Annotated in this window: 92 protein-coding genes and 1 tRNA gene (2 of these 93 cut by a window edge); 48 read left to right on the forward strand and 45 right to left on the reverse strand. The window is 46.3% G+C overall.

Going from position 1 to position 115,343, the window contains the following annotated elements; translation table 11 throughout:
• On the forward strand, positions 1–1,437 hold the 3' portion of the coding sequence (locus IE070_RS11445) for an alpha/beta hydrolase family protein (RefSeq protein ID WP_189483330.1). It extends 507 nt beyond the left edge of the window; only the last 1,437 of its 1,944 coding nucleotides appear in the window; its start codon lies off the left edge, out of view; its stop codon occupies positions 1,435–1,437.
• 228 nt (positions 1,438–1,665) lie between these two features.
• Entirely contained in the window at positions 1,666–3,030 is a 1,365-nt protein-coding gene (glmU, locus tag IE070_RS11450; protein ID WP_189483331.1) for a bifunctional UDP-N-acetylglucosamine diphosphorylase/glucosamine-1-phosphate N-acetyltransferase GlmU, read from the forward strand.
• 76 nt (positions 3,031–3,106) lie between these two features.
• Here the strand turns inward: glmU and IE070_RS11455 are convergent, their stop codons facing one another.
• The 7 genes from IE070_RS11455 to IE070_RS11485 form a co-directional block, all read right to left on the reverse strand.
• The gene (locus IE070_RS11455; protein ID WP_189483332.1) at positions 3,107–3,358 is read right to left on the reverse strand and encodes a DUF1289 domain-containing protein; all 252 of its coding nucleotides are present in this window, start codon (positions 3,356–3,358) and stop codon (positions 3,107–3,109) included.
• Between the two features lie 87 nt (positions 3,359–3,445).
• Positions 3,446–4,582, reverse strand: coding sequence for a dicarboxylate/amino acid:cation symporter (locus IE070_RS11460; RefSeq protein ID WP_189483333.1), 1,137 nt, complete (start codon positions 4,580–4,582; stop codon positions 3,446–3,448).
• Positions 4,583–4,785: 203 nt separating this feature from the next.
• Entirely contained in the window at positions 4,786–7,632 is a 2,847-nt protein-coding gene (locus IE070_RS11465; RefSeq protein WP_189483334.1) for an EAL domain-containing protein, read from the reverse strand.
• A 155-nt stretch (positions 7,633–7,787) separates the two neighbouring features.
• Positions 7,788–8,237 carry a hypothetical protein gene (locus IE070_RS11470; RefSeq protein ID WP_189483335.1) on the reverse strand — a complete coding sequence of 150 codons (450 nt, stop codon included), beginning with the start codon at positions 8,235–8,237 and terminating at the stop codon, positions 7,788–7,790.
• Positions 8,227–8,667, reverse strand: a complete 441-nt coding sequence (locus IE070_RS11475) for a GntR family transcriptional regulator (RefSeq protein ID WP_189483336.1) — start codon at positions 8,665–8,667, stop codon at positions 8,227–8,229. The genes IE070_RS11470 and IE070_RS11475 overlap by 11 nt, the downstream gene beginning before the upstream one ends.
• A gap of 24 nt (positions 8,668–8,691) precedes the next feature.
• A complete protein-coding gene (locus IE070_RS11480; RefSeq protein WP_189483337.1) occupies positions 8,692–9,960 on the reverse strand; it encodes a hypothetical protein in 1,269 nt (422 codons plus the stop codon).
• The gene (locus tag IE070_RS11485; RefSeq protein ID WP_189483338.1) at positions 9,957–10,832 is read right to left on the reverse strand and encodes an ABC transporter ATP-binding protein; all 876 of its coding nucleotides are present in this window, start codon (positions 10,830–10,832) and stop codon (positions 9,957–9,959) included. Before IE070_RS11485 ends, IE070_RS11480 begins: the two co-directional genes overlap by 4 nt.
• Before the next feature lie 291 nt (positions 10,833–11,123).
• Here IE070_RS11485 and IE070_RS11490 point away from each other — a divergent pair, with 291 nt between their 5' ends.
• The 4 genes from IE070_RS11490 to glmS all read left to right on the forward strand — a co-directional run bounded on the left by IE070_RS11490 (position 11,124) and on the right by glmS (position 18,107).
• Complete coding sequence (locus IE070_RS11490) at positions 11,124–11,690, forward strand: YceB family lipoprotein (RefSeq protein WP_189483339.1); 567 nt, start codon at positions 11,124–11,126, stop codon at positions 11,688–11,690.
• A 94-nt stretch (positions 11,691–11,784) separates the two neighbouring features.
• Entirely contained in the window at positions 11,785–15,189 is a 3,405-nt protein-coding gene (locus IE070_RS11495) for an ATP-binding protein (RefSeq protein WP_229797046.1), read from the forward strand.
• Positions 15,190–15,455: 266 nt separating this feature from the next.
• Complete coding sequence (locus IE070_RS11500; RefSeq protein ID WP_189483340.1) at positions 15,456–16,223, forward strand: DeoR/GlpR family DNA-binding transcription regulator; 768 nt, start codon at positions 15,456–15,458, stop codon at positions 16,221–16,223.
• 54 nt (positions 16,224–16,277) lie between these two features.
• Complete coding sequence (glmS, locus tag IE070_RS11505) at positions 16,278–18,107, forward strand: glutamine--fructose-6-phosphate transaminase (isomerizing) (RefSeq protein WP_189483341.1); 1,830 nt, start codon at positions 16,278–16,280, stop codon at positions 18,105–18,107.
• 109 nt (positions 18,108–18,216) lie between these two features.
• Here glmS and IE070_RS11510 read toward each other — a convergent pair whose 3' ends face one another.
• The gene (locus tag IE070_RS11510; protein WP_189483342.1) at positions 18,217–18,720 is read right to left on the reverse strand and encodes a MarR family winged helix-turn-helix transcriptional regulator; all 504 of its coding nucleotides are present in this window, start codon (positions 18,718–18,720) and stop codon (positions 18,217–18,219) included.
• 125 nt (positions 18,721–18,845) lie between these two features.
• On the opposite strand from IE070_RS11510, the gene IE070_RS11515 reads away from it, so the two are divergent.
• Positions 18,846–20,168 (forward strand): cyanate transporter, encoded by a 1,323-nt coding sequence (locus IE070_RS11515; protein WP_189483343.1) that lies wholly within the window; start codon positions 18,846–18,848, stop codon positions 20,166–20,168.
• Here IE070_RS11515 and IE070_RS11520 read toward each other — a convergent pair.
• From IE070_RS11520 to IE070_RS11530, 3 genes are all read right to left on the reverse strand, one after another.
• Entirely contained in the window at positions 20,165–21,139 is a 975-nt protein-coding gene (locus tag IE070_RS11520; RefSeq protein ID WP_189483344.1) for a sensor domain-containing diguanylate cyclase, read from the reverse strand. The genes IE070_RS11515 and IE070_RS11520 overlap by 4 nt on opposite strands.
• 290 nt (positions 21,140–21,429) lie before the next feature.
• The gene (locus IE070_RS11525; RefSeq protein ID WP_189483345.1) at positions 21,430–21,804 is read right to left on the reverse strand and encodes a DP-EP family protein; all 375 of its coding nucleotides are present in this window, start codon (positions 21,802–21,804) and stop codon (positions 21,430–21,432) included.
• A 23-nt stretch (positions 21,805–21,827) separates the two neighbouring features.
• On the reverse strand, positions 21,828–25,076 hold the full coding sequence (locus tag IE070_RS11530) for an nSTAND1 domain-containing NTPase (RefSeq protein WP_189483346.1): 3,249 nt from the start codon (positions 25,074–25,076) through the stop codon (positions 21,828–21,830).
• A gap of 255 nt (positions 25,077–25,331) precedes the next feature.
• Here IE070_RS11530 and IE070_RS11535 point away from each other — a divergent pair, with 255 nt between their 5' ends.
• Entirely contained in the window at positions 25,332–27,974 is a 2,643-nt protein-coding gene (locus IE070_RS11535; RefSeq protein WP_189483347.1) for a glycoside hydrolase family 16 protein, read from the forward strand.
• Between the two features lie 26 nt (positions 27,975–28,000).
• Positions 28,001–30,961 (forward strand): TonB-dependent receptor, encoded by a 2,961-nt coding sequence (locus IE070_RS11540; protein WP_189483348.1) that lies wholly within the window; start codon positions 28,001–28,003, stop codon positions 30,959–30,961.
• Positions 30,962–31,049: 88 nt separating this feature from the next.
• Here IE070_RS11540 and IE070_RS11545 read toward each other — a convergent pair whose 3' ends face one another.
• Entirely contained in the window at positions 31,050–31,883 is an 834-nt protein-coding gene (locus tag IE070_RS11545; RefSeq protein ID WP_189483349.1) for a LytTR family DNA-binding domain-containing protein, read from the reverse strand.
• 126 nt (positions 31,884–32,009) lie between these two features.
• Here IE070_RS11545 and IE070_RS11550 point away from each other — a divergent pair, with 126 nt between their 5' ends.
• Positions 32,010–32,639 (forward strand): outer membrane protein, encoded by a 630-nt coding sequence (locus IE070_RS11550; protein ID WP_189483350.1) that lies wholly within the window; start codon positions 32,010–32,012, stop codon positions 32,637–32,639.
• A gap of 38 nt (positions 32,640–32,677) precedes the next feature.
• On the opposite strand, the gene IE070_RS11555 is transcribed toward IE070_RS11550, so the two are convergent.
• Entirely contained in the window at positions 32,678–35,212 is a 2,535-nt protein-coding gene (locus IE070_RS11555; protein WP_189483351.1) for a glycoside hydrolase family 3 protein, read from the reverse strand.
• The gene (locus IE070_RS11560; RefSeq protein WP_189483352.1) at positions 35,209–36,486 is read right to left on the reverse strand and encodes a sugar MFS transporter; all 1,278 of its coding nucleotides are present in this window, start codon (positions 36,484–36,486) and stop codon (positions 35,209–35,211) included. Before IE070_RS11560 ends, IE070_RS11555 begins: the two co-directional genes overlap by 4 nt.
• A gap of 148 nt (positions 36,487–36,634) precedes the next feature.
• On the opposite strand from IE070_RS11560, the gene IE070_RS11565 reads away from it, so the two are divergent.
• The 3 genes from IE070_RS11565 to IE070_RS11575 are packed head-to-tail and all read left to right on the forward strand — an operon-like array spanning position 36,635 to position 40,405.
• Positions 36,635–37,972, forward strand: a complete 1,338-nt coding sequence (locus IE070_RS11565) for a GH1 family beta-glucosidase (RefSeq protein WP_189483353.1) — start codon at positions 36,635–36,637, stop codon at positions 37,970–37,972.
• A 49-nt stretch (positions 37,973–38,021) separates the two neighbouring features.
• Positions 38,022–39,356 carry a glycoside-pentoside-hexuronide (GPH):cation symporter gene (locus IE070_RS11570; protein ID WP_189483354.1) on the forward strand — a complete coding sequence of 445 codons (1,335 nt, stop codon included), beginning with the start codon at positions 38,022–38,024 and terminating at the stop codon, positions 39,354–39,356.
• A 41-nt stretch (positions 39,357–39,397) separates the two neighbouring features.
• Positions 39,398–40,405: a LacI family DNA-binding transcriptional regulator gene (locus IE070_RS11575; protein ID WP_189483355.1), complete on the forward strand. Its 1,008-nt coding sequence runs from the start codon at positions 39,398–39,400 to the stop codon at positions 40,403–40,405.
• 61 nt (positions 40,406–40,466) lie between these two features.
• Here the strand turns inward: IE070_RS11575 and IE070_RS11580 are convergent, their stop codons facing one another.
• Complete coding sequence (locus IE070_RS11580) at positions 40,467–41,570, reverse strand: NADH:flavin oxidoreductase/NADH oxidase (protein WP_189483356.1); 1,104 nt, start codon at positions 41,568–41,570, stop codon at positions 40,467–40,469.
• Positions 41,571–41,696: 126 nt separating this feature from the next.
• Here IE070_RS11580 and IE070_RS11585 point away from each other — a divergent pair, with 126 nt between their 5' ends.
• A complete protein-coding gene (locus tag IE070_RS11585) occupies positions 41,697–42,590 on the forward strand; it encodes a LysR family transcriptional regulator (protein ID WP_189483357.1) in 894 nt (297 codons plus the stop codon).
• Here the strand turns inward: IE070_RS11585 and hxpB are convergent.
• Positions 42,559–43,206 (reverse strand): hexitol phosphatase HxpB, encoded by a 648-nt coding sequence (hxpB, locus tag IE070_RS11590; protein WP_189483358.1) that lies wholly within the window; start codon positions 43,204–43,206, stop codon positions 42,559–42,561. The two genes, IE070_RS11585 and hxpB, sit on opposite strands and share 32 nt — an antisense overlap.
• Positions 43,207–43,389: 183 nt before the next feature.
• Here hxpB and IE070_RS11595 point away from each other — a divergent pair, with 183 nt between their 5' ends.
• On the forward strand, positions 43,390–43,710 hold the full coding sequence (locus tag IE070_RS11595) for a DUF2845 domain-containing protein (RefSeq protein ID WP_189483359.1): 321 nt from the start codon (positions 43,390–43,392) through the stop codon (positions 43,708–43,710).
• On the opposite strand, the gene IE070_RS11600 is transcribed toward IE070_RS11595, so the two are convergent.
• Genes IE070_RS11600 through IE070_RS11610 form a run of 3 tightly spaced genes read right to left on the reverse strand, consistent with a single transcriptional unit; the run spans position 43,707 to position 45,948 of the window.
• The gene (locus IE070_RS11600) at positions 43,707–44,303 is read right to left on the reverse strand and encodes a response regulator transcription factor (protein ID WP_189483360.1); all 597 of its coding nucleotides are present in this window, start codon (positions 44,301–44,303) and stop codon (positions 43,707–43,709) included. The two genes, IE070_RS11595 and IE070_RS11600, sit on opposite strands and share 4 nt — an antisense overlap.
• Positions 44,300–45,367, reverse strand: coding sequence for a sensor histidine kinase (locus IE070_RS11605; RefSeq protein WP_189483361.1), 1,068 nt, complete (start codon positions 45,365–45,367; stop codon positions 44,300–44,302). The genes IE070_RS11600 and IE070_RS11605 overlap by 4 nt, the downstream gene beginning before the upstream one ends.
• Positions 45,364–45,948, reverse strand: coding sequence for a DUF7010 family protein (locus tag IE070_RS11610; protein WP_189483362.1), 585 nt, complete (start codon positions 45,946–45,948; stop codon positions 45,364–45,366). The genes IE070_RS11605 and IE070_RS11610 overlap by 4 nt, the downstream gene beginning before the upstream one ends.
• A gap of 250 nt (positions 45,949–46,198) precedes the next feature.
• Here IE070_RS11610 and IE070_RS11615 point away from each other — a divergent pair, with 250 nt between their 5' ends.
• From IE070_RS11615 to IE070_RS11625, 3 genes are all read left to right on the forward strand, one after another.
• Positions 46,199–47,761: an FGGY-family carbohydrate kinase gene (locus tag IE070_RS11615; RefSeq protein WP_189483363.1), complete on the forward strand. Its 1,563-nt coding sequence runs from the start codon at positions 46,199–46,201 to the stop codon at positions 47,759–47,761.
• Positions 47,762–47,857: 96 nt separating this feature from the next.
• A complete protein-coding gene (locus IE070_RS11620) occupies positions 47,858–48,760 on the forward strand; it encodes an AlkA N-terminal domain-containing protein (RefSeq protein WP_189483364.1) in 903 nt (300 codons plus the stop codon).
• Between the two features lie 2 nt (positions 48,761–48,762).
• Positions 48,763–49,221: a methylated-DNA--[protein]-cysteine S-methyltransferase gene (locus IE070_RS11625; RefSeq protein WP_373296978.1), complete on the forward strand. Its 459-nt coding sequence runs from the start codon at positions 48,763–48,765 to the stop codon at positions 49,219–49,221.
• A 102-nt stretch (positions 49,222–49,323) separates the two neighbouring features.
• Here the strand turns inward: IE070_RS11625 and IE070_RS11630 are convergent, their stop codons facing one another.
• The 4 genes from IE070_RS11630 to IE070_RS11645 form a co-directional block, all read right to left on the reverse strand.
• Positions 49,324–50,616 (reverse strand): SO_0444 family Cu/Zn efflux transporter, encoded by a 1,293-nt coding sequence (locus tag IE070_RS11630; RefSeq protein WP_189483366.1) that lies wholly within the window; start codon positions 50,614–50,616, stop codon positions 49,324–49,326.
• Complete coding sequence (gene zntR / locus IE070_RS11635; protein ID WP_189483367.1) at positions 50,610–51,059, reverse strand: Zn(2+)-responsive transcriptional regulator; 450 nt, start codon at positions 51,057–51,059, stop codon at positions 50,610–50,612. Before zntR ends, IE070_RS11630 begins: the two co-directional genes overlap by 7 nt.
• A gap of 166 nt (positions 51,060–51,225) precedes the next feature.
• Positions 51,226–51,399 carry a DUF3012 domain-containing protein gene (locus IE070_RS11640; protein ID WP_189483368.1) on the reverse strand — a complete coding sequence of 58 codons (174 nt, stop codon included), beginning with the start codon at positions 51,397–51,399 and terminating at the stop codon, positions 51,226–51,228.
• Positions 51,400–51,490: 91 nt separating this feature from the next.
• Positions 51,491–52,384 (reverse strand): LytTR family DNA-binding domain-containing protein, encoded by an 894-nt coding sequence (locus IE070_RS11645; RefSeq protein ID WP_229797047.1) that lies wholly within the window; start codon positions 52,382–52,384, stop codon positions 51,491–51,493.
• A gap of 132 nt (positions 52,385–52,516) precedes the next feature.
• Between IE070_RS11645 and IE070_RS11650 the strand changes: the two genes are divergently transcribed.
• Positions 52,517–53,758, forward strand: a complete 1,242-nt coding sequence (locus tag IE070_RS11650) for an acyltransferase family protein (RefSeq protein ID WP_189483369.1) — start codon at positions 52,517–52,519, stop codon at positions 53,756–53,758.
• Between the two features lie 35 nt (positions 53,759–53,793).
• Here the strand turns inward: IE070_RS11650 and msrA are convergent, their stop codons facing one another.
• Positions 53,794–55,080, reverse strand: coding sequence for a peptide-methionine (S)-S-oxide reductase MsrA (gene msrA, locus IE070_RS11655; protein ID WP_189483455.1), 1,287 nt, complete (start codon positions 55,078–55,080; stop codon positions 53,794–53,796).
• 201 nt (positions 55,081–55,281) lie between these two features.
• Entirely contained in the window at positions 55,282–56,355 is a 1,074-nt protein-coding gene (locus IE070_RS11660) for a tartrate dehydrogenase (RefSeq protein ID WP_189483370.1), read from the reverse strand.
• Between the two features lie 126 nt (positions 56,356–56,481).
• Here IE070_RS11660 and IE070_RS11665 point away from each other — a divergent pair, with 126 nt between their 5' ends.
• The 6 genes from IE070_RS11665 (at position 56,482) to IE070_RS11690 (ending at position 63,223) form a co-directional block, all read left to right on the forward strand.
• Positions 56,482–57,399: a LysR family transcriptional regulator gene (locus IE070_RS11665; protein ID WP_189483371.1), complete on the forward strand. Its 918-nt coding sequence runs from the start codon at positions 56,482–56,484 to the stop codon at positions 57,397–57,399.
• Between the two features lie 55 nt (positions 57,400–57,454).
• Complete coding sequence (locus IE070_RS11670) at positions 57,455–58,930, forward strand: NAD-dependent succinate-semialdehyde dehydrogenase (protein ID WP_189483372.1); 1,476 nt, start codon at positions 57,455–57,457, stop codon at positions 58,928–58,930.
• A gap of 176 nt (positions 58,931–59,106) precedes the next feature.
• Complete coding sequence (locus IE070_RS11675; RefSeq protein WP_189483373.1) at positions 59,107–60,414, forward strand: short-chain fatty acid transporter; 1,308 nt, start codon at positions 59,107–59,109, stop codon at positions 60,412–60,414.
• Between the two features lie 171 nt (positions 60,415–60,585).
• Positions 60,586–61,329, forward strand: a complete 744-nt coding sequence (locus IE070_RS11680) for a hypothetical protein (RefSeq protein ID WP_189483374.1) — start codon at positions 60,586–60,588, stop codon at positions 61,327–61,329.
• A gap of 60 nt (positions 61,330–61,389) precedes the next feature.
• Entirely contained in the window at positions 61,390–62,460 is a 1,071-nt protein-coding gene (locus IE070_RS11685) for a sensor histidine kinase (RefSeq protein ID WP_189483375.1), read from the forward strand.
• A complete protein-coding gene (locus IE070_RS11690) occupies positions 62,453–63,223 on the forward strand; it encodes a LytR/AlgR family response regulator transcription factor (RefSeq protein ID WP_189483376.1) in 771 nt (256 codons plus the stop codon). The genes IE070_RS11685 and IE070_RS11690 overlap by 8 nt, the downstream gene beginning before the upstream one ends.
• A 121-nt stretch (positions 63,224–63,344) precedes the next feature.
• On the opposite strand, the gene IE070_RS11695 is transcribed toward IE070_RS11690, so the two are convergent.
• Complete coding sequence (locus tag IE070_RS11695; protein WP_189483377.1) at positions 63,345–64,160, reverse strand: peptidylprolyl isomerase; 816 nt, start codon at positions 64,158–64,160, stop codon at positions 63,345–63,347.
• 333 nt (positions 64,161–64,493) lie between these two features.
• On the opposite strand from IE070_RS11695, the gene IE070_RS11700 reads away from it, so the two are divergent.
• Together IE070_RS11700 and IE070_RS11705 are read left to right on the forward strand one after the other, a co-directional pair.
• Positions 64,494–65,330 carry a kinase gene (locus IE070_RS11700; RefSeq protein WP_229797049.1) on the forward strand — a complete coding sequence of 279 codons (837 nt, stop codon included), beginning with the start codon at positions 64,494–64,496 and terminating at the stop codon, positions 65,328–65,330.
• 101 nt (positions 65,331–65,431) lie between these two features.
• A complete protein-coding gene (locus IE070_RS11705; RefSeq protein WP_189483378.1) occupies positions 65,432–66,535 on the forward strand; it encodes an SLC13 family permease in 1,104 nt (367 codons plus the stop codon).
• A gap of 14 nt (positions 66,536–66,549) precedes the next feature.
• Here the strand turns inward: IE070_RS11705 and IE070_RS11710 are convergent, their stop codons facing one another.
• Both IE070_RS11710 and IE070_RS11715 read right to left on the reverse strand, forming a co-directional pair.
• Positions 66,550–67,149, reverse strand: coding sequence for a hypothetical protein (locus IE070_RS11710; RefSeq protein ID WP_189483379.1), 600 nt, complete (start codon positions 67,147–67,149; stop codon positions 66,550–66,552).
• Positions 67,146–67,532, reverse strand: coding sequence for an RNA polymerase sigma factor (locus IE070_RS11715; RefSeq protein ID WP_308428943.1), 387 nt, complete (start codon positions 67,530–67,532; stop codon positions 67,146–67,148). The genes IE070_RS11710 and IE070_RS11715 overlap by 4 nt, the downstream gene beginning before the upstream one ends.
• A gap of 248 nt (positions 67,533–67,780) precedes the next feature.
• Here IE070_RS11715 and IE070_RS11720 point away from each other — a divergent pair, with 248 nt between their 5' ends.
• Both IE070_RS11720 and IE070_RS11725 read left to right on the forward strand, forming a co-directional pair.
• Complete coding sequence (locus tag IE070_RS11720; protein ID WP_189429221.1) at positions 67,781–68,020, forward strand: type II toxin-antitoxin system ParD family antitoxin; 240 nt, start codon at positions 67,781–67,783, stop codon at positions 68,018–68,020.
• Position 68,021: 1 nt separating this feature from the next.
• Positions 68,022–68,327: a type II toxin-antitoxin system RelE/ParE family toxin gene (locus IE070_RS11725; RefSeq protein ID WP_189483381.1), complete on the forward strand. Its 306-nt coding sequence runs from the start codon at positions 68,022–68,024 to the stop codon at positions 68,325–68,327.
• Here the strand turns inward: IE070_RS11725 and IE070_RS11730 are convergent.
• Positions 68,317–69,414: an MBL fold metallo-hydrolase gene (locus IE070_RS11730; protein ID WP_189483382.1), complete on the reverse strand. Its 1,098-nt coding sequence runs from the start codon at positions 69,412–69,414 to the stop codon at positions 68,317–68,319. The genes IE070_RS11725 and IE070_RS11730 overlap by 11 nt on opposite strands.
• A 399-nt stretch (positions 69,415–69,813) precedes the next feature.
• Between IE070_RS11730 and IE070_RS11735 the strand changes: the two genes are divergently transcribed.
• The 4 genes from IE070_RS11735 to IE070_RS11750 all read left to right on the forward strand — a co-directional run bounded on the left by IE070_RS11735 (position 69,814) and on the right by IE070_RS11750 (position 74,037).
• Positions 69,814–70,677, forward strand: a complete 864-nt coding sequence (locus tag IE070_RS11735) for a transporter substrate-binding domain-containing protein (RefSeq protein WP_189483383.1) — start codon at positions 69,814–69,816, stop codon at positions 70,675–70,677.
• Positions 70,678–70,812: 135 nt separating this feature from the next.
• Positions 70,813–72,789, forward strand: coding sequence for a DNA topoisomerase III (locus IE070_RS11740; RefSeq protein WP_189483384.1), 1,977 nt, complete (start codon positions 70,813–70,815; stop codon positions 72,787–72,789).
• A 257-nt stretch (positions 72,790–73,046) separates the two neighbouring features.
• Complete coding sequence (locus IE070_RS11745; RefSeq protein WP_189483385.1) at positions 73,047–73,745, forward strand: nucleotide-binding protein; 699 nt, start codon at positions 73,047–73,049, stop codon at positions 73,743–73,745.
• Positions 73,732–74,037 carry a replication protein RepA gene (locus IE070_RS11750; RefSeq protein ID WP_189483386.1) on the forward strand — a complete coding sequence of 102 codons (306 nt, stop codon included), beginning with the start codon at positions 73,732–73,734 and terminating at the stop codon, positions 74,035–74,037. The genes IE070_RS11745 and IE070_RS11750 overlap by 14 nt, the downstream gene beginning before the upstream one ends.
• Position 74,038: 1 nt before the next feature.
• On the opposite strand, the gene IE070_RS11755 is transcribed toward IE070_RS11750, so the two are convergent.
• Positions 74,039–74,461, reverse strand: coding sequence for a DUF3010 family protein (locus IE070_RS11755; RefSeq protein WP_189483387.1), 423 nt, complete (start codon positions 74,459–74,461; stop codon positions 74,039–74,041).
• Between the two features lie 13 nt (positions 74,462–74,474).
• Entirely contained in the window at positions 74,475–74,837 is a 363-nt protein-coding gene (locus tag IE070_RS11760; protein WP_189483388.1) for a hypothetical protein, read from the reverse strand.
• 186 nt (positions 74,838–75,023) lie between these two features.
• On the opposite strand from IE070_RS11760, the gene ccoG reads away from it, so the two are divergent.
• The 3 genes from ccoG to IE070_RS11775 all read left to right on the forward strand — a co-directional run bounded on the left by ccoG (position 75,024) and on the right by IE070_RS11775 (position 78,207).
• Positions 75,024–76,445, forward strand: a complete 1,422-nt coding sequence (gene ccoG / locus IE070_RS11765; RefSeq protein ID WP_189483389.1) for a cytochrome c oxidase accessory protein CcoG — start codon at positions 75,024–75,026, stop codon at positions 76,443–76,445.
• A complete protein-coding gene (locus IE070_RS11770; RefSeq protein WP_373296979.1) occupies positions 76,435–77,445 on the forward strand; it encodes a serine/threonine protein kinase in 1,011 nt (336 codons plus the stop codon). Before ccoG ends, IE070_RS11770 begins: the two co-directional genes overlap by 11 nt.
• Positions 77,446–77,571: 126 nt before the next feature.
• Positions 77,572–78,207: a thiol:disulfide interchange protein DsbA/DsbL gene (locus tag IE070_RS11775; RefSeq protein ID WP_189483391.1), complete on the forward strand. Its 636-nt coding sequence runs from the start codon at positions 77,572–77,574 to the stop codon at positions 78,205–78,207.
• Positions 78,208–78,298: 91 nt separating this feature from the next.
• On the opposite strand, the gene IE070_RS11780 is transcribed toward IE070_RS11775, so the two are convergent.
• Together IE070_RS11780 and IE070_RS11785 are read right to left on the reverse strand one after the other, a co-directional pair.
• Positions 78,299–78,688 carry a DUF4920 domain-containing protein gene (locus IE070_RS11780; protein WP_189483392.1) on the reverse strand — a complete coding sequence of 130 codons (390 nt, stop codon included), beginning with the start codon at positions 78,686–78,688 and terminating at the stop codon, positions 78,299–78,301.
• Between the two features lie 119 nt (positions 78,689–78,807).
• On the reverse strand, positions 78,808–80,838 hold the full coding sequence (locus tag IE070_RS11785; protein ID WP_189483393.1) for a S9 family peptidase: 2,031 nt from the start codon (positions 80,836–80,838) through the stop codon (positions 78,808–78,810).
• A 119-nt stretch (positions 80,839–80,957) separates the two neighbouring features.
• Here IE070_RS11785 and IE070_RS11790 point away from each other — a divergent pair, with 119 nt between their 5' ends.
• Both IE070_RS11790 and IE070_RS11795 read left to right on the forward strand, forming a co-directional pair.
• Positions 80,958–81,419 carry a hypothetical protein gene (locus IE070_RS11790; RefSeq protein WP_189483394.1) on the forward strand — a complete coding sequence of 154 codons (462 nt, stop codon included), beginning with the start codon at positions 80,958–80,960 and terminating at the stop codon, positions 81,417–81,419.
• Positions 81,420–81,704: 285 nt separating this feature from the next.
• Positions 81,705–84,290 (forward strand): TonB-dependent receptor, encoded by a 2,586-nt coding sequence (locus IE070_RS11795; RefSeq protein ID WP_189483395.1) that lies wholly within the window; start codon positions 81,705–81,707, stop codon positions 84,288–84,290.
• Between the two features lie 139 nt (positions 84,291–84,429).
• Here the strand turns inward: IE070_RS11795 and uvrA are convergent, their stop codons facing one another.
• A complete protein-coding gene (gene uvrA / locus IE070_RS11800) occupies positions 84,430–87,252 on the reverse strand; it encodes an excinuclease ABC subunit UvrA (RefSeq protein WP_189483396.1) in 2,823 nt (940 codons plus the stop codon).
• Positions 87,253–87,536: 284 nt separating this feature from the next.
• Between uvrA and IE070_RS11805 the strand changes: the two genes are divergently transcribed.
• From IE070_RS11805 to ssb, 3 genes are all read left to right on the forward strand, one after another.
• Positions 87,537–88,943 (forward strand): sugar porter family MFS transporter, encoded by a 1,407-nt coding sequence (locus IE070_RS11805; RefSeq protein WP_189483397.1) that lies wholly within the window; start codon positions 87,537–87,539, stop codon positions 88,941–88,943.
• Between the two features lie 106 nt (positions 88,944–89,049).
• Positions 89,050–90,414: an MFS transporter gene (locus IE070_RS11810; RefSeq protein ID WP_189483398.1), complete on the forward strand. Its 1,365-nt coding sequence runs from the start codon at positions 89,050–89,052 to the stop codon at positions 90,412–90,414.
• Positions 90,415–90,435: 21 nt separating this feature from the next.
• Positions 90,436–91,035, forward strand: coding sequence for a single-stranded DNA-binding protein (gene ssb / locus IE070_RS11815; protein ID WP_189483399.1), 600 nt, complete (start codon positions 90,436–90,438; stop codon positions 91,033–91,035).
• An 86-nt stretch (positions 91,036–91,121) separates the two neighbouring features.
• Here the strand turns inward: ssb and IE070_RS11820 are convergent, their stop codons facing one another.
• On the reverse strand, positions 91,122–91,757 hold the full coding sequence (locus IE070_RS11820; RefSeq protein ID WP_189483400.1) for an NAD(P)H-dependent oxidoreductase: 636 nt from the start codon (positions 91,755–91,757) through the stop codon (positions 91,122–91,124).
• Between the two features lie 271 nt (positions 91,758–92,028).
• Between IE070_RS11820 and IE070_RS11825 the strand changes: the two genes are divergently transcribed.
• The 3 genes from IE070_RS11825 to IE070_RS11835 are packed head-to-tail and all read left to right on the forward strand — an operon-like array spanning position 92,029 to position 99,333.
• A complete protein-coding gene (locus IE070_RS11825) occupies positions 92,029–93,183 on the forward strand; it encodes an efflux RND transporter periplasmic adaptor subunit (RefSeq protein WP_189483401.1) in 1,155 nt (384 codons plus the stop codon).
• 10 nt (positions 93,184–93,193) lie between these two features.
• Positions 93,194–96,268: a multidrug efflux RND transporter permease subunit gene (locus IE070_RS11830; RefSeq protein WP_189483402.1), complete on the forward strand. Its 3,075-nt coding sequence runs from the start codon at positions 93,194–93,196 to the stop codon at positions 96,266–96,268.
• Positions 96,265–99,333: an efflux RND transporter permease subunit gene (locus IE070_RS11835; protein WP_189483403.1), complete on the forward strand. Its 3,069-nt coding sequence runs from the start codon at positions 96,265–96,267 to the stop codon at positions 99,331–99,333. Before IE070_RS11830 ends, IE070_RS11835 begins: the two co-directional genes overlap by 4 nt.
• A gap of 74 nt (positions 99,334–99,407) precedes the next feature.
• Here IE070_RS11835 and IE070_RS11840 read toward each other — a convergent pair whose 3' ends face one another.
• From IE070_RS11840 to IE070_RS11860, 5 genes are all read right to left on the reverse strand, one after another.
• The gene (locus tag IE070_RS11840) at positions 99,408–103,082 is read right to left on the reverse strand and encodes an AAA family ATPase (protein ID WP_189483404.1); all 3,675 of its coding nucleotides are present in this window, start codon (positions 103,080–103,082) and stop codon (positions 99,408–99,410) included.
• Complete coding sequence (gene sbcD / locus IE070_RS11845) at positions 103,079–104,311, reverse strand: exonuclease subunit SbcD (RefSeq protein ID WP_189483405.1); 1,233 nt, start codon at positions 104,309–104,311, stop codon at positions 103,079–103,081. Before sbcD ends, IE070_RS11840 begins: the two co-directional genes overlap by 4 nt.
• Positions 104,312–104,337: 26 nt before the next feature.
• Positions 104,338–106,653: a putative bifunctional diguanylate cyclase/phosphodiesterase gene (locus tag IE070_RS11850; protein WP_189483406.1), complete on the reverse strand. Its 2,316-nt coding sequence runs from the start codon at positions 106,651–106,653 to the stop codon at positions 104,338–104,340.
• Positions 106,654–106,751: 98 nt separating this feature from the next.
• On the reverse strand, positions 106,752–107,489 hold the full coding sequence (locus IE070_RS11855; RefSeq protein ID WP_189483407.1) for a DUF481 domain-containing protein: 738 nt from the start codon (positions 107,487–107,489) through the stop codon (positions 106,752–106,754).
• A gap of 2 nt (positions 107,490–107,491) precedes the next feature.
• Positions 107,492–108,316, reverse strand: a complete 825-nt coding sequence (locus IE070_RS11860; RefSeq protein WP_189483408.1) for a mechanosensitive ion channel domain-containing protein — start codon at positions 108,314–108,316, stop codon at positions 107,492–107,494.
• 205 nt (positions 108,317–108,521) lie between these two features.
• Here IE070_RS11860 and IE070_RS11865 point away from each other — a divergent pair.
• The 3 genes from IE070_RS11865 to IE070_RS11875 all read left to right on the forward strand — a co-directional run bounded on the left by IE070_RS11865 (position 108,522) and on the right by IE070_RS11875 (position 110,794).
• A tRNA-His gene (locus IE070_RS11865) sits at positions 108,522–108,597 on the forward strand.
• 229 nt (positions 108,598–108,826) lie between these two features.
• Positions 108,827–109,402, forward strand: a complete 576-nt coding sequence (locus IE070_RS11870; protein WP_189483409.1) for a DUF1285 domain-containing protein — start codon at positions 108,827–108,829, stop codon at positions 109,400–109,402.
• 105 nt (positions 109,403–109,507) lie between these two features.
• A complete protein-coding gene (locus IE070_RS11875; RefSeq protein WP_189483410.1) occupies positions 109,508–110,794 on the forward strand; it encodes a metal-dependent hydrolase family protein in 1,287 nt (428 codons plus the stop codon).
• A 27-nt stretch (positions 110,795–110,821) separates the two neighbouring features.
• On the opposite strand, the gene IE070_RS11880 is transcribed toward IE070_RS11875, so the two are convergent.
• The 4 genes from IE070_RS11880 to IE070_RS11895 form a co-directional block, all read right to left on the reverse strand.
• On the reverse strand, positions 110,822–111,301 hold the full coding sequence (locus IE070_RS11880) for a DUF2489 domain-containing protein (RefSeq protein WP_229797050.1): 480 nt from the start codon (positions 111,299–111,301) through the stop codon (positions 110,822–110,824).
• Positions 111,298–111,891 carry a Der GTPase-activating protein YihI gene (gene yihI / locus IE070_RS11885; protein WP_189483411.1) on the reverse strand — a complete coding sequence of 198 codons (594 nt, stop codon included), beginning with the start codon at positions 111,889–111,891 and terminating at the stop codon, positions 111,298–111,300. The genes IE070_RS11880 and yihI overlap by 4 nt, the downstream gene beginning before the upstream one ends.
• Before the next feature lie 35 nt (positions 111,892–111,926).
• Entirely contained in the window at positions 111,927–112,574 is a 648-nt protein-coding gene (locus tag IE070_RS11890) for a class I SAM-dependent methyltransferase (RefSeq protein ID WP_189483412.1), read from the reverse strand.
• Between the two features lie 647 nt (positions 112,575–113,221).
• Positions 113,222–113,848 (reverse strand): c-type cytochrome, encoded by a 627-nt coding sequence (locus IE070_RS11895; RefSeq protein WP_189483413.1) that lies wholly within the window; start codon positions 113,846–113,848, stop codon positions 113,222–113,224.
• Between the two features lie 192 nt (positions 113,849–114,040).
• Here IE070_RS11895 and yihA point away from each other — a divergent pair, with 192 nt between their 5' ends.
• Positions 114,041–114,661: a ribosome biogenesis GTP-binding protein YihA/YsxC gene (gene yihA / locus IE070_RS11900; RefSeq protein WP_189483414.1), complete on the forward strand. Its 621-nt coding sequence runs from the start codon at positions 114,041–114,043 to the stop codon at positions 114,659–114,661.
• Between the two features lie 445 nt (positions 114,662–115,106).
• On the opposite strand, the gene polA is transcribed toward yihA, so the two are convergent.
• Positions 115,107–115,343: the 3' end of a DNA polymerase I gene (gene polA / locus IE070_RS11905; RefSeq protein WP_189483415.1), read on the reverse strand. 2,538 nt of this gene lie beyond the right edge of the window; the window shows 237 of its 2,775 coding nt (coding positions 2,539–2,775); the start codon falls outside the window, past its right edge; it ends in the stop codon at positions 115,107–115,109.

A 115,343-nucleotide genomic window follows, 5' to 3' on the forward strand; every position in this document is an offset into this window, starting at 1 on the left:
GATACTGGTCGTGTGAGGCAAGTAGCGCGTGCGCCGATGCGCTCTTCAGATATGCTGACGGATGGTAACGGGGTTGCAAGAATTGCTATTGGCGTCGATCAAAATAACGATAATGAAATGGTGATGATGTATCGCAAGGACGAGCGCAGTGATTGGGTTACATTGCGTCGTTATGGTCAGCGCGATGGTAATTTTATGCCATTAGGTTTTATGTCAGATAATGTGCGGATTTTAGGACTCAGCGACACAACAACCGATACCAAAGCCATTAGTATATTTAATCCCGAAACTGGCACTGAAGAAGTGCTGGCACATCATCCCAAAGTGGATGTTGCACCGATTTACAGTATTCGTAATGGTAACGTCAATGAAGTGATAGGCGCCGCCTATGATTATGATATTTATGACGAGGTATTTTTTGCTGATGTGCAAGATAAAGAATTTAGCAATCATCTACAAGGTTTAAGAGCGGCTTTTCCAGGACGACGCATTAGCATTACCTCTGGCACGCGAGATAATAGCTTAGCAGTGCTGTCAGTACGTTCTGCCAATCATCCGGTCGAATTTTATTTATACGATATTAAAAATAAGCAATTAAGTTATCTGTTAAATGCTAGCCCGTGGATTAAAGCCGAGCAGCTGGCGCAAACAGAGGCCATTTTTTATAAAAGCCGGGATGGTTTAGATATCCACGGTATTTTAACCTTGCCACGTGACAAAGATCCGAAAAATTTACCGCTTATTCTATTACCTCACGGTGGTCCACATGGCCCGCGTGATTATTTAGACATGAATTCTGATGCAAAAGTGCTGGCGCAACACGGTTATGCGGTTTTACAACCGAATTTCCGAGGTTCGGGGGGCTTTGGCCGTGAATTCATGCAGATCGGCTATCAGAATTGGGGAACCACCATGATTGACGATATGACAGATGGTGTACTGCATCTCATTAAAAAAGGTATTGTTGATCAGAATAGGGTTTGTGCTTATGGCGGGTCTTATGGTGGTTATGCTGCATTAATGAGTGCGATACGCGAGCCGGATTTATATAAATGTACAGTAGGCTTTGTGGGTGTCTTTGATTTGAATTTAATGTATACCGATGGTGACATTCCAGAGCGAAAAAGCGGTATAAACTATCTGGAAATGGCAATTGGTCGCGATAAAGCACGGTTAGATGCGCAATCACCTCTTAAAAATCTAGATAAATTAAAAGCACCGGTTTTTATCATTCATGGCGCTGAAGATCGTCGTGTACCCATTATTCATGCAAATCGTTTAAAAGAAGAACTCGAAAAGCGCAATCACCCATATGAATGGTTAGTCAAAGACAAAGAAGGGCATGGTTTTTACAAACCTGAAAATAACGTTGAACGTTGGGAGAAAATGTTAGCGTTCTTTGATAAGTATATTGGTGATAGCACGGCTGCAAATTAAAAAACGCACCAAAACGCGAAAGCGTGAGTATTAACGTCAGGGGCTATTAACGCCCCTTTTTTGTTTTAAAACGTATGCCATCTTTTTAACCACACCTAGATAGTTCCTGTAATTTTTAACTGTCCGGTTTACTGTCATGGTTTTATGGTTATTAGTCACCTAGCTTACCTTTTATCTAAAACAAAATAAGGTAGAATATCGTTATTAAAAATAAACGGATGAAGCGTAATGGCATTAAATGTTGTGATACTGGCGGCCGGCAAAGGCACACGGATGAAATCGGATTTACCTAAGGTATTGCACAAGGTGGCTGAGCGGCCCATGGTGCAGCATGTAATTGATACGGCACGCGCGCTTGGCGCCGACAAGCCTCAACTGGTCTACGGCTATGGTGCGGATGCGTTAAAAACCGCTATGGGCGAGCAGCCACTGCATTGGGTGTTACAGGCCGAGCAACTGGGCACAGGCCACGCGGTGGCGCAAGCCATTCCCAATATCGCTGACGAAGATACCGTATTAGTGCTCTATGGGGATGTGCCATTAACCCGACTGGAAACCCTGCAGCAATTGCTGGCAGCAAAACCTGCCAATGGTTTAGCGATTCTTACTGTCAACCTGCCGAATCCAACCGGTTATGGCCGTATTGTGCGTGAAAACGGAAAGGTAGTTGGCATTGTTGAGCAAAAAGATGCCTCGTCAGAACAGTTAAAAATTCAAGAAGTGAATAGCGGCATTATGGCGTTGCCAGGTAAGCAGTTAAAAAGCTGGCTAGGTCGCCTATCAAACAGCAATGCACAAGGCGAATATTATCTGACCGATGTGATTGCCATGGCGCATAGCGAAGGGGTCGACATTGCCACTGCCCAGCCGCAAAACCCGATGGAAGTAGAAGGTGCGAACAATCGCGTGCAATTAGCCGCCCTAGAGCGCGCTTATCAGCAGCGTAAAGCTGAAGAACTGATGCTGGCTGGCGCTAATCTGCGCGATCCAGCGCGGCTTGATGTGCGCGGTACCGTTGCAGTCGGTAACGATGTGATGATTGATATTAACGTTATTTTCGAAGGCAAGGTTGTGCTGGGTAAAGGCGTGACTATTGGTGCCAACTGTATCCTTAAAGACTGCCGTATTGGCGATAATACCGAAATTAAACCGAACTCGATGATTGAACACGCCACTGTGGGCAGTGACTGTTCGGTGGGGCCTTATGCCCGCTTACGGCCAGACAGCATCATGCTGGATGATAGCCATGTTGGTAACTTTGTTGAGATGAAAAAGACCACGTTGGGTAAAGGTTCCAAAGCCAACCACTTAACCTATCTTGGCGATGCGGTGATTGGCGATAAAGTCAATGTTGGTGCCGGTACTATTACCTGTAACTATGATGGTGCTAATAAGTTTGTTACTACCATTAAAGATGGCGCCTTTATCGGCTCGAACAGCTCACTGGTTGCACCGGTTACGGTAGGCGTGAATGCCACTGTGGGTGCTGGCTCAGTGCTTACCCGCGATGCAGGTGACGGCGAGTTAGTGGTAGCACGCGCTAAGCAACGGCATATTGAAGGCTGGCAACGACCAGTGAAAATTAAAAAGTAAGCTGTAAATACTATGGATAAAATGGATCCTACTTTGTAATAGGATCCGTTTTACACGTCAATTATTGATTAAATCATTAACTTTGCGAACGTTTCAGCGCCTGTTTTGCAGCTTGCCACTCGGCTTGGGTTATAGCGCTCGTTTGCATTTTATTGATATCCAGCAGGTGATAGCGTTGTTTTCGTTCAGTAACCTGCTGCATGATAGCGGCCAGTTCTGCCTCTGAGCGACGGTTCCAGTCAACAATTTCATTGATATGCCGGTAGCAACCAACGCACACTTTGTGTTCGTCTAATTTACAACAGGCGACGCAGGGGGATTCAATCATTCTTATCATTTTTCCTGACCATAACAGCCGTCGTCTAGCAACAACTTTTAGCGAAAGGCGGCTTAGCTGCTAAGCCGCCTTGGCCGGTTAACGCTTATCGACCAATACGGCGATAGCGCCATCACCGGTCACATTACACGCCGTACCAAAGCTATCTTGTGCCATATACAGTGCAATCATCAGGGCAATAGCCCCTTCGCCAAAGCCTAGCATAGTGCCAAGTAAGCCAACGGCAGACATAACTGCGCCACCTGGTACGCCCGGTGCGGCTAACATCACCACGCCCAACGTTAAAATAAAGGGTAGCATGGTGAAAAGTGAAGGGATATCCAGATTATTCTTCATCATCATTACTGCTACGGCGCAGCTAACAATGGTAATAGTAGAGCCTGCCAAGTGGGTTGTAGCGCAAAGTGGCACGGTAAAATTTGCAACATCTTCTGTAACGCCGTTGTTTTTAGTAGCTTGCAGTGATACCGGAATAGTAGCCGCACTCGACATAGTGCCCAGGGCAGTAAAATAAGCGGGTAGCATATTTTTAATAAGACCAAGAGGCGATTTGCCTGCTTTAAAACCTGCGATAACAAAGAGGGCAACAATCCACAGCCAATGCAGCACTAGCGCCATAATCAGCACGATACCGAAAGTTTGTAAGGTGACAAAAACGCTGCCTGCGGCCGCCATTTGGGCAAAAACGCCGGCAATATACAGCGGTAAAAACGGGATAATGATCTTGGTGAGCAGCAATTGAATAATATCGCGACCTTGATCAGAGAGTTGCTTCAGTGACGTTGCTTGAGTACTGGCAATGCCTAGACCAAAAATAAACGCCAGTGCTAAGGCGGTCATCACATTAAATACTGGGGGGATATTCATTTCGATATAGGGTGTTAAATTAACCCCTTGTGTACTCGCGAGATCGGCGGCGGCTGGTGCCAGTATAGGGATCACCATGGCGGCAATCAAAAAGGTAAAGGTGCCTGCAGCAATAGTAGATAAATAGGCAATCCCTAGAGTGCGCCCGAGTAATTTTCCAGAGTTTCGGGGTAGGGCTGCGATACCACTGGTGATAAAAAACAGGATTAAAAGCGGGATTGTAAAAAATAATAATTGGCCAAACAGCGCTTTAAAAGTGATCAATATTTGAGTAAGCCAGTGTGGGGCATATAAACCAAGCATCATGCCCAATAAAATCCCAGCAATAAGTTTTAGGATAAGTAACATAGTGTATTCTCATTTACCAAATGTAGTTATTAGATGAGTAAGTTAGGAATTGGAGCATAACATAAGTTTAAAGTTAAATTCTGCGTGTGATGAATTACTCTTAGCGTTACTTGATGCATTACGCGTAAATGGTTTTTAGCTGTATTGTTTTAATAACGATTTGTCGCTAGCTAAAGCCGCAGTCAGATAAAAAATCAGGTATTTTAGTTTTTGATAGGCGCGGGTTTACCAAATAAGTATCCTTGAAATAAACTGCAACCCATAGCATTTAACGCCTGAAATTGTTCTTCATTTTCAACCCCTTCCGCAACTACAGCTAGCTTGAGTGATTCGGCCATACCAATTATAGTGCTGACGATAGCGTGATCTGTAGTCTCATTAAGAAATTCTTTTACAAACGATCGATCAATTTTTAATACACTGATGGGCAAGTTTTTTAAGTAAGATAGGCTGGAATAGCCTGTACCAAAGTCATCCAGAGAAAAGGTTACCCCTAATGTACTTAGACTGATTAACGTTTGGCGAGTACGCGCTAAATCGTGATGAAGCATGCTTTCAGTTAATTCAAGTTCAAGTAAAGTGGGTTTGATACCCGTTGCTGTGATCACTTGTTTGACAACATCGACAAAATCTTGTTGCCCTAATTGAAGTTCACTTACATTCACGGCAATAGGGATGCTCAGGCCTTCTTGAGTGAGCTTTTTTATTTGTAGACAGGCAGTCTTTAATACCCAAAGGCCAATATCAATAATTAACCCTGAGCTCTCTGCGAGCGGAATAAATACATTAGGACTAAGCAAGCCTTGCTCAGGATGTTGCCAGCGAATTAGGGCTTCATAGCCAGCAACTTTACCTTTGGCATCGACCTTCACCTGATAGTGAAGTATAAATTGCTGTTCAAGTAAGGCTGTTTTTAACTCACGTTCTAATTGTTGTCGCTGGCGAAGTTTATGCTGCATCTGTTGTTCAAAAAAATACAGCTGATCACGCCCTCTTTCTTTGGAATGATACATTGCTAAATCGGCTGACGACATTAATTCGTCAATCGCTTTGCTGTTATCGTTAAATAAAGCAATACCAATACTAGCAGTAATAAAGTAGGGATGTCCTTTTAAAACAAAAGGTTGCCTTATGTCATCTAATAGCTTGTTACCGATAACTTCCGCGTCGGCAGCGGCGCCATGTTGCTCAGTTGTCTTTAGTTTTGTTAAGAGGATAAACTCGTCTCCACCAGGACGTGCTAAGGTATCCGTTATTGAAATACTCAGCTTTAGCCTAGCAGCTAACTGTTGTAGTAGCTCATCTCCATAAGAATGACCAAAGCTATCGTTCAAACGTTTAAAGTGGTCAAGGTCAATAAAAAATAACCCTACATATTCCTTGCTGCGCGCACATTCAATTTGAGTCTCGTTTATTTTTTCTATTAGAAATCGTCGATTAGGCAAGTGCGTTAAAGGATCATAAAAAGCGAGTTCATGAATTCGCTTTTGGTCTGCTTTCGCTTTACTGATATCGTTAAAACTGGCGATGTAATGAGTAACAACACCATTGTTATCTCTTAGCGCGTTAATAACGACTTGAATTGGATAAACTTCTCCACTTTTTCGTTTATCGTATATCTCGCCACTCCAAACATCATCATGAGCTAATACTTGCCATAAATGCTGATAAAAGGCGCTATCATGTAAATTTGAATAAAGCATAGAGGGCATTTTACCGATAACTTCATATTCGCTGTAGCCAGTGATGTCACTAAAAGCTGGGTTAGCTCGAATAATTCGTTGCTCTGCATCGGTAATTATAATTGCTTCACGAGTATGAAATGCCAGTGCATTAATTTGTTCTGCAGCTTGAGCATTTTTTAGCAATGTTATATCTCTAACGGCTAACACAAATCGAGCAATACCTTTGGTATTGGGCTTTTGCGATGCAATGACTTGAAACCAGCTAGTTTCTTGCTCGCTGCCGATAGTAAGAGCGTATTGATGTGCGTCGGAACATCCACTTCGACGATGGGCTTGTTCAATCGCTGTCATAGTGACTTGAGCAACATGCTCAGGTAGTACTTGATGAGCACTTAAACCGAGAAACCGCTCTGGTGGCAGATAAAGCTTACTTTGAGAATGAAAATAGACATTATGAAAACGGCCTGTCAAATCGATATCAAATAAGATGTCTGGAACCGCGGCAAGAGTTGCTTCGAGATTTCCCTGAGATTGTTGTAACTTACTATAAGGCTCTGCCAGCATTTCATAAACTAAGGCACGATATAAAAAAGTGTATGACAATAATTTAATTAGATGGCCAATAATATTAAAGCTGTCATTAAAGTTGCTATAAATAGTAAAGTAAAACTCACTGTATATCATAGTGATAATAGCAGCCAACATTGCAGGCGCATGATAAGGGCGTTGTTGACTGCGAAAATAAAACATAAAAAATACTGTCAAAACCCCGATTGACATAACCACATATTCTGCAGCTATTTTGGCTGAAGTTAGCCCGGCGCTTTGCGTATAAAAGGTGGGTAATATATCAGGGTAGACAAGAGTGATATAGTTGCACAAAACAACAAAAACAACTGCAAACATAAGCACAAGGTAATATTGACGTAAGCTAATAATGCGATCAGCAAAGGGAAGTACTGAGAAGCATAAAGCCACTGCCGCGATTAATCGTGCTGCTAACCAAAAGCTAATGGTTTTTTGAGTTGTATTGGTAGTGAAATAGTCTGGCATGCCGGTAAATGAGAGCAAATGCGCCAGATCTAACCAAAAAATCGCAAAAAAACTACCCGCTAATACAGCACCACGCCATGTCATTTTTAGGGGAGTTTGCTGGTGAATTATGGCAAAAATCATTGCTGCAATAACAACTGCAATCACTTCCAATAGCGTGTGTATCGGAACGTAAGATTGATGACTGATGGTAGGTATGCTGATATTAAATATTACAGGGCTAAATGTAAAAAGTGATAATGCCGCCAGTAAAAAAACTAGCTTGGAAAACGAAAATGATGATACGTCATTTACATCTTGCGCTATTTGCATCAAATTAGTTCTGATAAGTAAACTATCATTTGATTTAGCATACTTAGTTTAAGTGTTTTATCAAGTAAACCCGATATTCTATTTTTTTCCAATATCTCCTAAATATAAGTATGTTCTAAAAATTGAGGCGATAAGTGATCCTAAGCGTATTATTGCTAACAGATAATTTCTGCATGCGGGAGATGTGTAGATATCCAGTCTTTCACCAAAGGCATTTGCGCGATAGGAAAGCGCATAGCAACTGAACGGTAAATATTAAATGGAAGATCGATATAAGCATAATCATCGTCTAGGGCATCTAATGCGATTTTCTTTACATTCTGGACGTGTAGCTGCCGATGTTTCACGTGGAGCATACCGTGTTCTATTTTGAGCTGTGCCAAAACATCAGCAACCGCTTCATACTCGTACTGCCGATCACCAAGAACGCCTAACGTTAAGGCTTGTAAAATGATACTAAGCCAGAGCAGACTAAACACAAACTCACCGCGGTATAAATTCACTATCGTCATTACTAAGCTAGCAGCGATTATAGCAAGGCGCCAAGGTTGTGCTTTCAAGGCGAGTACGACTTTTTGACGTTGTGTAACAGTGTTAGTGATCATCCAAGTGTTGCTCCGAGGCTTCTATTAACTCGACGCCAGCAGTGAGGTCGCGCTGCTCTGTTAGCGTTAACTGCTCTGTTAACGCTAATAGTACAGTTTGCTTTGATAGTTGCAACTGTTTTGCAACCAGCGCTACGTGTGTAAGGTACGGTAAAAGTTGCTGTACGCGGGCGGCTTCAGTTTGGGCCTGCATAGGTTGCTGCGCAATAGTCATGGGTTTGCCGCGCTGGCGCGCTAAAATCCCTTCCGTTTCTAATAGGCTATAGGCTTTAGAAATCGTCATGGGATTGACCGCATAGTGTGCAGCGAGCTCACGTACCGACGGTAGCTCATCGCCGGCTTTCAGTTGTTCGCTTGCCACCATCCGTCTAATTTGTTCAACAAGTTGCCGATATATCGGCTCACCGCTGTTGGGGTTAATGCTAAACATAATGCCTCTTTTGCCACAGTAGGTTCATCGTCTGCTCCAAGCGGATTGCACTTTAGGCATTTTCAGTTGAGCCCAATCTTGCGTGTAGCTATGTGCACGGACGTGTTTTTTTAGCCATAGCGCTGCACTGGCAAAGAACGCGCCAATAATGACTAAGTAACCAGGTTGTTGATCCCAAAAAATTAACGCTAGTATGCTGAGAAGTTGTAATGTGATCAGGGCGCCTCCAGTCCAAAGCAGGGATACAGTAATTAAGCGCCAGCTTAGGTATAAACAAAACAACATTAAACTGGGCCACAGTAAGAGCATCGCAATAGCGGTTTTGGCCGGCAGTAACCAGAACAACAATGGGCTTACGATCAACGTGGCTATACTGAGTTCTGTATGCGCTTGGTGTGTTAACACCGTGAATAGTTGCTGGCGGCCAACCGGTAAGTGCAACCAGGCGCGGCGAACGCGACGGTATAAATGGGTTAATTGTTCAATTAGTATAAAGCCCGGAAAGAAAATAAATAATGCGCGTAAAAAAGGCTGTTCAGGCATACCGCCTTGCGTAAAAAAAACTGACCAAAGCAGCATAAAAGCAGGTAAATACCAACAATAGGCTATGTTACGGATTATCCTTGCTTGCAAGCTATCGCCTTGGCCTAGTAACAAGCTGCCACTGAGTGTGGCGGGTTTCCGAGTCATTTTGAATAATCCTGCTCTAAGGTCTAAGCAGAAGGTATTTTGAGGGGCAGTAAAACCTTGGCTGGGCGTTAACCAACGTGTCCAAAACCACGCAATAAGTGCGATATTCAGCAGGGGAAGGAAAATAAAAGCCGTTGTAATCGGTGTAACCAGAAGCGTGTTTAGTAGCTTACTGCTGGCGAGCACTATTAAGATGGCACTGCTTAACAATAGTGGCCATAAATGGCCATACCGTAAACAGGGCAGTATAAGAGCAGCAAAAGCGAGTAAACCAAGATTAAAGCCCACTCCAAAAGGATGTTGTAATAAAAGAAAAACGCAGCCACTAAGCAAACCAAAAAATAATGCCGTGCCGACAAGCACGATACGACTAAGCTGTTTAAAGTGTGGCAGTAATAGCCATGTACTTTTATAACGAAGTGACATCGATTGCAGCGGTATACAAAATACCAATAACATAAGGCAAGCAAGTGGGACGAGCAGTATTTTTGGGTGCGAAGACATCAAAAAAAGCGCGCTCATGGCAAACAAAACCAACCAAAGCCCTTTAATCAGTAAGCTTGGCCATAGCAACAAGCGAGCAACACTGAAAAAGGCGTTCATGCGTTTAACTCCAGAAAAATGTCTTCTAAATTCAAGTATTCCACCCGAACATCGGCTTGCAATTGTTGCTCAAGGGTGTGCTTTAAAGCATCATGCCATCCGGTTACCGTGAACATCGCTGTTTTGCCCTGATAAACATGGCGTATGCTGTTCGCAATAACCAAATTAGTGGGTAACGGTGATTCGGCGCTAATATGCAATCGCACTACGTGTTCTTTCAGCATATCTAATTCACCTTGCCAGCAGAGCTGGTGATCTTTTAGTAACCACACTTTTGTGGCTACGCGTTCCATATCGGTGACAATATGTGATGAGAAAATAATGGCGGTTTGTTGATCTAGAGCGATTGAAATAAGTTCTGTAAGAAATTGGCGTCGGGCAATAGGATCTAAACTGGCAACCGGCTCGTCCAGTATCAGTAAATCGGGCTGATGACACAATGCCAAGATAATAGAGAGCTTTTGGCGCTGCCCTAAAGAGAGTTTACTGATCCGCGTATTAAGCGGGATTTCCCAGCTCTGGCACAAGCGTTCACATAAGGTATTATTCCATTTAGCTTGAAATTGGGCAAACAGGCTAAGGTGTTCACGTGGGGTAAGCTGTTCTAATAACTCGTCTTGTTGTGGAACAAAGCCAATCCGTTGTTTCTCTGTGCTCGTGATCTCGTGGCTAAGGGTGCCAAACACTCTCACTTCTCCCGCGGTAGGTAACGCTAAGCCCAGTATCGTTTCTAGTAATGTTGTTTTACCCGCACCGTTTTTGCCAAGTAAAGCAATCACATCGCCTTGTCGAACCTCTGAGTTAATGTTTTGCAAGACACTCTGTTTACCCATACGACGCTGTAGGTTGGTTATGTGAACAATAGAAGTCATATCCCTATCCCTTAAAATAAACTGTATTAATACACTAATACAGTTGATGTTCGGGATCAAGTGTATTGTAGAAAAAAACGTCAATAGACTCTGGTTCGACTGAAAAACGCAGTTTAGGATAGGTATTATTGCTATGCTTTATGTGTAACAGTTTATTGTTCAGCGCAAACTCAGCTGTGATTGTTAGGGTAGTCAGCATGTTACCAACAGCAATGTGTGCAAAGCGCAATGTCTTGCGTCAATTGCAGCAAGCACAAGCCATACATAGGTATTTTAATGGGGTATTTTTTTATGCGCATCGTCGTAAGTTTTGTGGTAATGCTATGCTTGGCTGGCTGCAGTCAACTAGGGCAAATGTCGGTGTATTCTGTGTCTGAAACACAACTTGAGCAGATGCTTAGCCAGCAAGTTCCGGCGTTAACGCGTCAAGCGAATGTGGCAGGGATCCCGCTTAAAATGGCGGTTGATAGCATGAAAGTGCAAATTGGCCCGAATAATAGCGATGTTATTCGTATTGATACTGCAGCTAATGCAACATTAAGTTTATTTGGGCTAACGTATCCGGCTAATTTACAATTAGCGATTGAAGGAGCGCCTTATTATGATGCGGCGCAACAGGCCGTTTTTGTGCGCTCGGTCAAACTACTAAACTCGTCGGTAGATGCGGCGGGATATCGCGGAAATCTTACGCCGGTGAGCAATGAGTTGTTACTGCTGGTTAATCAATATTTGGCGACAAATCCGGTGTATCGTTTGGATACACGCGATCCTGCCGTTAAATTATTAACCGCCGTGCCTCTTAACATGGCCGTGCAGCAAGGGCGAATTGCTTTTACGCCGTCTTCAGCAACGCGGTAAAGCCTGTTTTGCTAAACAAGTTAATCTAAAGGCTTGCAGTTCTGTTAAGTACGCATAATACTTTAAAAACGAGCGTACTTTATAAGAAGATGACGTGCGGTATTGGCATCTAGCATCATTTAGTTGTTTTCTGTTTCTGGTGCTGCCTTTATCGGTATTTGCCAGTTCATCTCTTAACACTCCCACCGCAAAGCCGGTATTTAGCCGTTTTATCAGCCTAAGTACACCGGGAAAAACACTGCCTGTCCCCACAACTATGATCCAAGATCAGCAAGGCTTTATCTGGATGGGGTCGCAGCATGGCTTGTTTCGTCACGATGGTACGGATGTACAAGAGTTTAAAGCCGATCCCAGTCGAGCGGGAAATCTGTCTGCCAGTTGGGTGTCGGCGTTGGCTGTTGATCCATCAGGGGCGCTTTGGGTAGGAACCCGTTATGGTGGCTTAAATAAATTTGATCCTGCCACCGAGCAGTTTGTTCGATACGATTTCCCTGCAGCTTTAGGGACTCAGTCGGCCGAAATTTCGGCATTACGTTTTGATAGCCAAGGACAGCTTTGGGTAGCGACCTATGGCGCCGGTTTGTTTCGTTTGCAACAGGGGCAATTAGTTGCCGAACCGTTACCGCTGTTTTTTGCGCTAACCACCACGCCACCAACGACACTTAGCCCGCCGTCAACAGCAAATACCGCCGTAAATTTTATAAATGATGTATTTATTGATACCACCGGTGCCATGTGGTTAGCATCAGGTGATGCACCAATTCGTACGGCAGGTCAACGATATGGCGGTGTGTTATATCGGGATAACACCGGTGTAGCTTGGCAATCGATCCCGTTTCAACATCCCGAGAACAAACTCGTTTCGGTTACCCGTGTACGTGAATCGGCCGATGGTCAGATTTGGGCTTCTACTTTTGGCCATGGGCTATACCGCTATGCTCCGGCGTTAGGTGTGTTTGTGCCAGCAGAGCAGCCTGTTGCATTACAACAAGCGTTATTAAGTGACATTTGGATAGATAAAACACAGACGATGTGGCTTAGCAGCTACAGTAACGATGCCAGTGGCGGTTTGTGGCAACGCGACAAAGACGGCATATGGATCCATTATCCATTTAGTAGTGAGTTCACCGAAGGCCTTGCCAGAGCCGATTTATTAGGGTTATTTGGGGATCATCAAGGCACTCTATGGACGATTAGCCAAGCCGGTATAAAGGGATTAAGCCGTTACGCTAGAGCCATTAGAACCGTTCCGCCAGGGGCATTGAAAAACACCTTATTGCCGGCACCTAATGTATTGGGTATTGATGCCGTATCAGGCAGTGAAGTGTGGTTAGCAAATCGAGATGGGGGGGTTGTGCGTTTTAACCCAGAAACCAGCGAGTTGCAGCATTATCCTATACCAAGTACCTTAACTGCGCTAACGTCGATCCACGCTATCCGAAAAGATGCCAAGCAACAGCTCTGGCTAGGCACTAACAACGGTTTATACCAGCTTGATCCTATCACTGGGCAGTGGCAGGCGTTTCCGTTAAACACCACGGTAGCGCCTTTTATTGGTGCACTCTACCTCGACAAACAACAAAATTTATGGATAGGCAGCCGCGGCTTAGGCTTATTTAAAATTAATGCGAGCCGCGATGAGGTACAGCATTTTCGTGGTTTAAAAGATGAGCACGCTAATTTACGGTTTGGTGATGTAAACAACATTACAGAAGATCATTTGGGCGCCATTTGGTTGGGATCAACCGATCAAGGGATTGCGCGCTTTGATGTAAAAAACAATACGTTTCAATATTGGTTACAACATGCGGGCAGTGAGCATGGTTTACAAATGAACGGTGTGCAATTGATTCTCGAAGATGCACAGCAGCAATTATGGCTAAGAGCAGGCAATATTAATCATCGAGTGTTATACGATCCCCAGCAGCCCACCACGACCACTGTTTTTAAACCCTATTTACAAGCTGAAGATCAGGATGAACACTTACAGCAGGCTGAAGTGTTTCGCTTGTTATATCGTCTACATTGGCTGCCAGAGCAAGAAACTTACTTAGAACTTAACGAAGCTCATGGGATGCAAAGTATAACGTGGATAGGCGCTTGGGACATTATCGATAATGTGATTTATCGCGGCGGTGCCAGGGGATTTGACTATTTTAATATTAATGAGTTACCTAAAATTGTATCTTTAAACCCAGTACAACTCACCGGTTTATCATTGTTTAATCAACCGGTACGGACTGGCAGTGCGCTGCTACCCAAAGCGTTAGCGCAATTGCCATTACTGCAATTAAATTATCAACAAGATATGTTTAGTTTACGCTTTGCCTCGCCAGAATTTAAACAGCCCCAGCTTATTCAATATCGATATCGCTTAACGGGGTTCGATCGAGATTGGATCCAAAGTAGTGCCCAAAGCCCCATCGCTACCTATACGCGTTTACCGCCGGGTGAATATCAATTTGAAGTGTCGGCGCGTTTACCTGGCGGTAAATGGCAAGCGCCAACGTTACTGCCATTAAACATTCTGCCGCCGTGGTGGTTAAGTTGGTGGTTTCGGTTAACGATATTGGTGGCCTTAGTTGCAACGATCACGGGGTTTATCTATTGGAAATTACGTCTTGAATATCAAGTTCGTCGTAAGTTAGAACGATTAGTGGCAGAGCGCACACATCAACTCGCAGAACAAAATCATGCGTTGGCTGCCTCTTATCAGCAGTTACAACAAACGCAGCAGCAGCTGCTTACGCAGGAAAAGATGGCCTCATTAGGCGGTTTGGTGGCCGGTGTGGCGCATGAAATTAATACCCCTTTGGGTGTGTGCGTTACGGCGACTAGCCATTTGCAAGCAGAGCAGCGCAGTTTAGCTACTGCGTTTGCTAATCGCAGTGTAGGGCAGCAACAATTTGAGCGCTTTTTACAGCACTTGGCCGATGGCCTAAAAATTTTGCAGGTGAATACGCAGCGCGCCGCCGATTTGGTAAACAGTTTTAAACAAGTCTCGGTTGATCAAAGTATCGATTCGTATCGTGACTTCGATTTAGCACAGTATTTAAACGATGTGGTTTTATCGTTAAGTGCGCGTTTGAAGCAGCTGCGATGCCAATTGCACATAACATGCCCAACACCGCTTAATGTGTACTCAGATCCGGGTGCCATTGCACAAATTATTACTAATCTCGTAATGAATGCATTGTTGCATGGCTTAGACAATATACCAGAACCACAGATCACGCTTGAGGTGACCGTTGACGATAAACGGGTGCAAATACGCTTTGCTGATAATGGTTGTGGTATGTCGAAAGCACATTTGCAGCAATTGTTTGATCCTTTTTTCACGACTAAGCGCAATCAGGGCGGTAGCGGTTTGGGCGCGCATATCGTCTTTAATTTAGTCACGGCGCGTTTGCATGGTGAAATCACCGTTAACAGCGATATTGGGCAAGGATTGCACTATCTTATTCGCTTTCCACGTTTTATGGTAAAAGCGGAAGGATAGTGTGCTAAAGCAGTAAACCTAATAAAAAAATCGGGGAGCCGAAGCTCCCCGTCAATGCAGGACAAATTTCACAACGACCAGAACAATCCATTTCCGAGCCTAGGCCCTCTCTCACTCCGTTGACCTGAGCTACTATACAGACTTTTATTTTAAATGCAAACAATTATCATTAACTATTGAGTTATTTTCATTTCATCATTGCCATTGCTTGCAAAATCGACAAAAGCAGATAAAATATCTTTCGTTTCGAAACATAAGCGAAAGTAATGAATAAACGTAATACGCAGCAGCGTCGGCATCTCATTGTGGCGCAACTTCAGCAGCAGGGTGAAATTTCTGTTGAGCAACTTGCCCAGCAATTTCACACCTCTGAAGTGACTATTCGTAAAGATTTAACGGTGTTAGAAGCGGCAGGATTATTATTACGGCGTTACGGTGGTGCCGTTCCGGTACCACAAGATTTTGTGTCAGACAGTAGTCTTGAAAAAGTTTCACAGCGAAAGTTAGCCATTGCCAAAGCGGCGGCGGCGCTAATTAAAGATCATTATCGTATTATTATCGACAGTGGCCGGACAACGGCTGCATTGCTGCCCGAATTAGCCACTAAACGCGGCTTGGTAGTGATGACGAACTCGTTAGCCATTGCTAATGCGTTACGCGAATTAGAAAACGAACCGACATTATTGATGACCGGTGGTACCTGGGATCCGCAATCTGAAGCTTTCCAAGGCCAGTTAGCTGAACAGGTGTTACGCAATTATGATTTTGATCAACTGTTTATTGGTGCCGACGGTATCGACTTAGCGCGTGGTACCACAACGTATAACGAGCTTTACAGCTTAAGCCGAGTGATGGCGGAAGTATCACGTGAAGTGATCGTGCTGTTAGAGTCAGATAAGTTAGGCCGAAAAATTCATAATCTCGAGCTGCCTTGGTCGATGATTAAGGTATTGGTTACCGATACGGGGCTGTCAGAAGCGGCAGCGTTACAAATTGAGCAGCAAGGTGTTAATGTCATTCGGGTTCAGGCCTGATTAACGCATCTTGGTTAGAGTAAACCGATTAATTCAGTTAAATGGAGTAACACTATGTGTGGCATTGTTGGTGCAGTAGCACAGCGGGACGTGGTAGATATTTTAGTAGAAGGCTTACGCCGTTTAGAATATCGCGGTTATGACTCGGCCGGGGTGGCCGTTGTCGGTACTGCAGGCGAGTTACAACGTTTGCGCCGTTTGGGTAAGGTAAAAGAACTGGCCGATGCTGTTGCCGCGCAACCTGTACCAGGTGGTACGGGTATTGCGCATACGCGTTGGGCTACGCACGGTGAACCGAGTGAGCGCAATGCGCATCCACATGTGTCTGGCAATATTACGGTAGTGCATAACGGTATTATCGAAAATCATGGCCCTTTGCGCCAAGCGTTACAGGCCAAAGGTTATGTTTTTAATTCTGATACCGACACGGAAGTTATCGCGCACTTAGTCGAAGACGAGCTGAAAAAAGCGGGTTCGTTATTAGCCGCAGTGCAAAACGCCGTTAAGCAATTCAGCGGTGCATACGGCACGGTATTAATGGATAAAACCGATCCTTCACACTTGGTGGTTGCGCGCTCAGGCAGCCCGTTGGTAATTGGCTTAGGTATTGGCGAAAACTTTATTGCTTCGGATCAATTAGCATTATTACCTGTTACCCGCCGCTTTATGTTTTTAGAAGAAGGCGACGTAGCTGAAATTACCCGTCAAAGCGTTACGGTTTACGATAAAAGCGGTGTGCAAGTTGAGCGCGCGGTGGTTGAATCGAACGCCAGTTATGACGCCGGCGACAAAGGCCAATATCGCCACTTTATGCTAAAAGAAATTTATGAGCAGCCAAGTGCGATCAACAATACCCTTGAAGGCCGTTTAAGTAACGATTCCGTGTTAGATGAAACCTTTGGTAATGGCGCTGCAGATCTGTTTAAAAAGGTAAAGCATATTCAAATTGTCGCCTGTGGGACATCGTATCACTCAGGTATGGTCGCGCGTTATTGGTTAGAATCATTAGGCGGTATTTCTTGTAACGTGGAGATAGCCTCAGAATTCCGCTATCGCAAATCCTTTGTACAGCCCAACAGCTTATTAGTGAGCATTTCGCAATCAGGCGAAACGGCTGATACATTAGCCGCTTTACGTATGGCCAAAGAAGCCGGTTATATTGGCAGCTTAACCATTTGTAACGTTGCAGGCTCATCGCTGGTTCGCGAATCAGACTTAGCCTTTATGACCCGCGCTGGCGCTGAAATTGGTGTTGCCTCAACGAAAGCCTTTACGACTCAGTTAGTGGGTTTAGCGATGCTGACTCTGGCTATTGGCAAATACAACGGATTAACAGCTGCCCAGCAACAGGAAATGGTAACGGCATTAAGATCCTTACCGGCCAAGCTGGAAGAAACCTTAACGCTGGCCACCAGTATTGAAACGCTGGCCGAAGAGTTTGCCGACAAGCATCACTCATTATTCTTAGGTCGTGGCGATCAATACCCTATCGCCATGGAAGGGGCCTTAAAGCTCAAAGAAATTTCGTATATCCATGCAGAAGCCTATGCGGCAGGTGAGCTAAAACACGGCCCGCTGGCATTAATTGATGCCGATATGCCGATTATCGTTGTAGCGCCTAACAATGAGCTCTTAGAGAAATTGCAATCTAACGTGGAAGAAGTACGCGCCCGTGGCGGTATTTTATATGTGTTCGCCGACATTGACGCGCACTTTAAGTCTGATGCTACCCAGCGTGTAGTGAACGTACCGCACGTTCATCCGTTAATTGCACCCATTATCTATACTATTCCGCTGCAGTTATTGAGCTACTACGTGGCGATTATTAAAGGCACGGATGTCGATCAGCCGCGCAATCTGGCGAAGTCGGTGACGGTAGAGTAAAACTTAGGATCGAACATTATCGACATACTAAGAATAATCTCGTTATATTAAAGCCGGCTAAAGCCGGCTTTATCTCTTTCAAAAACGTAATATCTTTTTGAAAGAGATATTACGTTTTTTCAGTCGCGGTATTAAACCCTGCCAACCATACCTTTAACAAACCACTGAGTTGCTGTTGTTGCTCGGCGCTTAAATTGCCCATTAGCCGCTGCTGTAAGGCGATATGCTCGGGTAGCGCTTGCTCAATCAGCGTTTTGCCTTGCTCGGTTAAACTAACATGCACCACGCGCCGATCTTCGGTGCAGTGGCGGCGGCTTATTAGTTGTCGTTGTTCTAGTTTGTCTAGTCGGGTGCTCATAGCGCCAGAGCTTAATAGCATGCTTTGATACAGTTGCGATGGCGATAACGAATAGGGCTCACCAGCACGTTTTAACGTGGCTAACACATCAAACTCACCCTGCTTTAAACCATGCTGCTCGTAGCAGTGTAAAAATGCCAGCTCCAGCGTTTTATTTAAGCGGGCAAAGCGACCGAGTAACTGTATAGCCAGTAATTCATCGGTAATACCTTGGCGTTGCCACTGGGCGGTAATAAGATCTAAATCGTCATTCATAGTGGTTTATTAGCCCGTTGTGTTAGCTCAGATTAGTGATCTGCTTTACAGCTTAACCAAGAACAGGCAGAATAGAAATATCTTTACGTAAAGATACTTTTTAAAAAGATTCTTTAAGGGTGTTTATGTCTGTTTCATCTTCCCGCGCTAACCCTGCTGCAACTGCAAGCGCGGAGACCCGCTCTACTTTAGTAAAAACATTACAGGTCGATAGCGCAACGGCTGCTGTACAGGTGCCGGCTAAACCCAGCCAAGCGAGTATATTAAGCACCGCACAAGGGTTATGTTTACTGGCAATCGTACTGGTAGCGTTAAATTTGCGGCCCGCTTTGGCGGCGATAGGCCCTTTGTTACAAGCGATTCAGGGCGATATTAGCTTAAGCTTTAGTGCGGCCTCCTTGTTAACGACGTTGCCGGTATTGGCAATGGGTTTGTTTAGCTTTGTTGGTTTTCGGTTAGCCGCGCCATTGGGCTTAGAGCGCACGGTGGCGGCAGCCTTAATGGTGTTGGCGCTGGCAACAGCGTTGCGTTTCTGGGCACCTAATGCCGGTTTATTGATCAGTACGGCGTTGTTAGCCGGTATGGCAATTGCCATGATCCAAACCCTATTGCCCGCCATTATTAAAGCGCGTTTTGCCGAGAAAACGCCGCTGATTATGGGTTTTTATGTCACGGCCATTATGTCGGGTGCGGCTATTGCGGCTATCAGCACGCCACTTATGGCCAGCAGCCTAAGCTGGCGGATGAGTTTGGGCAGTTGGGTATTCTTGGCACTGTTCGCGCTGTTTATCTGGTGTTGGCAATTAAAAACACCCAAAGCCGCCAGTCAGGCCATGGCGCCTGCGCCAGCGTTGTCGTTTTGGCGCAATAAACGAAGCTGGCAATTGGCAGTATTTTTTGCGCTCGGCACCAGCTGTTATGTCTCGGTGTTGGCTTGGCTGGCGCCTTATGCCATTGAGCAAGGCTTAACTGCTAAACAAGCTGGCTTGCTGCTGGGGTTTTTAACCAGCTGTGAAGTGGTAGCGGGCTTATTCTTCCCGTGGTTAGCCATGCGTAGTCGTGATAAGCGCCAAGTGATTGCTATTCTTTGCGTGCTGCAATTGTTGGGGTTTAGCGGTTTAGCGTTGTTGCCCGATACGGCGTTGTTGCTGTGGGTGGCGATGATCGGTTTGGGCATTGGTGGGATTTTTCCACTGGCCATTATAATTACCATGGATCATGTAGATAACCCGGTACAGGCTGGGCGCTTAACCGCCTTTGTGCAAGGTATCGGTTATATTATGGCGGCCTTTACCCCGTGGATCGCTGGCGGGCTGCGCGACAGCTTGCAAAGCTTTACCCTTGCCTGGTTGCTGCTAGCGGCTAGCAGCGTGCTGGCGCTTTATTTAGGGGCAAAGTTTAGTGTTGCCAGTTATCGGCAGCACTTTGCGCTCACGTCGCCAGCTTAACAGCTGGCGTTAATGCAATCGCGGCCATCTGCTTTGGCGCGGTATAAGGCCGTATCTGCTGCGCAAAGTAAGGCCGTGCTGGTGCGAAACTGACCATTAATCTCACTGGCAATGCCCTGACTTACGGTGATACCCACCGACGCAGGCAAGCCCGTATCGGTAAATTGCAGCAGCCTAATCGCTTGTTGCAGCGCTCTTGCAACATTCAAGGCTTTAATTTCATTATAGTTTGGTAAAATTAACGCAAATTCTTCGCCACCATAACGTGCTGCCAATTCAGCATCAAGTGGCATGGCCTGCAAAATGGCGCGAGCTACTTTACGCAAGCAGGCATCGCCCTGAATATGGCCGTAGGTGTCGTTAAACTGCTTAAAAAAGTCGATATCAATAATGATCACACTAAGCGGTCTTTTCGCGGCAGTGCATTGTTGCCAGTTCTGTAATAACTGTTCATCAAAACTACGGCGATTCGCTAAGCCCGTTAATGCATCGGTTGCGGCTTGACGGCGAAGCTGGGTTAACTCCGCTTTTTGGCGGCTAAGATCACGTAAAATAAGCACTAAACTTGCTGGCGACTCGGGTAAAAACGACACCGAGAGTTCAATATCTTTACGCTCACCATTGGCGCATATTACAACCATCTCGGTAGGGCCAGCTTGTAACGACAATACACGTTTCGCTACAATTTTCACTAATCCTAAGTATTGTTGCTGGCAACGACCTTGTAAAAATGCAGGCCAAGATTCGCCAATTAACGGCTGATCCACGCAATTTAGTAACAGTGCGGCTTTTGCATTCGCGCATTGAATGATCCCGTCAGGTGATACCACCAACACGGCTTCGGCCAGATATTGAATAAAGCGGCTGATTGTAAAGTGTTCCGCTTGATTATGCTCATTTAGCGATAGTCCATTATGCTCATCATTCAGTGCTTGAGGTTCTAAGGTGTTTTTAAACGGGGCTGCGCTCATCTTATTTGTCCACACTAGTGAGTTTTGTTATAGCTCACTATAGAGCGTTAGTTGTGCTAGAACCTTTCGGTAACCTTACTTTTTAAGATTATGATTTTATTTAATAATATTTTTATTTTTCAAGCGGGGTAAGGAAAGATTAAACGTAAATTAGGCACTGGTTGTTGCATAGGCTTGAAGTATGGTTGTTAGTTTTGCTACTTACGACTTAAAAAGTTGTGGTGATAGCATTAATGTGAAACCCCCGATTGGAGCTTGGTAGCTGGTTTTAGCTTATTTTCTAAAAGCTATTAATCTGGATTATTTTTTACTTCAGGATCGGGGCTAAGGATAAAGAGGGAATTGCTGGTATTGCTTAGGATAAATTGAAATTTAGTGGTGCCTGCGGTCTGGTCAGTATCTAACATTTGCAAGTACTGGCCATCGCTACTTACGGTAACTGCATCAATAATGCCATCAAAGGGGGTATTAAAGCCTGCACCCATAAATTTTAACCCTTTACCGGTATTGTCAACTAGCTTATAGGTAATGGTACTGGCCTCGGTAACGGTAATATCACCACTGGGTAATGGCTCGCCACTGGCGCTTTGATAACTGAATACCGGCTCGCCTTGTTCCAAGCTTACTGTAACGTTGATAATGAGTGAAGCGTTGGTGTTATTCATCGGTTTCTCCTTGTCGTTATTGGTTAAAAATAAATATTGGTAATGGCATTTCGCTGCAACAGATGCAGTAGTTCAGATTGTTGCTGTAGCTTACCCAAGCAATCCAGCGCCTGGCTATAGCTGATAAGATAACGCGGATCTTTATTGTGCATTGTGATAGGTGTTAAGCGATCAATTGCTTGCTGGCACAATTCAGTCGCCACTATAGGATTTTGCATCGCCTGCAAAAACTTTGCTTGGGCAAGCTGGCTATCGGCCAGCAGGCCCTGATATACCGAGTTTTGCGGTTGTTGCTTCGTAAGTTCGCTAAAGGCTTCTGCTGCTAAATCAGCATTGAACTTGGCTAGGTTATATTCAGCTTTACTATAAAAATGATTGGCAGCTGTGAGCCTGAAGCGAGCGCTGATATCTTGACGATGCCTAGCAGTTATTTTGGAATTAGTGGCATTCAATTCTTCGAGTACTTGGTTAAGTTGCAGGTTGATCTCGTTTAGATTTAAATTATCTTGGAGTTGAAATTGTTGGTAATAAAAAAAGTACTTATTCCTTTGCCAGATACTATTTTCTGGATCCTGGGAAAGGGCTTGATAAAGTGTAGTGAGACCTTGTGTTGAGGCAGCTTTGGCTGCTGTTGCTTGCCCTTGATAAAGTAGGATGTCTGCTAGTTTTTGGTAGCTGCTGGATAAAATATCCAGCAAGTAAGGTTCTGGAGTATGCTCAGCGGCTAATAACTCTGTCTGTAATTGTTGATAAGTCGTTTTTGCCAGTAGTATATTACCCTCTGCGAGGCTAGCACTCGCTAGCCAAGAGCGAGTATTAGCAATATCGGCCAACAGTTGGTTATTTTCAGGCTGCTTTGCCTGTGCCAATAATTTTAACCGTAACGATTCTTCAAAATTCTTGCGGGCAACCTCAAAGCGCTGTTGCTTCATCGCCAACGAGCCCAAAGAGTTTGTAGCGTAGGACAGCTCCATAATGGCATCGAGATTATCCGGAGCCAGTTCGTACATTAATTCACTGTATTGATAATAACGCTGAAACTCGGGTTGAGTGCCCTGCCAGTTGCTGGCATCGTATTGTATTTGCCCCAGCCAAAAGGCGTTGGCACCAAGCGTTTTTAATAGCTCAAGGTTAGTTGGCTGTAGTGCTAATACGGCTTCTAACTGGCTGCGGCCGGCCTGTAGGGCGGCGCTGGCCTCATCTATTTTACCGCGCGAATAGGCGACCTCGCCCATGGCGGTCAGGGTTTGGCCGTGTTGTAGCATCGCCTCGGTACTTTGCGAGGTGCTGCTATTGCTAAAATCGGTAAAGTATTCCAGTGCCTTATTGCTAATACCGTCTAATAAATCCATGCGGCCGATACTGCGTAGCTTGTCGGCAAATTCACCCACCATAAACCCCAGCAGGTTTTCGGCGGCCAGGCGTTTTTGCTGCGCCTGTTGTTCGGCGTGGTAGCTTTTTATGCTCATGGTCAGCGCCATCATCGTTAGTAAGCACAGGGTGGCGATAGTGCCATGGCGTAACCAGCGTTTTTGCCGGGCTTTTTGAGCGGAGGCTTCAATAAAAGCCAGCTCGGCAGCATCTAGCTGAAACAGCGGGTTTTGTTGTAATTGCAAGGCTTCTTGCAGTGGTTTGCCCGGCGCTAATAAGTAAGCGCTATTGCCCTGCTCGGCTTGCCAACGTTGCTGCAAGTTTTGCAGGCGGCTTTTTATGCTCAGGCTATCATAATGCTCGTTAATCCAAGCTGTGGCGCGCGGCCAGCGCCGCAGTAAGGCTTCGTGTGCTACGCTAAAGCAGGGATCGCCATGCTGTAAGTGCGACACAAATAAGCGTTGCTCTACCAAGGTTTGTACCAAGGCGTGCTCGGCATCGCTCTTAAGTTGGCTAAAGCGGGCGCTGCGGCTGGTAATGCTTTGCTCATCTTCACGTAGTGTGACTAATAACGACAGCACCGCCGGTAAGCTGGCTTGCTGTGCTGCGGTCAGGGTGTTGATGGCTTGCTCGGCATTTTTACCAATAGCGCCTTCAATGCCGCCGAGGCTGTTGTATACCGACACTAATAGCTTATTGTCGTTACTACGTTGCAAATACAATTGCTGTAAGGTGTATTGCAGCATAGGCAGCGCATCGGGATTACTGGCTGCTTCACGACAGAGAATTTCATCCAGAGGAACGGCGGTGTCAGGATCGGTATCAAAACTCAGTCCGGCAGCCAGTGCCGGTAAGCGGATCATTTGCAGTAAGTCGGTACGGTTAGGTGCGGCTAAATCGAAATGGGCGCCCTTGGCTTTACCTGCCATCAATGTCGGGTAATTCACCAACAACGGATAAAATTCATTGCGGCAGGCGCTGAGCACCAATACCGTGTTACTTGTGGCGAATAGCTCCAGTAAGCCGACAAATTGGTTACGCTCGTCGTCGTTAAATAAGGGTGACGACAGCAACACTTCTAACCGGTCAATAAACAGGGCGCAACGTTTCACGTGTTGCCTGCCATTGTTAAGTGCCGCGCTAAGACGCTGAATAATCTCTGCGGGTGCTTCGGCCAGAGAATGAGCCAGCTGCTCGGCGCTATTCCCAGCCAGGATAGGTTCGTCCTTCAGTTCCCAGTCTAGCAGGGCGCTGGCTAAATTCAGCAGCAGTTGTTGCGGGGCGACGTCGGCCAAATCCAAACTGGTATAGCTGAGTACCTCAACACCGTGATAGCCGCCTTCTTGCATCAGGTTTGGCAAAATACCGGCATTAACCAAAGACGATTTACCACTGCCACTGGGGCCCAATAATAAACAAAAGCCCCGGCCATATTTTACTTGCTGGCCAATACGTTCCAGTAAGGTAGCGATTTGGGTGCCACGGCCAAAAAACACGCTGGCATAGTGCTCGTCGTAGGCTTGTAGGCCCGGAAAGGGTGAACCCTGCTGCCAGCTTTGCTCGGTTAAGCTTTGTTCTTGCCCCAGCGGATAGCGCACCTCAGCAATGGCGCGATAACCGCGTTTGCGGATGGTTTCAATATAACGCGGCTCGGTAGCGCTATCGCCCAGCGCTTTGCGAAGCTGCGCTAGGGTTTTATGTAGTGGATTATCGCCGGTTTCAGTATTGGGCCAGCAATGATGCACAATATCGTCGGTGCTTACCACCTCATTACTCTGTTGGCAAAGTAACAATAACACGGCCATCGCTTTGGGTTCGATTTGCTGAACCTGTTTACCTTGGCGCAAGGTATTCGCGGCGGGCTCAACCTGCCAGTCACCAAAAAAGAATAGGCTGTTCATAATGGATTTGTAGTGAGTATTAACGAGTTTATGACGCAACATAACATGGCTATCGCGATTAGTTTAGCGTTAAACGCTGATTTTATGCTCGCCCGCTACGGTAAATGACCGTGTTTATTTTTTCGCCCTTTTGCTGATTGTTGCATTGACGATTCTGCGTTATTGTTCTACCTTATGTAAGCGCTTACATTTTAGTGGGCGGTGTGCATCCTTGCCATCGCTGGCGTGACAAGGTAATAAACAGGAACTCAGGGTATGACAAAAATAACGATAAAGGCAAAACCCCTGTCCGCGCTGCTATTGGCGGTAGGGTTGAGCGGATGTGGTGGCGATGTAAATACAAACTCCGATTATACGGCAGTCGATCCCACAGTACCGGTTAGCGATTGGAAACTGGTGTGGAGCGACGAATTCTCAGGCTCGGCTATTGATCAGCGTAAGTGGACGTTTGAAGTGGATTGTCGTGGTGGCGGTAATCAAGAGAAACAATGTTACACCGACAGCGCTGAAAATGCCTTTGTATCAAATGGCACCCTAAAAATTGTCGCTAAGCCTGCCGCTGATGGATCGCCACAGCCCTATACATCGGCCCGATTAAACACCAAATACCAAGGCGACTGGAAATACGGTCGTATTGAAGTGCGCGCAAAAGCGCCATCAGGCCAAGGCTCTTGGCCCGCCATTTGGATGATGCCTACAGACGAAGTGTACGGTGGGTGGCCAAAATCAGGTGAAATTGATATTTTTGAAGCGGTAAATTTAAAAACCGTTAATGCCGAAGGTGTGGTAGAAGCCAACGTGCATGGGACCTTGCACTATGGTCGAGACTTTCCAAACAATTCAAACAGTGGCAAATCCTATACCTTACCCGGTAATGCCAATCCGGCTGATAGCTTTAATACTTATGCAATAGAATGGCAAGAAGGCGAAATTCGCTGGTACGTTAATGATTATCTCTATCAAACCCAGCAAGCGTCGCGAGTGCGGACGAATAGCCGAGGTGAATTAATAGGGTTAAGTCATCGGGGCTGGTTTGCTGAGTATTTTGACCGTGTTACTGGCAAGTTAGAAACACAATGGAATGCTGCACCGTTTGATCAACGCTTCTATTTGATTTTAAACTTAGCGGTGGGTGGCAACTGGCCTGAAAACGTGAATAACCTAGGCATTGATGCTGCTGCATTTGCTAATGGCCAAACGTTTGAAATTGATTGGGTACGGGTGTATGAGTGCCAGTCTAACCCTAACAATGGCAAAGGCTGTGAAACCATTCGTGCTGGTTATTTAGATAGCGAAACCTTAGTCACGGGCAAGGCACCTATTCCGTCTCCTCCGTCTACGGGTGTCGCCCAAAACTTGGTTATTTTTGACGGTACGCCAAACCCAAATTGGCCGGCTTGGGATTGTTGTGGTGGTTCTACCCCTGCTTTAGTTCAAGATGATAGCCGTGGCCAAGTTTACGAGTTTTTAGTTGGTCCACAGCCAACGGTGAATGGCTTTATTACGCGTTTGGCATTTATCAAAGATCCAGCGGGAACACCCTCTCCTTTTGATGCTTCTCCGTTAATTGAAAACGGCAGTATTAGTTTTGATATGCAAGTGGTGTCACCCCCTTCAAACGCTGCGTCAACCTGGATGTTTAAAGTAGAAAGTAACGACAACACTACCTTTGTTGAATTGCCGATTACGGCGAGCTCAGAGGGTATTGCACCCGTAACGGGGCAATGGCAGACCTTTACATTCCCACTAAAAATGCTCGATGAAGCCGGTTTAGACTTAAGCGCAATTGATGTGATCATGATTTTCCCTGCATGGGATACCGGTAATGGTGCAGTCTATCGTGTTGATAACGTAAAAATTGCTCAGCCTACGGAATTCCCAGAGTTGGTTATTTTCAATAATGGCGGTAATACAGATTGGCCAATGTGGGATTGCTGTGGCGGTAGTACACCTATCGAAGTGTTAGATGCAGATGTTAATGCGTTAACTGCAGAATTTAGCGTTGGTGCTACCCCTACCGTACTAGGGTTTAACAGTCGTGCGCCTTTCGGTGGTGGTGAGCCTTTTGATGCCGCGGCATTGTTGGCCGAAGGTGTGGTGCAGTTCTCAGTCAAAGTGGTGAATGCGCCAGCCAACCCAAGCTCTACTTGGATGTTTAAAATCGAAGCCGCTGGTGGCGACTCTGCGGTTGAACTGCCATTAAGTGCTGGCAACGCGGGCCAAGCGCCAGTAACCGGTCAGTGGGCAACGTATACGTTTAGTCTGCAATCGTTATTTGATGCAGGCTTAGATATCAGTGCTATTGATGTGTTAATGGTGTTCCCTGCCTGGGATACGGGGTCGGGTGCGGTGTTCCGTATGCATGATGTGCGTATTTTTAATCCTAATGCTGTTAATAGTGAAATCACCATCTTCCGTGATGCAGTTAATGCCGATTGGACCTTGTGGGATTGCTGTGCCGGTTCTGTACCAAAAGTGGTCGATGCTGATGCCCCTTATGGCAAAGTGGCTCAGTTTGAGGTGTTAGGTTCACCCGAAACGGTATTGGGTTTCTTAGCCAAAAAAGATGTGGCATTTGATGCCTCAGCCTTACTGGCTAACGGCAGTGTGAGCTTTGATATGCGCGTGGTATCTGCTCCGAGCAATCCTAATAGCAGTTGGTTATTTAAAATTGAATCAAGTGGCGCAGCTACCGCAGTAGAGTTACCACTGGCATCGGGTAATAACGGCCAAGCACCGGTTACGGGCGAATGGCAACGGTATCGTTTTTCTCTGCAAAGCCTGTTTGATGCAGGTTTGGATATTAGCGACATCAACGTATTAATGGTATTTCCAGCGTGGGGCACGGGCCAAGGCGCGGTTTACCAAATTGATAATGTTGAAATTTCTAATAATTAACGCAGCGCGAGTAGAGTAGGATAATTATGAAAACAACAACGTTTACTAAAAATCGCGTAGCAACGGCGGTGTCAGTGGTTCTGGCAACCGGATTGCTGATGCCGGTACAGGCGCAAGACACTACTGCTGCCGAACCACAAGTTGAAATTATTGAAGTGAAAGGTATCCGCGGTAGTTTAGCGCGTTCTATGGATGTAAAACGCGAAAGCTCTGGGGTAGTTGATGCTATTTCTGCTGAGGAAATGGGGAAATTCCCCGACACTAACTTAGCGGAATCATTACAACGTATTACTGGGGTATCGGTAAGCCGGGTGAATGGTGAGGGTAGCCAAATTACCGTTCGTGGTTTTGGTCCTGAATTTAACCTGATTACCTTAAATGGTCGGCAAATGCCTGGTACGGGTTTTACTCGTTCTTACAACTTAGAGAATTTATCTTCTGAAGGGGTTAGTGCGCTTGAAGTGTACAAAACGGCGCGGGCAGAAAACCCCAGCGGTGGCCTAGGGGCAACAGTGAATATTGTCACGGCTAAGCCACTGTCTAGCCCTGGCGAGCGTTTTTCATTGATGGGCAAAGCCGTTCACGATAGCTCAAATGAAGAAGGTAATGATGTTACGCCAGAGTTTGCTTCTGTGTACAGTAACACCTTTGCGGATGATCGTTTTGGAGTAGCCTTGTCGGTATCACACGCACGTCGTGATTTTCAAATCCAACAGGCCAATATCCAAGGCTGGCAGGTGCAAGATACAAACACCAGTAATGCCCTGCCGGAGCTCGATCCTTCCAGAGTGATTGATCGTCGTCCAACCGATGCGCAAGGTAACAAACTGGGTCCAGCGTTCTTTCCAAAAGACATGAACTATGAAATTGCTAACTATCAGCGTGAACGTACTAATGGTCAACTTACGCTGCAATATGCCGCAACAGATGATATGACCTTTACGGTAGATTATACCGCAAGCCGCGCAATTGTTGGGGCCAACAGCATAGGTTGGGGTATTTGGAATAACTTTGGCGCCAATATTAATGCGTATGAGTTAGATGAGCGTGGCACGGCTATATTTGCTGATATTAGTGGCGACGATGGTTCATTTACGGCGAGTAGAGGCACTACGGAAGTTACGTCAGCGTCGTTAGGCTTTAATATGGAATGGCAATTGACGGACAATTGGCAAGTCAGTTTTGATGCGCATGATTCCAATAACAAGCCTGATAACGGTGCCGATAAAGGCAGCGGTAATACTGGCCAAATTATCTTAGGTTCAGATCAATTACTCACCAAGTTCTATGATTACCGCACTGGCGATATCCCACAAGCCTATATTTTATGGCGAAATGGGACTAACGAGCTGCGTCCAAGTGAAATGGATTCTAACTTTAGCCAGTTCTTCCATTCCCCGGGTGAGTCAGAGGTACAACAGTTCCAATTAGACAGCACTTGGTATAACACGGTCTTTAAAATTCCATTGGTGTCGGTAAAAGGCGGTATTGCTCGGACGGATCAAACCATGGGTGGAACGAACGCCTGGAGTGGTTTACGTGGCGGTCCGGGGTTTAACCCCAGCTATACCTTTATTTTCCCAGACAGCATGTTTACCCGTAATGACACAGGCAGCTTTTTGGATCAATTTGCTGGTGGTGGCAGTGGTTTAGTGTCGAACTACTTTTACACCTATGATTTTAACGAAGCCGTTGCTCGACAAGCGGCGTATTTAACCGAAACATTACTGGGTAGTAATGCGTACTTACCCGATCCCTATAATCCTTTTGGTACAGTAGGACAAAGTGCGATACAAGAAGTGACCGACAGTATCTATGTGCAATCGGCCTGGGAATTTGATGTTGCAAATTTTCCAGTGCAGTTGAATATAGGAGTTCGATACGAACAAACGGATGTGTCCAGTACGGTTCGTCAAGATGTTGAGCGCCAAGTAAATTGGGTTAGTCCATCAGAGTGGATCATGCAATACGAAGATGGCGATGCGAATTTCCTCACATTAAACGGCTCACATAATATGCTGTTACCGATGATGGATTTACGGGTCGATTTAACGGACGATCTGGTAAGCCGCTTCTCGTATGGCAAAACCATTTCGCGTGCACCTTTGGGTGCGTTAGGGGGCGGTCGTAGTTTAAGTGGCAGTCCAAAACCTGGTTCGCGCAGTGGGGGCCAAGGCAATACCAATCTGCAACCCTTTGAGTCAACTAACCTTGATCTAAGTTTAGAATACTATTATGCGCCAGCTAGCTATGCGGCTATTGGTTACTTTCATAAGAGCGTAGATAATTTTATCAGTAATACCATTACCGATATTACGATTGACGGCTTACACGATATTTTAAATGGTCCGCGTTATCAGCAAGCGGTGGCAGATATTGTCGCTAGAGGTGAGCAAGCGACCGATTCGGCTATTTACAACCAGTTGCTGGCAAATGGCCATGGTAATGCCAATGGTGAAATTGAGCCTACGAGTGCGGATCCGTTAATCGTGTGGAGCATTTCACAGCCACAAAATAGCGATACTAAAAAAGTTCAAGGTATTGAAGCCGCATGGCAGCATGTGTTGGGTGAAACTGGTTTTGGCTTTGGTATTAACGGAACTTGGGTTGATGGCGATGTCGAGTTTGACGTTGACAGTTTAACCCAACAATCACCTTTGGTAGGATTAAGTAACTCAGCCAACTTACAGCTATTTTATGAGCAATTTGGTTGGTCAGTTAAGTTAACCTATGCTTGGCGCGATAGCTATTTGTTAGGCGTTGGCCAAGGCCAAGGGTCGTCTGATGCACCACCGCAATTTGCTAAATCGTATGCGCAGTGGGATCTTAGCGTTAATAAAGACATTACCGAAAACTTTACGGTATTCTTTGAAGGCATTAACCTGACCAATGAAACGGAACAAGGTTACGGCCGTTATGAAGAGCAGTTCTTATTTGCGCGCCAGTATGGCCCACGTTATACGTTAGGTGCGCGTTACCGCTTCTAATACCTGCGTGACGTCCTTGTTGTTTTTAATGCCCGCGATGCGGGCATTTTCAATTAAGGGGTGTCACATCCTTTGGCAAAAAGTTGCTTTATGATTGCTGTAAAAAAGCTTTAACCAAGTTGAGTTTATTTCTACTCACAGGTATTTCATCTGCATTATGTAATAATAAACACCCTTCACGGCCAGTTTTACGCAGCGCTTTTATGGCTTTTTTATTTACCCAGTAAGAACGATGGGGTTGAATACCTTCTTGGTGGGTGCAAAGTGAAATTGCGTCTTTCAAGTTAGCGAGTATCAGAGTTTGTCCCACCTCGGTAACAACCAGTAAATAGTGTAACTCCGATTTTAAATAGAGTAATTCGCCTTGTTTGTTTGCCGGTAGTAAGGCTTGCAAAGGATCGGGCGTGTTATGAATTAACGCTATATTGGTTTCAGATGTTATTGGTTGCGATGAATTGACTACGGGTAGCTTAGAATTAGGGATGATCATTTTAAATCCCATCACCCAAGGCGCATTAATCGCTAACCAACACATAACTACAGGCGGGACGACACCGCTGATCTCATGACTTATGGCGGTGGTCCAGCTTATTAGATTTCTGGGCATGTCTTCTAACGCTAATAGCAGATCGATTGCAAGCGCTAAAGGCACAAAGCAGAGTGCACCAACCAACCCAGATAGCAGTAATTTTAACCAAGGATTGAGGGATTGAAAAAAATCAAAGTGAGCCAAGCTCTTATGGCTCAACAGCATAAAAGCCATAGGAATAAAACTCTGGTAAAGCCAGAGTAGTAACTGTAGCCAAAAAGGTAGATTATGACTGTTGTCAATCAATGCGAAGAGTAAGGCTAAAATTAAGGCTATTGATAAAAAATAGCGTATGGGTGAAACGTCACCAAAATCAAAAGTCTGTTCATTCATAACGTTATATTTGCCAACTGTTCTGCCCATTCATGTAAAAGTCTGCCACTTCATACAAAATCCCTTTCTGCAGCGAACTATAACAGCATAATAAAAAGGCGTGTTGAAAAAAAGTGGAGTATCAAAATGAAGTTAATGTATTTAATACCAGCGATTCTTCCTGCCTTATTACTTACGAGTAACGCTAAAGCTGCAGAGGGTTATTACCTCAAGCCTTATGCAGGTATTAGTTATATGAATGACGTAACAGGAACGCGTCAAACAGAAAATATTAATATTGAACTAGCCCAAGGCATGGTATTAGGGACTGCATTGGGTTATCGCTTTGAAAGGAACTTTGCGTTGGAACTGGCATGGGAGTATAGGAGCAATGATAGCGAAACTCAGCTAGGCAGCACTTTTTACCCGGAAGGAAATTATGCGTCGAATATTTTCTTTCTTAATGGCGTTTATTTTTTTAACCAATGGCAGAAAGTTACACCTTATGTGGGTTTTGGTTTGGGTTGGATGCAAGAAATCGATATTGATTTAGAGCTTGCTGGCGTAGAAAACTCCTTCTCAAATAGCGGAGCTTTCACCTATCAGGGCTTTGTGGGGCTAGAGTATCCACTTGCAGCAAATTGGATAATCCATACTGAGTTTCGTCATGCTGGAGGCAAGTCAGGTAGTTTAGAAAACGAAGCGGGTATGGGAAGCTTGGCTAGCTTAAAGTACACGCCTTTTACGTGGCAGTTTGGGATCAAATATCTATTTTAATAAAATAAGGCGCTGTGAAGCGCCTTACCGTTATTGGTTTACTGACATGCTAGAGCGGTTGCGGTGCTATTGGCTACCAAGCGCGCATCTGCAAGGCTTAGAGTAAGTGCGCCCTGACTTTGAATAGTAAAGACGTTTAACACTTGCGTTAGCGTTAGGCCTTGCTCTTGTAGGCAGCTTAAACTGATCTGCAGCGTCTGCCATTCACCTTCTGGTATGGCGGCTAGGGCGGGGCCAATATTTTGGTTAGCCGGACACGTTTCACCACAATTCATCCCCAATAACACACTGTCGGGTACTGCGCCATTACGCATAACTTTTAATGCTAACTGGCTATCCGTACCGGCAAAGGTGCGTAAATCCCTCGGGAAAGTACTGCTGAAACTAAAGCCTGCATTCGCATTGCCACTGAACTCGAAGCGACGCGCATCTTCTTGTACCTGATTATCAAAGGTGCGGCTACGGATAGCACCAAATTCCTGCACACTGCTGGTGACAGCGACACGTTCGTTGCCGCTTAACAGCTGTAATTGCCAAGGCGAGCGAGGCGCACGTTCAAAAATCACTTGCTCGGCACTGCCCGCTGCATCGCCGCTGTTTTCTGATAAGGTATTTGCAAGTTGGTCAGCATCGCCGTAGCGCAAGCCAAAACCATAGGGCAGTAAAGGCTGATAATCGGTATCTCCCAGATTAACGGTCGTTTGCTGTGGTGTTGCCGGCCAAGAGAACGATAGTTTACCGGTAAAGTCGTGTTGAACGGCGCCATTGCTATCACGCAGGATCACATCAGCGATACCTTCTCCTTCGCTACCCGGTAACCAGATGGCGACAAAGGCGTCCGAAGCATTAAGCTCTGGATTCACCCACATAGGTCGGCCACTGATAAACAGCGAAATAACCGGAATACCTTGTGCTTTTAGCTGCTGTAGTAAGGCTAAATCTGTTTTGTTACCGCGTTGAAATTCTAAATTGTCGAGATCGCCATTGCCTTCGGCATAAGGCTCTTCACCGAAGACAACGATAGCAACATCCGGTTTTTGTTGAAAGCTGCCATCCACAGAGAGTTCTACGCTGCCGCCAGCGGCACTGACTTGCTTATTAATACCGGCGTAGATCGAGGTTCCGCCGGGGAAATCGGCATTGGTATTGCCGGTACCTTGCCAGCTAATAGTCCAGCCGCCCGCTTGTTGTCCGATATTATCGGCACCTGAACCCGCCATCAAAATACGTTGTTGTGGCTTTAGTGGTAATAATTGCTGATTGTTTTTCAATAATACTAGCGATTGTCTTACCGCATCACGCGCGACTGCACGATGTTCTTGCGCACCAATAAGCTCTGTTTTTCCTGCTAGCGGCCGATTAGCGGGGCTAGGTTTTTCAAACAGGCCTGCACGTTTTTTTACGCGAAGTATGCGGCGCACGGCATCGTCAATACGTTGCTGCGGGATCACGCCTTCTTTAACTTGAGCAATTAAATTGTAATACAGAGGTTTCCACGCTTGTGTGGGTACCATGTAAATATCTAAGCCCGCATTTGCTGCTTGAGGACAATTATCATTGGTGCAGCCCGGAATTTGGCCATGGCCATTCCAATCACCAACGACAAAGCCATCAAAGCCCATGCGATCTTTTAGCACGTCTGTTAATAAATAACGATCACCATGTAATTTGCTGCCATTCCAGCTATTAAATGACGCCATCACACTTTGCGCGCCGGCCTGCAAACCACCAACATAGCCTTGAGCATGAATATGATACAGTTCGCTTTCGCTCACTTCGGTATTACCTTGATCGACCCCACCAGTGGTTCCGCCATCGCCGACAAAGTGTTTAACCGTACTTATAACGCGGCGCTCACTTAAAAAATCTCCTTCTGCAGCGCCTTGTAATCCTCTAACAATAGAGGCGGCATAATCACGAACAATATCGGGGTTTTCAGAATAACTTTCATAGGTGCGACCCCAGCGATCATCTCGCACTACGGCGACGGTTGGGGCAAATACCCAATCAATTCCTGTGGCCATCACTTCACGCGCGGTAGCTTCGGCAATTTGTTCTATTAACGCCGGATTATTTGCGGCACCTAAACCAATATTGTGTGGAAAGATGGTGGCGCCAATAACATTGTTGTGGCCATGTACTGCGTCTGTGCCCCACATAGTAGGGATTTTACTGCCGTCTTGACTGTCGTCGATTGAGGCTTGATACATGGCTTCGGCCAAGGCTATCCAATCCGCTGGCGTGGCATATTTGTTATCATTAGGAAATGCACCACCCCCGTTTAAGTAAGAACCAAAACCGTATTTGCGCATGTCTTCAACGGTAATATCGCGAATTTCGGGTTGGATCATTTGTGCAATTTTCTGCTCCAGTGTCATACCTGCCATCAGTTCTGTAATGGCTTGCTCGATGACAGGATCTTGCGCAACCGGTATCGTTAATACTGGCCAAATAGCCGCTTTTTCCGGCGTGGTTGTTGCCGGTGGCGTGGCTTTATCGCAGCCAGCTAACAGCAAAGTACTGGTCAAGGTCAGCAACAATGCAGATTGTTTAAAGGGCAATGGGTGTTTCATAGTTCTTCCTTAGCAGCAATAACCGTCTGCGGTTTACAGCCACGCAGACCATAGTAAGCAATGTAGATGTAACAAAGTAATGGCAAAATAAAGGCCTGCTGTACACCAATCTGATCAGCTAACATGCCTTGTAAAAGAGGTAAAATAGCGCCGCCTACTATGGCTAAACACAAAATACCGGAGCCTTGGCTGGTGTATTGTTTTAAACCATTAATGGCTAAGCTAAAAATAGTGGGGAACATAATAGAGTTACATAAACCGACCAGCAGAAGTGACCACATGGCAAGTTTTCCAGAGCTCAGGATTGTAAGCGCCAGCAGCAATACCGCCATAACAGCATTAAAAGCCAAGACTTTACCAGGATTAATTTTTTGCATAACTGCGGCACCAATAAAGCGGCCAATCATGGCACCAAAAAAATACACGGAAATGTAATGTGAAGCAGCTGCGGTGGTCATGCCGCCAATTTCTGGCATAGAAAGATAAATAGCTAAGAAGCTGCCAATACCCACCTCGGCTCCCACGTAAACAAAGATCCCTAAGGCCCCTAATATTAAATGCCGCTGTTTCCATGCTTCTCCACCCAATGGTAGTGTTTCTGAGGCATCTTTTTTGCCGAGTGCAGGGAGTTTTAACCAAGCAAAGATAATGGCTAGGGCGATTAAGCTGGCCGCCAAAATTAAATAAGGAATTTGTACAGTTGACTCGGTGATTGCCCCTGCCACTGGCTGCGGTGCATCCATGCCACCAAAAATCAGCCAAGCGCCGAAAAATGGCGCGACGGTAGTGCCCAATGAGTTAAACGCTTGTGTCATGGTTAAGCGGCTAGAAGCCGTTTCGGGCTTACCCATTACGCTAACATAAGGATTAGCCGCAACCTGTAAAATGGTAATGCCCGACGCCAGCACAAAGAGCGCAAATAAAAACATACCGTATACATGCATAGCCGCAGCGGGCACGAAAAGTAAACAGCCCGCACCGGCAATCAATAAGCCTGTGACAATACCTGATTTATAGCCAATACGGCTAATCAGCATACCTGCAGGTACCGACACCACAAAGTAGGCGCTAAAAAAGCAAAACTGAATCAGCATGGCTTGGGTATAGCTTAAGTCGAACAACAGTTTTAAGTAGGGGATCAAGATGTCATTAAGACAGGTTATAAAACCCCACATAAAAAATAAGGTGGTTAGCGCCGTTAATGCAAAACGGTAATTCCCCGCGCCTGGCACTGGGGTGCTTAGGTTGGGTGAGCTGATGGGTGTGGCTGCCATAAAGGTTCCCTTGTCATTTGGGTTTTTAATTGACGTCTTTAATTGCTGCGTCTAGTATAAATGTAAGCGCTTTCATTTATAGCATACCTGCTGCTGATCGCAATATTTTTCAGCATTTGGATATCAGAACAAGGCAAAAAACATCGCTATGAGCACGATCCACTTACCGGCAGATTCTGCCTTACTACAAAACGACTTTATTTTTGGTGTGGCCACGGCCGCCTTTCAAATCGAGGGGGCGGCATCAGAACGTGAACCCTGTATTTGGGATACTTTTTGTGCTGAGCCTGGGCGGATTAAAGACGGTTCGGATGGCCAAATTGCCTGTGATCATGTAAATCGCTGGCAAGAAGATCTCGAGTTAATTGCCGGGCTAGGTGTCGATGCGTATCGGTTTTCGGTATCGTGGGGGCGTATCGTTCGTGCAGATGGCAGCATTAATCAGCAAGGTTTAGCGTTTTATACTCAGTTATTAGATGCGTTAACGGCGCGTAATATTAAAGCCTTTGTTACCTTATACCATTGGGACTTACCGCAGTATCTAGAGGATCAAGGCGGATGGTTAAACCGCAACACGGCTTATCGTTTCGCTGAGTATGCCGATATTGTTAGCCAAGCGTTTGGCGATAAAGTGTATTCGTATGCCACGCTAAACGAGCCTTTTTGCAGTGCATATTTGGGGTACGAGGCGGGTATTCATGCACCAGGCCAGCAAAATCGTCAACATGGTCGCCAAGCTGCACATCATTTATTGTTAGCCCATGGCTTAGCCATGCCCATTTTACGCCGTAATTGCCCCAGTGCATTGCATGGTATTGTGCTCAACTTTAGTCCTTGCCATGCCGCGTCAACGCAGCCGAAAGATTTGCAAGCGGCGCAGTTAGCTGATTTGTATCATAATCAATGGTATTTGCAGCCTTTAATAGAGGGGCGCTATCCTGATCTGGCCGGTCAATTGAATGCAGCAGATATGCCGGTGATAGCGCCTGGCGATTTAGCTATTATTGCCCAGCCTTTGGATTTTTTGGGGGTAAATTATTATACCCGTACCGTATTTGCCGCACGGCATGATGGCTGGTTTACCGATATTAAACCCAGTACACCGCCGTTAACTGATATGGGATGGGAAATCTATCCGCAAGGGTTAACAGAAATTTTAGTGCAGTTAGCGCAGCGTTATGCCTTACCACCGCTTTACATCACAGAAAATGGTGCTGCCACCGTGGATATCTGGCAGGATGGTGTCGTTCAAGATCCACTGCGTTTAGCCTATTATCAACAACACTTGCTGGCAACAGATGCGGCCATTCGTGCCGGAGTAAATGTGTGTGGCTATTTTGCCTGGAGCTTGCTCGATAATTTTGAATGGGCCGAGGGATACGCTAAACGTTTTGGTATTGTGTATGTCGATTATGCTAGCCAACAGCGCACCCTTAAAGCCAGTGGTCAGGCATTACAAAGGTTATGGCAGGGTCGACGCGACTAGTTCAATAGGTCGTTACACTCATCGTGTTCCAAACAGGATAGAACAGTAGATGCTAAGCAAAAAAGAAAAAATTGCTTATGGTTTGGGTGATACGGCCAGCAATATCATTTTTCAAACGGTCATGTTGTTTTTGACGTTTTTTTATACCGATATTTTTGGTATTTCTCCCGCAGTAGTCGGTACTTTGTTCTTGGTGGTACGTATTGTTGATGCGGTGACCGATCCTTTGATGGGCGCGCTAGCCGATCGTACCCAAAGCCGTTTTGGGCAATATCGTCCCTATTTGCTGTATTTAGCGTTGCCTTTTGGGTTAATCAGTGTGTTAGCCTTTACTACGCCTGATCTTAGCCCGCAGGGTAAAGTATGGTATGCCTTTATTACTTACACCTTACTCATGTTAGCGTACACCGCTATTAATATTCCTTATTCGGCGTTGGGTGGTGCTTTAACCGCTGATCCTAGCGAGCGGGTATCGGTGCAATCGTATCGGTTTGTATTTGGTATGTTGGGAGGCTTGTTAGTCACCGCCTGTACCTTGCCATTGGTATCGTGGTTTGGACAGGGGGATCAGGCTAAAGGCTATCAACTGACTATTGCCGCCATGAGTGTTCTGGGGGTAGTTCTGTTTGTATTATGCTTTTTAGGCACGCGTGAACGGGTGGCTGTACCGGCGGCGCAGCAACTTACCCTGAAAAGTAGCCTGCAAGCCTTATGGCAAAACGAGGCATGGCGCATACTGAGTGTTGCCGCATTGGTATTGTTAACGGGTATGGTATTACGAAATACCTTAGCCATTTATTACGTTAAATACTATTTGCAACAAGACGATTTTGTGACCACTTTTATGACTATCGGTATGCTAGGGAATATTTTAGGCTGTGCCTGTGCGCAGTTTGTTGCGGCCCGAGTTGATAAAGTGAATGCCTACATCACCTTGCAATTAATTGCGGCATTATTGTGTGCTGTCAGTTTTTGGGTGCCGCCTGATCAACTGTGGCTAGCCACCTTTATGCACTTTGCATGGAGCTTCTTTTTGCAAATGGCGACGCCAATGTTGTGGGCCAAGATGGCGGATGTGGTTGATTACGGTCAGTGGAAAAATGGTATTCGTATTACTGGGTTAGTCTATTCGTCAGTGGTATTTTTTATTAAATTAGGATTGGCTGTAGGCGGAGCCGTCGCCGGTTGGTTGCTTGCGTGGTATCAATATCAACCAGGCATAGTGCAAGCAGCTGAGACACAGTATGGCATATTATTATGTTTTACCTTATTGCCCGCAGTGGGTTCGGTGTTAGTGGCATTGATTATGAGCCGTTATCCGCTCACACAGCAACGTGTGCAGCAAATTGCACAGGATCTTAATTCACAGCAGGCAAAAGCCTAAGTAATGTTGTTTGGCGATCTGACAAGGATTTAATGATACACATGGCAACTATTTATGAAGTATCAAAACTGGCGGGGGTATCGCTCGCCACCGTATCGAGGGTGATGAATAATAATACGCCCGTAAGAGAGTCAACGCGAAAAAAAGTGCTAGCCGCCATGGAGCAGTTGGGGTATAGGCCAAATAGCATTGCGCAATCTTTAGCGTCTAATTGTTCCAATAGTGTGGGTATTTTGGTATCGGAGTTACACGGTCCATTTTATGGGGCTATGCTAACGGGTATCGAAGCTGAGTTTCGGGCGGCTGGCAAGCACGTTATTATTGCGGCAGGTCACAGTGAATTAGCGACCGAGCAAGAAGGCATCGAGTTTTTACAAAGCCGCAGTTGCGATGCCTTAATTTTGCACGTAGAAGCTGTTTCAGATGATTATCTGATTAAGTTGGCGCAAACAGACACCCCCTTTGTGTTGCTAAATCGGCAAATTCCGGCGCTTGCTGATCGCTGTATCAGTTTAAATAACGAGCTAGGTGGATACTTGGCAACACAGCACTTATTAGCGCAAGGTCATCGTGATATTGCCTACATTGCTGGGCCAATGTGGAAAACCGATGCAAAAGAACGCTATCAGGGCCATCAACGCGCCTTGGCCGATTATCAACTTGTTGCAAATCCCGCATTATTTTTTGAAGGGGATTTCCGTGAAACTGGCGGTAGTAAAGGCTTATCCGCCATTTTAGCAACGGGATTACCTTTTACCGCATTAGTGTGCGGTAATGATGAAATGGCTTCAGGCGCCTTAACAGCAGCCCGTGAATTGGGATTATCTGTCCCCGACAGTTTTTCGGTAGTGGGGTTTGATAACGTGAATTTTGCGTATTACACCTATCCTAAGCTGTCGACCATTGATTATCCGATCAGTGCCATGGGGCAAATGGCTGCACGGTGGGTGTTACGAGAGGTGTATCGTAGCGCTACCGTTGAGGTGCAGCAGTTGTTTGAACCGCATTTCATTCCGCGCGATTCAGTTAAAGCGTGTTCACCAACATAATGATTGTTGGCGAACACGGTGAGACGTGCTTTTACAAGTAAACCTGTGTAACGGTGCTTCGTTAGCTTGCGCTCGGTTTATAACGTGCTAACCAATGCGCATAAGGCGCTGGTAATACCCAGGCTGGGTTATCGATTTGTAACTGCTGGGCGGCAACGTAGCTCCAGTGCGGATTCGCTAAATGCGCCCGACCAATCATGACCAAATCCATTTGACCACTGGCCACCGCATTTTCGGCTAATTGCGGTGTATCAATACCCCAAGATGAGGCGACCGGTAACTCGGCTTGCTGTTTAACTTGCTGGGCAATCGGGCCTAAGAAAGCTGGGCCCCACGGAATAGTCGTTTCGGCAATGGTAAAGCCAACACTAACGCTCAGCATATCCAGCCCTTGCGCTTTCATTTGCCGCGTAAGCTCGATCGATTCTTGCAGTGTTTCTTCATCGTTGCCATCAAACTCAATGACACCAAAACGGGCGGTCAAGGGTAAATGCGCTGGCCAAACGGCGCGCACGGCGGCTAAGGTTTCCAGCATAAACCGGCTGCGGCCAGCCAAGTCACCGCCGTATTCGTCGGTACGCTGGTTACTATGTTTGGAGAAAAAGCTTTGTGCCAGATAGCCATGGGCAAAGTGTAATTCTAACCATTCAAAACCGGCCGCCAGTGCCCGTTTTGCTGCCGCCACATAATCGGCTTGCACGCGCTTGATATCGTCGATGGTCATGGCGCGTGGTACTTTGGGTAAATGGTGGCCAAAGGCAACGGCCGATGGCGCGATAGTTTGCCAGCCAAGCTTATCGTCAGCAGCAATATGATCATCACCTTCCCAAGGCTTGTTTGCACTGGCTTTACGGCCAGCATGGGCAAGCTGAATACCCGGTACACTGCCTGCATCTTTGATGGCTTTAGCAATGGCCGCCATGCCCGCTTGTTGCTCATCTCGCCACAATCCAGTACAGCCTGGGGTAATACGTCCTTCTGGGGCTACACCGGTGGCTTCGACAACCACTAATCCGGCACCACCGCGGGCCAGTGACGTGTAATGGGCTAAATGCCAATCGGTGGTAAAGCCATCGATGGCACTATACTGACACATAGGGGGAATGGCGATGCGGTTACGTAAGGTGACGCTTTTTAATTGAAAGGGGCTAAATAAAGCACTCATTATCTTTCCTGTTATAAAGGGTAAAAGGCACGATTGACCTTCGGCTGAAAAAGCATGCGTTAATTCTAAAGTAGTTAAGGTATAATAAAAATACATATAAACTTATGTAATCCATAAATTATCATTATGACCAATCTTAGCTGGCTACAAAGTCTACAAGCCATCGCGCGTACTGGCAGTTTTACAAGGGCGGCAGAGCAATTAGGGCTAACCCAAGCTGCAGTCAGTCAACATATCCGGCAGTTAGAAGATCACTATGGCAGCGTGGTATTACGCTCGGCACGGCCATTGGCCTTAACGCCAACAGGCCAGTTATTACTCAGCTATGCTGATGAAATCACCGCAGCAAACGACTGTCTTAAACAACGCTTGCAAGCTAACGACAGTTTGCAAGGCGATGTGGGTTTAGTAACACCGGGGAGTAGTGGATTATTGCTCTATGCCGATTTACTGGCGTTACAGCTAAATCAGCCCGGTTTAATTATTCGGCACCGCTTTGCGCCGGGTGCCGAAGTACAACAGGCGGTACTGGATAATAGTTATCAGATAGGGCTGTTAACCTTTAAACCTGAAGATCCACGTTTACAGGCTGAGGAAATTGCCGAAGAGCCATTAGAATTGGTCTATCCAGCGGGCTATCAGATCCGGCAGTGGCAAGACTTGCAACAGTTAGGCTTTATTAATCACCCCGATGGCAAAGCCATGGCGACCCGTTTGCTAAGCCGGCATTTCCCGGGCAACCCTGGCGTAGCAACATTGCCTTGCAAGGGGTATAGCAATCAGGTGAGTTTGTTATTACAACCTGTCGCGCTGGGGTTAGGCTTTACCGTGGTACCCCGTTATGCGCGGCAAGCGTTCGCAGCACAAGATAAGATTGCGGTATTACAATGCGGTCAGCCAGTAATCGACACTTTATGGGCAATTTATCGTGCCGAATGGCCGCTAAATGCCCGGTGCCGCCTAGTCCTGGAACGGATCCGTCGAACGCTTAACACAGCTGCTGCCAGTCAAACTCGCTAAAACAGCGAATTTTATAATCGGCAATGGCAAATTTGCTGTGTTGCCATTCATGCTCTGCTGGAATGGCGACGACCGTCATCCCAGCGGCTTTGGCAGCGCTCACCCCTGCAAACGAGTCTTCAAATACTAAGCAATGCTCCGGCTTTACACCTAATTTATTGGCAGCCAGCAAATAAATATCAGGGGCAGGTTTACCCTGTTTTACCAGTTCCAAATGGCAAAGCGCGTGAAAATAATGCCGGATTTGCAAGCGCTCAAGGGTGGTGTCGAGCAGTAGCTGCGGGGAATTAGTGGCCACTGCCATCTTTAGTTGGCGCTGTTTATTATCAGCCAGTAGGGTCAATAAGCCTTTTTTAGGTTCGCCGCTGTTCGCCACACCCGAAGCAACAAAGTCGATAATCTGCTGATGCACTTGCAGTGGGCTAAGTGTAGGCCAGGGTTGATGCTGATACCAATGATTAATAACCGTAGCAGTGGTTAAGCCGGTACTTTGTAGCAGAGGCGGTTTGTTAAAGTCGATGCCTAAACCGCCTAAAATATGCTGTTCGGCCTGATGCCAAAGGGGTTCAGAATCGATCAGCACGCCGTCCATATCAAAAATGACTGCCTGAAACACGGTTATACTCCTGTTATTAACATTATTGCAGCAATACGCCTAAAAGCAGGCTATGCTAACGTTTCAACTTAAGCGCATTCAATCGAAATGCCTTGAACCTATGCCTGTTTATGTTGAAGCCTTTACCTCAGGCATGGTGCTCTAAAGCACCTTATCGGAAATTAATGCAAAGGAGAATTGGGTATGTGGTTGAAGTACGTGATTTTTATCGCGGGGCTAAGTGTTAGCCTACCTGTAATGGCACAGTGTAGTTTTAGATTAGCCGACGGTAAATTGTTGCGCTGTGGCATGGCCAGTATTGAGGTCATAGAGCGTGTAGGGCAACCGTTATTACGCGAACAACGCACGCTGGGTGTGAGCACCAATGCGATTGAACGGGGGCAAACGGTTGAAGTGTGGTCTTATAAGGTAAAAGCAGATGTTGGCGGTGAGTTTTTACTGAGCATTGAGCTCACTGACGGTAAAGTCACCACCCTGGATCGCAAGCAACAAGGGCGTCTTTAAAGCCAGCCTTTTTGCCGCGCAAGGCGTGCGGCATCAATGCGGTTCGCCGCGTTAAGTTTGCTTATGGCTTCCGACAAGTAATTGCGGGCTGTGCCTTCGGCAATATAGAGCGTCGCGGCAATTTCGCTGGTGCTCTTGCCCTCAGCGGCCAAACGTAATGCCTGCCGCTCTTTCTCAGTGAGGGGATCTTGCTCCCCCAGCGAATTGAGTAACAGTTCGCTGTCGACAACCTTTTTTCCTGCCATCACCTGCTGCATCGCCTGTACCAACTGCGCTACCGGCGCATCTTTTAATAAAAAGCCGCCGACGCCAGCATCCATCGCCCGTTTTACATAGCCAGCGCGGCCAAAGGTAGTAATAATCACCACCTTGGTCGGCAGCTTTTGCTGTTGAACATGTTGCGCCAGTTCAATACCGCTGGCGCCAGGCATTTCGATATCGGTGAGCAGTAAGTCGAAGGGGTGTTGCTTGAGGAGCTTTAGCGCGACAGCGCCATCGGCCGCTTCGATAACCTGCATGTCGGTTTCTAAGCGCAATAAACTGGCGAGCGCCGTACGTACCATAGCCTGATCTTCAGCCAGTAGAATATTCATAGCGGCTCCTTTAGTGGTAAATCAATAATGGCTTGAAAGCCCTGATTTTGTTGTAAGGTTAAATGCGCGCCAATAGCCGACAAGCGTTCGCGCAAACCAGTTAAGCCATTACCTTCTTTACACTCTGCTCCCTTACCATTGTCGGTTAATTCCAACTGTAAGTGCTTATCATCACTAATAAAATGTAACTGGCAACTGTCGCCCTGGCTATGACGCATAACATTTGTGATCAGCTCGGTCAATGCTAGAACCAGGGCTGTTTCGCGACGGCTATCCAGTTGTGGGATCTCGCCGTAAAGTTCCACCTGAAACCCCGCATCGCGCAAGCGCGACAGCAGTTTCGCGACTTCTGTGGTTAACCCCTGATGTTTAAAACCAGAGACGCTTTGCCGCACCTGGCTTAGTGCATCGCGGGCAATAGTGCTAAGTTCGCTTAGTTGCTGCTGTGCCGCCTCGGCTTGCTGGCGTGCCAGCAATTTTTCCGCTAAATCGGCTTTCAAGATAATGCTTGATAAGGTGTGGCCTAAAATATCGTGTAAATCGCGACCAATGCGTTCACGTTCTACAATGGTAGCGAGCTGTTTAATTTCATCAGCGCTTTGTCGTTCCTGACGTAATCGTAATTGCCGCTGTTGCTCAACTCTGCCCAGTAAGCTGACGCCTATTACAACAGGCACACCCAGCAATAAAAAGTATGGCCAGAGAATAAGATCCGTTATATCCAGCGTGATCAGGATGGCGCAAAGCGCAGCCATCAGTAATAGATAACGCCGCAATTTATAGGCAAAGCCAATAAAAAATCCGGCAAAGCTGAACATGCTGATGGCTCCGGGGTTAATGGGAGCAACTAGGGTTGCAATCACCATCATACCTAATATTGGCCAATGCATTTGTGTGCTGCTTTGTCGGTAGGCCGCAAAGTAGCAGTACAAAAAACTGATTAGCGCCACCAACATGGCCGCGTAATGCCATAGCTGGTAAGGGACAAATAGCAAAGGCGCCAAGAAAAGCGTTAGATTTAACAGATAAACCCAGCTCATTTTTTGTTCCAAACGCAGGTTCATTTGCTCACTCCTGACGAAAATTGGCTTGTGGTGTTGCTTAAGCGATGCCAGCGTAGCTCTAAAACCAGTATGCTCAGTGCATAGATTAGCACAATCCCTATTGGGATCAGCACCATACTCTGTTCAGGGAAAAGCACCCAACACGCCGTGCACAGTAGAGTGCGGACTACTGCGTGGAAAATGCCTATCCAATGTTGAATAATCCAGCCCAGTGGTAACCACATTAACCCGCTCAGTACACCCACGGTAAAGGGTAAGGAGCGATAATCAGCCAGGAAATAGGGTATCGCGATGGCATAAACTAACAGCGACATGGCAACACCATGCAAAAACAGCTTATCGAAGACATTTTTGGGTTGTTGACTAAAGCGGATGGTCTCACCGGTAAAGCGTGCTATCAGCATGCCTAAATAAACGATACTGCCAGTACCAATAAAAATGGCCAGAGTTGCTTGGTAAGGCGAGAGTAACCAGCCGGTAAAGGCCAAGGTTAGCCAAACCAGTAAGCCGCTGAGTGGCATTGCTAAAAAACGTCTTTCAGAAAAAATTTTACGTTGTTGTTCCAAGGTGAATGTGTGCATTTTGACTTACTCCTGTTGGTTGAGTAAGGCCAGTATGCGTTCTTGATCATTTAGTCGTCAGTGTCGACTGTCAGGGTTTTTATATGACAAACGTCATAACTGTTTAGACGTTTTAAGGGGTTGCGGCAAAATGCTCTCAACTATTTATCCAGCTGCGTTTGTAAATGTGAAAGGGTGAGCAGTGAATTTGACGCTAAGCCAGCGCTTAGTTACAGTGCTATGACAAAGCGGCAAAATAATAACAATTACTATGCAAACCGCAAAACCCAGCTATGTCTTAAGCATCGATTTTGGCACCCAAAGTGTGCGCGCTATTATTGTTGATGATCGTGGCAATATTATTGCTAAAGGTCAGCAATTGCTACCTGCCTATCAATCATCAGAGCCGGGGTATGCTGAACTTCCCGCAGACAGCTATTGGCACGCCCTTACACAAGCTTGTGCCAGCTTATGGCAGCAAAGCCCAGTTGCGCCAGTCGCCCTTAGTGCGGTAACGCTGACAACGCAGCGCGGCACCGTTTTATGCCTAGATCAGCAGAAGCAGCCATTGAGGCCAGCCATTATTTGGTTAGATCAGCGAGAGGCTAGGGTATTGCCGAGGTTGGGGATTTGGCGTGCCTTGTTTCGAACCGTCGGCGTGACTGCAATGGTCGAGCGCTTTCAGCGTCGCGCCCCGTCAAATTGGTTGGCAGAGCATGAACCACAGCAGTGGCAAAATACCGCACATTATATGTTACTGTCTGGCTATTTGACCCTGCAACTCACCGGTGAGCTGGTCGATTGCAGCGCCGCGCAGGTGGGGTATTTACCGTTTGATTTTCAACAGCAGCATTGGGCAAGTCAGTTTAGCTGGAAATGGCGGGCATTATCGCTTAAGTCTAGCCAGCTGGTGCCCCTAAAGCCACCTGGCGCAGAGCTGGGTAAGATCACTGCACAGGCAGCCTCTGACTTGGGATTACCGGCAGGTTTACCTCTGATTGCTGCCGGCTCAGATAAAGCTTGTGAAGTGCTGGGATGTGGCGGTTTAACACCTCAAACCGGCTGTATTAGCTATGGTACAACCGCAACCATTAGCACCGCTAACCGGCGCTATATTGAGCCCGGCCCTTGGTTACCAGCCTATCCCGCTGCGCAGCCCGGCTTTTACACATCAGAGGTGATGATTTATCGCGGTTTTTGGTTGGTAAGCTGGTTTAAAGAGCAATTTGGTTTGCAAGAGCAGCAGGAAGCCGCGGTATTGGGCATAGCGCCAGAACAGTTGTTTGATGAGCTGTTAAACGCCGTGCCACCTGGCAGTATGGGGTTAATGCTACAACCTTATTGGTCACCCGGTATTCGCGAGCCGGGGCCAGAGGCTAAAGGTGCGATGATTGGCTTTGGTGATGTGCACCAGCGTGCGCATGTTTATCGTGCGTTAATTGAAGGCATAGCCTACGCCTTACAAGAGGGGCGGCAGCGGTTAGAGCGGCGTAATGGGGTTAAAATGCAGTGCCTGCGAGTATCGGGGGGCGGTTCGCAAAGTGCGCAAATTTTGCAGCTGACGGCGAATGTGTTTAACCTGCCGGTAGAAAGGCCTCATACGAGTGAGACTTCTGCCTTGGGGGCGGCGATCAGTGCCATGGTAGGCTTAGGGCGTTTTGCCAACTATGCCGAGGCGTTGGCCGCCATGAGTCATCTCGGCGAACGTTTTCTGCCAGAGCCTGCTGTTGCTGCGCAATATCAACGCTTATATCGCGAGGTATACTTAAAGATGTACCGGCAGTTAAAGCCGTTGTATCAAAAAATTCGGGAGATTACGGGGTATCCGCGTTAAGACGCCACAGTACCCGCAAAGTATTCAGTGCCGAAAACTGCCAGACAAGACGGCAAGTCTGGTTATACTTGGCCGGAAAACCAACAGGAATGCAGAATGCCAGATCCGTTGTTAACTCCAGGACTAAATGTCTCATCAACGCTTGAGCTGTACCTGTCATATCGGCCACCTTATGCTTGGCAGCCACTACGGGACTTTTTGCGGCAGCGGCAAATAGCTGAATTAGAATGGAGTGGTGACGATTACTATGGCCGCACCTTTCGTTATCAGCAGGCGGTAGGCGCTTTTACGCTGTACCATCAGCCGCAGCAGTATCGTTTTCGGCTGGAGTTACAACTTGATAAGCTCGCTATGCTACAGCCGGTATTACAAAATATTCGTCGTATTTTCGATTTGGATGTGGATATCACTCAGGTTGAGCAAGATTTAGCGCCGCAGCTTGCGCAATTAAGCAGTACGGTGACCGGGCTGCGTTTACCGGGGCTCTGGGATCCGTTTGAAGCGGGTGTCAGGGCTATTCTTGGGCAGCAGGTTACGGTTAGCGCCGCACATCAGCTAGTGCAGCAACTGGTGCAGCAATTAGGCGATCAGGTTGCCGGACAGCGCTTGTTTCCTACACCGCAGGCTATTGCCGACAGTGAGCTGACGTTTTTAAAGATGCCGCAGGCGCGGCGTGATACCTTGCGCGGTTTTAGTCGCTATATGCAAAACAGCGAACAAGCAGACGATATCGATGCCTGGCAGAAGCTAAAAGGCATAGGTCCCTGGACCTGTCATTACGCCCGTATGCGCGGACTGAGTGATCCTGATATTTGGCTGGCGGGTGACGCTGGCGTGAAAAATGCGTTAAAGCAGGGGGCTATCAGTTTTAGCGCAGAGGCTGGCCGACCGTGGCGCAGCTATTTAACCTTGCAGCTATGGCAGTTATTGGCCGCTACGGCTAAGCCAACGACGCCAAAGATAAGCGCTGCTCAAAGTAATGTACTGGAGAATCACTAATGCTGTATTACAATTACCTGGCCAGTCCACTGGGATTAGTTGAAGTGGCTGCCTCTGAACAAGGCCTGGTTGCTGTTACGTTTTGCGATATACCGCGCCAGCCAGTGCAGCCGCAGCACTTCGCCCAGGAAGCAAAACAACAACTTATCGCCTATTTTGCGCAAGAACTTCGTGAATTCGACCTACCACTAGCCGCTACGGGCACGGTATTTCAGCAGCAGGTTTGGCAGGCATTAACCTCAGTACCTTATGGTCAAACCGCCAGTTATGGCGATATTGCTAAAGCCATTAATAACCCTAAGGGGGTTCGGGCGGTAGGGTTGGCCAATGGCAAAAATCCGATTGCGATTATTGTACCCTGCCATCGTATTATTGGGGCGAATGGTACCCTAACCGGTTATGCCGGCGGGCTAGATAAAAAAGCCTGGTTGCTGGCGCATGAAGGGGCAGCGTTTCGCTAGCAACGGCGTATTTTTTAAACCTCACTCGCCCAATGATGCACGAATGAGGTTATGGCGTATTTTTTGCGGTTAAGGCGTTTTGCTGGCGCATCTTTCTCAAGTTTATGCTGTTCGTGGTGTCAGCCATTTTTGTTGTAATTGCTTAGCCACAATACGTAAAATCAGCGCTACCAGTAATAAGGACGCCGCCAATTCCAGCCAGCTTGGCAATACCGAATGCTGATGCTGCATGGCGCCTTGTACCGAGATATCAAAGTAATTTAGTGCCACATCCAACAGCCAGCCAAAAAACACTGACATCACGATCACGCCAAATAAATACGCCCCCAGCGCGCGTTTGCCCAGCTCTTTATAGACGACGCTAATGGTCGCAATATTGGTAGCCGGGCCAGCTTGCATAAACACCAACGCGGCGCCCGGCGATATCCCCATCAGCATTAATGCAGCCGCTATCGGGGTTGATGCGGTAGCGCAGACATACATGGGCACTGAAATCAGTACCATTAACAGCATCATCCAAATACTGCTGCCGTATTGGGCTAAGGCATCCATAGGCACCAGCGTTTGCACTAAGGCCGCAAAAAATAAACCAATTAATAGCCACAGATAAAAATCGCTTAATAGCTTGCCGGTGCTATATGCCAAGCCCGATTTTGCTTGTTGCAAAAAGCTGGGTTTGGTATTGGCCGCGGCCGCAGTTGACTTGCTCGGGCAGCAGCTGGCTTTTGCTGCGACAACCTCGGCTTTAGCTGGCGCTTTGCTCGGGCAACATGCTGCAACTGCGGGCTCGACAGCTGCTGCTGTAGCGGTTTTACTGGGGCAGCAGCTAGTTTTAGCGGTTGCAACCTCGGCTTCGGCTTGCGCTTTAGTCGGGCAACACGCTGCCGCTACAGGCTCTGCAGGCGTTGTTATAACGGCTTTACTGGCGCAGCAGCTTTTGGCGGGTGCAGTCTCAGCTTTTGTATCGCTCGAAAGGCTAGTATTTGTCACAGTATGCTCGGTACGTCCCACTAACAGGCCAGAAACAATAGCGCTGCTAATGGCTGCTAACGGTCGCACTATGGCCATTAACGGGCCCAGTAACACATAAGACACTGAGATAGAGTCTACTCCGGTTTCTGGCGTGGCACTTAAAAACGCCACTGTTGCTCCCTTGCTGGCACCACCGCGGCGTAATTGCATGGCTGCCGGAATCACGCCACAACTACACAAGGGTAAAGGCGCGCCAAATAAGGCGCCTTTAATAACGGGTTTAACCCCATCACCGCCCAGTTGTTTTTGCAGCCAGTCCATTGGGATCCAGGTTTTCATAATGGCCGCGACCAACAGCCCCACCAATAACCAGGGCGCGGATAGCACAAAGAGTTGCCAGAAATTCTCAATAAAGCTTAACATTTTGCACACTCCTGCTTGGATAGATGATGCTCGGCCTGAACGGGTTGGCCTTGTTCCAAAGCGGTTAGAATAGAGCACTCCGTAGCGCTAATACTGCCACCACAACAGGCTTGATCTAATTGTTCAAGCGCCTGATAAAAGCGTTGTAGTTCACTGATCTGCATCGCTATTTCGGCCATTTTATGTTGAACTTTGTCTTTCACATCGCTGCATTGCCACTGGCTTTTGTTATCTTCAATTTGCAGCAATTCACGAATTTGCTGCAGGCTAAAACCGACACTTTTGGCCCGTAAAATAAAGCTAAGGCGTTGGCTATCTGCGCTGTTATATAAACGGTAACCACTCTCAGAGCGGGCGTTGGGTGTTAATAACTGCTGCTTTTCATAAAAACGGATGGTATCAACACTTACCCCATGCTGTTTTACTAAATCGCCAATTTTCATGGTATTACTCCGGTTAATCAGCAAACGTGAATACGATTAAGAAGAGTATAAACCCTAGAGTTAGCTCTAGAGTCAAGTTAGTCAGCAGGATTAATTATGTCATAAGCAAAAAGTAGCGGAAAAGCGGCCATAAGCCGCTACAGCGCAGAAGAATATCTATCAGTCTTTATTCGGTGGTTTTAAAGATACAATGTTTGGCAAAATCTTTCACTTCATTGGCGGTCCAGTCACCTTTCGGTTTGGCTTCCATCGCTTTACACCATTTCTCAGAGCCCACTTCTGGAGCGCAACCGGTCATTAATGCTAACGAGACAATGGCTAAAACAGCTATTTTTTTCATCGTATTTCCTTATTGTGTTTAGGCATGTTGCCTTTTTTATACGCATTACGGCCTGGTTACCGCAGTGCTGTACAGGTTGATATCGCTAAAATTATCCGGCTTGCCAATACCGCTTAAAGTCTTCTTTATAACGGCGCGATAGGCTTATTTTCGCAGCAGATTGCAAATGTACCTCGCCATCGCCACTACTTTGATATTGTACACTGACAACTTTATTCACATTCACCGCCACACTCCGGTGGATGCGACAAAACCCTATTGGTGCCAGTTGCAGTATAGTCGCACTCAGTGTCGCGCGCAGCGGATAAATACGGCCCTGACTATGTAAATTCACATAGTTCCCATTGGCTTCTAACCACTCTATATCTGTTGTGGCTAGCAAGAACTCTTTATCCAGCTTTTTCACTAAGTAAAAATTTGGGGCTGCTTGCCGATCCTCTGTTAGGTTAGCCGGGATAGTGTTTTCAGCCTGATCGAGAGTATGAGCTTCACCGGTTAACCGTGAATGAATAAATCGCGCAATATAAAAACAGCACATGAAAAACACATAGGCCCAAGCATCTTTACGGTATTCGTAAACAAAGTCGGCGGTAAGGGGCTCAAAGCCATAGTGACCACCTGCCAAGTGATAAATGGGTTGGCGTAATACAATCATCGTAATGATATGCAGCAAGGCATACATCAGGGACGCCGCCAGATGGCTAAGCAGTTGCCGGCCAAATTGTGCTAACCGTAGCGGATAGCGGGTAAACCACCAAAACAGTAGCGGGCACCATAATAGGGTGCTTAGCGCGCTGCTGTATTCCCATAAAAATGGCTCCCATCGGGCGGTATCCGTCACGGCCGCGCGTTGTAAATCTGTCCAGACTGAGCTGGCATTTACCGTTGCGTTAATCAATAAAAAGAGCGATAAAACTGCATAGGCACAGGCAACAGGGTGTTGCCGTAATTGTGAATCTAGTGTCATTTTGACGTTTTTCGTCACGGTTGTCCCACCTGTTATCCCTTATTTCCACCGTTTAGCTATCAACAAATATCGCTATGGTAATGCGCTATGCATACTTATATTTGAACAACAGCATGACTGACAATGGCTTAAATTATAACAGGATGCAAGATGGCTGACGCAGGGCAACTAGCAAGGCGCTATGAATTAGATTGGTTAAGAGTACTGGCGTTTGCGCTATTAATTTTTTACCACACGGGCATGTTGTATGTGGAGCGCTGGGGCTTTCACTATAAAAGCCAGTATCTCAGCAGCACCTTGGAATATTTGATGTTGGCCTCCTCGCCCTGGCGGATGTTATTAATTTGGCTTATCTCGGGTTATGCGCTCGGTACGGTTTTGCGGCGACTACGCCGCTGGCAGCATTATGGCAGACTAGCGTTAACGCGCAGTGTCGGGTTGTTACTACCATTAATGGTGGGTCTATGGATTATAGTGCCACCACAGCTGTATGCGGAAATGGTGCAAAAAGATGGCCTAACCTTAAGTTATTGGCAGTTCTATCAGGCATTTTTTGATCTGTCTCATCCGCTTTTTGCGGCTTACCAGCGTGGGGTATGGCCGCATGTTGATGTAAATCATCTCTGGTATTTACGCTCGCTGTGGAAATTTACTTTCGTGTTATTGCTGCTCGCACCCTTACTGTACTGGCCGCCCTTGCAACGCCAGATTGGTCGTGTGTTTGCATTGCCGTTAGGCTGGCAGTTGCTGTTGTATAGCGCGTTACTGTTTGTTAGCCGCTATGGATTGGAAGACGATGCCCGGCGTGATGTGCAAGGTTTTGGCTATTTTTTAGTGGGGGCGTTATTGGTAGGACAAACGGCGTTTTGGCAAAAGTTAGCCGTGGCGCGAACCTGGCTTGGTTGGGGGTGTTTCGGCAATTATCTGCTGTTATGCGGTTTATATTATTGTTATACCCAACCGGCGCTGCTGCCCTCAGCGTTGCAACCCCAGCTGCAAATCGGCTTACTGGGCAGTTTTGTACTGCAAGCTGCGCTGGTAGTGTGGTGGTTACTGGCATTGGCCGAGCGTTATCTTAATAAGCCGCATCGTTATCTCAACGTTGCCAATAGGACGGTATTTCCTATTTATTTGGTGCATCAAAGCGCCATCGTTATCGCGGCACTGTACTTAACGCCCTTTCAGTTGGGTGGTGCACTGGAGGCGGCATTAGTGTTACTTTTTACGCTTGTCGCCTCAGTAGTATTTGTCGGGGTGTTTTGGCATCTGCCTTGGTGCGCTGCGTTAGTAGGCTTAAAAACCACGCATGTTTTTAGCCCGTGGCAGCAGCGCTTAGGGTATGCACTGGGATTAATTATTGTTACACCCTTAGCGCTCACCCTATTGCTATAAAATGGCTAATACCGATAGACGCCATTACTAACGGGCTAGCGTGCTACAAACTCCAATACCGTGGCATTAATACAATAGCGGGTGCTGCCATTAGGGCCATCGTTAAAGACATGGCCTAAATGGATCCCCGATACCGCCGCTAGCACCTCGGTACGCACCATACCGTGGCTATAATCAGGGCGGGTGGTCACTGCGCCAGCTACCGGTTTACTAAAAGAGAGCCAGCCGGTACCGGAGTTAAAACGATCACGAGTATCGAACAGCGCAGCACCACTGAGGGCATCAATAAAAACACCATCGGGCGTATTACGAAATTGTTCGTATTGTTGGCAAAATGGTCGATCGGTGGCGCTTTGAAACGCCACTTTAAAGGCCTCGCTTTGCTCACCCAAACTAAAATAGCCAAGCACTTTGTAAAAATCAGCAGGTGCCATATAGCCTTGCACGCCTAGCGTTTCTTTACCGTTTTCTAGGAACAAGATTGTTGGCGTGGCCCAGGTGGGCGAGGTAATTTGCAGGCCAGTTAATTGATTCGCTTTACGTAAATGTAATGGAATTGCGCCCTGATAATCTTTTACAACGTCTGCTTTAAATTTTTCGCAATAAGGGCAATCTGGTGCATCTAGCATCACAATATGTTTACCTTGCAGTAAGGCACTGTTATCAACGGCCGCGGTTTGCACTGCCTCGCCGGAAAAACGCACACCGGTGGCATGATCAGGGCAATAACCATTGGGGTTTTTCGCCAGGTAATCCTGATGAAATTCTTCCGCCGGATAAAACTGTTTTAAAGGCTGAATTTGCGTTTGAATTTGCCCATAACCGGCTGCGCTTAGTAAAGGCTGGTAACGCGCCGTAACGTCGTTAGCGGCTGTCGCTTGCGCAGGGCTGTTAAACAAAATAATTGAGCGATACTGCGTACCAATATCGTTACCTTGACGGTTTTGTAGGGTCGGATCGTGCATTTCATAAAAGTGTTGCAGTAAGGTGTCTACGGACACGCGCTGCGGTTCAAAGGTGATCTGCACCACTTCAGCATGGTTATTCGGGTTAAATTTATTACGTGGGTGGGTTATCTCGCGGTAACTAGGTTTTACGCCATCACCCCCGGCATAACCCGAGGCCACATCAGTCACACCGTCTATCGCTTCAAAGCGTTTTTCCACGCCCCAAAAGCAGCCTGCACCTACTACTAATGTGTCGAGCTGCATAGTAGCTTGTGTAACACTGGTGTTGTCAGCGGCTTTATTCGCGATAACATGATTGGCTTTAGCGGTATTAGCCTGGCTTGCAACAGCAAACAGTAACAAGCTACTTAACATGAGGTGTATTAACAACCTAGCTTTTTTTACTAAAAACCCCTGACGAATAAATTTACTTAACTGCATTATCTTTCTCCAACCCGCGTTCATTGGCTTTTACGTAAACGTACGCGGGTATAGACCACTAAGCTGTAAAGCATAGCGCATATTTGTGCTGTGGTTATGGGCACCACAGATTTTGCGCCCAGTATTATTACTTTGTTAGCGGCATATGGCCGAGACAATAGCGTCGCTTAATGTGAGTGTAGTGCCTTGCCCACCTAAATCTCGGGTGATCACCAGAGGATTGGCTTGTGCCAAAACGGCCTCAATCGCATTAACCATATGATCAGCTGCCGCTTTATAGCCAAAATGTTCAAGCATCATCGCCCCTGACCATATTTGCCCAATAGGATTCGCTACACCTTTACCGGCAATATCGGGCGCACTGCCATGTACCGGTTCAAATAAGCTGGGAAATGTACCTTCTGGATTAATGTTGGCTGAGGGCGCTATGCCAATAGTACCGGTACAGGCCGGACCGAGATCCGATAAAATATCGCCAAATAAGTTACTGCCTACAACTACATCAAACCAGTCGGGATGCAGCACAAAATTAGCGGTTAAAATATCGATATGGTATTTATCGGTGCTGACGTCAGGATAGTTTTTCGCCATAGCGTCTACCCGCTCGTCCCAGTACGGCATAGTAATAGCGATACCATTAGATTTGGTGGCAGAGGTAAGTTTACGGCGGGGGCGTTTTTGTGCCAGCTCAAAGGCATACTTCAACACTCGATCGATGCCAAAGCGTGACATCACCGTTTCCTGGATCACAATTTCGCGTTCAGTACCCTCGTACATTTTACCGCCAACACTGGAGTATTCGCCTTCGGTGTTTTCGCGAACCACATAAAAATCGACGTCTCCGGGTTTGCGATTGGCCAACGGGCTTTTTACGCCAGCCATTAAACGGCAGGGGCGCAGATTGATGTATTGATCAAAGCGGCGACGGAATTGCAACAGCGAGCCCCACAAGGAGATGTGATCGGGTACTTTTTCTGGCCAACCCACTGCACCAAAGAAAATGGCATCAAAGTCTTTTAATTGCTCAAACCAATCCTCTGGCAACATTTTGCCATGGGCTAAGTAGTAATCGCAGTTACCAAAATCAAAGTGCGTAAACGCAAGATCAAGCTTAAAACGGTTGGCTGCGGCTTCCAGCGCGCGTAATCCTTCCGGCATTACTTCTTGGCCAATGCCATCGCCTGCGATTACCGCGATACGGTGTGTCATAACCCATACTCCATGATGAATGAGAAGTCTTATTCTTAGATACGGTGACTTACAGTGTAGACGCTGTGAAAAAGAAAATAATCAGGCTACTATTCAAGCTATTGTTTCTTAAAAGTGGAGAATGGGGTGGCGGCACAAGATGATCTGCGCTTCTTTTTGTTGTTAGCGCGTGCGGGGAGTTTAACCTTAACCGCTCGTGAGCTGGGATTATCCTTATCGGCAGTGAGTAAGCGATTACAACAATTAGAAGCACGATTGGGTGTGATGCTAGTCAATCGTACCACGCGCCGTTTAAGTTTAACGGCAGAAGGTGAGCGTTACATTCAGCAAGGACAGCATATTTTAGAAGCACTAACCAATTTAGAGCAATCATTAAGCAGCAGTGATGCTCTGAGTGGGCGGCTGAGTGTAAATGCCACCTTTGGGTTTGGCCGTCGGCATATCGCACCGTTATTCTCTGAGTTTTGTGCGCGGCATCCGCAAATAGATGGCTGGTTAGAGTTAACAAATTTTCCACTTAACTTACTTGATCATGGCTTCGATATGGCCATACGGGTAGGTGAGCCGCCAGACTCACGGCTAATTGCTCGGCCGCTACTGCAAAACAGACGAATATTGTGTGCATCGCCAGCTTATATTGCCAGGATGCCAGCATTGCAGCATCCTAGTGATTTAGTACAACAGCAATGTTTGGTTATCCGTGAAAACCATACTGACTTTCCTCTCTGGCGCTTTGTGGCGCGGCAACACCCTAAAAATATGACTACCGTCAAAGTTAACGCCCATCTTAGTAGCAACGACGGTGGAGTGATTACCCGTTTTGCACTTGATGGGCATGGTATTTTGTTACGTTCTTGGTGGGACGTAAATGAGCATTTGGCACAAGGCTCACTGGTGGCGTTATTACCTGATTGGCAAAGTGTTGCAGCCGATTTTTATGCGGTTTACGAACGTCAGCGTTTTATGTCTGGTCGTTTACAGGCCTGGTTACATTTTTTAACGACACACCTTGCTACTCGAGTGCCGCCGTTAGCGCAGTATTGAGTTGGCAACGTTATAAGGCTATGGTGAAAATCTTACACTAGGTAAAGGAATTATTATGGATCTGGCTGCGGCATTAAGACATCCAGTGTTGCTGAATACGCAAAACTTTATTAATGGCCGTTGGCAATCAGCGGCCACAGGGCAGCAGTATCCTGTACTTAATCCCAGTACTGGTAAAGCGTTTATTCATATTGCCGACAGCGATACACAAGATGCTAGCGAGGCGTTAGCGGCAGCTGAGCAGGCCTTTGTGCAATGGCAATGTGTTACACCTCGTCAACGTGCCGATTTATTGGATGCTTGGCATGCTCTCATTGTCGCGCATGCTGATGATCTGGCGCTTATTATCACTACGGAACAAGGTAAGCCGCTGGCAGAGGCCAAAGCCGAAGTCGCGTATGGCGCGTCCTACGTTAAATGGTTTGCGCAGCAAGCTATGCAAGTGCGTGGCGATATTTTACCTGCAACAGTAGCTTCTCGGCGACAAACGGTAGAAAAGCGCCCTATTGGTGTTGTGGCGGTAATCACACCTTGGAATTTTCCATTTGCTATGCTGGCCCGTAAAATTGCCCCAGCGCTTGCAGCGGGTTGTACTGTGATCGCGAAACCCGCGGAAGATACCCCCCTCACCGCATTGGCCATGATAAAGCTACTTGAAATAGCTGGCTGCCCTGCTGGGGTTGTTAATATTATTACGGCATCCCGTGTTCAAACCGCGATTGCGGTTGACGCGTGGTTAAACGCATCACAAGTGAAAAAAATAAGTTTTACGGGATCAACCGCGGTCGGTCGCTATTTGGCAGAGCGTTCTGCCGCAACATTAAAAAAATTATCGCTGGAGCTAGGCGGTAACGCGCCCTTTATTGTGTTTGAAAACTGCGATTTAGACGCGGCGGTACAGGGATTGCTACTGGCGAAACTGCGCAATGGCGGGCAAACCTGTGTGTGCCCGAATCGGATCTATGTGCAAGAAAGCGTTTATACCGAGTTTGCAACACGCTTAGTCGCTAGAGTGCAGCAAATGAAAGTGGGGTTACCGACCGAGCCGGACACTGCGATAGGCCCGATGATTAATCAAAAGGCGATAGATAAAATCAGTCGCCATGTTCAGGATGCGCTGGCACAGGGTGGTAACTTGCTTTGTGGTAGCGCCATGCCGGTTAAGGACTGGTTTTTTGCACCTGTGGTAATAGGTAACGCGAATAACCAGATGGCCCTGTTTCACGAGGAAACCTTCGGCCCGGTGTTGCCATTATTCCGTTTTAACACGGAAGCTGAGGTGCTGCAGGCTGCTAACGATACCGAATTTGGTTTGGCAGCCTATTTTTACAGTAACGATCATAAGCAAATTCATCGCGTGAGTCGCATGTTACAAGCCGGTGTGATCGGGATTAACGAAGGCGCTATTTCCAGTGAAGTTGCGCCTTTTGGTGGCATAAAAGCGTCAGGCTATGGTCGTGAAGGCTCGCACTATGGTTTAGATGATTACCTGCAATTGGTGTATTTTTGTGAAGGGCAACTAACCGAGTAAGATAAGCGAAGTCGGGCCTCAAGGAGAACTCAGGGTTGTAGACTTTACGAGATGACATGCACTGCGCTGCACCAAAGTCGCATTGCAGCATAGGGCTATTTCGCCTATTTTTAAGTTAAATGTGTTACTCAAGCTTGTTTACTACGATTATAACTAAATAAAATCAAGAGTTTATTATGTTAAATACTGCTGCAAAACCTTTTGTAAAATTGGTAGAGCGTTACCTGCCCGATCCTTATATCTTTGTACTGCTGCTTACACTGGTGGTGTTTGCTGCCGCCATGTTAGTTGAGCAGCAAACGCCTTTAGCAGTCATTACCCAATGGGGCGACGGCTTTTGGGGCTTGCTCAGTTTTTCGATGCAAATGCTACTGGTGTTAGTGGCCGGCTATATGTTGGCCAGCACGCCGCTAGTTAAGGGGTTATTAGATCGCTTAGCGAGGTTGGTAAAAACGGCAGGTCAGGCGATTGTATTGGTCACCGTGGTATCGTTATTAGCCAGTTGGCTTAACTGGGGCTTTGGTTTAGTGGTTGGTGCCTTGTTTGCGAAAGCATTGGCGCGGCAAATTCAAGTCGATTATCGCTTACTGGTGGCTAGCGCGTATTCAGGGTTTATTGTCTGGCATGGTGGCTTAGCCGGTTCAGTACCCCTCACTATCGCCACGCCGGGACATTTTTCGGAAAACTTAATCGGCGTTATCCCTAGTAGCAATACCATCTTCGCAGGGTTTAATCTTTTTCTGCTTGGCGTATTGTTTGTTGTAGTGCCGTTGGTTAACCGTTTAATGCTACCCAAACCGTCTGATAGCGTTTATGTGGATCGGGCTAAATTACAAGACGAGCCTCCGCCAGTAAGTAGCAGTGAGCGCCCCGCAGATAAACTTGAAAATAGTATGGTGTTAGCCTTATTGGTTGGTTTTGCTGGTATCGCTTATCTAGTGCAATACTTTTTAAAAGGCGGCAGCCTTAATCTGAATATCGTTAATTACTTATTTATCTTTTTAGCCATAGTGCTACATGGCACACCACGCCGACTACTTCACAGCTTGCAGCAAGCCATTCAAGGCGGCGCCGGTATTGTTATTCAGTTTCCATTTTATGCCGGTATTATGGCCGTGATGATTCAATCGGGCTTAGCGCAGAGTATGTCAGAGTGGTTTGTGAGCTTTGCCAGCGCGCAAAGTTTGCCCTTTTGGAGCTTTATTAGTGCTGGTATCGTCAATATTTTTGTGCCATCGGGTGGCGGGCAATGGGCGGTGCAAGCACCGGTGATGTTACCTGCGGCGTTAGAATTAGGTGCTGATGTCAGTCGGGTAGCTATGGCGGTGGCGTGGGGCGATGCCTGGACCAATATGATTCAACCCTTTTGGGCGCTGCCGGTGTTGGCAATTGCCGGCTTAAAAGCCAAAGACATAATGGGGTTTTGCTTAATGCAGCTGCTGATCAGCGGGGTTATTATCGGTTTGGTGTTAACGTACTTTTAGGTGAGTATCTGCCATTGTAAAAAACGTTGCTGAGTTTGCTGTAAAGCTCAAATTCGTCCGAGATTTTCCGTAGTTTGGCAGCGAGGTTCCTTAGCTTATTAAAACGGCTTTGAGTCTGCTGCGCCGCTCGCTAATACTGATTGTGACCTCAACAATTAGCGAGCAAATTTTATGAAAATTGAAAAAGAACTCAAACTATTACGCGGTGCTGTTATTGCAAGCTTAGCTTTATCAGCGGTGATCCTTACCACCGGTATGAAGGCCAATAATGATGCCCGTTTTGAAACCTTATCGGTTGAACGTATAAATATTATTGAAGCTGACGGCACGGTAAAAATGTTGCTCACCAATACAGCGCGTTTTCCTACCACCGAAGAAGTAAATGGCAAAGTCTTAAATGAAGATCGGAAAAAGCGCGCTGGTATGTTGTTCTTTAACGAAGAGGGCATTGAAGCGGGTGGCTTTATTTACGATGGTAGTAAAAACGAGCGCGGCCACAGCGCAGGCATGTCGTTAACTTTTGATAAATACGATGGTGATCAGGTGATGCAACTGCTTACGGTCGATGAAAAACGCGGCGATAAAAGAGTTATTCGTTCTGGTTTAGCTTTTAATGATCGCCCCGAGTTTGAAACCCAAGATAAAATCCGCGAGATTATGCGTGAGCTGTCACAAATTACCGATAGGTCTGAACGCGAGAAAAAAATTGCCGAGTATGAGCAACAAGGCTTAATTGGTGGCGCACCGCGAATTTTATTGGGTAAAACTGCAGAGCAGAATAATGGTTTGTTCCTGTTTGCCAAAGATGGCTCACCGCGGGCAATGTTTTATGTAGACGAACACGACGAAGTGCAGTTACAGTTTATGAATAGCAAAGGCGAAGTTACTCATACCTGGTCTGGTGCAGCAAAGTAGGAAGTGACTCTGTGTTAAGGCGCCAACGGGCGCCTTTCTTCTTAGGGATATATCAAGACGATGTTACAACGCTTACTCGCTTACCTTCAGGTCGACCGAACTTTTTTACTACTGGTCTTTTTATTTAGCTATTTCTTAGTGATCAGCAACAGAGTGAAAGCCGGGATGCTATCTTGGTATACCTTTACGCCAGAAGGGCCGCTCATGCAGTTTTGGGCGGCGTTGCTGATCTTTTGCGTGCTGCGCTTTTGGTTAAACCGCCATAGATCTACACAGCAGCAGCCGCTATCGTTAGCGGACTATGTACGCATTTTACTGTTAGCCTTGCTTTGTTATCTGTTATTTAACAATGGCATGGGTTTTTTAATCGCCGCACTCTTTGGCAATATCAGTAAGAACTTTAATAGCGCCGTACTATTACACGCCAATTTGGGTTATGTGGTTGACTTAGCGCTGTATGCTGGCATTTATCTGGCGTATATCCACAGTAAACAGGCCGTAGTCTATCGGCAGCAGTTGGCTGATTATAATGCTCAATTAGCCGAGCTTAAAATTCAACAATTAAAAGCACAGCTAAATCCGCACTTTGTGTTTAACGCGCTCAATACCTTAGATGAACTGATTAGTGTTGAGCCCGCGCGCGCCAGCGATTACCTCAATAACTTTGCCGAACTGTATCGTTTATCGTTGCACAATAGTCAGCAGCAAGTCGTGCCTGTAATGCAGGAGTTAACTTTTGCCAATCATTACTTTAATTTAATGCAGCTGCGATTAGGTGAGCACTATCAGTTGCAAATACAGGTTGATACCAACGAGGCCGCGGCATTTTTACTGCCACCTTTCACCCTGCAACTGTTGCTGGAAAATGCTCTATTGCATAATCGAGCAACTGCAGCTGAACCTATGCGAATCACTATTGAGTTGCAACAGGATAAATTAGTGGTAACGAATCCGTATCAGGCAAAACAATCTGCGACTAAGGGAAATGGTATCGGCTTAGTAAACTTGTCAAAACAGTTTTTGTTTTTAACTGGGCAAAATATTGAGATTAAGCAAAGCGCCGCACAATTTAGCGTTAGCTTGCCGCTGATCCCCAAAACGGTTGAGGATACTAGGAAGCAGTATGTTTAAGATTATCATTATTGAAGATGAGCCACTGGCGCGCAGCAAGTTAAAGCGCTTATTAATGGACTTAACAGATGACATCAGCATTATTGCAGAATTGAGCAGCGTGGCAGAGGTTAGCGCCTGGCTGGCGCAACCGAATGAGGTTGATCTGATTTTTTCGGATATTGAATTAAGCGACGGCAATGTTTTTCAAAGCTACCAACAGCAACCGCCGCCTTGCCCGGTGATTTTTATTACCGCCTATGACGACTTTATGCTGAACGCTTTTGAAAACTTTGGTATTGGCTATTTATTAAAACCTTATAGCAGCGACAAGCTGCAGCAAGCTTGGCAGAAGTTTCGACAGTTACGCTGCCAGCCTGAAACCGAGCCGCTGTTAGTTAACCAGCTACAACAATTATTACAAGCACTGCCTACCCCAAAGGCCAACTATCTCAGTCGTATTGCCGTACGCCAGCAACAGCAGATTTACTTTTTACAGGTAGCGGATATTGTTTATATTCAAGCCGATGGCAGCTTAATAATGGCGTTTGATGAACAGGGGAAAAGGCATTATTTGCCGTACAACAGCTTACCAGCAGTGGAGGCCGTACTGGATCCCGAGCGATTTTTTCGGATTAATCGCAGTGAAATCGTACAAAGCCAACATATTGTGCGTTTAGAGCGTTATTGTAAAAATACCCTCACGCTGTATTTAGCCAATAATGCGCAGCTAAAAACCAGCCAGAGTCGTACCGGCGATTTTAATCGCTGGTTAGGCATTTAATTCAGCTAGACTGTTGCTCTGAAAGCATAGGAATGGTTGTTTCGCTATTGAGCGGGCCTTTTGCAAAAACCCGCTTTAGATATAAGCGTTAAAGCGCTTTTAGCAAGCGCCTTGAGTTAGCTTAGTGCGTGGCTTTTGCCCATTTTCTGCGTAAAAGCGCTAAAGGTAATAACAGTAGCACGAAGAGGTTCATCGAACCTGAACTTGACTCTGATTCGGTTTCTTCGCCTGGCACTTCAACTTGAGGGGGCGTTGTGTTTGCAACTGGCGCTAGACCTGCAGCAGTATTAGGGCGTGCATCGACCACCGTAATACTTTCAATCATCACAAAGTTTTGATCGGTTACTAATTTTGCGACGGCGGCATCTGCAGCAGTGTAGTTACGTAAGGGGATACTATCAGCGGCACCGCCCATATTGAAACGTGGTAACTTCGCAATGGCATCGATGATTTCAAGGCCTTGCTCAGAGATTTGACCAAACACGGTAAAGCCAGCATTTTGTGCGTCTAGCCCTACACTGTTAGCCGTGCTGGCGTGATTATCTTTTACATTGAAAAACCATTGATTCGTCGCGCTATCAGGTTGACCACTAATTTTTGCCATGGCGATCGTGCCGCGACGATTTGACCATTTTGGTTCGTTTTTTACAGCAGGAAAGGCTGGAATTGCCTTAATGGGCAATTGGCCAGTGTAAGTAAAGCCGCCGCCTTGTACCACAAAGTCCGGCACCATACGGTGAATAACACTGTTATCGTAGCGTTCAGCTTCAACATATTTTAAAAAGTTGGCGACAGTTTCCGGCGTAGTTTCATCGAACAAATTAACTTCAAAGGTACCAAGCGAGGTTTTAAACTCAACAATAGTTGCGTGCAAAGAGAGCGACAAGCTGCTGCCTAATAGGGCTAACGCACATAATAACGATTTTTTAGTTTTCATTCCGAGTTCCATCTTACATCCATTCCGCTTAGGGGTAAGCGACCTTAGTTAACCCGCCTACCATACTTGTTTCTAGGCAATTTTTCCAATGAAAAGCGCTGTCGTTACGCGATGATGAGATAACCTTGACGTACTTTTTAAACATATATAATTAAGATCAGCGAATCTCTGTTAAGTTCAATAGATAAATGCCCAACACATTTGCGGACGTGAAGAGTCTGTTAGCAGCCTGCCAAAACGTTTTTTCACCTGTTTGCTAAAAAGACACCATAATTGCGCCAGCACATGTTGTAATAACCGCTGTTTTTAACCTTATTAGAGGTAACTAACGCCATGTCGCTTCATCCAGAAACGCTGCAAAACCTACAGATTCTCACCTTATCAAAAGCGGGGTTTGGGGCTTATCAACAGGTGTTGCAAAAGTTAATTAAGGCACTCGTGCAGCAGCCATTACCGGCGGTTGTCGGTATTAGTGGCGCTCAGGGCACGGGTAAAAGTACCCTTGCTCAGTTGTTAGTCACTGAGCTAACGCATCGCGGGATCTGCTGTGCTGCCGTATCCTTAGATGATTATTACTTGACTGCCTCTGAGCGGCAGCAGCTTGCTACGAAAATACATCCACTTTTGGTGCAACACGGTGTGCCCGGTACCCATGCTATTCAGCGCGCTATTTCTGACGCCAAGCAAGTATTAGTCGGGCAAGCTGTTGCTTTACCGGTATTTGATAAAGCCTTGGATGATCGCCTTGCAGATAAGCCTAAAGCGCAGTTGCAGTTGTTAATTGTAGAGGGTTGGTGTTTAGGCTTAAGTGCGCAAAGCGAGGCTGCGCTGGCATTGCCAATTAACAGTTTAGAAGCAGAAGAGGATGCCGTAGGGCTCTGGCGGCAGTATGTTAATCAGCAATTAGCGGGAGCCTATCAGCAGTATTTTTCCCTAATCAAGCCACTCATTTGGTTAAAAGCGCCAAGCTGGGACAGTATTTGTCAGTGGCGTGCCAGGCAAGAGCAGCAATTGTGGCAGCAACGCGGTAAAGGTATGACCGACACCCAGCTAGCGCGCTTTATGTTGTCGTTCCAACGTTTAACAGAAGCGAGCTGGCAACAGTTACCTGCGCGGGCAGCCTTTACCATAGAGCTTAACCATCAGCAGCAAGCCTTGTTAATTGATTAAGCGGATTGTTCGAAATAGCAAGTGCCCCGCAAGTTAAAGCGTTGCGTGGCGTATCATTCGCGCTAGAATAGCCGCTAATTGCTCTTTACCTGCTTATTGTCATGTTGCAGCTACGCCGGGTATTATCCCGCTTGACCGAAGATTATTTACTGCTAGCGTTATTGTTATTGCTGCCGCTTTTATTATGGTTTAGCCCTACAACACCAAGTGAACTGCTAGTGCTGGTTGATTGGCAGACTGTTTGCGCGCTGGCAGGGTTAATGTTACTGAGTAGGGCACTGGAAGACAGTGGTTATTTAGCCCGTTTTGCTGTCTGGTTGTTGGCGCTTTGTCATTCTGAGCGTGCGCTTGCAGCATTATTACTGCTATTTGCCGCCTCGCTGGCAGCGATTGTTACCAATGATGTCGCCTTGTTTATTTTAATCCCAATTACGCTCAGTATTGGCCGCTTAACAGGCTTGGCTGTTGGCCGATTGATTATCTTTCTGGCGTTGGCCGTTAATGCTGGCTCGGCGCTGACGCCGATTGGTAATCCGCAAAACTTAGTGCTGTGGCAGGCTTCTGGCTATAGCTTTTGGCAATTTACCGTCATGATGGCACCGCTGGCATTAAGCCTGTTATTGTTGATTTTACTCATATGCTGCTTTGCTTTTGCCAAGACAACGCTAACCATTGCGGTGCCACACCAAAATAGTGCTGATAGCCGGCCTTTATTTGGCTGGTCTTTAGCTGGCTATCCGTTATTTATTCTGGCCATGGAGTACCAATTAGCACCTTATGCTGCTGCGGTAGTGCTAACCGCTTATTTTGTACTGAAACGAAGCGTGATAAGTGGTATCGATTGGTTGTTGCTACTGGTCTTTAGCTTGATGTTTATTGATTTAGGCTTATTAGCGCAATTGCCCGTAATGCAGCAGTTAGCGGTCACTCTAATGGCGTTGCCCGCAGGCAGTTATACCGGTGCAGCGCTATTGTCACAGTTTATTTCTAATGTGCCGGCAGCCATTTTTTTGCAGCATTTTACCGACGACTGGCGCGCCTTAAGCTGGGGCGTCAGTGTTGGAGGCTTCGGGTTGGCAATAGGTTCGCTGGCCAACCTGATTGCATTGCGGCTTAGCAAACAAACCGGTTTATGGCGTGAGTTCCACTATTGGTCGCTAACGGTTTTTGCCGTCAGTTTCGGCTTTGGACTATTAATTTTGTAAAATTTTATTGGGCTTTAGTCTGCAAGAGCCTCCCTCAGTTGTTGTAGTTTTATTTTTTGGTACTTGGCACGACTTAATTGCCAAAGACCAAGCAAGGTAAAACCACCACACCAAAGCAATATAAACAATAAGCCGGGCTGTTGTTGTAACAGATAATGCGTTAAATGTTGTTCAGCGAGTATGCCTTGAACCACAAACCAACCGGTTGCAAATACGAATGTCACCAGGCTGACGATTGCACCAATGTAGCCGCCAAGCTCCTGTCCACGGTTATAGCGCCGGGCGTGCTCCAGAATCGCTGCTGTTGAGTCACCGTTACGCCACAAGGTCTTTAAGCGTAAAGGGAACCAGAGCAAAGTAGTAAGAAGCCATACCATAAAGAAAAAACCAAAGTAGATTCTTTGCATGCTACTTTGAAAGTCTTGTGCGACATAAAGTAATAACAAAGCTATTGCGGCAATCGAAATAAGTTCCACAATAACGGATAACCAGCGCAATCTCAGTCTGTTTTTGAGTTTGCTTAAGGCAACTGTTGGCGGCTCACCCTGGGAGCTTTGCCATGAGGTTTTCAGTGCGTCCAGGTCGATTTTTGCTGAGTTTGATGCTGTCTTCATGGTAATAATATCTCCGATAATTTGCTCCCGGCGCGACTAATTCGTACGCCGACATTGTTTTCGCTAATTTGTAATACCTCAGCAATCTCTGCATATGAAAACCCTTCGAAATACAGGGCAATAACTTCTCTTTGCCCGAGCGGCAGAGCTTGAATAGCAGCAAGAAGCTGTTGTTGGCGTTTTTGCTCAAGCAATTCTGTTATGGGGTTTGCATCGAATGGCACCTCAAAATCTAAAGTTACCTTGTCCTGCTGGTTAGTTTCGTAAGCAAGATGACTGATCGCTCTGTTGCGTGCTATGCGAAAAATATAAGCCTTAAGCTGATCTTGGTCTCTTAGTTTTGGTAACGCTTGCCAGATCGCTAACAGCATGTTTTGATACAGGTCTTAACATTTAGCCCGATCAAACTCCATGGTCGTTGCCAGTCGCCATAACGCTGCGTCATATTGCTCAATGATGCTTTCGATGGGTATCACTTAGCTCAGGTTCCCCAATAATCGGATGTAAATACTCCGCTACTTGAAGCAGCAAAGTGTTTCGGCGTTTGCAAGAGCTAAAAACTGTACTTATGGCAAAGTTTGTCATACTCTTTATCATGCTAGAAGGTGTCTATAGCTATGGGAGTAAATAAATGGCAACGATGAATGTGTCTTTACCTGACAACATGAAGCAATGGGTTGAATTGCAGGCAAAGGATGGTCGTTATAGTAACGCCAGTGACTATGTTAGAGATTTAATTCGGCGAGATCAGGAACAAGCGGCAAAAATTGCCCAGTTACAGCAGCGGGTTAGCGAAGGGCTTGCCAGCGGAACGGGAGAGCGGACTATGGCGCAGTTAGCCGCAGAAGCTATGGCTCGAATGGGCGCTTAATATGGCCTATCAGCTAAGTAAGCTGGCTGAAGAGGATATTATTAATATCTTCATTAGTGGCGCAACACAGTTTGGTGAGCAGCAAGCCAAGCGCTATCACAAACAATTAGCCGCAACGTTTGATTTCTTAGCCGCGAACCCTCTGGCTGCACCCATTAGAACGGAAATTAGCCCGCCAGTACATCTACACTCGGTTGGTTGGCATCTTATTATTTATCAAATCACAGCAGATAACGGTATTTATATCATCCGGGTGCGGCACCGTCTGGAAGATTGGACACTCGCCTCCGATACGGTTACAGCTTAACACTATCCCCTTCATTTAATATCAGCAGCGGTACCTGGCTATCCAGTTGTTGCTGCATATGCAGCAAGCGTAACAAGGGTGAGTGTGAGCTAAGATCACCCATTTGCCAGCTGGCATTACCATACCCCCAAGGGATCATGACCTTACAGCCTAAATCACTGGCAGCGATTAACGCATCTTCCGGTGTAGTGTGTACATAACGGTACCAGTTTTGCTCTTTATCACTATGGTAGGAGGCTATTGGGATCAAACAGATATCAATATCCCCATAGCGTTGCTGAATATCTTTAAAATGCTCTGAATAGCCGGTATCACCGGCAAAGAACAGGGTTTTTCCGTTGTGCTCCAGTAACCAGCCACCCCACATGGCACGATTATCGTCATTAAACAGCTTGCGGCTATTAAAGTGATGCGCTGGCACTAAATGTACCTTTAGCTCCCCCAACGGGCTTTGGCTATACCAAGCTTGCTCTATCACATTGTAGCCACCTTTGGGCATATAATTAGCCATCCCCAATGGCAAATAATAGGTGGGTGAAGTGCCTATCTGCCGGATACTGGCATGGCTAAAATGATCATAATGTAAATGTGAGTACAGCACCGCGTCGGTTGCTGCTAATTGTGCAGGGGAAAGCGTTGGCGTATAAGGGCGTTTAATAATACCCACCAAATGCTGCGCCCAGTTTATCGGCCAGTCAAATTGGCCGAATACCGGATCAAACAGCAATTGCTGACCGTCAGGCGTATGGATTAAAAAGCTGGCATGCCCCAGCCAGTGCACAGTAAAGTCGGTATTAAGCGCCGGTGCTTGTTTCGGACCCGCGTACTGACAATTTTGCCCAGGTGCTTCACAAATCACAGCGGGGTGTGCTGGGTAACAATCGCCGTCACAGCTGGCTGGATACTGCCGTTTACCCAGCGGCAGCCGATAGATATTGCGATACATACCTTGATATTCACCCTCAGCCACTTGTTCTATTAAGGCATCAGTGGTGATATGTTGCGCTACCTGATTAGGCGTGCTGCACGCATTTAAAAGTAGGGCACTGCTAAGCAGCAACCCTGTTGAAACGAGCGTGAATTTCATTAATCGTCCTTTGTTGATCATTATTATTATTTTTCCACTTATCGCTGTCTTAATACTCTTTATTGTTCTCTTTATAGTTCTCTTACTACCATGGTCGGTTTACACCCGATAGCCTGCCATGTTAAAACATCTACATTATACTAACAAATGACAAATGTCAGCGCCGCTACCACTACAAACCAAGGCAGATCTTGGCTGATACGTGCGGTTTTATGTTAAACAACACTAAGGGGCCTCTTTTAGATTATTACGCTAATTCGGACGCGCTTTTCAATGCACTTGCTATGCTTTTATTACTTAATCTAAGGAACCTTTTACTCGCGTGGTTTTGCCGCCTTTTTAGACGGTCATATCGCTGTAATAGTGCTATATCAAGGACGAAAACAAGAGGTTACAAACTTGCCGGTTAAGGTTTATTTCGCATTATATTGCTTAATTACAGGGCTTAGCTTTTGGCTTAGCCTTGCGTATGCTCAGCAACCCTCAATCGTGCGTGTTCCTGACTATCTTGAGCAATCTCCTCATCGGCCTTTACTGGAATATGCTTTAACTATTACTGCACCAGAATATGGCGAAGTAGAATTAGCCTTTGCTACAGCGATGGTACAAGGGCGAACCGAGCAAAGTTTGCTTGCTGGTGACGCCTTACACTTAGCGGTATTTGCGCCGTCACCGGAGCGTGAGTCGGCGCTATTACCGGTTTACTTTCCCCTAAATGGCGGTTTGCTGGGGTATCGGGTTTGCCTTATTGCTGAAGGACAACAAAGTAAATTTGATGCTATCGCAACAGCAGAGGATTGGCGCAAAGCTGAACTGATTTTCGGTCAAGGTGCGCATTGGCCAGATGTTGCCATCTTGCGCAGTAATAATTTACAGGTAGTGACTAATCCAAAGTATGAATTATTGTTCGATATGGTGCGATTAAACCGCTTTGATTGTTTTGCCAGAAGCATTGAAGAAGTGGAACATGATAAGGCCAGTGTGAATGCACAAGGATTGATTATTGAGCAACAAGTGTTATTTTATTATCCACAGGCCTCTTTCTTTTTTGTGTCACCGCGTTATCCACAGTTAGCCGAGCGATTGCAAAAAGGCTTGGAACAAGCTGCCAAAAATGGGGTGATACAACAGCACTTTGAAACGCATTTTGGCGCTATTGTGCAGCAAATACGTTGCCAAAACCGTCGATTAATTCGACTAGAAAATCCATTATTAAGCCCTAAAGTTGCTTCAGCTTTACAGCAGTTTGCTTATGCCCCCTGAGATATTGCTGCGCTATGACGCCTCTTTATGTCAGCCACAAGCTAAGCCGCTGCAAGGTTAAGCATAAACTTTTGCTTTTTACGCCTGTTCACGGTAAATTTACTGGCTATTTATACAGCGTGCTGAGCCAGTGCTATGATGTTATATATTGCAGAAAAACCCAGTGTTGGACGCGCTGTTGCAGACGTCTTACCCAAGCCGCATCAAAAAGGTGACGGATTTATTCGAGCGGCAAATGGCGATGTAGTGACTTGGTGTATTGGGCATTTACTGGAGCAAGCCGAGCCTGAGGTTTATGATCCTGCCTACAAAAAATGGTCTAGAGCACATCTGCCGATTATTCCTACCGAATGGAAACACCAGGTAAAACGTGAAACCAGTAAACAATTCACGGTGGTTAAAAAACTAATAAAAGACGCTGACCAGCTAGTGAATATGGGCGATCCTGACCGCGTCGGTCAATTGCTGGTTGATGAAGTGATTAATCATGCGGGTGTGAGTAAAGCAAAGCGCGATGCGACCCTGCGATGTTTGGTTAACGACATGAATCCGGCTGCGATAAAAAAAGCTTTACACGATTTACGTCCCAATACGGACTTCATTCCCTTAGCCACATCTGCTTTGGCTCGCGCTCGTGCCGATTGGTTGTATGGGATTAATATGACGCGGTTATGCACATTACTGGGACAAGCCGCGGGCTACCTCGGTGTGCTCTCTATTGGTCGAGTACAAACCCCCGTATTAGGCTTAGTGGTGAAACGTGATCAAGATATAGAATGCTTTGTTTCAAAACCCTTTTATGACGTGTTTGTTATCTTAGAAACAACAGATAAACAGCGTTTTCAAGCAAAATGGCAGCCTAGTGCTGCTTGTGAGCCTTATCAGGATGAAGAGGGTCGCATCGTAGTAAAAAAATTAGCGCAAACAGTGTTACAAAAAGTCGTGGGGCAATCGGGACAGGTTAAAGCGGTAAAGCGTGAGCAAAAAAAACAGGCCGCCCCACTGCCGTATAGCTTGTCCTCGTTGCAAATTGATGCGTCAAAACGCTTTAACTTAAGTGCGCAAAAGACGCTGGACATTTGCCAGCAACTGTATGAACGCCATAAGTTGATTACCTATCCACGTTCAGATTGTCGCTATTTACCCACAGGCCATTATGCAGAGCGTAATGCCGTGATCAGTGCCATTCGTAAAACTGCCGTAGTATTAGATAAGGCGGTGCATGAAGCTGACTTAAGCCTTAAGAGCAAAGCGTGGAACGACAGTGAGGTGGGAGCCCACCATGCAATTATTCCCACGGCAACCAGTATGGATCCCAGCCGTTTAAGCCGAGAAGAACAACACATTTACGAATTAATTGCCAGACAGTATGTTATGCAGTTTTATCCGCCGTTTCTATACGCAGAGCATCAAATTGACACTGAAGTAGCAGGTGGTCTGTTTATCGCCAAGCAAAAATCAGTGATTGCGCAAGGTTGGAAAGCGCTACTTACGTCACAAAGGGCGGGCGATAAAAATAATGAACCAGATGTCGAGTTTGCGCCTAATCCGCTACCTGATGTCAAGCAAGGCGATGTGCTGCACTGCGTTGATGGTCAGCTGGATGAAAAGCAAACTAGCCCACCTAAACACTTCACCGATGCCACCTTGCTGGCCGCGATGACCGGTATAGCCCGCTATGTAACCGACTCAGAGATCAAGAAAATTCTGCGGGAAACCGATGGTCTTGGCACCGAAGCTACCCGTGCAGGTATTATCGAACTGCTGTTTAAACGCCAATTCCTCACCAAACAAGGCAAAGAAATTCGAGCAACGGACATTGGTAAAAAGCTGATTAACAGTTTACCCGCGCGCATGGTCGTGCCTGATATGACCGCACATTGGGAAGCCCAGCTTGAAGCCATTTGTGAAAAACGACTTAAATATAACGATTTTATGCTACCAATGCTTGAGGGATTAAAAACCTTACTTGAGGAAGTTGATACTCAAAAACACCCTTTTACTGGGCTAAATGGCCTCGGTAAAAACCCCTTTCAAAAGCGTTCGTTCAAGCCGAGAAAATTCTCGCAAAAAGCCACTTCTCCCTCAATGAAAAACCGCCGTCAAGCATGATGTCCGTAACCCAAATGGGTTAGGAAATGTGAGCGATTACCCAAGCAAAGTGACGCTGCACAAGGCATACAGCATAATTGCTTATAATGCATTTTTAATCGTGTCACTTTACTTTACGCTTAATTAGTTAGATGACAAAAAAGAGAGGGGAGTTTTTTGTCATACAATACTAGAGTTATGGCAGACATCGCCTACACTGAGTAGTGTCACGTTCATTTAGACGGCCAGTGTTGAGATGCAACAGCGAGGGTGCACAAATGATTTTGTTAGTGGGTGGTGAAAAAGGTGGCAGCGGCAAAAGCTGTTTGGCACAAAATATCGCGGTATACTTTTCTCGGGATAAAAACGCTAACGTTATGTTAGTGGATTGCGATCCGCAACGTACCACATCTGATTGGGTGCAAGAGCGCCACATGAATCCGAATTTGCCTTGGCTGAATTGTGTGCAAATGTACGGCAAAATTCGTTATGAATTAAAAAGCTTGGAAATGCACTATGATGTGGTGGTGGTAGATTGTGGTGGTCAAGACAGTGTGGCATTACGTTCTGCCATGGTAGTGGCAAGTCATGTGCTTTTTCCATTAAGACCCAAAAGACGTGATTTAAAAACGCTTGAGCACTTGGAAGATCTGGTAAGTGCCTGTAATGTGGTCAATCCGGAGATGATTGTTGGTTGTGTTTTAACGCAATGTCCGTCTTTGCCCAATCAAGCTAATCGGATCTTGGATGCCAAAGAGGTGTGTAAAAGCTTTAATTTACGGGTATTAGAACATATTACTTATAGCCGTAATATTTACGATGATAGTGAAGAGAAAGGACTGTCGGTGATGGATGTTGATCATGATGGCAAGGCTTCATCTGAGATCCGAGCAATTATTGAAGAGTTAATGTCGATGAAGGCGATACAAGAAGATGGCGCTAAGCGACCTGAAGAAAAAGTCTTTGCCGTCAAATAAACCGAGCTTTACAGCTGACGCGTTTATTGACGATGCACATAATTATGCCTTAGGGTTGCCGCAGATTGTTAGTTTGCGGCCGCTGCTAGCGGCTGAAGACGATACTGTAAAATTACCAATGCGCCATGCTACTTTTACGTTAAGTGAAGAGGCAATTACGGCATTGTCGGAGTTAAGCGCTTTGACGGGAGAGCCAAAGTCTAAACTAATTCGCAAGCTGATATTACGTGCGACGCAAGCGGTACAAATTGATTTAGCTCAGGTTCGGGCGAAGAAGCCTGAGCGTAAATAATTTAACGGGTTAAGAAAGCATAGGCGGTAATATACGCTGTTTCTTGAAAGGCTTTTAGACCCGTTGATTTAAAATCTACTGGCAGCGGGTTGCGCTTAATTTGTTCTTTTTGCGCGGTACCTGACATAATGGTTGTTGGGCAAGTATCGATAAGCTGTAAAGCGGCCTCAATTTTAAAGCCCACTGCGCCCCCTGCAAATTTGCCTTTTTGTGGCCGTTCTTTAACGATCATATGTTCAATTTTGTAATCTTCAATCAGCTTTTTCATTGCAAATTGAAATTTACGCATGCTCTCTGCATCGTAATCCTGCGTTAATACTAATCGGCTTACGCGACAATCGGGTAGTGAAAATAAGCCCTGATCTTTGCTCATTAAACACAAAATTGCTTCACTGCCTTTAATTTCGATACCGCAAACGCGCATGGTGCTGTTCCTGTTAGCTACCGCTTAAGCGGTAATAATGTTTATCAATGATAGCGCAACTTCTTTGTAAGGGTTCGCCAAATAAAATAGGGTTAAAGTCTTTGTCGATGCAATAGCGCTGCCGAAAAAGTAAGACACTGGCTTTGTCTCGTGACGCTGAGGCTAACATTTCTTGTTGCCCTAAGCCTAACGTTTCGCCTAAGGCATTTAGCTCATTAGCAATAACGGTTACGGCTTGGTCTTCACTTTGCCAATTGGCAGGCAACCAAAGCAAAACCTGTTGGTAAAAGGCGTCTCTGTAGGGTTTAAGTGGCGCTTTGCCCGAAAAGGTTAAAATAAGTAGTAAGACAACAACGAACCCAAAAAACGTTTTCATTTTCACTACCTTTAGCTACTGCTAAGCGTTATGTTGCTATTCTAGCGGAAATTGCTTTCTGGCGCATCCTTCCTTTCATTGAGTTATTTTATATCAAATAATTTTAAGTCTAGGCTGTTATACTAGGTTCATAACAACGTTATGTTGATCGCCCCAGCTCGCAAAAGAAAATGTTGAGGAATAATGGTGGATAAGCAAAAAATCGATGTAAAAAATATTCCGGTAGACGTTCATGTATATCGCCCAGACACCCCTGCTAAATATGCCTCTCGAGATCGTATCTACGTGCGTGCCGTTAAGGGATTACATCAAAGTTTACGTCGTAATATGGGGTTTGTTTTCATGGCGTTGTTTTTTGTTTTGCCATGGTTACAGTTTGATGGTCATCAAGCCATATTATTAAATATTGTTGAGCAAAAGTTCACGATTTTTGGCTTAACGCTTTGGCCTCAAGATTTTACGCTGTTAGCGTGGATTTTTATTATTGCGGCCTATGCGCTGTTTTTTGTTACCACTTTTTATGGCCGGGTATGGTGCGGTTATTTGTGTCCACAATCGGTGTGGACCTTTATTTTTATGTGGTTTGAGGAAAAAATTCAAGGAACCCGTAATCAACGCATGACGCTGGATCAAGCGCCGATGAGTGCGAGTAAATTTTGGAAAAAAGCCCTAACGCATTTTTGTTGGGTGGCTTTTGCGCTCTTTACGTCTTTAATCTTTGTGGGCTATTTCACACCCATCGCGCCTCTCTTTTGGGATTTCTTCACACTGCAGGCGGGCTTTTGGGCGGTCGTGTCGGTGTTGTTTTTTACGGTTTGTACCTATGGTAATGCGGGCTGGATGCGCGAGATCATGTGTACGCATATTTGCCCTTATGCGCGTTTTCAATCTGCGATGTTTGATAAAGATACTTATACCGTCACCTATGATGAGCGACGTGGCGAAAATCGGGGGCCGCGTAGCCGTAAAGATCAGCATTACAAAGAACAAGGCTTAGGCGATTGTATTGATTGCAATCTCTGTGTGCATGTATGCCCAACCGGTATTGATATTCGTAATGGCTTGCAATACGAGTGCATTAATTGTGGCGCCTGTATTGATGCCTGTGACGACACGATGGAAAAGATGGGCTATCCAAAAGGTCTCATCAGCTATACAACCGAGCATACGCTACAAGGTAAGCCTGCTAAGGTGTTACGCCCAAAACTAATTGGTTATTTTTTAGTCTTGCTCGTGGTGTGTGCGGCCTTTGTTGTCAATCTTACGATCCGCAAGCCATTGGAGTTAGACATTATTCGCGATCGTGGCGCACTCTATCGGGAAACGCCGGAAGGCTTAATCGAAAATACTTATACCTTAAGCATTATTAACAAATCGCAGCAAGAAAAAACCTTTATGCTGGCGGTAACGGGTATAGACCAGCTCAATTGGGCTGGGCCGCAGCAAGTGGTGTTAGCGGGAGGGGAAAGCCGAAATGTCGTCGTAAGCTTATCCTTGGATCCCTTTTATGCCAAAAAGCCCGTACTGGATTTAACCTTTAGCGTTACTGACAGTGCCGATCCCGCGGTGACTATGTCACAGGAGAATAAATTTTTTGCTGGCCGTTAATCCAACACAGCGTTTTGATTTTTCAACGCTACAGCCCGATTTGATTTTAGACGCGCTGCATCAGCATGGTTTAGATGTGAGTAGCGGTTTATTACCATTGAACAGTTATGAAAATCGTGTTTATCAATTTAGCGCTTATCGTGATGGTAGCAGCCAACCTGAAAAATACGTGGTTAAATTCTATCGGCCTGAACGCTGGAGTGCAGCTCAAATTATTGAGGAGCATCAGTTTGCGTTTGAGTTAGTGGCCGCGGATATCCCTGTGGTTGCGCCTTTGCAGTTTGCTGGCAGCAGTTTGCTAGACTATCAGGGGTTTTTGTTTACGGTATTTCCTAGCCGTGGTGGACGCACCTTAGAAATTGATAATGACGAGCAACTGGCTTTGCTTGGTCGATTTTTAGGGCGTATGCACTTAGTGGGGCAAAAACAACCGTTTATTGAACGACCAGCGTTAAGTATCGATAGTCACTTAGTGCAAAGCCAAGCAGTTTTAGCCACGCTAACGTTAATTCCAGCCTATTTACGCCCTGCGTTTGATTCGGCACTTGAGCAGGTTATTGACGAAGTCCGTCGACAATATCGCCCTAGTCGGCTGATTCGTTTGCATGGAGATTGCCATGCGGGTAATTTGTTTTATACGGGAGGAAGCCCGTTTTTTGTCGATTTAGATGATTGCCGCAGTGGCCCTGCCATGCAAGATATTTGGATGATGCTTTCTGGCGATCGCGCACAACAGCGGATGACATTAGAGTTGATGCTAGAAGAGTACGAGCAGTATTGTCGTTTCGATTTTGCAGAACTCAAACTGATCGAACCCTTACGTGCGATGCGTATGGTGCACTATATGGCATGGTTGGCTCGTCGCTGGCAAGATCAAGCATTTGTAATGAACTTCCCATGGTTTGCAACAGACAAATACTGGGAGCAGCAATGTTTAGCGTTAAAAGAGCAATTGGCTTTTTTACAACAGCCTAGCTTGAGCCTGATGCCAGATTACTAAGATTTTGTTAAGCTCTAACGGGTATTGAATTGGGGTGTTAGGTGCTAAGGCACATATGACCTATTTAACCTGTTTTGCTTAAAAAATCGTTTTTGAGAATACAGATCGTCACACAGAGGATACTTCATGAACAAGTGGTTAGTAGCAGCTGCAGCTGCTGTATTGTTGCCGTTGTCGGCGTTGGCGAGTGATTTTCAACAAGGTAAACATTACGATGTGATTGCCGAGCAAAAAACTACCAAACCAGAAGTGAAAGAATATTTTTCATTTTTTTGTGGTGGTTGCTACGCGTTTGAACCAATGGCCCAAGCGTTAGCTAAAAATTTACCTGAGGGCACCGAGTTCAAAAAATCGCATGTTGATTTTATTCGGGCTGCCGCACCAGAGATTCAAAATGCGTTGGCGCGAGCGTATATCTCTGCTAAAAATTTAGGCAAAGGCGATCAAATGGCCAAAGCTATCTTTAATCAAATTCATCAAAGTCGGGTACCTTTCCGTTCAGAAGACGATATCCGTAGCTTAGCCCTGATTAACGATATCGATGCAGAAGCCTTTGATCGTGCCATGCGTAGTTTTCCGGTGCGGGGTGCGGTAGGGCAAATGATGAAAGAGCAAGAGGCGTTAAGTAACAGTAAGGTGCTTACTGGCGTGCCTATGCTGGTTGTAAACGGAAAATATCGGATTAACAATAGCAGTTTGAATCAACGCAATATGCAGCAAGAGCTGCAAGCATTGGTTGAGTACCTGTTAACCAAAGACTAAATGCTAAAAAAGCGTTTCGCTGAGCCAGCATGTCTGGTTCAGCGACGTCCTGCGACATGGTTAAACGTTTTTTTTCTTCTTATCGAATCACTTATTCTGCAATTTCAACTGCGCTTGGAACCAATTGCCAGGCTGCAGCTTGTCCTTCTGCTTGTGGCCAAACCTTAACAATACCAGTCGCGTAGGCGGTTTTACCTTTTGCGCTCAGAGGGAACACCATATCGCCATCACGAACTTTAATTCTAAAGCGAGGCTCATTTTCGGCAGTGGCGAGCGTCATCCAGCAGTTTTCTTTGGTGCACACACCAGTCACTTCGCCTACTACGGTGATCGTTTGTTCTAGAAATTTGTCAGGGTTGGCTACAATAGTGGCAACGGCTGTAACGCGCTGTTTGTCGACGGTATTACCAAACGTCACAGGGGCAGCAAGCAGCGTACTGCTGCTGAGTAAAGCACAACATAGTAATAATGAGCGGAGCATAGTAAAACCCTTTTATAGAAAGCGTGTTTGATTTTTATGCGATTAACAAGAAAAAGCAAGGTAAAAGTGTGGATAAAAAAACGCAGCGTAATGCTGCGTTTTTAGCGAGGGAGAAAAGATTAACGCGCGCCAGGTTCAGCGAAGCGGGTCATCCAATCTTTTACTTGGTTATACCAGTAAATGGAATTATTGGGTTTTAAGATCCAGTGATTTTCATCTGGGAAGTAAATCATTCGTGATTCTACGCCACGGCTTTGTAACGTGCGGAATAGCTCAAATCCTTGTCCTACTGGCACACGGTAATCTAACTGACCATGAATAATCAGGGTTGGCGTGTTAAAGTTTTCGGCATAGTAATGGGGTGAGATGCTCTTATAGATGTCAGGATTATCCCAGTAATTCCCAAAACGGGTAGAATGTACGGCAAAATCAGCAGACATTTGTGAGTACATATTGTACACCGCAGCATGAATCAATAAGGCTTTAAACGGATGTTCTGTGCCAAGTAAGATTGAGCTCAGGTAACCACCATAACTGGCACCACCCGCGACCATGCGATCGGTATCAATCCAAGGTTGATTTTGGAACCAAGCGGTTGCCGCTTGAATATCGGCTAAGGGTTTGGTGCGCCAATCAGGGTTAATGGCATCCGCAAAGTCTTGACCAAAACCACTTGAACCATGGAAATTTGGCCATGCAGTCACATATCCCCATGATGAGAACGTTTGCGCGTTCCAGCGATAGCTAAAACTATCGGTAATGGCGTTATGTGGTCCACCATGGATTAATAAAAACAGCGGGTATTTTTTGCTTTTGTCAAAGCCTGCAGGATAGTGCACCCACATTTGAATATCTTTACCATCTGCACCTTGATAAGTAACGGATTCGTAGGTACCAAGCTCGGTTTGCGCGAGTAACGCATCGTTAAAGGTATCTAAACGTGTGGTTTTACCATTGCGAGCATCCACTTTTACCAGGCGTGCAGGAAATAAAAAGCTTTCATTTGTAGCGACTAGGGTATTTTTGCCCGCCAACGCAGGGCTACCAAAACTAGTGTCTTGAGTGATGGCACGTTGTTTGCCGCTTTTCGCATCAATGTAGTAAAGACGGCTAGTGGCTGCGTCATCAATACTGCTGTAGAAACCGCGACTGTCGCTGCTCCAAACAAAGGAACTGACTGAGCGATCCCAGTTAGTCGTTAACTCGCGTGTGGTTTTTGCTGCAAGATCGTACACCATTAAACGAGCAGTATCGGCATAAAATCCAGGAATGCGTTGGCGGCTAAAGGCTAAACTTTTGCCATCGGGGCTAAAGGTTGGATTGCTATCCGGCGCGGTATTTTCTGGCGTAATATTATCTGCTTTATCGCTGCCTAACGCGGCAATAAAAATATCAATTTTGGGATCAACCGTGTTGCTTGAACCATTGGCATTAAATGCAATAAAACGCTCTTCTGGGTGGATATCATAACTGCTGGCGCTTTGGCTAGAGCGTGGTAATTCCATATTTAATGGTTGTGTAACGGCTTGTACGTCTGAGCCTTTCGCATTAATACGAAACACATGAGCTTGACGATTTTCATCAATCCAGTGATCAAATTGCGAGTATGGCAGGGCGTTCCATTGGCGGGCAGAGACTTTGTTATCTTTTTCTGTTTTTAAATGAGCGCGCATCTCATCCCAGTTTTTACCGGGCCAAACGCGGCTGATAAAATACAGATGCTCACCTACCCATTTAATACCGTATACGCCGGTAGGAACCTCTGTTAAGCGTTGGGCTTCACCCGGTGTGGTCAACGGTAAAATATAAATTTGTCCTGCATCATCTTTATGACGCTGGCTGATAAAGGCAAGCGATTTACCATCAGGCGAAAAGGTCGCTTCGCTGGCACGCATACCTTCGGCGGTTAATGGACGCTGTTGCTTACCATCGGCACTGAATAACCATAAACGCGTGTGACCTTGATCGGCTGTAACATCGAAACGGGTTACTGGGGCAACAATAAATTGGCCGTCTGCGGAAGCCACTGGTGAGCCAATCCGTTCCAATTGCCACATACGTTCAACGCTTAAACTTTTCTCTGCTGCTTCACTTGTAAAGGCCAGCAAGGGCAGCAATACAAATAACAGCATGAGCTGTAGGTTTTTCATAATAGGACTCCGAGTTGTTTATGTTTTTTTGCCCTCGGATGTTAGCATAAAGTGGCAGCAGACCAAGCGTATCTAGCGCAATAATATGGCGTTTAATCGGGTGCAAGAGGATGAAGTCTATGGACTTGGCAATACAATTACAGCAACTTTCCCATTTACTTAAACCTTACCCATTTGGTATCGGAGGCAGTTGCTTGCTGTGGCAATTGGGGCTAGAAAATAATCCGGGCGATATCGATGTGGTATGCCGCGAGCAAGACTTTGACAGCATTTGCGAGCGGTTAGCGCAGCATTATCGGCCAGAAGCCGTGAGTTTTAATCCCGACTTTGTTACCCGTCACTTTGCGCGCTTTAGTCAGCCGGGTGCGCGTGATATTGAGCTGATGGCCGGTATTGCCGTACTGCAGCAAGGTAAGCCAATCGAATGGACGTTCCACCCCGAACGTTGCTCTTGGCAAAATGATATTTGCTTTATGCCCGCCAGTGATTGGCTAGAATTGTATAGCTTATTTAACCGCCCCAAGCGGGTGGAAATATTACGGGAGTATTTGGCTGAATTGTCTAATAATCTTGCTGACTAAGCCACTTTTAATGTAATACAAACGTAGCGATTTTCACCGTTTTTACTTTGTGTTCCAGCTTAATTAATGGCGTTAGCACGCCGCAACGGTATCCATTTAGCTAAAACCAAGGAATTTACCGTTAAATTGTGACTTTTAACATCTACAATTAAAGATAAATAAATAAAAACAATGGCATACATTGTTATTCTTCTTTTGCGGGAATGGCTTGTTAAATTTAAGCTGATATGTTAATTGTTATTTGACCAGTTTGGTCATTAAGCAAAACACATAATAAGGAAATCCATGAACACGCCATTTAAACTCTCACTGTGTGCTTTCTCGATCGGCGCACTGTTGTCCCCTGTCAGTACTTTTGCTCAACAACAAACATCAAATGCTGAACTAGAGCAAGTTGAGCGTATTGAAGTGACAGGCTCCCGTATTAAACGCAATGATTTAGAAGGCGCCGTGCCGATCACTGTGATTGATCGTGATGCCATCACAAAATCAGGCTTTTCAAATTTACAGCAATTATTAGAGCGTACGCCAGTTGCTGGTGTAGGGACGTTTTCTACACGTGGTAACAACCAAGATTCAACAGCGAACGGTGGCGCTGCGATTAGTTTACGCGGCTTTGGTGCTGATGCGACCCTAGTATTAATTAATGGCCGTCGTGTTGCTGTTAGCGCTTTTGCGGAAGGTATTGCTAATTCGTTTGTCGATATCAATAGTATCCCTGTTGCCGCTATTGAGCGTGTAGAAATTTTAAAAGATGGCGCTTCTGCAGTCTACGGCTCTGACGCTGTAGCAGGGGTGGTTAACGTTATTTTACGTAAAGATTTTGAAGGTACAGAGGTTTCTTTTAGTCATGGTGGTACTACAGGCCCAACCTATGATGAAACCTCTGGCAGTTTAGTGTGGGGTACCCAAGGTAAAGACGCTAATGCCACGCTAATTTTAGATTATTTTAAAAACACCACTATCCTTGGTGCTGAAATGGGCCGCTTTGGTACGGCAAATCAGGCCCCTTATGGTGGTAATGATTTACGCTCTTCACGCGGTTATCCAGGTAATTTTATTGTGAACGGCCAAACCCGCATTGATCCAGGCTGTCCGCCAAGTCAGGCATTTGGCCAAACGTGCGTGTATGATTATGGTCCAATTATCATGGCGGTTACACCGGCAGAGCGAGTAGGTGCCGTATTACAAGTAAGCCAGAATTTAAATAATGATATGCAGGCTTATGCCGAGTTATCGGTGCAACATAATACGTCAAAAGCGCAAGGTGCCGCGACGCCGTTAGATGGTGATGCGGGGTTAACCGTTCCTGCCAGCCATCCGAACAATCCTTTTGGCACAAATGTCCGCATTAACCGTTACAGAACCGTTGATGCTGGCCCTCGTACTTGGGATATTGAGTCTGATGCCTTACGTTTGGTATTGGGTGTGCGTGGCCAAATTAATGAGTTAGATTGGGATGTATCGGCACAAAAAGGCCGCAGTGAATCCATGCAGACCGGGAGTAAATCTCAAGGCTGGGTAAGAACAGACTTTTTACAACAGCAAATTAACTTAGGCTTGTACAATCCGTTTGGTGGAGTAACCAACCCGCCTGAAGTGATTGATGCTATTACTACTAGTTTAGTACGACGCGGTGAATCTCATCTTACCTCATTTGATGCGAGTTTAAGCGGTGATGCCTTCACCTTAGGTGATCAAGTTGTGGCATTTGCCGCAGGCGCAGAATACCGTAAGGAAGATGCATTTGATCAGCCAGACGATCAATTCCAACGCGGACTTATTTTCGGTACTGAATCAGTGTCTGCGCAAGCTGAACGTGATCAATATGCGGCTTACATCGAGTTTTTGGTCCCGTTAACGGATGAGCTAGAGGTAACATTAGCCGGTCGTTACGATCATTACAGCGACTTTGGTTCCACCACTAATCCACAAGTCAGTGTAAAGTGGCGCCCTCAAGATAACTTTACCGTACGGGCTTCTTATGGCCAGGGTTTCCGTGCACCTTCTTTGGCGCAAATTGGTTTGGGTCCCTCACAAGAATCGGTATTCTTTACCGATACCTTCCGTTGCCCTACAGCAGACGCAGCTAACCCAGCCTGTGCATCTACCGATTACACGATTGTCTTTGAGGGTTCAGAAGGATTGCAGCCCGAAGAATCCGAAACCTATAATCTAGGTTTTGTATGGCAAGTAACTGATGCGTTTGATGTAAGTGCTGATGTTTGGAGCATTACACAAGATAACAAAATTGATCAAAACGATTATGAAAACGTGTATGCCGCAGAGTGTAACCGTCAAAACAGTACCATTTGTGTACGTTTAGCGCCGTTACCAGGGCAAGCCTTAGGTGAGTTATCACGTATTTTTAATAGTTATATCAATATTAGCTCGCAAGAGGCTAAAGGGATCGATTTATCGACGGCCTATCGTTTGAGCTTAGATAGCTATGGCGCAGTGCGTTTTAGCCTAGATTACTCATTCACTCATGAATTTAAGAAAAACGGTATCGATTATGCTGGTGAGTATAACTATCCTCAGCATAGATGGTTAGCCAGTGCCGATTGGAGTTATGGTGATTGGGGTGTAACGACTAGCTTAAACTATGTTGGTGCCTTTGAAGATTACGCAGCGCCTTCAGACGTGATGAGCACTAAAACGCGTACTGTTGATGCACAAGCGTTATTGGATATTCAAGGCCGTTACAGCTTAAATACCAATACCACGTTAATGCTGGGTATGAATAATGCGCTAGATAAAGAGCCCCCGTTTGCAATAGGTGATGGTGACGCCGATCTGTATGGCTATGCCTCGCAAGTGCACAATCCACGTGGCCGCTTTGTTTACGCGAAAGTGAACTATCGCTTTTAACTAAAACCACTAGCAGCTGCATTGTTTATGCAGCTGCTATTTATTTTTATGGCGCTAATGTTCCTTTTAGCGCGTACCCTTACGTCTTTTCGGAAAGCCTAATAAACAGGTTAAAATTCACGCCTAGGCTACAATGGGTTTAACCCAACATCGGCTTTAAGTACTTGCCGGTATAGGATTTTTCACATGCTGCAACGTGCTCAGGTGTGCCTGCTACTAAGATTTCACCGCCGCCACTGCCGCCTTCTGGGCCAAGATCGATCACCCAGTCAGCCGTTTTGACCACATCCAAATTATGCTCAATCACCACAATCGTGTTGCCCGCATCGCGTAATTTATGCAGTACATTAAGCAGTTGTTGAATATCGTAAAAGTGCAGCCCTGTTGTCGGTTCGTCTAGGATGTAAAGGGTTTTGCCCGTATCGCGTTTACTAAGCTCGCGTGCCAGTTTTACGCGCTGTGCTTCGCCGCCAGACAAGGTGGTAGCGGATTGCCCTAACTTAATATAGCTCAACCCCACGTCCATAAGTGTTTGTACTTTGCGTTTAATGGCAGGAATCGCCTCGAAAAAGCTTAAAGCGTCTTCAACAGTCATATCCAACACTTGATGAATATTTTTGCCCTTGTATTTAATTTCTAAGGTTTCACGATTGTAGCGTTTACCTTTACAGACATCACAAGGCACATAAACATCAGGTAAAAAGTGCATTTCTACTTTAATGACGCCATCACCCTGACAGGCTTCGCAGCGGCCGCCTTTGACGTTAAAACTAAAGCGACCCACTTGGTAGCCGCGTGAGCGCGCTTCTTGCGTTCCGGCAAACATTTCCCGTACGGCGGTAAAAATACCCGTATAGGTAGCGGCATTGGAGCGAGGCGTGCGGCCAATCGGGCTTTGATCGATGTCGATTACTTTATCAAAGTGCTCTAATCCTTTAATGGCTTTGTGGGGAGCGGGATCGCTACCTTCGCCTTTATTCAGCACCCGATGCGCCACGCGGAATAGCGTGTCGTTAATTAAAGTGGATTTACCTGAGCCGGACACGCCGGTAATACAGGTCATCACACCAAAAGGGATGGCCATATCAACATTTTTCAGGTTATTACCGGTCGCCCCTACTACTTCTAACCATTTATCGGTCAGCGGCGTGCGGTTGGCTGGCACTGCAATTTTGCGGGTTCCGGACATATACTGGCCGGTGAGTGATTCTGGCTCGGCCATAATTTGCTGCAGGCTACCTTGTGCCACAATATGGCCGCCATGCACGCCTGCGCCGGGGCCAATATCGATAATATGATCGGCCATGCGCACAGCGTCTTCATCATGTTCTACCACGATGACGGTGTTGCCCAAATCGCGTAAATGGGTAAGTGTGCCGAGTAGCCGATCATTATCGCGCTGATGCAGACCAATCGACGGTTCGTCCAGCACATACATAACGCCCACTAAACCTGCGCCAATTTGGCTGGCTAGCCGAATACGCTGTGCTTCACCGCCAGAAAGGGTTTCAGCACTGCGCGATAAGTTAAGGTAATTCAGCCCCACATTAACTAAAAACTGTAATCGATCCTGAATTTCTTTCAGTACTTTTTCGGCTATTTTAGCGCGTTGACCGGTAAGGTGAAGTTGTTGAAAGAAGACTAAGCAATCACCAATGGCTAATTCAACCACTTGCGGTAACGTGGTTTTGCCAATAAAAACATGCCGTGCTTCGGTACGCAGCCGAGTGCCATGACAACTTGGACAGGGTTGGCTGGCGAGGTATTTACTCAGTTCTTCCCGCACCGCATTAGATTCTGTTTCGCGATAGCGACGATCCATATTCGGCACAATGCCTTCAAACGGATGGCTGCGTTGGACGATATCGCCACGATCATTTAAGTACTTAAAATCAATAACCTTAGTACCACTACCATACAAAATAGCCTCTTGATGTTTTTTACTGAGGGTATTGTAAGGAACGTCTAAGGCAAAGCCATAATGCTCCGATAAGGCCTTAAGCATTTGAAAGTAATAAAAGTTACGTTTATCCCAACCGCGAATAGCGCCACCCGCCAAGCTCAGCTCATCACTCACGATCACTTTTTTGGGATCAAAAAATTGTTTTACGCCAAGGCCATCACAGCTAGGACAAGCGCCCGCCGGATTGTTAAAAGAGAAGAGCCGTGGCTCTAGCTCTGCCATAGAATACCCGCAAGTGGGGCAAGCGTAATTGGCTGAAAAAACCAATTCTTCTGCCTCGGGTTCGTCCATTAAAGCCACTCGCGCTACACCACCTGAGAGCTGCAGGGCCGTTTCAAACGATTCTGCAAGGCGCAGTTTAATATCGTCTCGTACTTTAATACGATCTACGACGACTTCAATGGTGTGCTTTTTCTGTAAATCCAGTTTTGGAGGATCAGATAAATCCCATATTTCGCCGTCGATGCGCGCGCGAACATAGCCTTGTGCAACGAGCCCCTCTAATGTTTTTAAATGTTCGCCTTTGCGCTCTTGTACGACGGGCGCTAATACCATCAGTTTGGTCCCTTCTGGGAAGGCCGTCGCTTTATCAACCATTTCGCTGATCGTTTGTGCTGCGAGGGGTAAATCATGTTCTGGGCAACGCGGCTCACCTACGCGCGCAAACAATAGACGCAGATAATCATAAATTTCGGTAATAGTGCCTACTGTAGAGCGCGGATTATGTGAGGTCGATTTTTGCTCAATTGAAATGGCTGGGGATAAACCTTCAATATGATCGACATCGGGCTTTTCCATTAAACTTAAGAATTGCCGCGCGTAGGCCGACAGCGATTCTACATAACGGCGTTGCCCTTCAGCATAAAGCGTATCAAAGGCTAAAGATGACTTGCCCGAACCGGATAGCCCCGTAATCACCACAAGTTTATCGCGTGGGATTTGCAGTGAAATATTTTTTAAGTTGTGGGTGCGGGCACCCCGAATATCAATTTTGTCCATAACGGCTTCCGGTCGCTTTACGCTAGATGTATGCTGTACAAATATACACTGCTTATGTAGGTAATAGCCAGTATCAGGCAAGGATATCGGCGATTCAACGGTCACGATTTATGCTGATGGCGTCAATAGTGAGTCTAGAATATGGCGTGTGAATAGGGTTGTCGCGCCTATTTCCGTGAGCAAATACGCCCCATAAGCACCTTTGGCTTTCTCGCTGGCACAATATTGTATGCATGTATAAATATCTGCTACAGTCGATAACTTTTTAATAACAGGTACACCGTATGACGACGTCAGCGAGCTCTACTAAGGTTATTTTACTTTCTTTTGCAGCTGCTTTAGGTGGCTTTTTATTCGGCTTTGATAGCGGGGTGATTAATGGCACGGTCGACGCACTGCAACAAGCGTTTCAATCCACTGCGGTAGGGACTGGCTTTAATGTTGCCTCCATGGCCCTGGGATGTGCCGTAGGGGCATTTTTCGCGGGCACCTTGGCCGATCGGTTTGGTCGGCGACCGGTATTATTGGTTACGGCTATTTTGTTTATGTTAAGTGCATGGGGCTCTGGTATCGCCACAAGCTCAGAGGCTTTTGTGTTATACCGTATTTTGGGGGGCTTGGCGGTGGGCGCTGCAAGCGTGTTAGTCCCTGCGTATATCAGCGAAATTGCCCCAGCAGCTATTCGTGGTCGACTTATTTCGTTGCAACAACTGATGATTGTTTTGGGATTATTTGCTGCGTTTTTAAGTAACTACAACATTGTACAACATGCTGGTAGCGCAGCGGCTGAGTTCTGGTGGGGCTTTAGTGCGTGGCAATGGATGTTTTGGATTGAAATTCTGCCTGCAGCATTGTTTTTTCTTTGCTTGTTGTTCGTCCCCGAATCACCACGCTATTTAGTCGCTGCCGGAAAATTGCCACAGGCCGCAGCCGTATTGGCGTCGCTGGCACCACATGACAATGCACAAGCCAAAGTACAGGATATTCAATCTACGTTATCAAGTGAACACAAGCCGTCTTTACGTGATGTAATCAATCAGCATACGAGTAAGTTACATCCCATAATTTGGGCCGGTATTATGTTGGCAGTATTGCAGCAATTTACTGGTATTAACGTGGTGTTTTACTATGGTGCAACCTTATGGCAAGCCGCAGGGTTTACTGAGAACGATGCCTTGGCCGTTAATGTGATTAGTGGTGCGGTAAATATTAGTTTTACCTTTTTAGCCATTGCCTTGGTAGATAAGATTGGGCGTAAAAAATTGTTGCTGGTAGGTGCGTTAGGGCAAGCTGTGATGCTGGCTGCTTTGGCAATCATTTTTAGTACCGCCGATGTGACCGACGCGGGTCAGCTACAATTAGCAGGGCAGATGGGGATTGTTGCCTTATTGGCGGCTAATCTTTATATCGCCTTTTTTGCCACAACCTGGGGGCCAATTGTTTGGGTAATGCTGGGGGAAATGTTCCCAAATCAATTGCGCGGTGCCGCCTTGGGATTATGTGGCATTCTGCATTGGTTATCTAATTTTACCATCAGTATGAGCTTCCCTGTGTTGCTCGCCGGCGTGGGTTTGGGAGCCGCCTACGGGATATACGCAGCCTTTGGTGTGTTAGCGTTTTTACTGGTGAAAAAAATGCTGACAGAAACGCGTGGTTTAACCTTAGAGCAAATTTCGCGCGAACAGCAATAATTTCATTGATCCAATAAACGCCAGCAGCGGTATTGCCGCTATGCTGGCTTTTTTATGCTAAACTGCCTCCCTTGTTTAATCGGATCCCTTGCTGTTAGTTGTCACAATGCATCAATTGAATTCTCTGGAAAAACGCGCCGCTATTGCACTGGCATTGGTATTTTCTACCCGAATGCTAGGGCTGTTTATGCTATTGCCTGTTTTTGCCCTTTATGGTGAACAACTGGTGGGTTTTTCGCCCTTATGGATTGGCTTGGCTATTGGCGCGTATGGGCTAACCCAAGCGATATTACAAATTCCTTTTGGTTGGCTATCGGATAAAATTGGCCGGCATAAAGTGATGCTATTGGGGTTGTTGCTCTTTGTACTAGGCTCGGTAGTGGCTGCATTAGCCGATAGCGTTTATATGGTCACTGTTGGACGGATATTACAAGGTGCGGGTGCTATTGCTGGGGCGGTGTTGGCGCTTGCGGCAGATTTAACGCGTGAAGAGCAGCGGCCAAAAGTGATGGCGATCATTGGTGCCAGTATCGGACTATCCTTTGCGCTTGCGATGGTGTTAGGGCCATTATTAGCCCGATGGGCCGGCTTAAGTGGCGTATTTTGGTTTACCGCCGTGTTAGCAGGGTGCGCCATGTTAATTGTGGCGTTTATAGTCCCTAAAAGTGTTAGTAAAGCGCCAACGGCAGAAACGTTAGCCTTGCCACAAAGCTTAGCCGCTATGATTAAGCATGGTCAATTGTTACGGTTAGATTTTGGTGTATTAGTACTACACCTAATGCTAACGGCGATGTTTGTTGCCTTGCCAGCATTGTTGAATCAACAACACTTGGCTGCCGAACAACATTGGCAGGTGTATTTACCCGTGTTGCTAGGCTCATTTTTGTTTATGGTGCCGATGATGATTATTGCGATGCGGCGTCAGCAAGAAAAGCGCTATTTTTTAATTAATGTTCTATTATTAGTTGCGGCAATGTTAATTTGTTGGCAGGCGACGGCGTTGTGGGGCTTTGTACTGGCATTATTAGTATTTTTTATCGGCTTTAATTTTTTAGAGGCGAGCTTACCCGCCATCGTTTCGCGGGTGGCACCTGCTGGACAGCGTGGTAGTGCCATGGGGATTTATTCGAGTAGCCAGTTTTTTGGTGCCTTTTTAGGCGGTCTAATTGGCGGCACTGTGGCGCAGCATTTTGGTTTCAGCGCGATATTTGCTGTGTTGGCAGTAATTGGTTTAGTATGGTTGGTAATTGCCAGTACCATGCAACTGCCTGCTCGGGCACAGCGCTTGTCTTTACCTGTTTCGGTAACTACCGAGCAACAAGCTGGCTTGTTGGCCGCTAAGTTAGCGGCGTTGTCGGGGGTACAAGAGGTCACCATATTGCTGACCGAACAACGTTGCTATTTAAAAGTTAGCGCGCAGCAGTTTGAATTAGCGCAGGCTCAGTCTTTGGTTGCGAGTAGCAGCCAGTAATATTTTTTAGGAGAGATACGCATGGCGCGTGGAATTAATAAAGTCATCTTAATTGGTAATCTGGGTGCCGATCCAGAAGTGCGTTATATGCCGCAAGGCGGTGCTGTGGCCAATATGACCATAGCGACCTCAGAGAGCTGGACGGATAAAGCGACAAACGAGCGGAAAGAGCAAACCGAGTGGCACCGCATTGTGATTTATCAGCGTTTAGCCGAAATTGCTGGCGAGTATTTACGTAAAGGGTCTAAAGTGTATATTGAGGGTAAATTAAAAACCCGCAAATGGACCGATAAAGACGGCGTTGAACGTTATACCACGGAAATTGTCGCCAATGAGCTGCAAATGTTGGATGGCCGTGGTGAAGGTCAACAAGGTGGTATGGGCGGCGGCATGGGCGGTGGTCAGCAAGGCGGTTATCAACCTCGCGCACCTCAGCAAAATGCACCACAACAAAATGCCCCCGCTTATCAACAAGCGCCACAGCAAAATTATCAACAACCCGCACAGGGCGGCTATCAAAAGCCCGCTCAACCGCAGGGGGGGTATCAGCAACCGGCGCAGTCGCAGCAACGGCCACCTATGGAGCCGCCAATCGACTTTGATGACGATATTCCTTTCTGATCTAACACTTTATATAAAAAAACCTCGCTTTTTAGCGAGGTTTTTCGTTTAAGCCGCGTAACACGCTGCCAAGTCATAATGCCTTGTTAGCGTTTGATAATAAAATCGGCTTGTTCGCGACGTACTTTTTTCAAGTTAACTAGCCAATCACCCTCAGCTTCGCGATAGCCTAGCGGCAGTAATAGAACAGATTTTAATCCCAGTTCTGCCAAGTTTAAAATTTTATCGACGTGTTCAGGTTCAAAGCCTTCCATCGGCGTGGTATCTACCTGTTGTTCGGCTGCGGCAATTAATGCAGAGCCTAAACCAATATAGGCTTGACGCGCAGCATGTTCAAAATTTTGCTCGGCCGGGCGTTGTGGATAATACGCCAGCAGTTTTTGACGATACGCTTCCCAGCCTTCATTTTTAAAGCCGCGTTGCGTGTTTACTAAGTCGAACATCATATTGATGCGCTCGGTGGTGTAGTTATCCCAAGCAGCAAAGACCAGTAAGTGGGAACAATCAGTAACTTGTGATTGATTCCACGCAACTTCGCGGATCTGTTGTTTAATCACCGGGTCCGTTATGATCAACACCTGATAAGGTTGTAAACCGCTTGAGCTCGCACTTAACCGAATGGCTTCTAAAATAACCTCTAGCTTGTCGGCAGGCACCGCAGCGCCCGCTTGCATCTTTTTCGCGGCATAGCGCCAATTCAATAATTCTAGTGTTTTAGACATCATGTGTTCCTTAGTGTGGCAAGTGTTATCATGGTTGGTTCGACCAGTGTGACTTTCAAGGGTAACGCACAATTAATCTGTTTTATTGTTAAGCGGGTCAGCGATAGCAGGTATAAACGCTACCCGCCTGCGCGGTTTGCCGCTGTAATACCGCGCTTTATCGAAAGCGTTGCCATCTTTACCAAATCTTGACGTAACGAGCATTGAGCGATTCAGGGCAGCGCATTATAGTTGGCGCCAATTTAGTAGCAGGGTAATAGGATCTCAGAACATGGCATGGCAGAAAAAAGCATTGTTAGCGGCGGTAGTGGTTGCAGTTGTCGGCGGGAGTGCCTACTGGCTGTGGCCTAAAACAAGTGCCCCTGCGGCAGCGGCTCAGCGGCAAATGAGCCCGTGGGCCATGCCTGTGCCAGTCCGTGTTGTGGCAGCGGTACCCAGCGATTTACGCGTACAAGTAAAAGCCATTGGTACTGTAACACCGTTAAATACCGTGGTGGTACAAAGCCGGGTATCTGGCCCGCTGCAAACCTTGCATTTTAATGAAGGCGATAAAGTAACGCAGGGCCAGTTGTTGGCAGAAGTTGATACCGCGGATTACCAAGTGCAGTTGGGGCAAGCTCAAGGTCAGCTTGAGCAGAACTTAGCGCAGCTAAAAAATGCCGAAGCCGATTTAGCCCTTTATGCCAAACTGCGTGAGCAAAGTTCTATTTCTGCTCAGCAATATAACAACCAAGTGGCGTTAGTTGAGCAACTTAAAGGCACGCTAAAAAGTAACCAAGCACAGCTTGATGCCGCAAAGTTGCAATTGTCTTACACGAAAATCCACGCGCCAATTAGCGGCCGTTTAGGTTTGCGCCGGGTGGATGCCGGTAACCTTATTCAAGCGAATAATGCCGAGGGTTTAGTGACCATTACGCAAAGTTCGCCTATCACCGTAGTGTTTGCTATTCCGGAAAGTCAGTTACAACAAGTGCGCAGCGCGTTTCGTAGCGGTACAGCGTTAACGGTAGAAGCCTGGGATCGGGCAGAGCGTCAATTACTGAGCACTGGGGCATTGACTACCCTAGATAACCAAATTGATGCGGCTACGGGCACCCTGCGCCTAAAGGCCGAGTTTGCCAACGAACAAGAAGAATTATTCCCCAACCAGTTTGTTAATGTGCGGCTAAATGTTGCTGTACAAGAGGGCGCCGTGACGATCCCGCAAGATGCGGTGCAATATGGTTCCGCCGGCACCTATGTGTATATTATCGAAGAGAACAAAGCCCAGATACGCCAAGTACAACTCGGGGCAGTAGATAACGGTTTAGTAGCGGTTGAATCTGGGCTGGAACCCGGTACTCAGGTTGTGCTTGAGGGCTTAGATCGTTTAAGACCTGGCCGCGCGGTTGAAGTGATTGCTGATATACCGGCGACGGTTAATTAAGGAGCGGGTAATGAATTTATCCCAACCTTTTATTTTAAGGCCAGTTGCCACCTCATTACTGATGTTGGCACTGTTGATTGCCGGGATTTTGAGTTGGCGGCAATTGCCGGTAGCCGCGTTACCGCAGGTTGATTATCCTATTATTCAGGTATTTAGTTTTAACCCAGGCGCCAGCCCAGATATTATGGCGCGAACGGTGACTGCGCCTTTAGAGCGACGCTTAGGCCAAATCCCTGGTTTAAAGCAAATGACCTCAAACAGCTCTGCCGGCGCCTCAGTGATCACCTTGCAATTTGCTTTAGTTGTCGATATGGGCGTTGCCGAGCAAGAGGTGCAAGCTGCGATTAATACCGCATCGTCATTATTACCAGCAGATATGCCCACGCCGCCGATTTACCGCAAGGTCAATCCAGCAGATGCCCCCATTCTCACCCTCGCTATTACGTCTGACACATTGCGACTGCCGCAAGTGTATGATTTGGTGGACACGCGTATGGCACAAAAGCTGGCGCAGCTTCCTGGTGTGGGTATGGTGAGTTTAGCGGGCGGGCAGCGCCCTGCGATTCGAGTAAAAGCGAATCCGGGTGCGCTGGCCAATATGAATTTAAGTTTGGAGAATTTGCGAGCTGCCATTGCCGCGGCAAATACTAATCAACCTAAAGGCAGTTTTGATGGGCCTTTTCGCTCAACGATGTTGGATGCCAATGATCAAATTCGGGATGTAGCAGAGTACCAAGAATTAATTATTGCTTGGCGTGATAACGCCCCGGTGAGATTGCGTGATGTGGCGCGGATAGAGCAAGGTGCTGAAGATCGTTTTTTAGCGGCTTGGGCTAATCAGCAGCCGGCCGTGTTACTGAATATACAACGCCAGCCGGGTGCCAATGTCATAGAAGTCGCGGATCGGGTGCGTGCTTTAATGCCGCAACTCACCGCGACGATGCCCGCGGCCATTGATGTGGTGGTGCTCACTGATCGCACTAATAGCATTCGGGCCTCGGTGCGTGATGTTCAAAAAGAGCTGGTATTTGCCGTGTGCTTGGTTATTTTAGTGACCTTTGTTTTTTTAAAAACCATACCCGCAACCATCATTCCAAGCTTAGCGGTGCCTTTGTCACTGGTAGGCACTTTTGCGGTGATGCTCTGGCTAGATTTCTCGGTCAATAACCTGACGTTAATGGCTCTTACCATTGCCACAGGGTTTGTGGTAGACGATGCTATTGTTATGCTGGAAAATATTGCTCGGCATCGGGAGCAAGGTGCATCGCCTTTAGAGGCGGCTTTAAAAGGTGCAAAAGAGATTGGTTTTACGCTGATTTCTTTAACGGTGTCACTCATTGCCGTGCTGATCCCGCTGTTATTTATGGCGGATGTAGTGGGGCGGCTATTCTATGAATTTGCGGTCACGCTGGCCGTAGCGATTTCGATCTCGTTGGTGGTCTCGCTGACATTAACGCCGATGATGTGCGCGCGTTTGTTAACGGCGATGCCAGCACATGATAATCCAGATGATCTGATGCATCGGATCATTACGCGCTATGGCCTGATGTTGCAATGGGTATTGCGTCATCAATCGCTCGCGATGGCCACTATGTTGGGTACAATTGTGTTGACTGCCGCATTATATTTGGCGGTACCAAAAGGCTTTTTCCCGGTACAAGATAGCGGAGTGATTCAGGTGATCACTGAAGCACCGCAAGATATATCCTTTCAGGCAATGGCCGAACGGCAACAACAGTTAGCATCACGGTTACTGGAACATCCTGAGGTAGCCAGCTTATCGTCTTTTATTGGTGTTGATGGCAGTAATAGCAGTATTAATAGCGGTCGCATTCTGATTAATCTGAACGCGCACAATGCGCGCAGTCAAACGGCGGTTGAGATCATCCGTGAGTTAGAACAGCAGGTGAGTAGCGTACCGGGGATTAAAGGCTGGTTTCAACCGGTGCAGGAACTCAGTATTGAGGACAGGATAAGCCGTACCCAGTATCAGTTTACATTAAGCACGCCCGACTACGAGGTTTTAGGGCAGTGGTTGCCAGAGTTGGTGGCGGCGTTAGCGGAGCAACCCGCTTTGTCTGAAGTGGCGCATGATTTACAGCAACAAGGTTTGCAAGCCTATATTGATATTGATCGCAATGCGGCCGCTCGCTTGGGTTTGAGTGTGTCACAAATTAGCTCAGTATTGCAAAGTGCATATAGCCAGCGACAAATTTCTACCTTGTTTACACAATCAAATCAGTATCGTGTGGTGTTAGAAGTTGATCCTGACCAAGTGCAAGGTATTGATGCTTTGGATAAACTGTATTTAACCAGCAGCAGCGGGGCGACGGTGCCGTTATCTGCCGTGGCAACGGTAAGTCAGCGGCCCACACGATTGCTGATTAATCAGCAGGGGCAATTTCCGGCAGTCACCTTATCGTTTAACTTGGCCGAAGGCTATTCGTTAGGCGAAGCCGTAGCCTCGATTGAGCAAGTGCAACAGCAATTACAATTGCCGCCAGAAGTAGAGCTCACCTTCCAGGGCGCGGCCGAAGCGTTTCGGGCATCGTTAAGTAATACGTTATGGCTAATTTTTGCCGCAGTATTAACGATGTATATTGTGCTAGGGATTTTGTATGAGAGCTTAATCCATCCGGTCACTATTTTATCAACCTTACCCTCAGCGACCGTGGGGGCCTTGTTAGCGTTGTTAATCACCAATCAACCGCTCGATTTAATTGCCGTCATTGGTATCGTGCTGTTGATAGGCCTCGTGAAGAAAAACGGCATTATGATGGTCGATTTTGCCTTAGATGCTCAGCGCAATCGCGGTATGACGCCGGCAGAGGCTATTTATCAAGCAGCCTTAATGCGCTTTAGACCAATCTTAATGACTACCTTAGCGGCATTGTTTGGCGCTATTCCGCTGATGCTGTCTACCGGCTCTGGCGCTGAATTACGCCAACCGCTTGGTTTGGTTATGGTTGGCGGCTTATTGGTCAGCCAAGTGTTAACCTTGTTTACCACACCGGTCGTGTATTTATGGTTTGATAAATTGGTTAAAAAACCGCAAGCCGCCACGACAGAGGCAAACGCAGTATGAACTTAGCCCAGCCTTTTATTCAGCGGCCGGTGGCCAGTGGTCTAATTGCTACCGCAATTTTATTGCTAGGTTTATTAAGCTGGCGCTTGCTACCGGTATCGCCGTTACCTGCGATTGATTTCCCGATGATTGTGGTCACAGCCAGTTTACCGGGTGCCAGTCCTGAGAGCATGGCAGCAACGGTAGCGACTCCGCTGGAACGGGCGCTGGGCAGCATTTCAGGTATTCGCCGCATCAGCTCGTCTAGCAGTCAGGGTTCTACGCAAGTTCGCTTAGAGTTTGAGTTAGATCGTAATGTCGATGATGCGGCGCGTGAGGTACAGGCCGCTATTAATGCGGCTCGAGGGCAATTACCCTCTGGCATGCCGGGAAATCCGGTCTATCGCAAATTTAATCCATCACAAGCCCCTATCATGGCTTTGGCGTTAAGTTCAGAGCACCTTGCTGGCAGTTTACTGTACGACAACGCTTCTACGGTACTGGCGCAAAAACTGGCACAAATCACTGGGGTGGGCGAGGTAGAAGTCACGGGCTCGTCGCTGCCTGCCGTAAGGATCCAACTTAATCCGGGTATGCTAGCCAATTATGGCGTGGCGCTGGATGAGGTGCGCGCCGCGATTAGTAGTATTAATGCCTCTGTACCATTAGGCGTATTAGAAACCGAGACGCATCGCTGGCAACTCGCCACGAGTGAAACGTTACGGCAAGCCGCTGATTACCAAGATCTGATCATTAAATATGTGAATGGCGCACCCATTCGGTTAGCCGATGTGGCGTTGGTAACAGACTCTACTGAAAACCGCTATAGCTCGGGGTTTCATAACGATAAAGATGCGGTGATTTTAATGATTAGCCGCCGCACCGGGGCCAATATTGTTGAAACGATTGATGCTATTTATGCGCAATTACCGCTGCTGCAGGCATTAACGCCTGCGGGGGCTGATTTAGCTGTGGTGATGGATCGCAGCCCGGTCATTCGAGCCACCTTAGCCGAAGCCCAGATCAGTTTAACCTTGGCGGTGATCTTGGTGGTGTTGGTGGTGTGGGCCTTTTTAGGTAATTTACGCAGTGCGCTTATTCCCAGTGTGGCGATTCCGGTATCGTTAATTGGGGCCTTTAGCGTAATGTACGTGTTTGGTTTTTCGCTAAATAACCTGTCAGTAATGGCACTGATTGTCGCCGCCGGCTTAGTGGTAGACGATGCCATTGTGGTGGTCGAAAATATTCGTCGACATTTAGAGCGTGGTTTAACGCCTTTACAGGCGGCAAGACAAGGCGTGGCCGAAGTGGGGTTTACCCTACTAGCGATGAATTTGGCACTGATTGTGATTTTCTTATCCATCCTTTTTATGGGCGGTTTGGTAGAGCGTTTGTTCCGCGAATTTTCGATTACGCTGGTGGCTGCCATGGTTATTTCGTTACTCATTTCGCTGACCTTAACGCCCAGTATGTCGGCATTAATGTTGCGTAAACCAGAACGGAAACACACGCAGCAGGGATTTTTTTGGCGATTACAGCAAGGTTATCGGCGTAGTATTGACGTGGGTTTAACGCATTACCGGTGGCTATTATTACTCATGGTACTGCTTTTTGCTGCCAGTGGTTGGCTATATAGCAAGGTGCCTTCGGGATTGTTACCTGAACAGGATACTGGCCAATTAAATGGGTTTGTACGCGGTGATGATGGCGCGTCATTTCAAATGATGCAGCCGAAGATTGAAGCCTTTCGTCAGTATGTGCTGCAAGATCCTGCCGTGGCAGATGTAACGGGCTCAGCGGGCGGCAACAGCGGTGTCAGTAATTCGTGGATGCGGGTGCGTTTAAAACCGCTCGCCGAGCGTAAGGTGTCTGCACGAGAAGTGGTAGATCGCTTACGGGCTAATGCACCAAAAGTCCCTGGCGGCATTTTATTTATGAACGTGGACCAAGATATTCGCTTATCGTCGCCGTTTGGGCGCAGTGATTATGAAGTGCAGTTACTGTCAGATGATCTGGCTTTGCTGCGGAAGTGGAGCAAGGTGGTAGGCGAAAAGCTGCAAGATTTACCTGAGTTAGTGGACGTTGATACACCCGGCGGCGAGGATGCTCAGCAGATTGTGCTCACCATAGATCGAGAGGCGGCACAGCGCTTAGGGGTAGATATGCGCACGATAGCCAGTATGTTGAACAATGCCTTTTCACAGCGGCAAGTGGCCACCTTGTATGATCAACAAAACCAATATCGTATCGTGATGGAGTTGCTGCCAGGGTATACCGCGCAGCCAGAGGTATTACAGCAATTACAAATTATTACCGCCGATGGCAGGCAGGTTCCCTTGGCGACTATTGCAAGTTATCAATATGGCTTAGTGAACGATCGGGTGCAGCATGATGGTCAGTTTGCGTCAGCAAATATAGGTTATGGTTTAGCGGCAGACATTACCATGGAGCAAGCTGCTATGGCGATTGATCGGGCTTTAGCCGAGATCATGCTACCCAGTGCGATAGTGGCGACCAGCGGTGCAAATCAACGTAACGCCATGTTTGCCAGCAATGATCAAACTTGGCTAATTATTGCTGTTATTGTCGCGGTGTATTTATTACTAGGGGTGTTATACGAGAGTTTATTGCAACCTATTACCATTTTATCGACACTACCCTGTGCCAGTTTAGGGGCATTGTTAGCCTTGTATTTAACCAATACCGATTTTAATTTAATTGCGTTACTTGGGTTATTTTTGTTAATTGGTATTGTGATGAAAAACGCGATTTTACTGGTAGATTTTGCGCTGGCTGCGGAACGCCAGCAGGGATTATCTGCTAAAGACGCCGTTGCCTTAGCCGCACAGCAACGACTAAGACCTATTTTAATGACGAATTTTGCCGCTTTACTGGGGGCATTGCCATTATTACTGGGCGTGGGCGAAGGCTCGGAGTTACGGCAGCCTTTGGGTATTACCATCGTGGGTGGCTTATTGGTAAGCCAGCTATTAACACTTTACACCACGCCAGCGGTCTATTTACTGGTGAGTAAACTACGGCCGACTCTGGCTAAACCCAAGCTAAATACGGCCGAGATGCCTTAACGTTGGCATGGTAGGCCGTGGTTTTAGATCACTTACTAACCGTTATGTAGGGCTCTAAGAGTGGTTCAGTCGAGTTAAGGTGCAAGCCGATATTGGCTATCTAATTGACTGACACCCAAGCCACTCTTTTTCGTGACGCGCAATTGGGTGGGAATGCGCTCTTTCATGGCCTCAATATGGCTTATAACGCCAATCATCTTGCCGGAGGCATTCAGGTTATCCAATGCATCCAAGGCAATATCCAAGGTTTCTGCATCCAGCGTACCAAAACCTTCATCTAAAAAGAGTGAGTCGATGCTGGTTTTATGGCTAACGAGATCTGACAATGCCAGTGCCAACGCTAAACTCACCAAAAAGCTTTCGCCGCCCGATAAGGTTTTAGTATCACGTTCGGTATCACCTTGCCACGTATCCAATACACTCAGTGCTAGGCTGTCTGCCTCTTTACGTTTTAATAAGTAGCGGCCGTGTAAACGCGTTAGCTGTTTATTGGCCAGATAGACGAGGTTGTCTAGAGTAAGGCCTTGCGCAAAACGCCGAAACTTGTCGCCACTGGCCGATCCAATAAGCGCATGCAAATAGCTAAGATCATCATAGTGTTGCTGCTGGATAGCGATCTGTTCTAGCAGTGTTTGCTGGCGTATCTTTTCTTGTTGCTGCTGTTGCAATTGCTGGGTAATTTGCCCCAGCCGACTATGTAGCTGGGCTTGCTCGGTTTGAATGAATGTGAGTTTTTCTATTACCTGTTCGGCACTAATAAACTGCCATGATGCCGCTTGGGGGAGTTCAAGCAAGGCTGATAATTGCTGCTCGGCCTGTTGTAGCAAAGAGCGACGAGTCTGTATTGCTTGCTCTAGCTGCTGCTTTAGTGTGGCCAAATGGCTTCGCTCTGTCTCGGGTAATAACGCAGCCTTAAACGCTGCTTCATCTTGAAATGGGCTGGCGATCAGTTGTTGTTGCCAGTCGTGTAGTCGCGCAGCTGTGCTTTGGCTTAACGATTCTGCTTGTTGTTGTAGCGTCGTAATAATGGCAGAGAGTTCACTGTCTTTTTGCTGTAACTGTTGTTGCTGTTGCTGCTGCGCGGTGAATAGCTGCTCTGCTTCGTTAAATGCCGCCAACGCCTGTTGTCGTGCTTCCGCCACCTGACGATTGCCGAACAGCTGTAAACGCTGTTGTGTTAACTCACTTAGTTGCGTGTTAAGCATGGCTAATTGCTGTTGCTGCAGCGTTAATTGCTCGGCTAGGTGCTGCACATGATGGTTAATGCCCTTCAGCTCCGTCTCTTTGGCGATATGCTGTTGTTGTAATTGCTGCCATTGCTGTTGATGTAACTGGTACTGGGTAACATCTTCTTGTTTTTGTGCCAACCACTCAGCCAGTTCAGTAATGAGTGGCGCATAACCCTGTTGCTGGATCTGTGCTAATAACTGCTGTTGCAGTTGCTGGCAGTGTTCTTGCTGTTGCTGTAATTGGCTGCTGAGCTGTTCGTGTTGTTGTTGGTTGTTTTGCTGTTGTTGCTGCAATAAGGTAAGGGCATTATGCAGTTTGTCCAGCTCTCTTTCTGCGGCGACGCGTTCCTGCTGCGCGTGTTGGGCCAGTTTTTCGGCTTGGCGCAGCGTTTTTTGTTGATGACTAAGCGTTTCGGCACGTTGCTGCATCTGCTCTTGCAGTAACGCCAAAGCGGGTAAATCCTCAATACTTGCTGTGCTATTGAGCGTGGGCAGCAGGTGTTGCCATTGTGAATGTGCCTCGGTTTGTTGTTGTGCAAGGAGGTGTAAACGTGCTGTGCTTTCAGTTAACTGCCGCTGACAACTGTTCAATGCTTCACGGCATTGTTGTCCTTGCTCATGGGTTTGTTCCAATAAGGCCTGTGCCGCTTGTTGGCGCTTCAGTGTTTCGGGAACATCTAGCGCAGACTCGGCTAATAACGGATGCTCAATAGCCCCGCACAGCGGGCAAGCGGTACCTGGCTGTAATTGCTGGCGGAAATGCGCCAGTTGTTCTTCTTGGCTTAATAGCTGAGTTAAATCTTTTAGTTGTTGTTGGGCGCGTTTATATTGCTCGGCTAACGCAGTACGTTGGCTGCTCAGCTGGTGCTGGCGTACTTGCAGCTGTTGCTCGGTATTCTCTAACTGTTGTTGCTCTAGCTGGTGTTGCTGATATTGCGCTTGCAGTGCCTGCGCCTGATGGAATAGTGGCCAGTGCTGGTTCAGGGTACTTAGATGTTGCTCAATTGTTTGCTCGTCGTGTTGGCTCGTTAACTGTTGCCACTGCTGTTGTCGCTGCTCGCTGAGATGTTGTGCCTGTTGCACCTTTACCTGCTGTTGCTGTGCATGCGCCGCTTGCTGCTGGTAGTGTAACTTTTGTGCTGTGCGCTGTTGTTCGAGCTGGCTCAGTGCATGGTGTAGGGTGCTAATGTGCTGTTGGTCTTTATTAAGCTGCATCAATTGCTGAGACCAGCCGGTTAACAGCGTGGCCACATTGGCATCGGCTTGATGCGCTTCAAGATAGCGCTGTTCGCTGGCCAATTGTTGCTGTAATGCCTGATGCTCGCGTTGAAACTGTTGCTGTTGTTCTGCCTGCGCTAACGCCTGTTGTTGCAGTAACGCGACATGTTGCTGTTGTTCAGCTTGCCGTTGTTGCACATGCTTTAGCTGCTGATCCAAGGGTAATATTTGCTCGGTGATCAGTGTATCTAACTGATGATTATGCTGACGAACCTCTGCCAAATTGTGGGTCACGTGTTTTAGCGCTTCGGCATTCTGTTCACGTTCTGCAGTGACAAGCCTTTTGGCTTGCTGTTGTTGGCTTAGTTCCGTGTTACGCTGATCCAAATCGTGCTGGCTATTTTGATAAAGCGTCCATGGCATCCGCAGTCGTTCGGCGGGTTCGCTTTGACTTAAACGTTGTAAATCTACCGCTGCCGCCGCCTGTTGTTGCAGAGCATGGCTATGCTGGCTGCTTGCATCCTGTTGGTGTAATTGCGCGGCGGTGAGTTTCTCCCACCATTGGCTGTGCGCTTGTGCTTCGCTAAGCTGCTGCTGTAAGCGATGTTGTTGTTGTAGCAATTCCGCTTGCTCTGTGACTAACGTCTCCAATTGCTCGCTACTGAGTAACTGAAAGCCGTCTGCTTTGGCACTGAGTTCTCGCAAGCTTTGCTTGGCCTCGGTAAATTGCTCATGCACCCGTTTAGACAGTTGCCCATAGATTTCGGTACCGGTAAGTTCTTCAAGTAATTCTGCGCGCTCACCATCATTAGCATTTAAGAACGCCGCAAAATCGCCTTGCGACAACAACATCGATTTGGTAAATCGGCCAAAGTCTAGCCCGGTAATACGTTCAATTTCTTCACTTTTTTGTCTCACTTGATTGGCCAATACCTTGCCACTGGCCACAAGCGATAGCTCGATGTCGGCTTGTTGCAAATTACCTTCTGGATTACCTCGGGCACGACGCATGCTCCAGAACGCGCGATAAGCAGTACCTTTAACCTCAAATTCCACTTCGGCCAAACATTCGGCGCAGCCTCGGGTCATAATTTCATTCGCCGACGTCGAAATTGGGCCTAAACGGGGGGTTTGATGGTATAGCGCCAGGCAGATTGCATCTAATAACGTGGTTTTACCGGCGCCGGTGGGTCCGGTAATAGCAAAGAGCCCGTTTTCAACAAAGGGCGCTTGGCTAAAATCGATTTTCCATTCGCCTTTTAACGAGTTCAGGTTTTTTAAGCGCAGCGTGAGTATTTTCATGGCGTGCGCTCCACCTCTAATGCTGCAAGCAACTGGCTGAAGTGTTGTTGTATTCGATCACGTCTGGCTTGTGCTATCTCATCACTGAAATCTTCCATTTGCAAACGTTTAGCAAACACTTGTTGTGGCGTCAGTTCTGCGAGGGTTTCTTGTTGTGCTGCGGTTAAGGCTTGTCGTTGCGGATTACGTAAGCGGCGTAATTGCAAAACATCCACATTTAACCCTGTTATGAGGTGTTGTACCCGTTGTTGCAAATCGGGGAGATAGTCTTCGCTTGCTACTTCTAAACATAACCACACGCTTTGCTCGGGGTGCGCAGCAGCACTCTCAGGGATGGTCTTAGCAAGTGTCGCTAAGTCACCACGCAGCACTTGCATGGGTTGAAATAACGGCACCGCAATAGGGGTGATTTGTTTACACTCGCGGCCAGCAAATTCAACTAAAACCACTTGTTTTTCAGTATTCAGCTCATCAAAACTCAGCGGTATCGGTGAGCCGCTATAGCGAATATGCGCTGTTTTTGCGACTTTCTGTGGTCGATGAATATGGCCTAGCGCAATATAATCAGCCGGTGGAAAACCTTCAGCGGCAAAGCCATCTAAGGTACCAATATAGATATCACGCACGCTTTCTGATTGACTGACGCCGAGCGCGGTTAAATGACCAGTTGCAATTATAGGCACATCTAATGCTTGCTGATGCCGCATTTCTACAGCCAGTTGGTATACCTGTTGATAGTGCTGTTTAATCGCATCTCCTAGCGCTTGACGTTTTTCCAGCCCGCTAGCACCTGCTGTGCTTTGTAACACGTCTTTAGCACGAATAAACGGCACAGCACAGACGATGGCACCTACAGTGCCGTCTTTCTTGTGCACTGGTATAACTTGGTCTGAGGGCGGTAGATCGGTACTGGCCACCACATACGTATTTAAACAGGCCAGTAATTGACGGGATTCGTTTAACACCGCCACGGCATCATGATTCCCCCCCAGAACCAGCAAACTACACCGACTTTTTTGTAACTCCACCACAAACTGATTGTAGAGCTCTCGCGCATAACTTGGCGGTGTGCCAGTATCAAAAATATCGCCCGCAATGATCACCAGATCAACCTGCTCAATTCGCACTTGCTCTAATAGCCAAGCAATAAAAGCCTGATGCTCATCTTTGCGGGTTTTGGTAAAAAAACTCTGGCCCAGATGCCAGTCTGAGGTATGCAGCAGTTTCAAAAGGGTATCCTATTAGTCGGCGTCGTTTAGTCTTGCTGGTTTGCAACCTGTTGCAGCAATAATTGCCGGAACGCCTCAGCAGGGAGCGGTTTGCTGTAATAATACCCCTGATAATAGTCGCAGGCCATGTCTTTTAAGAGGGCTAATTGCTCGGCAGTTTCCACGCCCTCAGCTAATACATCAAATCGTAGAGTATGCGCGAGTTCAATGATTGCTTTACTAATTTGTTTATCGGCATCATTGCTGGTGATTTTTTCAATAAAACTGCGATCTACTTTCAGCAAATCTAATGGCAGCTGCTGTAAATAGGCTAACGAAGAGTAACCCGTACCAAAATCATCTATTGCTAAACGAATACCCGCAGCGCGTAATTGTTGCATAGTGCGAATAACCCGTTCTTTGTCATGCATCAGCGCGCTCTCAGTGACTTCAAGCTCCAGCAGGTGGGCGGGAAAGGCGGTACTTTGCAGTATGCTGATCACTTGTTGTTCCAAATCGCCTTTACTAAATTGATGAGCCGACACATTGACGGATAATTTTAGTGCTGGCAAGCCTTGCACTAACCACGCGTATCCCTGAGTACAGGCTTGTTCAAGCACAAAATGGCCTATTGCGTGAATAAGCCCGCAAGACTCTGCCATTGGAATAAAATGGTCTGGTGGGATAAACCCTTGTTCTGCATCACACCAGCGGATCAATAATTCTGCGCCAACAATCTTACCGGTGGTAATGGCTATTTGTGGTTGGTAATAGCATTCAAGCTGGTTCATTTTAAGGGCTTGTCGCAGTTTAGCTTCCATTACCAAACGTTCACGCGCTAAGGTTGTCAGTTCGTCGGTATAATAGCGATAGGTATTGCGACCATCGGCTTTAGCTTTGTAAAGCGCGGCGTCAGCCCCTTGCAGTAACGCTTCTACATTATCGTTGTGCTCAGGATAAAGACTGATCCCTATAGAGGCCGCACTAGTCACTTCTAAGCCTAGCTCTAGCACAGAGGGTTGTTGTAATGTTTTGAGTAACTCTAAAGCAAAACGCGCGGCATCTTCAGGATGCGGTAAATGCTCAATTAAAATAGCAAATTCGTCGCCACCAAATCGTGCCAAGGTATCCGTTTCACGACAGCACAATTTTAGCTTGTCTGCTACGCGACGCAGCAACATGTCCCCAGCATTATGGCCATAGGAATCATTAATCGTTTTAAAATTATCTAGATCTAATATTAGTACTGCTAACTGCAGTTGTTCTCGGCGGGCAACTTTTAAGGCTTGTTCAAGTTGGTTCGTAAAAAATTGACGATTCGGCAAATGTGTTAGTGGATCATATTCGGCTAAAAAGGCTAATTTGGCTTCTTGTTGTTTAAATTCGGTGAGATCGATATCGATACAGTAGATATGCGGTTTTTTATTGGGCAAGATAATGACCGCATGTGAAGAATAGACATGCACAGCTTGACCATCTTTACGTTTAAGCGTGAGCTCTTCTGCCATTCTTGCTTCACCGGTTTGCGCCATCAAGGCTACCGCTTCTTTAACAGCAACATGCATAAACTGAGGAATAATGAGATCCAGTAAGTTACTTCCAAGTGCTTCTTGTTTGGTGTAGCCGTAAAGTAATTCACTGCCCTTATTCCAATACAGTGTTTGGCCATTTTCATCATAACCTTGGACTGAAATATTCGGCATACTGTCGAGGAGCGTGCGAAAACGCAGTTCACTCTCTTGTAATTGTTGCTGTGCCAATGTGACCGCAGAGATATCCTGCACGACGGAAATAAAACAGGGAGGATGTTCGGGCAGACGCGGCAGCAGTGTGACGGAGAGTCTTGCCCAAACAATCCGCCCTTCTTTGTGCAGATAGCGTTTTTCAATCGTGTACTGCATTATTTCACCCCTTAAGGTTTTACGAAGCAATGCTTCATCTTTGCTTAAGTCCATAGGATGGGTGATTTGTTGAAAGGTCATATCGAGTAGTTCTTGTGGTGCATACCCCAAGATGCGACACAGCTCTTTGTTGACTCTAAGGAAGCTACCATCGCTTGCCACGTGCGCCATGCCAGTAGCAGCGTGCTCAAATGTCATATTAAATAGCCATTGTGAGTGCGATAAAGAGTGTGCAATTTGAGCGCGTTGTTTTAAAAGCAACCAAGCAATTAATGCGGTAATGGCCACATACAATAAACCCTTGTAGGTTTGATAGCGTGTGAGCAGCACGGGATCAGTGATGAGGGCAGAGAGTAAGCTGTCGCTAAAGCTGATCCAAGCAACACCAAATAGGAGGTAGATGATAGCGCCTATGACTGGAGAGTAGCGAAGTTTGCTCAGGTTTTTTTCCGTCTGACTCATGTCAATACTATGCTTAAGAATAGGATCTTAAGCATAGCGGAAATTTACATAATGTTTAAATAACGGATCATAAATGATCCGTTATAAGGCAAACTCGATTAGAAGGAGTAGACCAATGTAAGCGACGTTTGGGTATCCGTCGTTTTCTTGTCTACAGGGACATCGGAATCGTTTTGGACTAAAAAGGCTGCTTTCATTTGCATCGCACCGTTAATACGGGCACTTAACGCACTTTCAGCAATAGTACGGGTATTGTCATCGCTAAGCTCTACGCTAAGCGTTTGCGTAAAAATAGCCGATTCACTGATCGTCCATTTAAACGATGCCGCACCCCGGGCAAATAAGCCGTTTTCGGTTTCATTGGTGGAGCGTTTTGCGGTGTAATAACCGGGACCCACTTCAACATCGAGGGCTTTATTTTCTAAATTAAGTAAGCGTGTACCATAACCGGCTGCGAGTGTGGTGTATTGTGTATAAGCACCAAATTTATCGTCGGTATAAGAACCTAGCATAAATAAATTATCAAATTCTTCCGATAACTTATAGGCGCCCTTTGCCGACACAAAGTAACGTTCGGCAGAACGCTCACGTTCTTTATTGCCATCCGCATCTGTTTTTTCGTCTTCTTTAAAGAAAGCACTCAAAATATACTGATTGCTCCATTGCTCCAGCTCTTGTTTGGCATCAATTTTACCGGTTATTGATGTACCTGCAGTATTACCGGTTGTGGTAATAGCCCCTAATTCAGCAGAGGTATTCCAGATTTTTTGCTCTTGTGCCTGAGCATGACCCACAGTAAGCAAACTGACTGCGGTGGCGAAGGTTAATACGTTCATATTTACTCCTGTATGTCTTTTTTGATATGCACATCCATTTGTGGAAATGGAATGCCAATGCCTTGGGCATCAAATGCCAGTTTTACTCGCTCGAGCGTATCCCAGTAAACGCCCCAGTAGTCCTCCGTTTTCACCCAAGGACGAACAATGATATTGACGGACGAATCGGCCAGTTCTGATACCCGAATATTGGGTGCAGGTTCAGGCAGTACTCGCTCATCGCTGTTAATAATGTCTTGCAGGATAGTTTTGGCTTTTAATAAATCTGAGTCGTAACTAATACCAATAACCAAATCTACTCGACGCGTACTTTCAGATGAAAAGTTCGTGATATGGCCGCCCGTGATTTTGGCGTTAGGGACGATGACCCGTTTGTTATCTGGGGTTTTCATCGTTGTTTGGAAAATTTCAATTTTATCAACAGTCCCTGTGATACCGCCGGCATCAATGAAGTCGCCTGACTTAAATGGACGAAACAAAATAATCAGCACGCCAGATGCAAAGTTTGCTAAGGAGCCCTGTAAGGCCAAACCCACTGCTAAACCGGCTGCGCCGAGGATAGCGATGAAAGAGGTTGTTTGAACGCCTACTTGTGACAACGCCATAAGCGTTGTGGCAATAATTAAAATGGCATAAACAATGCTGCATAAAAATGAGACAACGGCTTTATCAATCTTACGAGACAATAAGCCCTTCTCTAGTAAGTTAGACACGCTGCGCGCAATTAAGCGGCCGATATAAAATATGACTATTGCTGCAATAAGCTTAAGTAGGTAACCCAACAGAACATCGTGGTTCTGTGTAAATAATTCGGTTAGTTGTTCCATTTTCCACTCCTGTGAAATCAAGTTTTTAAAAGAAGAATGACGTTTAACCTTAAACAAAAACGCAGGAAATATGCTCCAGCAACGTCAACAGGCGAGGCAAGCATACCATCTCCCCAGTAAGTTACAAAATGCACTAATTATAGTAATCATCAAAAAACGCTTGGTAGCGGCGCAGATTTTTGGTTAAAATATTAGCCTCGCAATGGTGATTGTAGCTCAGTTGGTAGAGCCCCGGATTGTGATTCCGGTTGTCGTGGGTTCGAGCCCCATCAGTCACCCCATTCCTTTTACTGCTGCCTAATTCGTGAAATGGCACAATTTTTTACCTAACCCTCGCTGCCACTTAAAGTCTTTTTAACCTTTGCTCTTATTGTGCAGCTGTTAAAAACGGCGCCATTTATACATGTATTCACTGAATTTAGCCTGAACATTGGTATTTTTCAGTATTTTTGGCCATCAGACAGCAAAGCCGCTATGCTTCACCTACGCTTCTGATGTGAGTAGTGCGTTATGGATTTATCTCAATTACAACAGCAATTATTTCAACTGCCACCTTTGTCTGTCGAACACAGGACGCCCACTTTTTGTGGCGATTTACCCCTACGCATTGATATTGATGGCCAGTGGTATTACCAAGACAGTAAAATTAGCCGACGTCCCTTAGTGAAGCTGTTTGCCAGTGTTTTATTACGGCAAGAACAGACGTATTTTTTGCAAACGCCGGTTGAAAAGGTACGTATTCAGGTTGAAGATGTTCCTTTTTTGATTACGCAACATGCTTGGCATGCTGGCGTAAATGGCCCTGAGTTACGGTTAAGCACTAACTTGGGGGATACCGTGGTTGTTTCTGCAGCGTATCCCTTATTTATTAAAACGTTTGCAGGGCAAAATGTGCCTTACGTGGCGCTATGGCGCGGATTATCAGCGCGTTTGCATCGTAATGTGTATTATCATTTAATCCAAGAGGCTGATTTACAGGAAACCATCGCAGCCGATAGTGAAGCAAGCCACCCCATTACCCATTTAACCTGTGTTATCACCAGTTGTGGACAACCCTTTATTTTAGCCGAGGAACCTTTGGTATGATGCCCGCGCAGATCTAACGGCTAAATCCTACCAAATACCGCAAGCGCATTGCTGAGCGACTCATGCAAGCTCATAGTAAATTTTTACATCCAGAGGAAAATAACAATGATAAAAAGCTCTATTTTGGCGGTTGCCACGTTGCTAGCGTTGCCTGCAGCGCTACAAGCGAATACCACCTATATCCATGCCGGAAAATTGATTACTGCCGAGCATAAACAGCTTTTAACAGAGCAAACCATCATTATTGTGGACGATAAAATTACCGATGTTAAAGCTGGTTATCTACAACCCGCTGCAACCGATACGTTAATTGATTTACGAGCCCATACCGTTATGCCAGGTTTGATGGATATGCACACGCACTTTTCAACGCAGATGAGTGCAGCTTCTTATGGCGAAGGACAGCGTTTGAATGAGGCTGATTTCGCGCTAAGAGGGGCGGTATTTGCGGAAAAGACGTTGATGGCTGGTTTTACTACCGTGCGTGAACTGGGCGATAGCCATCATGTAAGTGTGGCGCTGCGTAAAGCCATTGCGCAAGGGTATGTGAAAGGTCCGCGTATTTATGCTGCAGGGAAATCACTGGCAACAACTGGTGGTCACGCTGATCCTACTAATGGCCTAGCCTACGCATTATTAGGTGATCCTGGGCCAAAACATGGCGTGATAAACGGTGCCGATGATGCGCGTAAAGCCGTACGTCAGCGTTATAAAGAGGGCGCTGACTTAATTAAAGTGACGGCAACCGGTGGCGTTTTAAGTGTGGCAAAGAGTGGAATGAATCCACAATTTACCAGTGAAGAACTCGACGCTATTGTTACCACTGCGCGCGATTATGGCTTTAAAGTGGCGGTTCATGCGCATGGGAAAGAGGGCATGGAACGTGCCATTAAGGCTGGAGTAGACTCAGTTGAACATGGCACCTACATGGACAGCGAAACCATGGCGCTGATGAAAAAATATGGGACTTACTATGTACCCACGATTAGCGCGGGCAAATTTGTGCAAGAAAAAGCACAAGTTGATGGGTTTTTTCCGGAAATTGTGCGACCTAAGGCCGCCACGATTGGTCCATTAATTCAACAAACCTTTGCCCAAGCCTACAAATCAGGTGTTAAAATTGCGTTTGGCACTGACGCAGGCGTTGGCGCTCATGGCGACAATTGGCGTGAATTTGTGTATATGACAGAGGCCGGTATGCCAGCAATGGCCGCTATTCAATCTGCCACGATTGAAGGCGCTAAGTTACTTGGTGTAGAACAAGAATTGGGTTCTATTCGTGCGGGTAAATTTGCCGATATTATTGCTGTACCTGGCGACCCATTACAAGATATTACGGTAATGGGGCAAGTGAGTTTTGTGATGAAAGCAGGGCAGATTTTTAAACAATAACTGAATCTTACGCTACGTTTTCAGCAGCTAAGCGAGCTGCTGAAAACGAGCTAATAACAACGTGACGTCAGCAAGGATTTGCTCCTTAAGATCAATTTCTGCTTGTTGCCTACGTTTATCTTGTTGTCGAGTCAATTTTTTATCTTGGTCTTTACGGGCTTGATGGGTTGGCATATCTTTCACCACCAAATACATTTGATAAAGACCAGGATAAGCTATTGCTGCATCGGGTTTATTTTCTTCGGGCCAATGGTCTAACAGCACCCAAAGTCGCAAGGCCCCCTCTGAAAACTCGCATTGTTGCTCTTGCATCGCTCGGCTTATTAATACAATACTTTCATGCAAGTAACGTTTTTTCTCGGCAGCTTTTGCCTGTTGCTGCTGTTGTTCCTGCGCTTGCCGTTGCGTTTGTAAGTTTACCAACCAAAGCAACTTACCGGCATAAAACGCTAAGCCAATAACAATGGCTGCGCCAAGCAACAACATGATTACCCAAAGTGTGGTCACGCCTGATCCTCATCGCCTAAAAGGGTTTTACGCCAATCAGTACGCTCGAATTTAGCCAGTGGATCCTCGTCTTCATCTTCAATTGCCATCGAGTCTGAAGACGTATCGTCGTCAGTCATGCCTAGTTGGTCTAATAAGACGGTTAAACGTGCGGTTTTGCTATTAAAGTATTTAGCGTCTTTACCTGTCAGCACTTCGTCTTGTTCAACGCGCTCGAGTAAAGCTTGTAATCGTTCGTCAGCTTCGATCTCTGCTAACTCTTGTGCTGGGCTGAGCGTGATCGGTTTAACCGCTTTTAGTAATGCTTTAGGCTGTTGTAAAGGTAATAACAGATCTTTAGCTGGGTCTTGGATGGCATCTGCGCCTAATGCAATAGGTTTTTTGCTGCCTATGCGAGGATCTTTCTTCGCAGACTGTTGCTGTGAGCCCACAGATTTGACATCTTGCATGCTGTTACGGTTACCGGATTTTAGTCCTGCGCCCTTTTTCTTAGATTCATCCTTGTGTTCCCGCACTTTGCGGATTTCACTGGCGGGTAAGTGGCGTTGACCATTATTACCGGCGTTACGGGATTTTTTTTGACGCGTCATAGTAAATTTGCTACCTGTAAAAAAGGGCGCACATTTTAACCATTTTTGTGGAAAATCACCACATCATTCGTTGGAAAAGCACAGTGCAAATTAAATTGCGCTGCTAACCATAAAAAGGTCTCACGGCTAAAGAAGCAAATATGGGTGGGATCACGTTTGTAATACCAGTGATTAAACGTTTCGGCTGTAGGGTAGCATTTCGTCATTATTGCCAAAATACCCTCTGTTTTTAGTAAGCTGAGCCAACGTTGCCATTCCTTTGCCGGATTAACAAAATGTTCAATTGCTTCCGTGCAGCTAATAAAGTCATATTGTTGTTGTAGCACCATAGGATTGTTGGCAAAGAAAGGATCCCAAACCTGCATGTGGTGACCTGCTTCGCTGAGTATTTGGGCTAATAATGGGCCTGGCCCACAGCCGAAATCTAATCCTTGTTTTGCAGCCGGCCCCAAGCTCGCCAGTAAAGGCGTCGCTAGCTGGTTTAGAAAGTGCCGATATCCTGTATCTTGTACATCGTTATTATGTAATAAGTAGTGTTGCCTTTCTTGCTCTGGGCTAAGTAAATATTGTTTTGGCACAAACACTAATTTACAGCGGGTACAGTGTAGGTAAGTTCGTTGCTGATCTTGGCTAAACAGCAGGGTATCGGAATGGTGGCAGAGTGGACAATGATCAAGAGGCATACGAATCCTAAACAACAGGGATTGATATTATACGATGTGAAACACGATAAAATATCGTCTAGGCAAGCACTACATTAAGTTACACAACATGGCAAAAATACATAAAACAAAGGGCGATAAGATAATCTTACCGCCCTGTTTATTCGTGCCTAGAGATGGACACTTCTCTCGATTTGCTTAATTCATCCTGATGCGCAGTCAACACCGTGTTGCAAATTATCCATATATTATTGTTGGCTTTCCGTGCATTGCTTTTTTTATTCGCGATCTTCCTAATACTTTGGTATTCATCCATGTACGCTTAGAGCGTATGACACCATCCGGGCATCTTAAAACACAGCGCACTTAGCGTGCAGATAGCTTCCTTAACCTAATAATCCCTATTGTGTGCCGCATTACGCGACGGGTATTAATTTACTCCGATCTTCCAATATGACAAGCCTTTAAGTTAAAAAAGTTAAATAAAAATTCGACTTTAGTCTAAATTTCAAAGTAATTCATGATGTTAAGTAGTAAGGATGCTATAAAAAAGTTCAATTTAAATGCTTTTATAGTAAATATCGTACAGTGCCTGTGAGATATTTCTCACATTTCACCCATAAAAAAACCGACCATCAGGCCGGTTTTTAGTTCTTAACATGCAGGGCTTAGTGTAAGCCACCCAAGTATTGAGACAGAATACGAATATCCTCATCTGTTAATTTTTTAGCAACATCACGCATCATGCCATTCATATCATTAGCGCGGGTACCTGCACGAAACTCTTCTAAGGTCGTTTTCACATAATCCGCATTTTGGAAACCAATGCGTGGAAAACCTGCCAAGCTGGTGCCAGCACCACGTGGGCCATGACACGCGATGCAAGATGGAATACCGCGTTCGGCATCACCGCCACGATACAGTTTTTGTCCTACTTCAATCACGTCTTCTGGCGTGGTCCCTGCAGTAATGCGTTGAGACGAGAAATAGGCAGCAAGGTCTTTCATATCTTGATCAGATAATGCGGCAACCATTCCGTACATAATTGCGTTCGCACGACCTTCTTTACCGCCAGTGGTCATGCCTAATTTATAATCTGTTAACTGTTTATAAAGATACTGAGCATGTTGGCCAGCCAGCTTTGGATAAATAGCTAAAGGGCTATTGCCATCTGGACCATGACATGCAGCACAAGTAGCTGATTTTGCTTTGCCTGCTTCGGCGTCACCATCAAAAGCGTTTGCTGTACCGACTAAACCGAATAACAGCGTCAGAGGTAAAATGAGTTTTTTCATGTTTGATCCGTCTCAGTCCGCATTCAAAAGCCAGCGTTGTGGCCACAATGAATTATATTAAAGTATTTTTTGTCTATTTTACACGAAACTGCCTAAAGTAAAATCCCATCCTTTAGTCAAAAACGTGGCAAATGCTTCTTCCGATCCTCGTGATCCGCTACAATAACACCAAATCAACTGCCGGAGCAGGCTGTGTCTTATACAAAATTTAATTATCAACAAGTAACTTTTTTAACCAGTGCCCCTGATATTAAGGCGTTACCCGCCGATATTGGCATTGAGGTAGCTTTTGCCGGACGGTCTAATGCCGGTAAGTCTAGTGCATTAAATACCCTGACGCGGCAAAATAGTTTAGCCCGTATCAGTAAAACGCCTGGCCGTACCCAACTTATTAATACTTTTACGTTGGCCGAGAATAAAAGATTAATTGATTTACCCGGTTATGGTTTCGCCAAAGTGCCCCTTGCTGTAAAAGAAAAATGGCAAAAGTCATTATCGGAATATTTAGAAAAGCGACAAAGTTTACAAGGTCTAGTGGTGTTGATGGATATTCGTCATCCGTTAAAAGATTTAGATCAGCAGCTGATTTTTTGGGCGGTACAAAGCAAGCTATCAGTACTTATATTGCTTACTAAAGCCGATAAACTGGGCGCTGGCGCTCGTAATAAAGTGGTATTAGAGGTTCGTGAAGCGGCATTAGCCTTTATGGGAGATGTTCGTGTACAAGCCTTTAGCTCGTTAAGTAAGTTTGGTCTAGCAGAGTTTGAAACCGTATTGGATCAGTGGTTTAGTGATACGCAGTACAGCGGTTAATAGTTTACAGGAGTAAAAAAAAACCGACCCTTAGTGGGTCGGTCATAGCAATCGGGGAGAAGCTATATAAATCAAATCAACAGGGTGTCTTATTGCTAAGACATGAAGATTATAGCAACAACCTTAGCTGGTTTGAAGTAATTACTCTAAAATATGTAGAAAAAATTTCATTTTGCTTTTTATTGTTCGTTTTATCTACACATCAAGGCGAAAACAAAAAAAACGCCCCGCTGCAAGCAGCGGGGCGGCTAAATAAAGCCTACTTTCTGATAACTAGCTGCTATAAAGCGCGCTAATTTGAAAGATAGAATATCTTACCTCTGTACCCTACAGCTCAGATTTTAGCTATTTTCTGAGCATTTGCAAGTTCTTTATGTAATAAAACTACAAAAAACCACTAAAAGCCGCTTAAATATAAATTATGTAATTTAATTACGTTTTTTACTTAGTGCGCTTCATCCCAATTTGCGCCAGAGCCGGCTTCTGCGAGTAACGGTACATGCAATTGCGCTGCGCTGGCCATAATATCTTGTAATGTTTTGCTGACAGATGCCACATCCGCGGTCGTCACTTCAAACACCAATTCATCGTGAACTTGCATAATCATGGTCACATTATCGTTAGCCTGTTGCTCGATCCAATCTTGTACTTTAATCATCGCTAATTTAATGATGTCCGCTGC

Origin of the sequence: Alishewanella tabrizica (assembly GCF_014652375.1) — a bacterium.
GTDB lineage: Bacteria > Pseudomonadota > Gammaproteobacteria > Enterobacterales > Alteromonadaceae > Alishewanella > Alishewanella tabrizica.

Bases quoted from the DNA above. Each gene is read 5' to 3' on its own strand.
- glmU (WP_189483331.1), top strand. From the start codon at position 1,666: ATGGCATTAAATGTTGTGATACTGGCGGCCGGCAAAGGCACACGGATG.
- IE070_RS11455 (WP_189483332.1), bottom strand. From the start codon at position 3,358: ATGATTGAATCCCCCTGCGTCGCCTGTTGTAAATTAGACGAACACAAA.
- IE070_RS11460 (WP_189483333.1), bottom strand. From the start codon at position 4,582: ATGTTACTTATCCTAAAACTTATTGCTGGGATTTTATTGGGCATGATG.
- IE070_RS11465 (WP_189483334.1), bottom strand. From the start codon at position 7,632: ATGCAAATAGCGCAAGATGTAAATGACGTATCATCATTTTCGTTTTCC.
- IE070_RS11470 (WP_189483335.1), bottom strand. From the start codon at position 8,237: ATGATCACTAACACTGTTACACAACGTCAAAAAGTCGTACTCGCCTTG.
- IE070_RS11475 (WP_189483336.1), bottom strand. From the start codon at position 8,667: ATGTTTAGCATTAACCCCAACAGCGGTGAGCCGATATATCGGCAACTT.
- IE070_RS11480 (WP_189483337.1), bottom strand. From the start codon at position 9,960: ATGAACGCCTTTTTCAGTGTTGCTCGCTTGTTGCTATGGCCAAGCTTA.
- IE070_RS11485 (WP_189483338.1), bottom strand. From the start codon at position 10,832: ATGACTTCTATTGTTCACATAACCAACCTACAGCGTCGTATGGGTAAA.
- IE070_RS11490 (WP_189483339.1), top strand. From the start codon at position 11,124: ATGCGCATCGTCGTAAGTTTTGTGGTAATGCTATGCTTGGCTGGCTGC.
- IE070_RS11500 (WP_189483340.1), top strand. From the start codon at position 15,456: ATGAATAAACGTAATACGCAGCAGCGTCGGCATCTCATTGTGGCGCAA.
- glmS (WP_189483341.1), top strand. From the start codon at position 16,278: ATGTGTGGCATTGTTGGTGCAGTAGCACAGCGGGACGTGGTAGATATT.
- IE070_RS11510 (WP_189483342.1), bottom strand. From the start codon at position 18,720: ATGAATGACGATTTAGATCTTATTACCGCCCAGTGGCAACGCCAAGGT.
- IE070_RS11515 (WP_189483343.1), top strand. From the start codon at position 18,846: ATGTCTGTTTCATCTTCCCGCGCTAACCCTGCTGCAACTGCAAGCGCG.
- IE070_RS11520 (WP_189483344.1), bottom strand. From the start codon at position 21,139: ATGAGCGCAGCCCCGTTTAAAAACACCTTAGAACCTCAAGCACTGAAT.
- IE070_RS11525 (WP_189483345.1), bottom strand. From the start codon at position 21,804: ATGAATAACACCAACGCTTCACTCATTATCAACGTTACAGTAAGCTTG.
- IE070_RS11530 (WP_189483346.1), bottom strand. From the start codon at position 25,076: ATGAACAGCCTATTCTTTTTTGGTGACTGGCAGGTTGAGCCCGCCGCG.
- IE070_RS11535 (WP_189483347.1), top strand. From the start codon at position 25,332: ATGACAAAAATAACGATAAAGGCAAAACCCCTGTCCGCGCTGCTATTG.
- IE070_RS11540 (WP_189483348.1), top strand. From the start codon at position 28,001: ATGAAAACAACAACGTTTACTAAAAATCGCGTAGCAACGGCGGTGTCA.
- IE070_RS11545 (WP_189483349.1), bottom strand. From the start codon at position 31,883: ATGAATGAACAGACTTTTGATTTTGGTGACGTTTCACCCATACGCTAT.
- IE070_RS11550 (WP_189483350.1), top strand. From the start codon at position 32,010: ATGAAGTTAATGTATTTAATACCAGCGATTCTTCCTGCCTTATTACTT.
- IE070_RS11555 (WP_189483351.1), bottom strand. From the start codon at position 35,212: ATGAAACACCCATTGCCCTTTAAACAATCTGCATTGTTGCTGACCTTG.
- IE070_RS11560 (WP_189483352.1), bottom strand. From the start codon at position 36,486: ATGGCAGCCACACCCATCAGCTCACCCAACCTAAGCACCCCAGTGCCA.
- IE070_RS11565 (WP_189483353.1), top strand. From the start codon at position 36,635: ATGAGCACGATCCACTTACCGGCAGATTCTGCCTTACTACAAAACGAC.
- IE070_RS11570 (WP_189483354.1), top strand. From the start codon at position 38,022: ATGCTAAGCAAAAAAGAAAAAATTGCTTATGGTTTGGGTGATACGGCC.
- IE070_RS11575 (WP_189483355.1), top strand. From the start codon at position 39,398: ATGGCAACTATTTATGAAGTATCAAAACTGGCGGGGGTATCGCTCGCC.
- IE070_RS11580 (WP_189483356.1), bottom strand. From the start codon at position 41,570: ATGAGTGCTTTATTTAGCCCCTTTCAATTAAAAAGCGTCACCTTACGT.
- IE070_RS11585 (WP_189483357.1), top strand. From the start codon at position 41,697: ATGACCAATCTTAGCTGGCTACAAAGTCTACAAGCCATCGCGCGTACT.
- IE070_RS11595 (WP_189483359.1), top strand. From the start codon at position 43,390: ATGTGGTTGAAGTACGTGATTTTTATCGCGGGGCTAAGTGTTAGCCTA.
- IE070_RS11600 (WP_189483360.1), bottom strand. From the start codon at position 44,303: ATGAATATTCTACTGGCTGAAGATCAGGCTATGGTACGTACGGCGCTC.
- IE070_RS11605 (WP_189483361.1), bottom strand. From the start codon at position 45,367: ATGAACCTGCGTTTGGAACAAAAAATGAGCTGGGTTTATCTGTTAAAT.
- IE070_RS11610 (WP_189483362.1), bottom strand. From the start codon at position 45,948: ATGCACACATTCACCTTGGAACAACAACGTAAAATTTTTTCTGAAAGA.
- IE070_RS11615 (WP_189483363.1), top strand. From the start codon at position 46,199: ATGCAAACCGCAAAACCCAGCTATGTCTTAAGCATCGATTTTGGCACC.
- IE070_RS11620 (WP_189483364.1), top strand. From the start codon at position 47,858: ATGCCAGATCCGTTGTTAACTCCAGGACTAAATGTCTCATCAACGCTT.
- IE070_RS11630 (WP_189483366.1), bottom strand. From the start codon at position 50,616: ATGTTAAGCTTTATTGAGAATTTCTGGCAACTCTTTGTGCTATCCGCG.
- zntR (WP_189483367.1), bottom strand. From the start codon at position 51,059: ATGAAAATTGGCGATTTAGTAAAACAGCATGGGGTAAGTGTTGATACC.
- IE070_RS11640 (WP_189483368.1), bottom strand. From the start codon at position 51,399: ATGAAAAAAATAGCTGTTTTAGCCATTGTCTCGTTAGCATTAATGACC.
- IE070_RS11650 (WP_189483369.1), top strand. From the start codon at position 52,517: ATGGCTGACGCAGGGCAACTAGCAAGGCGCTATGAATTAGATTGGTTA.
- msrA (WP_189483455.1), bottom strand. From the start codon at position 55,080: ATGTTAAGTAGCTTGTTACTGTTTGCTGTTGCAAGCCAGGCTAATACC.
- IE070_RS11660 (WP_189483370.1), bottom strand. From the start codon at position 56,355: ATGACACACCGTATCGCGGTAATCGCAGGCGATGGCATTGGCCAAGAA.
- IE070_RS11670 (WP_189483372.1), top strand. From the start codon at position 57,455: ATGGATCTGGCTGCGGCATTAAGACATCCAGTGTTGCTGAATACGCAA.
- IE070_RS11675 (WP_189483373.1), top strand. From the start codon at position 59,107: ATGTTAAATACTGCTGCAAAACCTTTTGTAAAATTGGTAGAGCGTTAC.
- IE070_RS11680 (WP_189483374.1), top strand. From the start codon at position 60,586: ATGAAAATTGAAAAAGAACTCAAACTATTACGCGGTGCTGTTATTGCA.
- IE070_RS11685 (WP_189483375.1), top strand. From the start codon at position 61,390: ATGTTACAACGCTTACTCGCTTACCTTCAGGTCGACCGAACTTTTTTA.
- IE070_RS11690 (WP_189483376.1), top strand. From the start codon at position 62,453: ATGTTTAAGATTATCATTATTGAAGATGAGCCACTGGCGCGCAGCAAG.
- IE070_RS11695 (WP_189483377.1), bottom strand. From the start codon at position 64,160: ATGAAAACTAAAAAATCGTTATTATGTGCGTTAGCCCTATTAGGCAGC.
- IE070_RS11700 (WP_229797049.1), top strand. From the start codon at position 64,494: ATGTCGCTTCATCCAGAAACGCTGCAAAACCTACAGATTCTCACCTTA.
- IE070_RS11705 (WP_189483378.1), top strand. From the start codon at position 65,432: ATGTTGCAGCTACGCCGGGTATTATCCCGCTTGACCGAAGATTATTTA.
- IE070_RS11710 (WP_189483379.1), bottom strand. From the start codon at position 67,149: ATGAAGACAGCATCAAACTCAGCAAAAATCGACCTGGACGCACTGAAA.
- IE070_RS11720 (WP_189429221.1), top strand. From the start codon at position 67,781: ATGGCAACGATGAATGTGTCTTTACCTGACAACATGAAGCAATGGGTT.
- IE070_RS11725 (WP_189483381.1), top strand. From the start codon at position 68,022: ATGGCCTATCAGCTAAGTAAGCTGGCTGAAGAGGATATTATTAATATC.
- IE070_RS11730 (WP_189483382.1), bottom strand. From the start codon at position 69,414: ATGAAATTCACGCTCGTTTCAACAGGGTTGCTGCTTAGCAGTGCCCTA.
- IE070_RS11740 (WP_189483384.1), top strand. From the start codon at position 70,813: ATGATGTTATATATTGCAGAAAAACCCAGTGTTGGACGCGCTGTTGCA.
- IE070_RS11745 (WP_189483385.1), top strand. From the start codon at position 73,047: ATGATTTTGTTAGTGGGTGGTGAAAAAGGTGGCAGCGGCAAAAGCTGT.
- IE070_RS11755 (WP_189483387.1), bottom strand. From the start codon at position 74,461: ATGCGCGTTTGCGGTATCGAAATTAAAGGCAGTGAAGCAATTTTGTGT.
- IE070_RS11760 (WP_189483388.1), bottom strand. From the start codon at position 74,837: ATGAAAACGTTTTTTGGGTTCGTTGTTGTCTTACTACTTATTTTAACC.
- IE070_RS11775 (WP_189483391.1), top strand. From the start codon at position 77,572: ATGAACAAGTGGTTAGTAGCAGCTGCAGCTGCTGTATTGTTGCCGTTG.
- IE070_RS11780 (WP_189483392.1), bottom strand. From the start codon at position 78,688: ATGCTCCGCTCATTATTACTATGTTGTGCTTTACTCAGCAGCAGTACG.
- IE070_RS11785 (WP_189483393.1), bottom strand. From the start codon at position 80,838: ATGAAAAACCTACAGCTCATGCTGTTATTTGTATTGCTGCCCTTGCTG.
- IE070_RS11790 (WP_189483394.1), top strand. From the start codon at position 80,958: ATGGACTTGGCAATACAATTACAGCAACTTTCCCATTTACTTAAACCT.
- IE070_RS11795 (WP_189483395.1), top strand. From the start codon at position 81,705: ATGAACACGCCATTTAAACTCTCACTGTGTGCTTTCTCGATCGGCGCA.
- uvrA (WP_189483396.1), bottom strand. From the start codon at position 87,252: ATGGACAAAATTGATATTCGGGGTGCCCGCACCCACAACTTAAAAAAT.
- IE070_RS11805 (WP_189483397.1), top strand. From the start codon at position 87,537: ATGACGACGTCAGCGAGCTCTACTAAGGTTATTTTACTTTCTTTTGCA.
- IE070_RS11810 (WP_189483398.1), top strand. From the start codon at position 89,050: ATGCATCAATTGAATTCTCTGGAAAAACGCGCCGCTATTGCACTGGCA.
- ssb (WP_189483399.1), top strand. From the start codon at position 90,436: ATGGCGCGTGGAATTAATAAAGTCATCTTAATTGGTAATCTGGGTGCC.
- IE070_RS11820 (WP_189483400.1), bottom strand. From the start codon at position 91,757: ATGTCTAAAACACTAGAATTATTGAATTGGCGCTATGCCGCGAAAAAG.
- IE070_RS11825 (WP_189483401.1), top strand. From the start codon at position 92,029: ATGGCATGGCAGAAAAAAGCATTGTTAGCGGCGGTAGTGGTTGCAGTT.
- IE070_RS11830 (WP_189483402.1), top strand. From the start codon at position 93,194: ATGAATTTATCCCAACCTTTTATTTTAAGGCCAGTTGCCACCTCATTA.
- IE070_RS11835 (WP_189483403.1), top strand. From the start codon at position 96,265: ATGAACTTAGCCCAGCCTTTTATTCAGCGGCCGGTGGCCAGTGGTCTA.
- IE070_RS11840 (WP_189483404.1), bottom strand. From the start codon at position 103,082: ATGAAAATACTCACGCTGCGCTTAAAAAACCTGAACTCGTTAAAAGGC.
- IE070_RS11850 (WP_189483406.1), bottom strand. From the start codon at position 106,653: ATGAGTCAGACGGAAAAAAACCTGAGCAAACTTCGCTACTCTCCAGTC.
- IE070_RS11855 (WP_189483407.1), bottom strand. From the start codon at position 107,489: ATGAACGTATTAACCTTCGCCACCGCAGTCAGTTTGCTTACTGTGGGT.
- IE070_RS11860 (WP_189483408.1), bottom strand. From the start codon at position 108,316: ATGGAACAACTAACCGAATTATTTACACAGAACCACGATGTTCTGTTG.
- IE070_RS11870 (WP_189483409.1), top strand. From the start codon at position 108,827: ATGGATTTATCTCAATTACAACAGCAATTATTTCAACTGCCACCTTTG.
- IE070_RS11875 (WP_189483410.1), top strand. From the start codon at position 109,508: ATGATAAAAAGCTCTATTTTGGCGGTTGCCACGTTGCTAGCGTTGCCT.
- yihI (WP_189483411.1), bottom strand. From the start codon at position 111,891: ATGACGCGTCAAAAAAAATCCCGTAACGCCGGTAATAATGGTCAACGC.
- IE070_RS11890 (WP_189483412.1), bottom strand. From the start codon at position 112,574: ATGCCTCTTGATCATTGTCCACTCTGCCACCATTCCGATACCCTGCTG.
- IE070_RS11895 (WP_189483413.1), bottom strand. From the start codon at position 113,848: ATGAAAAAACTCATTTTACCTCTGACGCTGTTATTCGGTTTAGTCGGT.